The sequence below is a fragment of the Thermodesulfobacteriota bacterium genome, from assembly GCA_040754335.1.
Taxonomy (GTDB): domain Bacteria; phylum Desulfobacterota_D; class UBA1144; order Nemesobacterales; family UBA2774; genus 2-12-FULL-53-21.
The window spans coordinates 173,015-287,335 of the sequence record JBFMCV010000001.1; the positions used below are offsets into that span (position 1 = coordinate 173,015).

Annotated in this window: 118 protein-coding genes, 2 tRNA genes and 1 other RNA gene (2 of these 121 only partly in view); 61 read left to right on the plus strand and 60 right to left on the minus strand. The window is 53.0% G+C overall.

Annotation, left to right across the window (positions count from 1 at the left end):
- Positions 1-588 carry the 5' portion of a hypothetical protein gene (locus tag AB1598_00815; GenBank protein ID MEW6143537.1) on the minus strand. It extends 183 nt beyond the left edge of the window, so 588 of the gene's 771 nt are visible here — the first part of the coding sequence; its start codon is at positions 586-588; its stop codon lies beyond the left edge, outside the window.
- 345 nt (positions 589-933) lie between these two features.
- Here AB1598_00815 and AB1598_00820 point away from each other — a divergent pair, with 345 nt between their 5' ends.
- On the plus strand, positions 934-1,356 hold the full coding sequence (locus tag AB1598_00820; protein ID MEW6143538.1) for a CBS domain-containing protein: 423 nt from the start codon (positions 934-936) through the stop codon (positions 1,354-1,356).
- A 2-nt stretch (positions 1,357-1,358) separates the two neighbouring features.
- Here AB1598_00820 and AB1598_00825 read toward each other — a convergent pair whose 3' ends face one another.
- The 9 genes from AB1598_00825 to AB1598_00865 form a co-directional block, all read right to left on the minus strand.
- A complete protein-coding gene (locus AB1598_00825; protein ID MEW6143539.1) occupies positions 1,359-1,580 on the minus strand; it encodes a hypothetical protein in 222 nt (73 codons plus the stop codon).
- Complete coding sequence (locus tag AB1598_00830; protein MEW6143540.1) at positions 1,565-2,203, minus strand: NapC/NirT family cytochrome c; 639 nt, start codon at positions 2,201-2,203, stop codon at positions 1,565-1,567. The genes AB1598_00825 and AB1598_00830 overlap by 16 nt, the downstream gene beginning before the upstream one ends.
- Before the next feature lie 21 nt (positions 2,204-2,224).
- On the minus strand, positions 2,225-2,701 hold the full coding sequence (locus AB1598_00835; protein MEW6143541.1) for a c-type cytochrome: 477 nt from the start codon (positions 2,699-2,701) through the stop codon (positions 2,225-2,227).
- A complete protein-coding gene (locus AB1598_00840) occupies positions 2,668-3,249 on the minus strand; it encodes a hypothetical protein (GenBank protein ID MEW6143542.1) in 582 nt (193 codons plus the stop codon). The genes AB1598_00835 and AB1598_00840 overlap by 34 nt, the downstream gene beginning before the upstream one ends.
- Entirely contained in the window at positions 3,239-3,859 is a 621-nt protein-coding gene (locus tag AB1598_00845; GenBank protein ID MEW6143543.1) for a hypothetical protein, read from the minus strand. The genes AB1598_00840 and AB1598_00845 overlap by 11 nt, the downstream gene beginning before the upstream one ends.
- Positions 3,859-5,160 carry a hypothetical protein gene (locus tag AB1598_00850; GenBank protein MEW6143544.1) on the minus strand — a complete coding sequence of 434 codons (1,302 nt, stop codon included), beginning with the start codon at positions 5,158-5,160 and terminating at the stop codon, positions 3,859-3,861. The genes AB1598_00845 and AB1598_00850 overlap by 1 nt, the downstream gene beginning before the upstream one ends.
- Before the next feature lie 8 nt (positions 5,161-5,168).
- Positions 5,169-5,480, minus strand: a complete 312-nt coding sequence (locus tag AB1598_00855; GenBank protein MEW6143545.1) for a hypothetical protein — start codon at positions 5,478-5,480, stop codon at positions 5,169-5,171.
- A gap of 19 nt (positions 5,481-5,499) precedes the next feature.
- The gene (locus AB1598_00860) at positions 5,500-7,734 is read right to left on the minus strand and encodes an OmcA/MtrC family decaheme c-type cytochrome (protein MEW6143546.1); all 2,235 of its coding nucleotides are present in this window, start codon (positions 7,732-7,734) and stop codon (positions 5,500-5,502) included.
- A gap of 121 nt (positions 7,735-7,855) precedes the next feature.
- Entirely contained in the window at positions 7,856-9,334 is a 1,479-nt protein-coding gene (locus AB1598_00865; GenBank protein ID MEW6143547.1) for an ethylbenzene dehydrogenase-related protein, read from the minus strand.
- Between the two features lie 373 nt (positions 9,335-9,707).
- On the opposite strand from AB1598_00865, the gene AB1598_00870 reads away from it, so the two are divergent.
- The 4 genes from AB1598_00870 (at position 9,708) to AB1598_00885 (ending at position 12,383) form a co-directional block, all read left to right on the plus strand.
- Positions 9,708-10,103 (plus strand): hypothetical protein, encoded by a 396-nt coding sequence (locus tag AB1598_00870; protein MEW6143548.1) that lies wholly within the window; start codon positions 9,708-9,710, stop codon positions 10,101-10,103.
- A 267-nt stretch (positions 10,104-10,370) separates the two neighbouring features.
- The gene (locus AB1598_00875) at positions 10,371-11,006 is read left to right on the plus strand and encodes a CPBP family intramembrane glutamic endopeptidase (GenBank protein ID MEW6143549.1); all 636 of its coding nucleotides are present in this window, start codon (positions 10,371-10,373) and stop codon (positions 11,004-11,006) included.
- A gap of 118 nt (positions 11,007-11,124) precedes the next feature.
- Positions 11,125-11,202, plus strand: a tRNA-His gene (locus tag AB1598_00880).
- 260 nt (positions 11,203-11,462) lie between these two features.
- Positions 11,463-12,383: a class I SAM-dependent methyltransferase gene (locus AB1598_00885; GenBank protein ID MEW6143550.1), complete on the plus strand. Its 921-nt coding sequence runs from the start codon at positions 11,463-11,465 to the stop codon at positions 12,381-12,383.
- Between the two features lie 543 nt (positions 12,384-12,926).
- Here AB1598_00885 and AB1598_00890 read toward each other — a convergent pair.
- On the minus strand, positions 12,927-13,295 hold the full coding sequence (locus AB1598_00890; protein MEW6143551.1) for a hypothetical protein: 369 nt from the start codon (positions 13,293-13,295) through the stop codon (positions 12,927-12,929).
- A 259-nt stretch (positions 13,296-13,554) separates the two neighbouring features.
- On the opposite strand from AB1598_00890, the gene AB1598_00895 reads away from it, so the two are divergent.
- The gene (locus AB1598_00895) at positions 13,555-14,034 is read left to right on the plus strand and encodes a cupin domain-containing protein (GenBank protein ID MEW6143552.1); all 480 of its coding nucleotides are present in this window, start codon (positions 13,555-13,557) and stop codon (positions 14,032-14,034) included.
- A gap of 137 nt (positions 14,035-14,171) precedes the next feature.
- Positions 14,172-15,410 carry a hypothetical protein gene (locus AB1598_00900; GenBank protein ID MEW6143553.1) on the plus strand — a complete coding sequence of 413 codons (1,239 nt, stop codon included), beginning with the start codon at positions 14,172-14,174 and terminating at the stop codon, positions 15,408-15,410.
- Between the two features lie 116 nt (positions 15,411-15,526).
- On the opposite strand, the gene AB1598_00905 is transcribed toward AB1598_00900, so the two are convergent.
- From AB1598_00905 to AB1598_00915, 3 genes are all read right to left on the minus strand, one after another.
- On the minus strand, positions 15,527-17,164 hold the full coding sequence (locus AB1598_00905) for a thiamine pyrophosphate-binding protein (protein MEW6143554.1): 1,638 nt from the start codon (positions 17,162-17,164) through the stop codon (positions 15,527-15,529).
- A 249-nt stretch (positions 17,165-17,413) separates the two neighbouring features.
- Entirely contained in the window at positions 17,414-18,193 is a 780-nt protein-coding gene (locus AB1598_00910; protein ID MEW6143555.1) for an alpha/beta fold hydrolase, read from the minus strand.
- 82 nt (positions 18,194-18,275) lie between these two features.
- Entirely contained in the window at positions 18,276-19,160 is an 885-nt protein-coding gene (locus tag AB1598_00915; GenBank protein MEW6143556.1) for an MBL fold metallo-hydrolase, read from the minus strand.
- Positions 19,161-19,280: 120 nt separating this feature from the next.
- Here AB1598_00915 and AB1598_00920 point away from each other — a divergent pair, with 120 nt between their 5' ends.
- The 4 genes from AB1598_00920 (at position 19,281) to AB1598_00935 (ending at position 21,893) form a co-directional block, all read left to right on the plus strand.
- On the plus strand, positions 19,281-20,117 hold the full coding sequence (locus tag AB1598_00920; protein ID MEW6143557.1) for a sulfite exporter TauE/SafE family protein: 837 nt from the start codon (positions 19,281-19,283) through the stop codon (positions 20,115-20,117).
- 4 nt (positions 20,118-20,121) lie between these two features.
- On the plus strand, positions 20,122-20,508 hold the full coding sequence (locus AB1598_00925; GenBank protein MEW6143558.1) for a DUF1634 domain-containing protein: 387 nt from the start codon (positions 20,122-20,124) through the stop codon (positions 20,506-20,508).
- Positions 20,509-20,528: 20 nt separating this feature from the next.
- Complete coding sequence (gene rtcA, locus AB1598_00930; protein ID MEW6143559.1) at positions 20,529-21,572, plus strand: RNA 3'-terminal phosphate cyclase; 1,044 nt, start codon at positions 20,529-20,531, stop codon at positions 21,570-21,572.
- A gap of 141 nt (positions 21,573-21,713) precedes the next feature.
- Entirely contained in the window at positions 21,714-21,893 is a 180-nt protein-coding gene (locus AB1598_00935; protein ID MEW6143560.1) for a hypothetical protein, read from the plus strand.
- Between the two features lie 27 nt (positions 21,894-21,920).
- Here the strand turns inward: AB1598_00935 and AB1598_00940 are convergent, their stop codons facing one another.
- Positions 21,921-22,910 (minus strand): helix-turn-helix domain-containing protein, encoded by a 990-nt coding sequence (locus tag AB1598_00940; GenBank protein ID MEW6143561.1) that lies wholly within the window; start codon positions 22,908-22,910, stop codon positions 21,921-21,923.
- A gap of 452 nt (positions 22,911-23,362) precedes the next feature.
- Between AB1598_00940 and AB1598_00945 the strand changes: the two genes are divergently transcribed.
- The 16 genes from AB1598_00945 to AB1598_01020 all read left to right on the plus strand — a co-directional run bounded on the left by AB1598_00945 (position 23,363) and on the right by AB1598_01020 (position 41,270).
- Positions 23,363-23,752, plus strand: coding sequence for a cysteine rich repeat-containing protein (locus AB1598_00945; GenBank protein MEW6143562.1), 390 nt, complete (start codon positions 23,363-23,365; stop codon positions 23,750-23,752).
- Positions 23,753-23,940: 188 nt separating this feature from the next.
- Positions 23,941-24,462, plus strand: coding sequence for a DUF2092 domain-containing protein (locus tag AB1598_00950; protein ID MEW6143563.1), 522 nt, complete (start codon positions 23,941-23,943; stop codon positions 24,460-24,462).
- Positions 24,463-24,701: 239 nt separating this feature from the next.
- On the plus strand, positions 24,702-25,262 hold the full coding sequence (locus tag AB1598_00955) for a hypothetical protein (GenBank protein ID MEW6143564.1): 561 nt from the start codon (positions 24,702-24,704) through the stop codon (positions 25,260-25,262).
- Between the two features lie 84 nt (positions 25,263-25,346).
- Entirely contained in the window at positions 25,347-26,117 is a 771-nt protein-coding gene (locus tag AB1598_00960) for a DUF2092 domain-containing protein (GenBank protein MEW6143565.1), read from the plus strand.
- A gap of 1,100 nt (positions 26,118-27,217) precedes the next feature.
- Positions 27,218-29,479 carry a DUF3604 domain-containing protein gene (locus tag AB1598_00965; protein ID MEW6143566.1) on the plus strand — a complete coding sequence of 754 codons (2,262 nt, stop codon included), beginning with the start codon at positions 27,218-27,220 and terminating at the stop codon, positions 29,477-29,479.
- Positions 29,480-29,525: 46 nt separating this feature from the next.
- Entirely contained in the window at positions 29,526-30,443 is a 918-nt protein-coding gene (locus AB1598_00970; GenBank protein MEW6143567.1) for a peptidylprolyl isomerase, read from the plus strand.
- Positions 30,444-30,487: 44 nt separating this feature from the next.
- Positions 30,488-31,477 (plus strand): HupE/UreJ family protein, encoded by a 990-nt coding sequence (locus AB1598_00975; GenBank protein MEW6143568.1) that lies wholly within the window; start codon positions 30,488-30,490, stop codon positions 31,475-31,477.
- A 32-nt stretch (positions 31,478-31,509) separates the two neighbouring features.
- Positions 31,510-32,496: a hypothetical protein gene (locus AB1598_00980; protein ID MEW6143569.1), complete on the plus strand. Its 987-nt coding sequence runs from the start codon at positions 31,510-31,512 to the stop codon at positions 32,494-32,496.
- Between the two features lie 203 nt (positions 32,497-32,699).
- On the plus strand, positions 32,700-33,290 hold the full coding sequence (locus AB1598_00985) for a hypothetical protein (protein ID MEW6143570.1): 591 nt from the start codon (positions 32,700-32,702) through the stop codon (positions 33,288-33,290).
- 55 nt (positions 33,291-33,345) lie between these two features.
- Positions 33,346-33,744: a DUF2147 domain-containing protein gene (locus tag AB1598_00990; protein ID MEW6143571.1), complete on the plus strand. Its 399-nt coding sequence runs from the start codon at positions 33,346-33,348 to the stop codon at positions 33,742-33,744.
- A gap of 141 nt (positions 33,745-33,885) precedes the next feature.
- Positions 33,886-35,334, plus strand: coding sequence for an LssY C-terminal domain-containing protein (locus AB1598_00995; GenBank protein MEW6143572.1), 1,449 nt, complete (start codon positions 33,886-33,888; stop codon positions 35,332-35,334).
- Between the two features lie 131 nt (positions 35,335-35,465).
- The gene (locus AB1598_01000; protein ID MEW6143573.1) at positions 35,466-36,752 is read left to right on the plus strand and encodes an LssY C-terminal domain-containing protein; all 1,287 of its coding nucleotides are present in this window, start codon (positions 35,466-35,468) and stop codon (positions 36,750-36,752) included.
- 304 nt (positions 36,753-37,056) lie between these two features.
- On the plus strand, positions 37,057-37,635 hold the full coding sequence (locus tag AB1598_01005; GenBank protein MEW6143574.1) for a GNAT family N-acetyltransferase: 579 nt from the start codon (positions 37,057-37,059) through the stop codon (positions 37,633-37,635).
- 46 nt (positions 37,636-37,681) lie between these two features.
- Positions 37,682-38,266, plus strand: coding sequence for a GNAT family N-acetyltransferase (locus AB1598_01010; GenBank protein MEW6143575.1), 585 nt, complete (start codon positions 37,682-37,684; stop codon positions 38,264-38,266).
- Between the two features lie 98 nt (positions 38,267-38,364).
- Positions 38,365-39,918 carry a PAS domain S-box protein gene (locus AB1598_01015; protein ID MEW6143576.1) on the plus strand — a complete coding sequence of 518 codons (1,554 nt, stop codon included), beginning with the start codon at positions 38,365-38,367 and terminating at the stop codon, positions 39,916-39,918.
- The gene (locus tag AB1598_01020; protein ID MEW6143577.1) at positions 39,915-41,270 is read left to right on the plus strand and encodes a sigma-54 dependent transcriptional regulator; all 1,356 of its coding nucleotides are present in this window, start codon (positions 39,915-39,917) and stop codon (positions 41,268-41,270) included. The genes AB1598_01015 and AB1598_01020 overlap by 4 nt, the downstream gene beginning before the upstream one ends.
- Before the next feature lie 81 nt (positions 41,271-41,351).
- Here the strand turns inward: AB1598_01020 and AB1598_01025 are convergent, their stop codons facing one another.
- The 14 genes from AB1598_01025 to AB1598_01090 all read right to left on the minus strand — a co-directional run bounded on the left by AB1598_01025 (position 41,352) and on the right by AB1598_01090 (position 55,135).
- Positions 41,352-42,107 (minus strand): sulfite exporter TauE/SafE family protein, encoded by a 756-nt coding sequence (locus AB1598_01025; protein ID MEW6143578.1) that lies wholly within the window; start codon positions 42,105-42,107, stop codon positions 41,352-41,354.
- Positions 42,085-43,521 carry a cytochrome c oxidase accessory protein CcoG gene (gene ccoG, locus AB1598_01030; protein ID MEW6143579.1) on the minus strand — a complete coding sequence of 479 codons (1,437 nt, stop codon included), beginning with the start codon at positions 43,519-43,521 and terminating at the stop codon, positions 42,085-42,087. The genes AB1598_01025 and ccoG overlap by 23 nt, the downstream gene beginning before the upstream one ends.
- A gap of 13 nt (positions 43,522-43,534) precedes the next feature.
- Complete coding sequence (locus AB1598_01035) at positions 43,535-44,107, minus strand: cbb3-type cytochrome c oxidase N-terminal domain-containing protein (protein MEW6143580.1); 573 nt, start codon at positions 44,105-44,107, stop codon at positions 43,535-43,537.
- Between the two features lie 168 nt (positions 44,108-44,275).
- Positions 44,276-46,438 carry a cytochrome-c oxidase, cbb3-type subunit I gene (ccoN, locus tag AB1598_01040; GenBank protein ID MEW6143581.1) on the minus strand — a complete coding sequence of 721 codons (2,163 nt, stop codon included), beginning with the start codon at positions 46,436-46,438 and terminating at the stop codon, positions 44,276-44,278.
- Positions 46,435-46,620: a cbb3-type cytochrome oxidase assembly protein CcoS gene (ccoS, locus tag AB1598_01045; GenBank protein ID MEW6143582.1), complete on the minus strand. Its 186-nt coding sequence runs from the start codon at positions 46,618-46,620 to the stop codon at positions 46,435-46,437. Before ccoS ends, ccoN begins: the two co-directional genes overlap by 4 nt.
- The gene (locus AB1598_01050) at positions 46,617-49,070 is read right to left on the minus strand and encodes a heavy metal translocating P-type ATPase (GenBank protein ID MEW6143583.1); all 2,454 of its coding nucleotides are present in this window, start codon (positions 49,068-49,070) and stop codon (positions 46,617-46,619) included. Before AB1598_01050 ends, ccoS begins: the two co-directional genes overlap by 4 nt.
- Before the next feature lie 399 nt (positions 49,071-49,469).
- Complete coding sequence (locus tag AB1598_01055) at positions 49,470-49,961, minus strand: GNAT family N-acetyltransferase (GenBank protein MEW6143584.1); 492 nt, start codon at positions 49,959-49,961, stop codon at positions 49,470-49,472.
- A gap of 55 nt (positions 49,962-50,016) precedes the next feature.
- Positions 50,017-50,640, minus strand: coding sequence for a MarC family NAAT transporter (locus AB1598_01060; protein MEW6143585.1), 624 nt, complete (start codon positions 50,638-50,640; stop codon positions 50,017-50,019).
- 14 nt (positions 50,641-50,654) lie between these two features.
- Positions 50,655-51,794, minus strand: a complete 1,140-nt coding sequence (locus AB1598_01065) for an FAD-dependent oxidoreductase (GenBank protein MEW6143586.1) — start codon at positions 51,792-51,794, stop codon at positions 50,655-50,657.
- A gap of 156 nt (positions 51,795-51,950) precedes the next feature.
- Positions 51,951-52,673 carry a class I SAM-dependent methyltransferase gene (locus AB1598_01070; protein ID MEW6143587.1) on the minus strand — a complete coding sequence of 241 codons (723 nt, stop codon included), beginning with the start codon at positions 52,671-52,673 and terminating at the stop codon, positions 51,951-51,953.
- Positions 52,654-53,136 carry a GNAT family N-acetyltransferase gene (locus AB1598_01075; protein ID MEW6143588.1) on the minus strand — a complete coding sequence of 161 codons (483 nt, stop codon included), beginning with the start codon at positions 53,134-53,136 and terminating at the stop codon, positions 52,654-52,656. Before AB1598_01075 ends, AB1598_01070 begins: the two co-directional genes overlap by 20 nt.
- A 92-nt stretch (positions 53,137-53,228) precedes the next feature.
- Positions 53,229-53,588: an STAS/SEC14 domain-containing protein gene (locus tag AB1598_01080; GenBank protein ID MEW6143589.1), complete on the minus strand. Its 360-nt coding sequence runs from the start codon at positions 53,586-53,588 to the stop codon at positions 53,229-53,231.
- Between the two features lie 31 nt (positions 53,589-53,619).
- Positions 53,620-54,399 carry a hypothetical protein gene (locus tag AB1598_01085; protein MEW6143590.1) on the minus strand — a complete coding sequence of 260 codons (780 nt, stop codon included), beginning with the start codon at positions 54,397-54,399 and terminating at the stop codon, positions 53,620-53,622.
- A gap of 202 nt (positions 54,400-54,601) precedes the next feature.
- On the minus strand, positions 54,602-55,135 hold the full coding sequence (locus tag AB1598_01090) for a hypothetical protein (protein MEW6143591.1): 534 nt from the start codon (positions 55,133-55,135) through the stop codon (positions 54,602-54,604).
- 248 nt (positions 55,136-55,383) lie between these two features.
- On the opposite strand from AB1598_01090, the gene AB1598_01095 reads away from it, so the two are divergent.
- The 3 genes from AB1598_01095 to AB1598_01105 all read left to right on the plus strand — a co-directional run bounded on the left by AB1598_01095 (position 55,384) and on the right by AB1598_01105 (position 58,207).
- Positions 55,384-55,851, plus strand: a complete 468-nt coding sequence (locus AB1598_01095; protein ID MEW6143592.1) for a hypothetical protein — start codon at positions 55,384-55,386, stop codon at positions 55,849-55,851.
- Between the two features lie 159 nt (positions 55,852-56,010).
- On the plus strand, positions 56,011-57,111 hold the full coding sequence (gene ychF / locus AB1598_01100; protein MEW6143593.1) for a redox-regulated ATPase YchF: 1,101 nt from the start codon (positions 56,011-56,013) through the stop codon (positions 57,109-57,111).
- Complete coding sequence (locus AB1598_01105) at positions 57,104-58,207, plus strand: quinone-dependent dihydroorotate dehydrogenase (protein ID MEW6143594.1); 1,104 nt, start codon at positions 57,104-57,106, stop codon at positions 58,205-58,207. Before ychF ends, AB1598_01105 begins: the two co-directional genes overlap by 8 nt.
- Positions 58,208-58,355: 148 nt before the next feature.
- On the opposite strand, the gene argJ is transcribed toward AB1598_01105, so the two are convergent.
- Both argJ and recO read right to left on the minus strand, forming a co-directional pair.
- Positions 58,356-59,534, minus strand: a complete 1,179-nt coding sequence (argJ, locus tag AB1598_01110) for a bifunctional glutamate N-acetyltransferase/amino-acid acetyltransferase ArgJ (protein MEW6143595.1) — start codon at positions 59,532-59,534, stop codon at positions 58,356-58,358.
- Entirely contained in the window at positions 59,531-60,238 is a 708-nt protein-coding gene (gene recO / locus AB1598_01115) for a DNA repair protein RecO (protein MEW6143596.1), read from the minus strand. Before recO ends, argJ begins: the two co-directional genes overlap by 4 nt.
- A 234-nt stretch (positions 60,239-60,472) precedes the next feature.
- Between recO and AB1598_01120 the strand changes: the two genes are divergently transcribed.
- Positions 60,473-62,161, plus strand: coding sequence for a hypothetical protein (locus AB1598_01120; GenBank protein ID MEW6143597.1), 1,689 nt, complete (start codon positions 60,473-60,475; stop codon positions 62,159-62,161).
- Between the two features lie 54 nt (positions 62,162-62,215).
- On the opposite strand, the gene mgtE is transcribed toward AB1598_01120, so the two are convergent.
- Complete coding sequence (gene mgtE, locus AB1598_01125) at positions 62,216-63,568, minus strand: magnesium transporter (GenBank protein MEW6143598.1); 1,353 nt, start codon at positions 63,566-63,568, stop codon at positions 62,216-62,218.
- A 99-nt stretch (positions 63,569-63,667) separates the two neighbouring features.
- Between mgtE and AB1598_01130 the strand changes: the two genes are divergently transcribed.
- From AB1598_01130 to mqnE, 4 genes are all read left to right on the plus strand, one after another.
- Positions 63,668-64,510: a 4-hydroxybenzoate octaprenyltransferase gene (locus tag AB1598_01130; GenBank protein MEW6143599.1), complete on the plus strand. Its 843-nt coding sequence runs from the start codon at positions 63,668-63,670 to the stop codon at positions 64,508-64,510.
- Entirely contained in the window at positions 64,510-65,061 is a 552-nt protein-coding gene (locus tag AB1598_01135) for a UbiX family flavin prenyltransferase (protein ID MEW6143600.1), read from the plus strand. Before AB1598_01130 ends, AB1598_01135 begins: the two co-directional genes overlap by 1 nt.
- A 127-nt stretch (positions 65,062-65,188) precedes the next feature.
- Complete coding sequence (locus tag AB1598_01140) at positions 65,189-66,964, plus strand: menaquinone biosynthesis decarboxylase (protein ID MEW6143601.1); 1,776 nt, start codon at positions 65,189-65,191, stop codon at positions 66,962-66,964.
- Entirely contained in the window at positions 66,940-68,049 is a 1,110-nt protein-coding gene (gene mqnE, locus AB1598_01145; protein MEW6143602.1) for an aminofutalosine synthase MqnE, read from the plus strand. Before AB1598_01140 ends, mqnE begins: the two co-directional genes overlap by 25 nt.
- Positions 68,050-68,368: 319 nt before the next feature.
- On the opposite strand, the gene AB1598_01150 is transcribed toward mqnE, so the two are convergent.
- Positions 68,369-68,533 (minus strand): hypothetical protein, encoded by a 165-nt coding sequence (locus AB1598_01150; protein MEW6143603.1) that lies wholly within the window; start codon positions 68,531-68,533, stop codon positions 68,369-68,371.
- Positions 68,534-68,637: 104 nt separating this feature from the next.
- Between AB1598_01150 and AB1598_01155 the strand changes: the two genes are divergently transcribed.
- Complete coding sequence (locus AB1598_01155; protein ID MEW6143604.1) at positions 68,638-69,525, plus strand: hypothetical protein; 888 nt, start codon at positions 68,638-68,640, stop codon at positions 69,523-69,525.
- Between the two features lie 26 nt (positions 69,526-69,551).
- Here the strand turns inward: AB1598_01155 and AB1598_01160 are convergent, their stop codons facing one another.
- Positions 69,552-70,016: a hypothetical protein gene (locus AB1598_01160; protein MEW6143605.1), complete on the minus strand. Its 465-nt coding sequence runs from the start codon at positions 70,014-70,016 to the stop codon at positions 69,552-69,554.
- A 129-nt stretch (positions 70,017-70,145) separates the two neighbouring features.
- On the opposite strand from AB1598_01160, the gene AB1598_01165 reads away from it, so the two are divergent.
- From AB1598_01165 to AB1598_01190, 6 genes are all read left to right on the plus strand, one after another.
- The gene (locus AB1598_01165; protein ID MEW6143606.1) at positions 70,146-71,813 is read left to right on the plus strand and encodes an AAA family ATPase; all 1,668 of its coding nucleotides are present in this window, start codon (positions 70,146-70,148) and stop codon (positions 71,811-71,813) included.
- A gap of 113 nt (positions 71,814-71,926) precedes the next feature.
- Positions 71,927-72,211, plus strand: a complete 285-nt coding sequence (locus AB1598_01170; GenBank protein ID MEW6143607.1) for a hypothetical protein — start codon at positions 71,927-71,929, stop codon at positions 72,209-72,211.
- A 201-nt stretch (positions 72,212-72,412) separates the two neighbouring features.
- On the plus strand, positions 72,413-72,739 hold the full coding sequence (locus AB1598_01175) for a TraR/DksA C4-type zinc finger protein (GenBank protein MEW6143608.1): 327 nt from the start codon (positions 72,413-72,415) through the stop codon (positions 72,737-72,739).
- Between the two features lie 164 nt (positions 72,740-72,903).
- Positions 72,904-73,251 (plus strand): STAS domain-containing protein, encoded by a 348-nt coding sequence (locus tag AB1598_01180; protein MEW6143609.1) that lies wholly within the window; start codon positions 72,904-72,906, stop codon positions 73,249-73,251.
- Between the two features lie 112 nt (positions 73,252-73,363).
- Positions 73,364-74,569 (plus strand): SpoIIE family protein phosphatase, encoded by a 1,206-nt coding sequence (locus tag AB1598_01185; GenBank protein ID MEW6143610.1) that lies wholly within the window; start codon positions 73,364-73,366, stop codon positions 74,567-74,569.
- A 5-nt stretch (positions 74,570-74,574) separates the two neighbouring features.
- Positions 74,575-74,988 carry an ATP-binding protein gene (locus tag AB1598_01190; GenBank protein MEW6143611.1) on the plus strand — a complete coding sequence of 138 codons (414 nt, stop codon included), beginning with the start codon at positions 74,575-74,577 and terminating at the stop codon, positions 74,986-74,988.
- A gap of 22 nt (positions 74,989-75,010) precedes the next feature.
- On the opposite strand, the gene AB1598_01195 is transcribed toward AB1598_01190, so the two are convergent.
- On the minus strand, positions 75,011-75,481 hold the full coding sequence (locus tag AB1598_01195) for an FkbM family methyltransferase (protein MEW6143612.1): 471 nt from the start codon (positions 75,479-75,481) through the stop codon (positions 75,011-75,013).
- A 689-nt stretch (positions 75,482-76,170) separates the two neighbouring features.
- On the opposite strand from AB1598_01195, the gene AB1598_01200 reads away from it, so the two are divergent.
- Positions 76,171-77,265 (plus strand): cupin domain-containing protein, encoded by a 1,095-nt coding sequence (locus tag AB1598_01200; protein ID MEW6143613.1) that lies wholly within the window; start codon positions 76,171-76,173, stop codon positions 77,263-77,265.
- A 16-nt stretch (positions 77,266-77,281) separates the two neighbouring features.
- Here AB1598_01200 and AB1598_01205 read toward each other — a convergent pair whose 3' ends face one another.
- Together AB1598_01205 and AB1598_01210 are read right to left on the minus strand one after the other, a co-directional pair.
- Positions 77,282-77,989: a 5'-methylthioadenosine/adenosylhomocysteine nucleosidase gene (locus AB1598_01205; GenBank protein ID MEW6143614.1), complete on the minus strand. Its 708-nt coding sequence runs from the start codon at positions 77,987-77,989 to the stop codon at positions 77,282-77,284.
- Positions 77,990-78,035: 46 nt separating this feature from the next.
- Positions 78,036-78,569: a hypothetical protein gene (locus tag AB1598_01210; GenBank protein MEW6143615.1), complete on the minus strand. Its 534-nt coding sequence runs from the start codon at positions 78,567-78,569 to the stop codon at positions 78,036-78,038.
- A gap of 103 nt (positions 78,570-78,672) precedes the next feature.
- On the opposite strand from AB1598_01210, the gene AB1598_01215 reads away from it, so the two are divergent.
- From AB1598_01215 to AB1598_01225, 3 genes are all read left to right on the plus strand, one after another.
- Positions 78,673-81,765, plus strand: a complete 3,093-nt coding sequence (locus tag AB1598_01215) for a hypothetical protein (protein ID MEW6143616.1) — start codon at positions 78,673-78,675, stop codon at positions 81,763-81,765.
- Between the two features lie 30 nt (positions 81,766-81,795).
- Positions 81,796-82,143, plus strand: coding sequence for a hypothetical protein (locus tag AB1598_01220; GenBank protein MEW6143617.1), 348 nt, complete (start codon positions 81,796-81,798; stop codon positions 82,141-82,143).
- A gap of 566 nt (positions 82,144-82,709) precedes the next feature.
- Entirely contained in the window at positions 82,710-83,036 is a 327-nt protein-coding gene (locus tag AB1598_01225; protein ID MEW6143618.1) for a VanZ family protein, read from the plus strand.
- 73 nt (positions 83,037-83,109) lie between these two features.
- Here the strand turns inward: AB1598_01225 and AB1598_01230 are convergent, their stop codons facing one another.
- Positions 83,110-83,946: a penicillin-insensitive murein endopeptidase gene (locus AB1598_01230; GenBank protein ID MEW6143619.1), complete on the minus strand. Its 837-nt coding sequence runs from the start codon at positions 83,944-83,946 to the stop codon at positions 83,110-83,112.
- Positions 83,947-84,155: 209 nt separating this feature from the next.
- Here AB1598_01230 and AB1598_01235 point away from each other — a divergent pair, with 209 nt between their 5' ends.
- From AB1598_01235 to AB1598_01265, 7 genes are all read left to right on the plus strand, one after another.
- On the plus strand, positions 84,156-84,506 hold the full coding sequence (locus AB1598_01235; GenBank protein ID MEW6143620.1) for a metalloregulator ArsR/SmtB family transcription factor: 351 nt from the start codon (positions 84,156-84,158) through the stop codon (positions 84,504-84,506).
- The gene (locus AB1598_01240) at positions 84,503-84,922 is read left to right on the plus strand and encodes an SRPBCC domain-containing protein (GenBank protein MEW6143621.1); all 420 of its coding nucleotides are present in this window, start codon (positions 84,503-84,505) and stop codon (positions 84,920-84,922) included. Before AB1598_01235 ends, AB1598_01240 begins: the two co-directional genes overlap by 4 nt.
- Positions 84,923-84,978: 56 nt before the next feature.
- Positions 84,979-85,728 (plus strand): DUF899 domain-containing protein, encoded by a 750-nt coding sequence (locus tag AB1598_01245; protein ID MEW6143622.1) that lies wholly within the window; start codon positions 84,979-84,981, stop codon positions 85,726-85,728.
- Between the two features lie 83 nt (positions 85,729-85,811).
- Complete coding sequence (locus AB1598_01250) at positions 85,812-86,072, plus strand: hypothetical protein (protein MEW6143623.1); 261 nt, start codon at positions 85,812-85,814, stop codon at positions 86,070-86,072.
- A gap of 126 nt (positions 86,073-86,198) precedes the next feature.
- On the plus strand, positions 86,199-86,750 hold the full coding sequence (locus AB1598_01255) for a hypothetical protein (protein ID MEW6143624.1): 552 nt from the start codon (positions 86,199-86,201) through the stop codon (positions 86,748-86,750).
- 381 nt (positions 86,751-87,131) lie between these two features.
- On the plus strand, positions 87,132-88,754 hold the full coding sequence (locus AB1598_01260; protein ID MEW6143625.1) for a D-alanyl-D-alanine carboxypeptidase: 1,623 nt from the start codon (positions 87,132-87,134) through the stop codon (positions 88,752-88,754).
- A gap of 357 nt (positions 88,755-89,111) precedes the next feature.
- Positions 89,112-89,657, plus strand: a complete 546-nt coding sequence (locus tag AB1598_01265) for a DUF308 domain-containing protein (GenBank protein MEW6143626.1) — start codon at positions 89,112-89,114, stop codon at positions 89,655-89,657.
- Between the two features lie 334 nt (positions 89,658-89,991).
- Here the strand turns inward: AB1598_01265 and AB1598_01270 are convergent, their stop codons facing one another.
- The gene (locus tag AB1598_01270) at positions 89,992-91,494 is read right to left on the minus strand and encodes an AAA family ATPase (GenBank protein ID MEW6143627.1); all 1,503 of its coding nucleotides are present in this window, start codon (positions 91,492-91,494) and stop codon (positions 89,992-89,994) included.
- Between the two features lie 162 nt (positions 91,495-91,656).
- Here AB1598_01270 and AB1598_01275 point away from each other — a divergent pair, with 162 nt between their 5' ends.
- Positions 91,657-92,892 (plus strand): PQQ-dependent sugar dehydrogenase, encoded by a 1,236-nt coding sequence (locus AB1598_01275; GenBank protein MEW6143628.1) that lies wholly within the window; start codon positions 91,657-91,659, stop codon positions 92,890-92,892.
- Positions 92,893-92,908: 16 nt separating this feature from the next.
- Here AB1598_01275 and AB1598_01280 read toward each other — a convergent pair whose 3' ends face one another.
- Positions 92,909-94,546 carry an acyl-CoA synthetase gene (locus AB1598_01280; GenBank protein ID MEW6143629.1) on the minus strand — a complete coding sequence of 546 codons (1,638 nt, stop codon included), beginning with the start codon at positions 94,544-94,546 and terminating at the stop codon, positions 92,909-92,911.
- 98 nt (positions 94,547-94,644) lie between these two features.
- Here AB1598_01280 and AB1598_01285 point away from each other — a divergent pair, with 98 nt between their 5' ends.
- Positions 94,645-95,967, plus strand: a complete 1,323-nt coding sequence (locus tag AB1598_01285) for a replication-associated recombination protein A (GenBank protein ID MEW6143630.1) — start codon at positions 94,645-94,647, stop codon at positions 95,965-95,967.
- Between the two features lie 278 nt (positions 95,968-96,245).
- Positions 96,246-97,052 (plus strand): hypothetical protein, encoded by an 807-nt coding sequence (locus AB1598_01290; GenBank protein ID MEW6143631.1) that lies wholly within the window; start codon positions 96,246-96,248, stop codon positions 97,050-97,052.
- A gap of 56 nt (positions 97,053-97,108) precedes the next feature.
- On the opposite strand, the gene gloA is transcribed toward AB1598_01290, so the two are convergent.
- On the minus strand, positions 97,109-97,489 hold the full coding sequence (gene gloA / locus AB1598_01295) for a lactoylglutathione lyase (protein ID MEW6143632.1): 381 nt from the start codon (positions 97,487-97,489) through the stop codon (positions 97,109-97,111).
- Positions 97,490-97,655: 166 nt separating this feature from the next.
- On the opposite strand from gloA, the gene AB1598_01300 reads away from it, so the two are divergent.
- Complete coding sequence (locus AB1598_01300; GenBank protein MEW6143633.1) at positions 97,656-98,588, plus strand: hypothetical protein; 933 nt, start codon at positions 97,656-97,658, stop codon at positions 98,586-98,588.
- Between the two features lie 51 nt (positions 98,589-98,639).
- On the opposite strand, the gene AB1598_01305 is transcribed toward AB1598_01300, so the two are convergent.
- The 9 genes from AB1598_01305 to AB1598_01345 all read right to left on the minus strand — a co-directional run bounded on the left by AB1598_01305 (position 98,640) and on the right by AB1598_01345 (position 104,026).
- Entirely contained in the window at positions 98,640-99,683 is a 1,044-nt protein-coding gene (locus tag AB1598_01305) for an SGNH/GDSL hydrolase family protein (protein MEW6143634.1), read from the minus strand.
- Positions 99,684-99,704: 21 nt separating this feature from the next.
- Positions 99,705-100,151, minus strand: a complete 447-nt coding sequence (locus AB1598_01310) for a MaoC family dehydratase (protein MEW6143635.1) — start codon at positions 100,149-100,151, stop codon at positions 99,705-99,707.
- 87 nt (positions 100,152-100,238) lie between these two features.
- A complete protein-coding gene (recR, locus tag AB1598_01315; GenBank protein MEW6143636.1) occupies positions 100,239-100,844 on the minus strand; it encodes a recombination mediator RecR in 606 nt (201 codons plus the stop codon).
- Positions 100,845-100,847: 3 nt separating this feature from the next.
- Positions 100,848-101,174, minus strand: coding sequence for a YbaB/EbfC family nucleoid-associated protein (locus AB1598_01320; GenBank protein ID MEW6143637.1), 327 nt, complete (start codon positions 101,172-101,174; stop codon positions 100,848-100,850).
- A 4-nt stretch (positions 101,175-101,178) separates the two neighbouring features.
- Positions 101,179-102,834 carry a DNA polymerase III subunit gamma/tau gene (dnaX, locus tag AB1598_01325; protein MEW6143638.1) on the minus strand — a complete coding sequence of 552 codons (1,656 nt, stop codon included), beginning with the start codon at positions 102,832-102,834 and terminating at the stop codon, positions 101,179-101,181.
- Positions 102,835-102,851: 17 nt separating this feature from the next.
- Positions 102,852-102,948, minus strand: an RNA gene (gene ffs, locus AB1598_01330) — signal recognition particle sRNA small type.
- 143 nt (positions 102,949-103,091) lie between these two features.
- Positions 103,092-103,183: transfer RNA gene (locus AB1598_01335), tRNA-Ser, on the minus strand.
- 116 nt (positions 103,184-103,299) lie between these two features.
- Entirely contained in the window at positions 103,300-103,503 is a 204-nt protein-coding gene (locus tag AB1598_01340; protein ID MEW6143639.1) for a hypothetical protein, read from the minus strand.
- A gap of 136 nt (positions 103,504-103,639) precedes the next feature.
- Positions 103,640-104,026 carry a cytochrome c gene (locus AB1598_01345; GenBank protein ID MEW6143640.1) on the minus strand — a complete coding sequence of 129 codons (387 nt, stop codon included), beginning with the start codon at positions 104,024-104,026 and terminating at the stop codon, positions 103,640-103,642.
- A 141-nt stretch (positions 104,027-104,167) separates the two neighbouring features.
- On the opposite strand from AB1598_01345, the gene AB1598_01350 reads away from it, so the two are divergent.
- Entirely contained in the window at positions 104,168-104,920 is a 753-nt protein-coding gene (locus tag AB1598_01350; GenBank protein ID MEW6143641.1) for an enoyl-CoA hydratase/isomerase family protein, read from the plus strand.
- A gap of 38 nt (positions 104,921-104,958) precedes the next feature.
- Positions 104,959-105,501, plus strand: a complete 543-nt coding sequence (locus tag AB1598_01355) for an NUDIX hydrolase (protein MEW6143642.1) — start codon at positions 104,959-104,961, stop codon at positions 105,499-105,501.
- Between the two features lie 109 nt (positions 105,502-105,610).
- Here the strand turns inward: AB1598_01355 and AB1598_01360 are convergent, their stop codons facing one another.
- Positions 105,611-106,603 carry a glycosyltransferase gene (locus AB1598_01360; GenBank protein ID MEW6143643.1) on the minus strand — a complete coding sequence of 331 codons (993 nt, stop codon included), beginning with the start codon at positions 106,601-106,603 and terminating at the stop codon, positions 105,611-105,613.
- A gap of 696 nt (positions 106,604-107,299) precedes the next feature.
- Complete coding sequence (locus AB1598_01365; GenBank protein ID MEW6143644.1) at positions 107,300-107,524, minus strand: hypothetical protein; 225 nt, start codon at positions 107,522-107,524, stop codon at positions 107,300-107,302.
- A 437-nt stretch (positions 107,525-107,961) separates the two neighbouring features.
- On the opposite strand from AB1598_01365, the gene AB1598_01370 reads away from it, so the two are divergent.
- Complete coding sequence (locus AB1598_01370; protein MEW6143645.1) at positions 107,962-108,381, plus strand: hypothetical protein; 420 nt, start codon at positions 107,962-107,964, stop codon at positions 108,379-108,381.
- 5 nt (positions 108,382-108,386) lie between these two features.
- Here AB1598_01370 and AB1598_01375 read toward each other — a convergent pair whose 3' ends face one another.
- The 7 genes from AB1598_01375 to AB1598_01405 are packed head-to-tail and all read right to left on the minus strand — an operon-like array spanning position 108,387 to position 113,116.
- The gene (locus tag AB1598_01375) at positions 108,387-108,662 is read right to left on the minus strand and encodes a hypothetical protein (GenBank protein MEW6143646.1); all 276 of its coding nucleotides are present in this window, start codon (positions 108,660-108,662) and stop codon (positions 108,387-108,389) included.
- Between the two features lie 39 nt (positions 108,663-108,701).
- Positions 108,702-109,349: a tRNA (guanosine(46)-N7)-methyltransferase TrmB gene (gene trmB / locus AB1598_01380; protein ID MEW6143647.1), complete on the minus strand. Its 648-nt coding sequence runs from the start codon at positions 109,347-109,349 to the stop codon at positions 108,702-108,704.
- A gap of 42 nt (positions 109,350-109,391) precedes the next feature.
- Positions 109,392-110,486 (minus strand): 3-dehydroquinate synthase, encoded by a 1,095-nt coding sequence (gene aroB, locus AB1598_01385; GenBank protein ID MEW6143648.1) that lies wholly within the window; start codon positions 110,484-110,486, stop codon positions 109,392-109,394.
- Positions 110,487-110,508: 22 nt separating this feature from the next.
- On the minus strand, positions 110,509-111,483 hold the full coding sequence (locus AB1598_01390; GenBank protein MEW6143649.1) for a diacylglycerol kinase family protein: 975 nt from the start codon (positions 111,481-111,483) through the stop codon (positions 110,509-110,511).
- Entirely contained in the window at positions 111,480-112,001 is a 522-nt protein-coding gene (locus AB1598_01395; GenBank protein ID MEW6143650.1) for an adenine phosphoribosyltransferase, read from the minus strand. The genes AB1598_01390 and AB1598_01395 overlap by 4 nt, the downstream gene beginning before the upstream one ends.
- A gap of 19 nt (positions 112,002-112,020) precedes the next feature.
- Positions 112,021-112,692, minus strand: a complete 672-nt coding sequence (locus tag AB1598_01400; protein MEW6143651.1) for a peptidoglycan DD-metalloendopeptidase family protein — start codon at positions 112,690-112,692, stop codon at positions 112,021-112,023.
- Positions 112,640-113,116, minus strand: a complete 477-nt coding sequence (locus AB1598_01405; GenBank protein ID MEW6143652.1) for a TIGR00725 family protein — start codon at positions 113,114-113,116, stop codon at positions 112,640-112,642. The genes AB1598_01400 and AB1598_01405 overlap by 53 nt, the downstream gene beginning before the upstream one ends.
- Before the next feature lie 160 nt (positions 113,117-113,276).
- On the opposite strand from AB1598_01405, the gene AB1598_01410 reads away from it, so the two are divergent.
- Positions 113,277-113,921 carry a hypothetical protein gene (locus AB1598_01410; protein MEW6143653.1) on the plus strand — a complete coding sequence of 215 codons (645 nt, stop codon included), beginning with the start codon at positions 113,277-113,279 and terminating at the stop codon, positions 113,919-113,921.
- Positions 113,922-113,961: 40 nt separating this feature from the next.
- Here AB1598_01410 and AB1598_01415 read toward each other — a convergent pair whose 3' ends face one another.
- On the minus strand, positions 113,962-114,321 hold the 3' portion of the coding sequence (locus AB1598_01415) for a hypothetical protein (protein ID MEW6143654.1). 144 nt of this gene lie beyond the right edge of the window; only the last 360 of its 504 coding nucleotides appear in the window; the start codon falls outside the window, past its right edge; its stop codon occupies positions 113,962-113,964.

The window sequence follows — 114,321 nt, forward strand, 5'->3', positions numbered from 1 at the left end:
CGGGTAGAGGGTAGGAATATACTGCGTGTTTTGAACCCAGGAAGAGAAGGTGTTTTCTGATAGTACGGTGAAAGGGGACAGCAGCTTCCCGCCGCGGATCGTCAGATAATCATTGAGAAAAAGATCCACTTCTCCGACCCCGAGACCTACGTCGATCTTGTCCTCTTCGAGCATGAATTCGGGCTTGAGGACGAAATGCAGGTTGTTTGCCAGCTGACGATGGAACATGGGCGAAAAGAGGGCATTGAATTTACGAGGGTCGTCGCTGTCGGCTAAATTCACGGACCCGCTGCCGGTGAATAGAGTCTTGGGGGGATTTGGTTCGCTCGTTTTTTTTATACCGGCGCCGGATGAGCTTAGAAATGTGACGGGGTCCGGGATTGAGGACTCGCTCTTTTGTGCCCCTCCCTCCTTCTCCTCACCGCTTTTCTCCGCCTCGAGCTCGCGCAGCCTCCGGTTCAGCTGTTCTATCTTTTCCTTGACGAGTTTTATTTCTTCATCCGTGGTTTCAGACGCGACGGACTTGAAGGATAAAAGTATTGAAATAAGTATCATGAAAAGAATGTAGAAAGTGCCCTCTGCCCTCATTTTCTTACACCCTCTTGTATCATTTTATTCGAAGTCGATTATTTCTTTCGATTCGATTGTGACGATGATGCCGTCATTAATTCCCGCAGCAGCCCTCTTCCGGTGACGACTTCGTTTTAAGTTTAATACAAGTCAAATCCCAAGGGAATGAAAACAGCCGTGGAATTTCGGTAAATCTGCAAATTGTGCGATATGACGAAATCGTGATATGTTTAACTGCGGCGAGGTAATCAGGCGGACGGGATAATTTTAATGATATGTATTTATTTTGCCGGGGATTTATTTACCGTCGCAGCCTGATGTGTATAATCCATAGCGAAATATAACGAATGTGAGGGGTGTGGCATGATCGAGAATATTAAGGTAAAGGAAATAATGACGTCGGACGTTCTTTCCGTTCACGACAGCGAGAACCTGAGCGCCGTGGCGAGGATATTCAGGGAAAACCCCGTACACCATGTGCCCGTACTCAAGGGTAAGAGACCCGTGGGCATCATCTCGACCCAGGACATCTTCAAGCTGATATTTGACTTCGACTCGACGGACACGAGGATGCTCGACACGCTGCTTGACCACACGTATAACATAAAGGACGTCATGACAGACAAGCTCGTCATATTCGAAGAGGAATCGACACTGAAGGACGTGGCGAAGATACTATCTGACAGCTCGCTCCACTCGATTCTGGTCGTTAACGCTAAAGGCGATCTCACCGGTATCATAACTACGACAGACCTGATGAGGTTCCTCTACAAGAATATCGAATAGCGCTAGAGAACGCCCCGTTGTCTGAGGTCTGTTATTACCACAGCTATATAAAGTAATATAGCCGCCCCCATAAGTATCCCCCCGACGGATATTGCAATTATGAGCGTCAGAGGGGTGAACTTGACGAGGGAGAGGACGATCGTAAGGAGGGCCAAGACGTTAAGCAGACCCGCTGTTACGACCACTTTCCTTATCCAGCCTTTAGTGCTCAATGCTCTTTCCATGCCTCCTCAGGGTGGGGTTTTACGTGGCAGTCGACGCCGATGCAGGACATCTTGCTGGAGAGTATATCATCCGCATTCTCCTCGTGCTCTTCAATCTCCTGATACGAGTTAACTGGAGCATGACAGCGGAGGCATATCCCGTTGTCGTATGTCCCGTAAAGCTCTACAGGCGTCTCGTATCCGGTGTAATAGGCCCACACGTGTCGGATGCCCGTCATCTTCGCCTTCATATTGCCGAACAGGCCGTAGTCGGAGTGGCACGTGAAGCACTGGTCGTCTGCGATCCACCGGTACTGGTAGTGTACGGAGGAAAGGTCCTCGCTGTCCGGGTCTTTCAGCCCCATCACATATCCGTGCATTATATGACATGAATTGCAGAACTCGACCTTTTTCGAATCCTCTATAGCCACGCTGAAATTGAGGAGATATGCGATGGGGGAAATGACGAAGAAGACTACGAGGAGCGCCCATTTCACGAAGGGATCGGATATCCTGTCCTCGTCCCGCCTCAGTATAGATACTATAAGGACTATGCACAGGAGTGATATCGCAAGCACGACCCAGGCGATGAGGGACAGCCCTCCGCCCGCTGCAGAATTCACGCTTTCTTCAAAAGGGTTCATGTTTCTGTACGCTCCGCGCCGTTATTCCTTGAGGCAGGACTCGAAGCCCGCCTCCTGCATGTTCCCGTATTTAAGCGTCTCGAGCCAGGCGAGAAGGTCCTGAAACTCCGCGTCCGTACCCTTGAACTTCTTCCTCTCCTTCTTCTTCGCGAGCTTCTTGCAGTCGGGGGTGTCATTGAAATAGTCCTTGGGGTTCTTCAGGAACTCGGTCAGCCATTTCCCGTCCCTGTCCGCGCCGACGTTCGAAAGGTCTCCGCCCTTGGACTCTTCCTTGTCTTCCTCGCTCTCCTTGAGCTCGACCCCTTTGGATTTGGCGAAAGCCTCCTTCGCCGCCTCGACCTGGGCCGCCTCGGCCTTTACCGTATGGCAGGTGTAGCACCGTTTCTCGACGAATACAGCGATACCCTTCTGCTGAACGCTCCCGTCTTGGGCGAACGCCGCAGCCGGCATCATAAGTATCAGCGCTAATACGTAAACATATCCGTGAACTTGAACCATGGTGTGTAGACCCCCTTGAATTTTATGGTTTCGTGACACGTGCTGCAGATCTTGTTCATGGGCTCTCGCAGATAGACTTCCTTTTCGGGGTCGAGCTTTATTTCCATACCCAGCTCTTCGCTGAGCTCGGGGGCGGTGACGATTCTGAGGAAATCCAGACTCCTCTGGTTATAATCGGCGCCGTAGACCTTCCTGCCCTCTATCACGCCCTCCGGGTGCGGGTCGTGACAGGTGAAGCAGGCGATCTTCCCGTTCTCGTCCCCGGGTAACGGTTTAGAGTCCATCCCCTCGTGCTCTTTCGAGCCCGGGTGCGCAGTTTCATCGTGGCATCCGAGGCAGTTCTCCGAAGGAGCGTCCACGAGGAAATACGTCGGGCTCTTCATCCCCTCCTTCGGGACCTCCGTGTGGCAGTCGAGGCATACGAACTCATCGTCCACCATCCCGGTATGAGGGTTCTCTTCCTCTTCCTCACCCTCTTTTTCCTGGGAGATGAGGAGGGTCGGAATGAGCAGTAAGAAAACGGCTATGAGAATAAATCTAGTAATCATAACCCCCCTGCGTGTGACATGTGTTGCAGAACGTAACCTCGTGACAGTTCCCGCACTCCCTCGGATTGGCCCGCGCCTCGATACCGTGGATGAACCTGAAATTCCTGTCGTGGACCATGATCGTGGGGAGATCTCTCCGCTTGTGGCAGTCCTCGCAGAACCTGGGCGAATGGCAAGTCTCGCACGATTCCTCGTCTGCCTTGGAGAATACGGCGTGTTTTTCCATCCAGTTGAAGTTGTGGTTCTTTGGCTCGATCTCGGCCATATTGAAATGGCAGAGGCTGCACTCGCCCGGAGCTACGTTTCCGGCCTCGGGATTGAAATGACAGAAATGACAGGTCTCCTTTCCCGGGAAGAAGGACTGCTTGGAAAGCTTAATTGCCTCTTCGATGCTCTTTTCGTCTTTCGCTTCAACGTTCATCGGGTGGCAGACGAAGCAGTCGAACCCCTCCTTCTCCATCACCTTCTTATGAGTCTCGTGGGAGTAGTTCATGCTCACGTCGAGCGGTACTTTGGGTTTCGCGCTCGACGCGTTCTCCTCCTTGTTCTGGGCGCCGCACCCTATGAGCGCGAACACAGCAGCTGTCAGTATCAATATCGCTCTATTCATCACATGCTCGTCGAGAAGAAATAACTCAGTCCCAAATCGACCCTGAAATCTTCGTTAAAATCAGGGTTGGTATTGAACTCTACGGCGGTTCTCAGCACCAGGTCCTTCAGGAGCACGTAGTCGCTCCCGACGATGTAGCTGAATGCGTTGCCGCTCTGGTTCGTGATCTTGTCATAATAAGCGTAGGCGAATGCGAACTGGAGCTGCCATCCGCTCATCACCTGCTCGTAGAGGCTCGTGTTGAGTCCTACTGCATAGTCGGTGTTCCCGCTCCCGTCGATATAGTAGAACCCCTGAAAGGCACGGAGACCTATGTCCTTCCAGAAGTCGAACATGAAGCCGAGCTTCGCTATGTTCCCGTTCGTGTTATTGTCGTCACCGGGATCGTAATTGGAATAAGCATAGCTGCCGTTGATTTCCAGGTAGGAAACCGGAACGAACGTGACGCCTACTCTCGCCTGCTGTAGCCTCCCTACGGAGAAAATGTCGAATATCGGGTCGAGCCTGTACTCGTCCCTGTCCTGGTCCAGATTGTAGTTGTCGTATTCGAGGTTCAGGTAAAGCGACCTCAGCACCGTGATCCCGACCCCTGTCGTGAGAAGACCTAGATTCCCTTCGCCTATGTCTATCTCGGCGAGTCCGTAAATGTCCGCGTAATCGGTAAACGGCACCGCCCTGTTGAAGGCGACGTTTATGAACTGCCTCGACGAGAAATCGTCAGGCGCGTAGAGCTCGTAGCCTACGGATATTATGGAACCGAGTATCGCGTCCGTTTTGAGCTTGATTCCGAACAGGCCGAAGCTGTCGCCCGGCCTCTCGGGCTCGGGCTGGAGGTCGTTTTCCTGGTAGCCTCCGTAAGCCGTTATTTCAAGCCCCTTGAGAGGCTTCACCCTGACGAGCGCGCCGTCCATCAGTATGTAGTTCACCCCTTCGGTCACCGCCTGCCTGCCGAGCCTCACCTCGTACGTGCCGGGCGTGTTCGATATATTGACGAAAGCGTTGTAGACGTCGAGCGATTCCTGGTCGCCGTTGAATATCTCTCTCCCTCTGAGGAAGGTGTTGAAGTAAACGTTGTGCCCGGGAGAATTCGCGCTCAGGTCGAGGTACTGGTAGAAGGGATAGACGTATTTTTTGTCCCCGTCGGCGTTAAGCAGCGGTGTGGGGGCCTGGAAAAGCATAAAGGCGTTTCCGTAGAGGCCGAGGCTCCTCGGACGTATAATCTCCGTCTGCCCGAAGGCCGCGACTCCCCCTGACGCCGTGATCAAGAGCAATGTTGCGGCACATAAAATCTTGTTCGCCATTAGAAAGACTACTCCGCAAGTTCAGGTACGCCGTTATCTCCGTGACATATCGGACAGCTCGCAAGCCCTTCCTGCTTTGTAAACTCCCGTATTTCCTCCAGCAGCAGGACCCCGAAGCCGGAGCGGTCCTCCTGGTGTATCACCTCGAGCGGGTGACACACGAAACAGTCTTCTCTCCCCCATCCGTCGGGATGGTCCTCCTCGGTCAGTATGAGTCCTTCGACCCCGTCGAATATGTTTCCCCAATCCTGTCCCTCGTCCTCTTCGCTCACGCAGGAGGCTAGTAATAATAGTAAGATCAGCAGGACGAGCATTTTCATATAGTGTTAGTCCTTTCGTTCATTCCGACTCGGGGCGGTTTATGCGCTCTGCCGGCGGGAGCGGAGGCAGATGAACCTCCGCCGCTCCGAGAGGCAACCCCGCTCCGTGGCAGTTTTTACAATCGCTTTCCGACTGTGGACCCGCCTGGTGATTTTCACCGGTCAGAGCGTTTCCTGCCGCATTTACACCCACATTGTCATGACATGATACGCATGCATCAATCACTGGCTGGGTCGAGAAAGTGGCTAGTACCACGTTCTCTTCGCCGACTTTTTCAAATTCCCTGAAGAAGGAAGCTTGAATTCCGTTTCCTAAGACCCCTACTCCCGGACTGAGTGTGTTCGTGTTTGGAAGATGGCACGCCCTGCAATCGCTCGTGTTCCCGGGATAGAGGACTTCGCTGAAATCGTGCAGGCTCCCCATGAAGCCGTATATAATATAAGGCTTCAGAGAGAGGTTCTCGCCCGTATGTATCTTGTGGATCATCTCCTTGAAATCAATCGACGCCGTAGTGGGTGTCAGGCTTCCCGTCCAGTCGGGCACCGGCCTTACCTCTATGTCGTCGCTCGACGGGTTGTGGCAGAGGACGCAGTATTCGGTGTTGTTGCGGAGGTTTCCGTGGACGCGGAAGTCCTTGGAGAACACACCGTGACAGGAATTGCAGAATTCGTCCTCGGTGGAGTTGTCGACCACGACCCTCCTCGGCACCGGCACGGCATCAGTGACGGCGAAGTAGCGGACTTCGTTCCTCCCCGCCTCTTCGACTTCCTCGAACAGTATCAGGTTCTCACCGCCGACCATCCTCACGATCCTACCCTCAATACCCACGGCATACGTTCCGGTGGCATTATCCGGGATTATTCCCTCGAACGTGTACGTGTAGTTTCCTTCCGCATCTGGCCCTTCTGCGCTTTCCGGGGACTCGCGGAGGAAATTATCTACACCGGGGGTTTCCACACCTGTCCCGCTGTAATCCTGTATGAAGTAATCCGTTGTAGGTCCCGCTATTACGAGGCTTATGGAGTCCATATCCGCGATGTCCACTACCTCGCCCGCATCCGTCTTGATGCTGAACGTGACTTCCGCGTGGTCGCCGGGACGGACCCTCGCCTGGCCTGTCTCGGCGCTCCTCACGTCGACTATGGCGAAGTTGAGTCCGGGGAGGCTCGAAGCCTTGAGCGGTACCGTGTGTGAGCCCGTGACAGAGATATCGAACTCTGTATTCGACTGCGGGATGTGACACCCCGAGCAGTTGTTGTCGTTTAGCTGCACGACGGGGTGATTCTCAGCAGTGGCGAAGTCGACATTGTCGTGGCACGAGCCGCAGGAAGCCCTTGTCGGGTCGTTCTTGTAGTCGACAGCCTGGGTCGCGAGGGATTCGTCGTGACACTTGGTGCAGTTCCTGTTGTCCTGCGGGAACACCACTGTCGAATAGTCGTGCACAGATCCCATGAAGCCGACTATGAAATAGGGGTTCCCCGCTTCGACGCTCGGGAGCATCTCCCCCATGTGTATCTTGTGGATCATAATATTGAAGCCGATATTGTTGCCCGAATCGGGATCTATCTGGTCGACTGTCACGCCTTCGGGAGTAATGATCTTGCTCGAATGGCAGGTTATACAGACGCCCACGTCCCTCCTGACCCCGCCGTGGAGCGCGAGCGGGTCGTGGCAGTTATTGCAGGATTCGGTCGCTACTATGTCCCTCACGGTCCTGACCTCGCCGCCGTTCGGGACGAAGTCGAATGTCGCATTCGACACCCATGTCTGACTGTCTATCGTCTTTTCGCCGTATAATGCTACCGTGTGAGTCTGTCCTCTGTTATAATCGCCGGGCAGCATCGTGGCGAATGTATAGTTGTACATGCCTCCGCCGAGGTCCTGATATTCGCCTTCGTCCTCCGAGTCTGCCTGTGTGGCGCCATTCTGATCCCTCGTAATGTAATCGATGTACTCACCGCTCTCGACTATCCGCGCGATTATAAAGCTTATCTCTACCCCGTCTCTGCTTATCGGGTTCCCGTTCTCATCGGTGAGCTTGATCATCGCGACAGGACGATTGTCGTCACCAATAAAGGCGTCGAGTATCTCTATATTCAGCTTGTTCCCGTCGAAGGGCGGCGGCGGAATTACGCCTCCTCCACCGTTGCTGCAACCACCATAGACGGATATGAGAAGGAATGGCACCAAAATAAGACGGGACAGGAAAAACAGGAAGACATTGTCGCCAGGGTCTTTTACCCAGCCAAGCATAGTTATCCTCCTCCCTTAAGACAAACTCGATGCTCTCGTTTTCATTCTAATATGTGCATTAACGATGCGTAAAGAGTTAATTTTAATCACAATAAATAACAGCGACACAAAATACCAAAGTCTAGGGAACCAAGAACTCCAGCGTTAACCTGGTGTTGCCGATATGATTAATTCCGTCATTATCCATCAAAGCGACCCCGAAAATATAGCTCTGAGAAGTATCGAACTGCGTGTCATCATCGTGGCCCGTCACCAGATCCCTTATCAGCACGACACAGTAACCGTCCTGCTGAAATTTATGCTTATTTAAAATCTCGTTAAAGTCGGGACCCTGCGGATCTGTGATATTTGTGAGACTATCGATGCCTGCTTCGGAATAATCAAGGTCGGTTGCTGTTGTTACATCTGCCACGCTTCCGTCAGGCATCCGCAAGTAATAGCCGGGTACGCCCCAAAAGCCGAATACTCTCAACCTTAGATCAGCCTTATCGGTATCGCCAAGAGCATTATAAGCCCCTGCTCCGGGATGAGCGCCGACTGCAATTATTGCATCAAGTTCGGAATCGGACAGACGTCCGAATTTTATGCTATCCAGTATAGGGCCTGCTCCGCCCTCACCGTTTGCACCATGGCATCCTGCACAATTGGTTTGGTATAAAGTATTCCCATTATCGGCATCTCGACCTTCGGCTCCAACATCGAAGAGGTGTCCGTCAAGCAAGGTAAACGCAGGGTCGAGTACTTGACCGGTCCTGGGTCCAAAGGTAATGGCTTCATCCGTACCGTCCCATATATATTGTGGTCCGCCGCGGTCGCTGCCACCAGCCCTGTTTCTAACTTCGATTCCTGTCCCGGCATCGTCTCGACGACCATCGACCGGCTCTGCAAACTGGTCGGCTGCATGACCCACCGGTTCAGAACGCGATGTTTTCCAGTGCCATATATCGGCCTTTCCGGTTTCCGGACGCATATCCATACCTTCCCCCGCCACATTATGGCAAGATGCGGCACAGCCGACCTCTTGAAATGTCCCGAACAAGCTCGATGTTCCGGGTTCTATTTCAAATGCGAACCCTATCTTGTCATCGTTTAGTTGAGAAGTCCAACCTGCCGGATCATCTGTTTTGTCAGGATCCGCAGGCCCGTTATAAAGTGCTCTTCTGCGGTCTAAATTGAATATCACGTCATTCCAACGTGCTCTGATAAAAATTTGACCGGAACCGGATGTGTATAACCCTGTTAATTTGAGCTCAGCCGGGTTCCCTCTGTTGAAATATATCGTGGCGTCGAGGGTGCCTGTCATATTTAATTGACCGTCTCCATAGAGATTACCGAAAACGACTGTAGATGTTGCGACAGAAATTTCTTCGGCTTCATTCCAAATGGGGTCGTCACAACTTACAGGTTCATCCCCCGGATCTATTAAAACTGCACTCAATACTGTAGATGTGGGTGGAGCTGGGGGCGTCGGCTGAGGAGTTATCCCTCCCCCTCCGTTACAACCGCCATAGACTGATATTAGCAGGAAGGAAAGAACGAAAAACCGGAAAAGTAAAGAACGGATAATGCCACTACGTTTGACACTCACCCTGCCGTCCATAGCGCCCTCTCCTTTAAGAAAAACCCTTGTCAAAATATTAAGTATCATGGAACTGAGAGCCGTGAAAGAGTTAATTTTAATCACAAGTGACAATAGGTTAGACTGGCATATGAAGACTCCGTGTACGCCTGTCTGTGAAGCCCGGCCGTAACCACACTGGGCATCTGCTGATAGCCGGCCGGGAGGTAACAGGGGGTAGAAATGTGATTGAATGTTGAACCGGTTTCGTTATATAATGTGGAATAACCGAATCTCATTTGAACGCTCTGTCCACTGTCAGATAATAAGACGGATTCACGCTGAATAACTCTCATATTCTCTTGTGATAACAGGCGGTTAAGTTTGGCATAAAAGTTGTATTGAGTAGGGTATTATGACCAAGCGAGCAGAGAGGGTGAAAAGAGAAATCAAGACTATATTCCGGCCCGATGCGGAGAAACCGACGAATATAGCGAAAAGTCATTCGTCCCTGTATGTTAAGGCCTGCAAAGCATTCGGCTCCTGGAGGAACGCTCTCGAGGCGTGCGGTATAGATTACGAGAGGGCGAGGAACAACAGGAAGTGGACTAGGGAAAGAATAGTTAGGGAAATAAAAAGGCTTGGTGCGGGGGGATGCTGCCTTAGGCCGTCGGTCCTCAGAAAAAACGGTATGACGACACTCGTATCCGCTGCCGAGTATCATTTCGGCTCATGGAGGAGGGCAGTCGAGCACTGCGGTCTCGATTATTCCTTCGGGAGACGGAAGAAAGGGATGAGGCTCACGGCGTGAGCCGTTTCGAGTTCCGACCATATCGCCTTCCTGAACATGCAAAGGCGTATATTATATCCATCCTTCGAGCTCCGTGAACGTGAGTGCTGCTCGCAGAGTCTGATGCATGCATCCGTAAGCGCTTGATCCCGTCTTATAGTTTAGTCTAAGCATATATAATAATTTCAGGGAGCGGTCACGTGAAGACAGGATCACGGACAATGCGTTTCGACCTGCGGGAGGTGATCCGCGCTGTCGCGGGGTTTAACTTACATCTTTGGAGAGTCCGTGGGTAAACGTCCGAGGTTCGCCCTCTGGCTTGAGTTCATCCTTATATTTGCAGGTGCGCCTGTGCTCGTACTTATCCTTAGGGACAGGTGGCTCACGGTCGGGCTTCTCTGGGCGGGAGCGGCCGGAGCATACATCTATAGCCGTCGGTTCAATGCGGACACGGTCCCGGGGGACATATCGCTCCGCGAAGGCATCAGAGATGTCATGATCAGATTCGCGGTACTGGCTCCGTTAATAACCTCAGCTGCGTGGATTGCGATGCCGGGATCATTCCTCTCGTTCCCCCGCGAGCGCCCCGGTATATGGATTCTCGTGATGCTATTGTATCCGCTCCTCTCTGTCTGGCCTCAGGAAATGGTATACCGGGCGTTCATCTTCCGCCGCTACGCGCCCCTCTTCGGCGCCTGGGGCGGGTATATCCTCGCGTCTGCGCTCGCCTTCGGGTACATGCACATTATATTTATCAATTCCATAGCGGTAGTGGTGTCGGTCCTGGGCGGGCTGCTGTTCGCCAGGAATTATGTGCGGCACAGGTCGCTCGCCCTCGTCTCCATAGAGCACGCCCTTTACGGATGCCTGATCTTCACTGTCGGGCTCGGGAGATTCTTCTTCACGGGATATGCCTGGGGCTGAGGGCTCCTCCCATCCGCGTAAGGATATCTGGCATGCACTACTTGCAAAGCCGCATTCTTTGTCGCATCTTATTTGTATGGTACTATTTTCCCTCCTCTCCGAACCGGAATAATCAATGGTGGGTGTAGCTCAGCTTGGTTAGAGCGCTAGGTTGTGGCCCTAGAGGTCGCGGGTTCAAGTCCCGTCACTCACCCCATCTTTTTTTAGGGGGAATATTCCCGGCCCTCCAATCCCCGGCGAGAGCCGAACGCGGTGTACGGGGCGCATGCGCAGGGTCCGATAGATACACTGTTATGCAGAAGTAAAAAAACGAACTTTTCCCGAAACTTCTTGGATTCCCGATTTCCAAACTTTAATAGAACACACGAAAAATACTATCAACCGACATGAATTAAAAATTTGTATGTAATCGAGTCGATATTCAGTATACTGGTTTTTTATGCTTGAAGAGGTTATATGATCAAGGAGAAATTCGATGGTATGAGTATTTTAAATGAGCTTGGAAAGAAATTGAATTTAGTATTGAAACATTTTGATCTTAGACTGGACCGAATTGGCGACGAAAAAATTTCAATAAATGATTATTCATATTTTCCTAAAACAAGATCATGGTTGGAAACAGTTGGGATTTCAACCTTGCAGGAACAGTTAATCCAAGACGAACCTGCGTTTGCGGATATACTATTATCATTTTCACAATATTCGGAGTGCTTTGAAGCAATACCACTGTATAATAATGGGGATGATACTTGCCCTTACTGGATTAACGACTGGCTACCGGGTCTCGACGCAGTCTCTATATACGGCCTTCTAGCAACCAACAATCCTTCCGTATATTTTGAAATAGGTTCGGGTATTTCAACAATGTTTGCAAAAAGAGCTATCGAAGATCATTATCTCTCAACAAGAATAATGTCGCTTGATCCGGAGCCTAGAGCATCTATTGATGTTATATGCGACGATTTAATACGTTTACCTTGTGAGGAAGTACCTATTTCGCTTTTTGAGAATTTACCGGGTGATATGGTTTTTTTCGTAGATAGTAGCCATAGGGCGTTTCAAAATTCTGATGTAACTGTTTTTTTTACTGAGATATTGCCGTCTCTTCCTGAAGGGTGCGTCTGGGGGCTTCACGACATAGAGCTCCCATACGATTATAAAAGTGATGTGAGAGACCGTTATTATAACGAACAGTACCTTTTGGCAGCTTACCTGTTGGGGGGCGGAGGCGACGATAATATTCACTTGCCGAATGCGTTCATTTCCAGTCGTCTCAAATTGGTCAATATTATCAGAGAAAATATATTTACTTCGAAATACTTTGATGGTGTTAAAAAACACGGTACTTGTTTTTGGATGACGAGAGAGTGTAGCTAATCTTATTATTGTATTATACCACTCATGACAATTACTGCAGGTTGGCTTTGAGTTATCAAAATAATTGATTCGTCAGCTTTCCACCAACCCTAATTCGGATATTGTCATGATTCTCCTAACTTTATGTCCCCACCTGATTACTACGGCCTGCCCTGCTTGCGCCAGCCGTTCTGCTTCCTCCCGCGATACTGCATGGACCTGATAGGTAATGTTGGTGGTCTCTTGACATTGCAATTCATACAGCTTCAATGATTGTTTCATGATGAATCCTCCAGTGACGCTCATTATTACAACATGATGCATCCACCATGCCACCGGATTCCGAAAATAATAATAAGTGATACAGTATAGTTACAACGCTCAATAAGTATTAATTTGAGAATTATGGGTTTTACTGTTTAAGCTGAGCCAAAAGGGATTGTATATTATTGTACAAACGAATCTGTTTACGTTGCGGCAAAGTAAAGTACTCGATATCAATCACCCGTCAGCGACTTACTATGCTCGAGCGGAAGTGGACAGTCTGAGAATACAGATCCCGAATCAGTGGAGGACAGCAACCGTTTTAGGATCGGAATTAAGCTCCGGCATGTTCAGGCACCTTTTCTGGCATCTCACCTTGTCTTTGAAGGCGGAGCATTTGAGAACATCGTCATAGGTCCTGTATGTGAAAATACTCGGCCTGAGTTTCGCTTCCACTATCATCTTCCTGAAGGGGCAGTAAAAAGTCTTCATCGCGGCCCTACGCGACAAGCTGCTGTCTTCTTTTAGAAAATAGATGGATATGGCGACGAGAACACCGAACGCAACGAGCACGGGCAGCACAACGTATGGAATCGCAAACGAAACTAATAGTAAAACAGCCAGAATCAAACCGCCGAAAATTGAAATAACTATATTGAACTTACCCATTATATTCACCCCCTTTCAACGTTATTTCAATGTGATTTATGGTGCATAATTTGTGCCGGATGGCGGTGACGTTATAACCCGTAAGAACTTGCTATTTTTTATCTATATATTTTGAAATGCCCTTATTGTCGGATATTCTGACACTATCCTGCTAAACCGATCGATATGGTAGTGAGGTTACTGCGGCTGGATAGGCTGGTTATAGTAATGTCCGTATAGCGGAATATAAGTTCTTATTCTTCCGCGCCAGGAGGAATAAATGTCACAAGATAAAAGGCCGGTCGCCGTCAATGCAGCCGATGCGCCTGTAAGGTCAAAGCCCTCGAACTACCCCGAGCCGTTCGCTTCCCGGATGGCGGGCAGGGAGAAGCGCCCGCTAGGAGACCTGTTTGGCCTTGCCAACTTCGGCGTCAACCTCACGCGCCTGGCGCCGAACGCAATGTCGTCTGTCCGGCACTACCACACCAGGCAGGACGAGTTTATTTACATCCTGGAGGGGCGCCCTACCTTGCATACCGATGAAGGCCGCACTGTGCTCTCTCCCGGTATGTGCGCGGGCTTCAAGGCCGGCATTGGCAATGGACATCACCTTATCAACGAAACCGATAGGGACGTCGTGTACCTCGAAATAGGGGACAGAACTCCGGGTGACGAAGGACACTATCCCGACGACGATCTCAAGGCTGCGCTTGAGGACGGCAAGTGGCGGTTCGTCCACAAGGACGGAACGCCTTACTGATTGTCTTAACTCAAGGCCTGATCGTTCTCAAAGCTTAATCAACCCGCACCTACTATTATGTCGGAAACGACATGGCAAGGCGTACAATCGAATCAGGCCGTGTTAATTGATTTTGAGCCGGTTTCTTCGGAAGCGGCTTGCTCCCCGCATGTCTTGTTAGCTTCCTCGCTAAATTACTATCGAAATTCAATTCAATTGACATTAGAATTATGCGTGCTATTAGCCACTTGTGCGCAGCATATCTTTACTATTCCAAATTTCCGGTTCTCACCCGGTTTAAGAAAAAGGAGTGGAAGATGATAAGACATTGTATATCTGTTCTCGCGGTTATTTTTTTAGGTCATTCTTTATTCTTTGCGGATTCAGCTTCTGCTCAACTATTGAGCCAGTTAGTAAGTGAAGAAGAGCTGCGTCCCGCTGTAGAGGTTCAAAGAAAAAATGAAAATAAACTCTTTGATAACCCCGGGGTGGTTGCAGTAGGAGTAGGTTTAACCGAGGATGGGAGCGGACCGGCTGTACACGTTTACTTAAATACAAACGCACCCGGAGCCTCGGCTTCCGCCATTTCGAGCCGGTTAAACGGTGTGCCCGTGAGGGTATTCGAAACGGATGAGGTTATCGCATTGGACGGTCCGCCGGGAAATAACCATAAGCAGACATTCGCTCCCCCCGTTCCGATGGGTGTATCCACCGGAAGCGTCAGCATATCCGGGGGATTTGTTACTATAGGGACTCTGGGATATAGAGTCTTTCGGTTAGGGCAGCCGAATAATGTGGGTTACATCACGAACAACCATGTTGCCGGAAGCTCGGGTACAAATCTCTGCCCGGCCATGATTAACCCCGCAAATTTACCTCCGTTCCGCCTGGCTCAGTGTCAGCCCTCTCTCTCCGATGGTGTCGGCTGTGCATCCTCGATAGGAAACCTGGTCCAGGCAGTCCCTATTATCATGGGGGGACTTTATCAAAATACGGTGGATGCGGCTTTTGTGAAGAGCAACCGTAACCTGGTAAATAAAACCATACTGGACATCGGCGATCCAAGTCCGCAGCTGCAGGCTCCGGCCGTTAACCTGGTTGTCCGGAAAAGCGGCAGGACTACTGGTATTACGCAGGGTACGATACAATCGATCAATGTCACGGAAATAGTATCTTACGGTGCGTGCGGGGTAGCCAAGTTTGTAGGTCAGATAGCCATCGTTCCGGGTGCCTTCTCTGCAGCGGGGGACTCCGGGTCGCCTATCCTTGGCGACACAGATTCTTCAGGCCGTAGAAGACCGGTCGGGCTCCTTTTCGCTGGTTCATCTAATGTTACGTTTGCAAATCGTATCAGCGATGTTTTGGGGGCTCTGCATTCCGCGATAGATACTAAATAGTCACTGCGCAGATACGACTCACTGGTCTTGAACTATGTTACCGTTGTCATGGACGCCACAATTACGTATCGGCCGCCCGCACTTTAATTCCCGTACGGATCGATAATATTAACAAGCTATCTCACTTTTTTCGCCAGCGCCGTCGTGAGCCTTTTGTGCGCCTCGGACCTGTCTTCCGGGTCTATGTGGACGTCGAGGATGTAATAGTTTTCACTGTCGCCGATGGCCTTGGTCAGCGCCTCTTCGAGCTCGTCCTCGGTTTCGACATCGAAGCCGATTCCGCTCCCGAAGACTTCGGGCAGACGGCCGTATCTCCAGTTAAGCACGTCGTTGAATCCGCCGTCGATCATCGGGCGCTCCGTCCCGTAACCGCTGTTGTTGAACACGATTATGATCGGGTTCTGCTTGAATCTGACTATCGTGGACAGCTCCATACCGGTCATCTGGAACGCACCGTCACCGACGAGGACGAGGGGACGCAGGTCAGGCCTCGCCGCCTGCACCCCGAGGCTTGCAGGAACCGCGAAACCGAGCGAGCAGTAGTATGCGGGGCATAAAAATTCCGTTTCTCTCTGAATGACCATATCCAGAGCCCCGAGCATGGCATCGCCGGGGTCCGCGATCACGACCGTTTTTTCGTTAAGGTGCGAGTTAAGTGTCCTGAACATGAAATTCACACTGACCTTCTTGTTCTTGACAGGACGCGGGTGTGTAGGCAGAGGGGGGTTCGGTATCTTCGTGCTCTTCCGTCGGCGGATGTTTCCTTTTAAAAGCCCGTTCATAAAATCGTAAATGCTTATGTCTTCATACGTGTGGTATTTGATGGACACGCCTTCGCTCGTGGCGTATATTGTGTTCGTCCGGTCGATCTTCGCCGTATAGATGCCGAGATTCACGTCGGTCATAAAAGCGCCCAGGAGAATCAGGCAGTCGCTCGACTCCACGTATTCCCGGACGGCTTCCCTCCCCATCGCCCCCTCGTATACGCCGATGCAGAGCGGATGAGTCTCGCTGATAACGGATTTCCCCAGTATCGTTGTAACGAAAGGTATATTCGTTTTATCGAGGAGCTCCATGAGCTCGTCCTGGAGTCCGAAACGGTGTATCTCGATCCCCGCTATTATGACGGGCTTTCTTGACTTGTTTATCATGGCGGTCGCTTCCGCGAGCGCTTCCTTGAGTGTTTCGGACTCGCTTCCCGGAGATTCCCGGCGGAGCGCCTTGTACGGTTTTACGGGAAGCGCTACGATGTCCCGCGGCAGCTCGATATACACCGGCCTTTTATATCTCAGGGCTGAATCTAGCACGCGGTCGATCTCGAGCGCGGCCGTCTCTGCGTCGTCTATGAGGACGGAATCGACCGTCAGCTCGCGGAATACCTTGAGCTGTGTATCGAATTCCCTGACCTTGTGGTGGAGGAGCGGGTTTCTGAGGCGCTCCTTTATGCCGGGGGCTCCGCTGATGACCACTACGGGGGATTTTTCGGCGTATGCCTGAGCGGTCGTGTTGGCTACTTTCAGGCCTCCGACGCAGTATGTGATGCATACGACCCCTATCCCCTTGACCCTGGCATATGCGTCGGCCGCGAACCCGGCGCCCTGCTCGTCGCATGTGTTTATCAGCTTCAGCTTGCTCTCTTCGATCTCCTTGAAGAAACTGAGGGCATAATCGCCCGGAACCCCGAACACGTGCCGGACACCCAGGTCGTAGAGTTTCTTGATGAGGTATTGACCGACTGTCGTATGATTCCGCATTAGGAGTCCTCCGGAGCGTGAAATTTTCTTCAGTCTAAATTTAATCCCTTCCCGGCCCGTGTCAAAAACGGAAATCCATTTCACGTATGAAAACCTGAGCTTGGTTCCGGAACGCGCACTATGTGAGGGGGAATTGAAATAACCCACAACAGCTTACTGAAGACTGGACTATCTGCGGACCATAAATAACCTGCCGTGTGCGTAATCAGTTTGCATCATATGATCTTGGTAATTATACCCGGGAATACCTCAGGCTCCGGAGACGTGCATGCCTACCCATTCGCGCAGCCGTTTCACGAAACGGCCGGGGTGGTCCATGTGCACCCAGTGGCCTGCGTCCTCGAATACCTCGAGGATCAAGGCGGGGAAATGGGCTCTGAGGAGCTCCTCGTGCTCCCAGACTTTATATTCGGACCTGCCTCCCGCGATCACGAGTGTAGGTCCTTCGTAAACCGCCCGGGGAGGGAGCTCGAAGGTTTCTTCCGCTGCGAACCTCTCTAGCTCGGGAAGGTTGCAGCGCCAGTAAAATTCTTCCGCGTCGTTCCGTCTCAGGTTCTGAAGTAAAAACTGCCGCACAGCCGGGTTCGGGATTTTCCCCGACAGTGCCCTGTCGGCGTCCGCACGTATGCTGATGGTTCTAAGGTCGAGCTCCATAAGGGCGTCGAGTATCTTCCTTAGCCCTTCTGATCTGCGCCCCGGGACTATGTCCACAACTACGAGGCTCGAGACCGCCGCCGCATCCGATGTCGCTACCGCTATGGCCGCGAGCCCGCCCATGGAATGTCCCACAATGTGAGGCGGCCCCTCGCAGTTAGTCTCGATAAGATGCAGGATGTCGTCCCGCATCGCCTCGACGGTGTGAGGGCCGTGAGGAGAATCCCCGTGGTTCCTTAGATCGGGGACGATCACGCGGCAGTCTTCGGACAACTCCCGCATGATGCGCTGCCAGTTCCGAGAGGACCCCAGGAGTCCGTGCAGTATGACGACTTCGGGGCCTGAGCTCCCGGATTTAATAATGTTGAGTTCCATCTTTATTTTTCTTCCGTCGTGGATAGGTCTACGTGCATTCGCACGGTCAAGCTTTTCACATGGCCGGACGCTCCGGATGACCTCATGACCGGAACTTTTTCCAGTAGCGCACGAGTCCCCCTACGTTCATCCAGAACGGGTCGGCCAGCTCGTATGCTTCGATTAATTCTTTGTCCGCTCCTGCCTTGACGAGTATCTCTCTGAACATACTTTCCATCTCGATTATCATTTCCTCTTCGGTCTTTCCCTGTTTCAGTCTCTCCTCCGTCCATTCGGTAACTTCGAGAAGCCTGTTTTCGAGCTCTTTCAGGTGGCGTTCTGCATCGTCCGACTTGCCGAAATGAGTGAGATACATGGCTTGCGGTTTCAAGTTCATTATTTTTCGTATCGACTCCCGCCAGAGCTCGATGTTGATATCAGGCGGAGGTGTCGGCGGCAACACCGGGCCGTTTTCTATGCGTATGCCGGCCGTGTCTCCCGTGAACAGGACATCGTCCACGAGATAAGAATGATGGTGTGACGCGTGCCCGAGTGTTTCAACAGCCTCGATACTGATATTCCCGATTTTTTTCTTTTCCCCGTCCCGGATTTCATGAATATTATCCCTCGCTATGGGCCTGATTTCGCCCCAGAGCGTTTCCATCTGTTCGTTGTAAATCCGTCTTGCGGATGCAACGAGCTTTACTGGGTCGGCCAGATGCGGGGCCCCGGCCGGGTGAACGTGGATCCTTGCGCCTGAGTCGGCAAAGCGCCAGGCTGCGCCTGAGTGATCGAGGTGAATGTGAGTGACAAAAACGTTTCTTATGTCTTTTATGTAGTAACCGAGATCGTTCAGGCTCTTTTCGAGCTTGTGGAAAGTCGTATCGGGACCGGTCTCAATCAGTACGGGTCCGCCGCCGTTTTCGATAAGAAATGATGCTATAACCCGATCTTTGAAGAAGTGATGGTCTATGGTGTGTATCTTCATTTAAAAAACTCCGGATAGTTTTGAATTTGTGTCTGTGTACGCAAATGTTCCTGTCTGTTATGATGTAGAATCTATGTGTAAAAGCTCTCGTCGCTCACAACAAATTACAAGCCCGGTCAAATGAATATACTCGAATTCTCCTCGCTCGTCTTTCTCGGCTCTCTGCTCGCGGGCTTCCTCGGCTCGGCGACGGGCCTGGGCGGCGGGGTTGTGATAGTGCCTCTCCTGGTGCTCGGTTTCGGCGTTGACATACGGTACGCTATGGGCGCGTCCCTGGTTTCGGTTATTGCGACCTCTTCTGCGGCGGCCTCCGCTTACGTAAAGGAGGGGTTCAGCAACATAAGGGTAGGGATGTTTCTCGAAATAGCCACAACGGCAGGCGCCGTCGCCGGAGCCGCCGTAGCCACGAGCATCGCCCCTTCGGCGATCGCGGTAGTATTCGGACTCGTGCTTCTGTATTCCGCCTACCAGTCCGGCTTCTCCCGTCACAAAGACTCTGCTCCCGGAGGGCCCGACAATCTGGCCACGCGGCTCAGGATGAACTCAGAATACCCGACGCCGGAGGGTCCCAAGAGTTACTATGTCCGCGCGGTGCCCGGGGGCTTCGGGATCATGTTTATTGCAGGCGCTCTTTCAGGGCTGCTCGGCATAGGTTCGGGGGCGCTCAAGGTGATAGCCATGGATCAGGTCATGCGCCTGCCTTTCAAGGTCTCGACGACTACGAGCAACTTCATGATCGGCGTCACCGCCGCCGCGAGCGCTGGCGTTTTCTTGAACCGCGGGTACGTCGATCCGGGTCTCGCCATGCCCGTGATGCTGGGCGTGCTCTTCGGCTCTCTTGCCGGCACCCATTTTCTGCTGAGGGTGTCGACACGAGTTCTCCGAATCGTTTTCGCGGCCGTTATTCTGGTGCTTGCTATAGAGATGCTGTATAAAGGGCTTGCAGGGGGGTTCTGATTAGATGGAAAAGAAAGGCGGAATGAGCGATGAGCGGATCGATCTGATAATCGGCAACCTTCTCAGGGTAGATGTGATATTATCTGCTGTATTCGTCTTGACAGGCGCCGTTATTTACCTGATACGGCACGGCGCGGAGATGCCGGATTACGGCGTCTTCACGGGGGTGCCCAAGAACCTGCGCGGCCTCAGGAAGATAGTAGAGGCGGCGTGGCAGATCAGAAGCGTGGGAATTATACAGCTGGGACTTTTACTGCTCATCGCCACACCCGTCGCGCGCGTCGTTTTCTCGGTCTTCGCGTTCCTGTTGCAGCGTGACTATATGTACGTCGTTTTTACGCTGATCGTGCTTACGGTGCTCCTCCTCAGCATAACGGGGGTAATAATTTAACCTCGATGCGGGGTCCGAAGATGAACCGGAATAAAGAAATTACGATCGACGGCTCATACGGCGAAGGCGGCGGGCAGATTGTCAGGACAGCCGCCGCATTGTCCGCGATAACGGGCGTTCCCTGTCGTATTTACAATATCAGGATGAACCGGAAGAATCCGGGCCTCGCGCGCCAGCACGTGCTGGGTCTGAGGGCGCTCGCGCGTCTCTCTGGCGGAGAGCTCACTGGCGATAGTCTCGGGTCGACCGAGATAACGCTCGTTCCCGGCAGGATGACTTCTGCTTCGCTCGACGTCGATATCGAGACCGCGGGAAGCATCACGCTCCTCCTGCAGACGCTCCTGCTGCCGTCCTTCTTTGCTCCCGGAACGGTACATATCGGCTTTCACGGCGGTGCGACCGACACGTTCTTCTCGCCCGTGATCGATTACCACAGGTTCGTCTTCTCGAATTTGCTCGCAAGGCTGGGGCTCAGTTGTGTGACCGAGGTCGTGAGGCGCGGTTTTTACCCCAGGGGCGGAGCCGAGGTCGGAGTCAAGGTTATACCGGAAAGCGTTTCGAATTGGATATGCACGGAGCGTGGACGCTTGCGTAAGATTCTCATTCTGTCGGGGGCCGCCGAGGTACTGAAACCCAGACGGGTTTCGGAGCGTCAGGCGGAGGCCGCTTTAAAAACTCTCGGCTTCGGAACCGGGGTGCCGATCGAAAACGTAGTCGAATACTTCCCGACGCTATCGGCAGGGAGCACCATCACAATAGTCGGCGAGTTCGAGAATACGGCGATAGGTGCGGATTCCCTGGGCAGTCCGGGGAAGAGGGCGGAGGCCGTCGGAGACGGAGCAGCCCGGATGTTCCTCCATGAATTTAATTCAGGCGCATGTCTCGATGCGCACGCCGCCGACCAGGTCCTTCCTTATCTGTCCATGGCGGAGGGGGTGTCCCGGTTCACCACTTCCCGAATCAGCAGGCACACTGAAACGAATATATGGGTCTTAGGCAGGTTTCTGGATAGAAGAATAGAGGTCGAGCCGCTCGGCGCGGGGGCGGTTATAAGGATTACATGACAGCTACTCCAGACTGAAAATAATTATCCGTAGTGGACTCTTGCACCTGGGTTGTGTTCTCTTAAGAGGCTTATCGTATGACGCCCGGTATTTCTTCGTGTAAACCCTCTCAACCGCTACGCTCTCAGCCCACGCAATGAATTGAAATACAACGCCGACGGCTCCCTCTGCCTGTACATTCAAAATGCGTCTCCCCCGGCGCTGACGAGGAATCCAACTGGCTTCCTGCACAGAAAGACGATTCCATGCCCTGCTTGTCGAACGAGACGCCCCCCTCTATACTCGACGGCTCGTGGAGCCCTCCGTCCCTTATTCTGGTGAAGTAATCAGCGCGACAGCACATTCTTTCTAATATCGCGTTTTATTCAATGTCTCGGACGGCGACTCCCCGTAAAGGCTCTTGTATTCGACGGAGAACCTGCCGAAGTGCCAGAAGTGCCACTTGGCCGCGATGTCGGTTACCGTTGTATCTTCGGGGTCTGCTATTAGCAGATCTCTACGGGCTCGTGCATACCTCACGAGCCTGAGATACCTGATCGGGCTTATCCCGAAAAATTCCTGGAAAGCATAATAGAGTGTTCTCATGCTGATACTTAGGGCGGAGCAGAGGTCTAGCAGGTGTATTGGCTTATAGGAATTGGCTTTCAGGAAATCGATAGAGAGCTTAATAATATGCTCGTGTGTTTTTTTGCCTCTGCGTCTCTTTGAAGCTGTATTTAATGTATTGCTAAGGATTAGTATTTGGGAGTTGATCAGGGACCATTCCATTCCCTTGATAACATCCGGATTCTGAAATATCGCCGGATTTGAATTCACAAGCTCGGTTATTTCATTCACAATATCGTAGAACAAATCGAGAGACGCATATTCCTGACACCTTAGGTATGCTGATACACTTTTTCGTGTGTCTAACTTTACGTTCAATGGATCGAGAATGGACTCCTCGAAATGATTAGGTTTGAATGTAATGTATGTCCATTTGCATGAACCGTTTGTAGTGGCCATGTAATCTGAATTTTTTCTGTAGAACATGAAAGATTTGCCGTCGATGTCATAGCCGTTGCAGATGGTGGGAAAATCCCCCGTGATTTTAAAAACCATTCCGCTCCTCACCTTATCGGTTGTAGCGTTTGCCAGGTGTCCAGCTCCGAAGTGTCCCACCTGCAGGTTTATGTTCTCCAGGAAGACTTGCGTCAGGCTCGAAGGAAATTCAGACCGGCCTAGTTGCATAAGTTCAATGTCGGCATGTTTTATATACTGCGCCAGTTCTTCAAGCTCCTCTGTTTCAATTCTGACCAGAAAACCGGGAGTCGTTGCCGGGATTTTATCTTCTTTCATTCCTTAATATTTTCACTTCCGTATATGAATTTTCCGTAAATTTGCAAAATTCGGATAGACACGATTTATCAAGGATTATATATTGGCACACAGATGCTTTTCAAATTTATTGATATTAAAGAGATCACTATGAATGGGGCTCGTTAAATGTATTAAAGGGGGTAACGTGCGCCGACTGCCATGACCCAAATAATCTCAAACCGAGAGGAAGGGGACAATGAGCTTTATTAGGGTTGCCCGATGGCAGAAGGGCACGATGCCCCCTCTCCTCAATAGACAATTTTATCATATTGCAAAATTCGGATAGACATTATTTATCGATAATTATACAATAAAATGGAGGGGGTTAGGACCGCAAATACAACACAAAAACACAATAAATTATTATTTAGTCTGAGGAAGTTACCTGCATTATATGGAATTGAGCAGATAACAAAATAAAGGAGATCATTATGAAGATATGCAGAGGGGTTTTAGTATGTATCGCTATAGTCTCAGTCGCTCTTTATACATCCTTCTTGGGCGGTGTAGCAGCGTTCGCCCAGGGGAAGGGTGCCTGTGCGGGTGACGTACAAACATTCTGTAGCGAAGTTCAACCCGGGCAGGGAAAGATAATTCAATGTTTGAAGCAAAATATTGAGTCGCTATCCCAGGGTTGTAAGGACCGTATCCTGGAAGTCGCAGAACAGGTTGCCGGGGCTAACCAAGCATGTGAGGAAGATATTTTCACGCTCTGTCCGGGTGTTCCAGCCGGAGGGGGGCAGGTTGCACAATGCCTCAAGGCTAATCAAGCCCTGCTTTCTCCCCAATGCGCGGCCGCGATGTCTGAGGTGGGGAACTGAAGCCGGGATTAGGTTGCACCCTGTTGTATTGATGGGTTGGATAGGTAAGTCGGAGTTCATAAATGAGTTCATGAAAGAAACAGGGGGCATGGATTGTGATGTCGGCTCTTGGTTTGTTGCTTGCTGCGGGGACGGTCAGCGTTCAGCAAACAGGATAAGGTGATCAGAGTAAAAGTGCGCAGGAAGCAATGGCCGTGGCGAAGCGGATGGCGGATTTTCTGTCCCAGCTCCAGCGCTTCAGCGTTACGGCAGATATAGGCTTCGACGCGGTGCAGGACGACGGCCAGAAGATCGAGTTCGGAGAGACCCGCAAGGTCCTGGTCGACCGTCCGAACCGTCTCCGCGTAGAAGAGACCAAGCGTAACGGGTCTGAGAGCGAGCTGATATTCGATGGCAACACCATCATGCTCTATTACGCGAAGGATAACGTTTATGCATTGGCGGACAGACCGGGTACAATCGACGACGCCGTTTCATACTTCGTCAACGACCTCGGCATGCGCTTGCCTCTTTCACAGCTCCTTAACAGCAAGCTTGGCGCGAATTTGTCAGGACGGAAACGGTCCGCCTCTTATGTTGAGAAATCGTCCATTAACGGCATTCCTTGTGATCAAATCGCTCTCCGCGTGGCGGATGTCGACATGCTTCATGTATTGAGCCAGCTCGTCAATCTCCCGAGCAGCGAGCCTTATAAATGGGAGGGTTATTGAAGATGGAGCAGTTACAGGATCCATTGTCTAAACATTTTTTCACAATTTGAATCATATTGCAAAATTCGGATAGACAATAATATCAATCGGACTATAATAAAAAAGGGGGTATCTGCAAAAATTCATTGATATTAGTTCGCAATTAATATCCAAATGTTATCAATAAGTTGCAGAATTCACTCAAAATTTGTTTTGTAATCATCTTGCTTAGCACGCGGCAAAAAAGGAGATAACAAACGATGAAAATATCAGCTAATTCCCTCAAAACCTTGAAAGACTCCCGTCTGGTGCTTGTTTTGGCGGCAATGCTGCTGGCAATCGTTATGGGGATTGGTTGTAAACCTTCCTCAAGCCAGACTCCGCAGCTAATGTTTGTACAGAGTGCGGACGACCTCAAGGTGGATCCTGTTGCAAAAACCTTCCGGCTGCTGAATGTAAACCAGCAGACCCTGTACTTCTCCGACCGTCCGGTGCGTATCGCCGGGCATCTCAAAATGACTGATTATCTCAAGGAATGGACAGCGAAAGCCGGCAAGGACAACTTTGGCGCGGACCCTCCGAATGCCACGCTATCCGTTTATGAGCCGGGAAAACCTGACAATACCACCGTTGTGGTCGAGATCACCAACCCGGTAATCGACGGTTCAGACCTAATCTATAACTACAAGATCATAGAAGGCACAATGCCTGCCGCTGGAGGAGCAACCACGCTGTTCATTGATTGGATCGGGGTCGGCGGCGGTGTTGGAGCCGGCTTCCACGGGGTCGGTGTAGGTGCCCGCGGTCCCGGCGTCTTATAACCTGCCTGGCTCGGGTTTCAATAACGTTATTGCCGATAAGTCGATCTATGAACTATTTTTGAATGAACATCAGGGAGGGTATTCATGAGCTGCAGGAATAAATTGTCGAGTTTAATAAACATAAAAGCCGTTTTAGTCTTATTAATACTGATCTCGGTGTTGCCCGTGCGAAGTTATGGCGACAGCCCGGACGTTGATCCCAAGGCCGATCAAGTGTTGCGCAAAATGAGCGACTACCTTGCTCAGCTTCAGCAATTCAAGATACAAACCGAAAACGCGCTTGAGATCGTCCTCATATCGGGCCAGAAGATTCAGTACAACAATCAGGTTGAAATCGCAATAAAGCGACCTGATAAGCTTCGTGCCGACAGAAAGGGGGAAGTTTATGACCAGGAATTCTATTATGACGGTAAAACGCTTACGCAATACAGCGAAGGCGCTAACGTATATGCCACTATAGAGGCACCGCCCACCCTAGATGGAGCACTTGACTTTGCCATGGCGACCCTCCATATCGAAGCTCCGGGGGCCGATTTAGTTTACAGTAATTCTTACAATATCCTTATGGAAGACGTTATATCGGGGATTTACGTTGGGATGACTATCGTGGACGGAGTAAACTGCCATCATCTCGCTTATCGCAAAAATGACGTTGACTGGCAGATTTGGATAGAAGACGGCGATAAGCCTTTGCCCAAGAAATTTGTAATTACGACTAAATGGTTGACCGGCGCGCCTCAATATACGATAACAGTCAAAAGCTGGGACTTATCCCCAAAGCTTAAAGACGACATGTTTACATTTGTACCCCCTAAGGACGCACAGAAAATTGAATTTGTTCGTTATACGAATTAAGTGGGGAAACGAAATTAGGTAGCAGTATAGGAGAAGAGTCGTGAGTATCGTTCTAAGAACTTTAATAATCTCGGGTTGCCTGTTTTTAATGTTTTCCATTGATGTTCCGAATGACATACCGTCAGGAGTAGATGTTGTGTCTGAGGCAAAGGCCGGCCCAGCCGGTCCCGGCGGTCCTGCAGGTCCTGGTGGCCCAGCCGGTCCCGGCGGTCCTGCTGGTCCTGGTGGCCCAGCCGGTCCCGGCGGTCCTGCTGGTCCTGGTGGCCCTGCTGGTCCGGTTGGAGTTGGGGGAGTTGGTATTGGGGGTCCGGTTGGTGTTGGTGGAGTTGGTGTTGCGGGGGTAGCCCGACAAACGACTAGAACAGTTGCCAGATGACTACTTTATAACAAGAAGAGCACCCACTGAGGATGCTCTAATGATCGAGTTCGTAACACAAATAAAGCAGGGTTTATGAATCAATTGATGATAATGGAGGAAAGCCATGTTGACAGTTACTAGGACGTTAATATTTTCAAGCATTCTATTTCTAATGTTTTCCATAGATGTACTGAATGAAATAAAGTCGGGAGTAAATATTGTTACTGAAGCGAAGGCATGGATTCCCGGTCCGGTAGGTGTCGGAGGATTCGGTGTCGCGGGGGTAGCCCGTCGCACCACGAGGAGAGTAGTTGTCGGGACTACTGCAGTGGTGACTAGCGCCGCAGCGACTACCGCCGCTGTGGATGCTACGTATGCTGCCACGGCTCCGCCACCCCAACAAGTCGTCGTTGTCGATCAAACACCACAGGTCGCCCCGCAGTCTGGTACGGCTGTACCTATAGGTACGACAATTCTGTCCTTGCCGGCAGGTTGCTCATCAGTATCAGCGGCAGGGGGGACTTATTTCAACTGTGCCGGGGTTTATTACCAGCCTTCTTATCAGGGGAACACCCTGGTCTATATTGCTGTACCGACGCCATGAGTCATTGTAGAGATGCTGTGATTAATAGTAGATTATCAGATTTATTTGTGTGAACACCAAACTAGAATTATTAAAGAGGGGGTAGTTATGGAGATCAAAAAGCAAGTATTTTTTATCCTTGCGTTTGTTTTCATCACCATGCCGACTTTCGCCGAAGAAACCCCGCAGCGTAACGCCTATTTCGGCGAAACCCACGTCCACACGAGCTGGTCGCTCGACGCTTTCAGCATGGGGAACACAATCACCAATCCCGGCGACGCGTACAAGTACTTCAAGGGTGAGCCGATCAAGCACCCGCTGGGTTACGAAGTAAAGATCGACACGCCGCTCGACTGGGCAGGCGTTACTGACCACTCCGAATACGCAGGAGTGGTCCAGGCCGCAAACGAGCCTGGCTCCCCGGTCAGTAAGATCCCGGAAGCTGCACCCCTGGTCCTGAAGGCCAGGACGAAAGAAGAAATGACGCGGGTCGCCCTGTACGCCATCAACACTTTGGCCTCCGGGCCGCCCATAAAGGCTCTCATGTCTCCGGAGATAGCCGGCACGGTTTGGAAGAAGAACGTCGAGCTCGCCGAGCAAGCGAACCAGCCCGGGAAGTTCACGGCTTTCTGCTCCTACGAATGGACCTCGATGCCGAACAACATGAATCTCCACCGCAATATCTTCTTCAAAGACTGCGCCAAGGTGCCGGCGATGCCCTTCAGCGCTCTCGACTCTTTCGACCCCGTGGATCTCTGGAGCTGGATGGACACGCAGCGGAAAGCAGGCAACGAGCTCCTTGCAATCTCGCACAACGCCAATCTTTCTGACGGCCGCATGTTCCCGACCGAGGTCGACATCAAAGGCCGCCCGATCGATGCCGCCTATGCCGCGTCACGTGTCCGCAACGAGCCGCTGATCGAGATGAAGCAGCTCAAGGGCACCTCGGAGACTCACCCCTTGCTCTCGCCCACAGACGAATTCGCCAATTTCGAGATCATGTCGGTTCTGCTTGGAAATCCGCCGGGCCGCATTCCGCACATCGTAGGTAGCTACGTCCGGCAGGCCTTGAAGGACGGCCTCGCCATGCGGGATACCGAAGGTTTTAACCCCTACAAGTTCGGCTTCGGGGCCGGGTCGGATTCGCACAACACCGCAGTCCCGTACCGTCAGGACAACTTCTTCGGCGGTCATTCTTTTACGGACGGTACGATCGAGGTGCGCATGTCCGGCACACTGGTCGGCGGGATGTTCGACGCGCGCACCGAAGGCACCGGCGGGCTGACCGGCGTATGGGCCGAAGAGAACACGCGCGCCTCGCTGTTCGAGGGCATGAAGCGCAAGGAAACTTTCGCTGTCAGCGGCCCTCACATCAAGGTGCGCCTATTCGGAGGCTGGGAGTATTCTCCTGAGATGGTGGAGCAAAAGGACTGGGTCAAGGCCGGTTATGAAAAGGGCGTGCCGATGGGTGGCGACCTGCCGCCTATGAAGTCCGGGGCGCCTACCTTCATGGTGTGGGCGGTAAAGGACCCGACTTCCGGCAATCTCGACCGCATACAGATCGTAAAGGGCTGGACGAAGAGCGGCCAGAGCTTCGAGAAGATATTTGATGTGGTCTGGGCAGGCGACCGCAAGCCTGACAAATGGACGGGTGTGGTGCCGCCGATCGAGAGCACTGTGGACATCGACAACGCTACCTACACCAACACAGTCGGCTCGACGGAGCTTAAGGCGGTTTGGACCGATCCGGAATTCGACCCCGGTTTGCATGCCTTTTACTACGCCCGTGTGCTGGAGATACCGACGCCGCGCTGGACAACGATCCAGGCGAAACAGCTGGGTATCGCTCCGCCTGATGTCGCATCCGCCACTATACAGGAGCGTGCATGGACTTCGCCGATCTGGTACACCCCGAGCGCCGAGGCGCACAAGAGCGCAAAGCCCGGACTCACGGTGACCGACCTGAAGAATAAGGGTGCGGTGCAACTCGACGACGCTCAATTGAAGGCGCTGATCGTGGAGAAGTCGGTATGGTTGCAGAACACAGTGACGGGTGACAAGTACATGATCATCTACGGCGCCCTGGGGAAAGGGGCCACTGCCGAACCGCTCACACCTGTCGAGCCCGGGTACGTTACCCAGCGTTTTCCAACCAACCAGGGACAGTTTCAGGTACGGTACGTCGGAAAGGATGTAGCCACGCAGAGCCTGACAGGCGATACGTTCGATGCCAGCTATCTCGGCACCTCCCGGACGTACAACATTCAGAACGGCATGATAGTCACGGAGCTAGTCGGCACGCCCATCGAGATATCCGTTTACAAGATGGGTGACAAATATTACGGAGCGCGCAGCAATGAGTTCGGGTATGCAAACTACGAGATTATTCCCGCTGTGGCGGAACTGAGCCCTATACGGTGAGCAATATGATAGGATACAAGAGGGACTATTTCGCAGGAGAAGGTCGATGAAACAATTGTTGCGCGAGCCTCTCCTGCATTTCCTTCTGATAGGACTCCTGTTGTTCGGTGTGTATGGATACATGCACCGAGGTAATGGGGGAGACGAGTCGTCCAATCAGATAGTCCTGACCATGGATGACCTACGTCTGATGAACTCGTACTTTGTTTCGCAATGGCATCGCCAGCCGACTCCGGAGGAATTCCGGGCAATGGTGGAAGACAGGGTCCGTGAGGAAGTTCTCTACCGCGAGGCTTTGGCGATGGGTCTCGACAAGGACGATACCATTGTGAAGCGCCGCATGGCACAGAAGATGCAATTCCTGGCCGAGGATGTCGCCACCGCTCGTGAACCGACGACCGCAGAGCTCAAGGCGTGGTATGAAAAGAATACCGACGCGTTCGCGTTGCCGAGCCGCATCAGCTTTCGTCATTTGTACTTTTCTCCAGATCTTCGGAGTCAGAGTGTGCACGATGATGCGGTGAAAGCCCTTGAGGAAATAGCCGGCGAGCCGGAAGACTCGATGCTCGCCGCATCTCTCGCCGATCAGTTCATGTTCCAGGACTATTACGCGGACCGTACGACGGAGCAGTTAGCCAAGGAGTTCGGCCCCCAGTTCGCGACAGCTGTGTCCAAACTGGAGGCAGGCATGTGGCAGGGTCCGGTCGAGTCCGGCTACGGCTGGCACTTGGTGTTCGTCGATTCAGTGATCCCGGGCCGTATTCCCGCATTCGAAGAAATTGAGCCGGATGTGAAGACCGCGTGGCTTGGCGAACAAAAGCAAAAGACCTGGGAGAAGGCTTACCGGGAGATGCGCGTGAAGTACGAAGTGCTTCTGCCCGCACCTTCCAATGAATCGGCGAAAGCATACGTTCCACCCCCAAAGAAACAGGCTCCCGCTCTCTCGGGGGAGGCTCCGCTGTGACGAGGTACTCTTCCACCGTTTTTCTCAAGCTCGCTCTCGCGACAATCTTTGCCCTGCTGGCAGGAGTTTTCATATCGGTTCCATTTACCCAGGCGCACGAGACACGCCCTGCTTACCTTGAAATCAAGGAAACCGGTCCCGGCCGGTTCAGCGTGCTCTGGCGCACCCCTGTACTCTCGGGCATGCGCCTTCCGGTCATTCTGAAATTTCCTGACGGTGTGCGCGATGTTACTGAGCCGGTGATACAGGAATTAACGGACTCGCTCCTCGAGCGCCGAGTAGTCGAAGCTGAAAGCGGCACGCTCGCCGGGAAGCGTATCGAGTTTGTCGGGTTGCAGGCCACTATCACCGACGTTCTCGTTCGGGTGCAGACGCTAGACGGAGTATACTCGACCACGCTCGTTAAGCCCTCACAGCCCTGGATGGAGATATCTGCGCCGAAGGGGCCGCTTGCTGTGGCGGGCGCCTACCTTGTCCATGGTATCGAGCACATTCTCTTCGGCGTAGACCATCTCCTCTTCGTACTCGCCCTCGTGCTCATAGTAAGAAGCTACCGTGTCCTGCTCCTGACTATCACTTCATTCACTGTCGCGCACTCAATCACACTCGCACTTGCAACGCTGGGCGTCGTCAATGTGCCCGGCCCTCCTGTGGAGGCTGCGATTGCGCTTAGCATCCTGCTCGTTGCCGTAGAAATCGTCCGGCAGGAGCGGGGACAGTCCGGCATGACGGCGAGGTGGCCGTGGGTGGTCGCATTTTCGTTTGGTTTGCTGCACGGTTTCGGCTTTGCCGGTGCTCTCACTGCAATTGGGCTTCCGAAGAGTGACATCCCTCTGGCATTGTTCACGTTCAACGTCGGGGTCGAAATCGGACAATTGGCGTTTATAGGCGCGGTTCTCGTTGTGATTGCGCAGGCGAGACGAATTAAGATCGCTCCGATCTTCGACCGTTACGCATTGCCCGCGGCAACATACACGATAGGAGCATTAGCGGCTTTCTGGTTCATCGAGCGGTTGGTTGGGTTCTGGAGATGAACATTCGATAATTTTTGATAGGAGGTTGGGAGATGAAAAATTACTTCGTGTATGCGATTCTAATAATTATATCGATTTCTTTTTCCATGGGAAATTCTGCTTTCGCTCAGGCCGACTGGGTAAACGAGCGACTGAATGACGAGAGCGGCCTGAGCTGGTTGGACGGAGGGTCATACCGGATAGCGTTTAGTGACGGGGGTGATTCTTCGGAAGCTGCCGGAAACGAAACGCTCTACGCACAGGCCGACGAGACTACCACTGATACAACCTACATCGAAGCTCCGTCGAAAGAATGGCATTTCTCCATTATCCCTTATTTATGGATGATGGGGATAAACGGGAAGGTGGGAGTAAAGGGCCGGACCGCGAATGTAGATGTTTCATTTTCTCAAATATTCGAGAACCTGGATTTCGCGGCCGAGGTCCACATGGAGGCGTGGAGGGAGAGGTTTGGATTTTTTATCGATGCAACTTATTCGAAGATAGCATTGACGAAAAATGTGTCGCTCAGACAGGACCGCACTCTCAATATCAAAAACGTGAGTCAGTTCTTTCTCGGAGAATTTGGAGGATTTTACAGGGTTGGCACATGGCCCATAGGGACTGTAAGTTCCGAATCCAAGACAAAAACTTCGATTACATTTGATCTGCTCGGGGGCGGACGTTACTGGTGGCTTGAAGATGAAATAGATTTGAGAGGCCCGCTCGGTCAAAATCCTGAGTTCAGCGGGAGCGAGAGCTGGTTCGATTTCATCGTCGGCGCGCGTGCCAAGCTGGACATTAACAAATTTTTCATTGCGCTGAGGAGCGATATAGGCGGGTTCGGATTCGGCTTCTCTTCGGATATCTCCTGGAATATCGCCGGATACATCGGCTACGAGCTGCCGTGGTATAAGATAACGCCGATAATCGGCTACAGGGCGCTATACGATAAATACTCGAACGGGAGCGGGAACAACCGTTTCTTGTGGGACGCGTGGATGTACGGCCCGCAGATCGGGATCGGATTCCAGTTCTGAAAATTGGATGCAAGTATCACCGGATATTGGTAACCCGTAGTGTATATACCTGAGCGGGAGATATTCACGGTTTACGAACGGCTTGATACTGCCTGCACTTTCTGTCCCCTCCACATTGTTTCTCCCCTTCATCTCTTGTTTGGGAACATTGCATATTGATAAAAATAGGAGCTGCATTAATATTTGTGGCAAAGGAGAAAGAAATGAAGATACGATCGCTTACGGTGATCATTACACTTCTGATTTTCGGGGTCCTTCTCTCCCCGGCAACTGGCGTAGCACAGCAGGAAGATGAGACAGGGGTCGTGTTAAAGCCGTCTCCTGATGTAATCAGCAAAGCAGAGAACCCCTCTCCTCCCCCCGACGCGAAAGAGGGTTCCTCGATCGGCGAGGACGGCATGACAGTGAACACCCAAAATTCCCCCAGAGATACAGATTTTCTCTGGATTCAGGAGATAGACACGGACGGCAACGGAGATATGGAGTCCGCGAACCTCATTTGGGACGGCGAGGACAAGATCCTCTACTTCTATTATGAGGGCGATTTCAAGTGCAAAAACGGAAAAACGGCCAAGGGTGCGGCGCTTATAGGCGTGAACGGAAAAGACAATCCTCGGAACAAGCCTGCAGGCTCCGGTTTTTACGCCGTATCCCTCGACAAGGGTGAATGCGGCGCGGAGGAGGCGGGGCTCTGGGGCTGCAGGTTCGACACGGCCGGGAATCCCACGGTATGCGGTGTCGTGGGGTTAGACGACAAATACGACGATATTGTCATACTGACGGCGAGTGAATAACGACCGCTTCGTTCTACAGTGACTAAATAATCCGGGAAACCATCGGGAGGCAGTTATGAAGATATTGAAGGATGCTTTTGTAATTGCATATATACTTGCTGCACTGGCTGCAATAAATTTTACAACGGCTCAAGCCGGTGCTCTCAACGCGGACAGCATCGTCGGGAAATGGAAGGACCCCGACGGCTCAGCAGTCGTTCGGATCGAGAACAAGGGCGGTTACTACGAAGGAGTTGTCGTGGAGAACGCCGAAAACCCGGGCTCAGTTACCACTGTGGTTTTCAAAAACCTTGTATATGACAATACGGACAGCATCTGGAAAGGGACCGTATATTCGATTAAAAAGAATAAGGACTTTAACGTCAAGATCAGTATGGACTCGGGCGACAGCTTCACAATGACCGTAAAAGCGGGCCTGGGATCCAAGAAGTTCGAGTGGGCGCGGGTCGAATAACAGTTCTTCCCGGATGCTGCTCCACTCCGCATGTTCACCCAGTGGTAGAAGGGCTTCCATTCTTTATAACTGCCGGGGCTACCGCCATTCGCACGGAGATTATTGAAATACCCGCCATATCCTTCCGATATTGAATAATTTTTGAGAAGCAATAGAATTAACTGGAAGCTGCCACAGTGCGCGAACGGCGTGTTCATCGTTACGGGGAGCACGGCGTCCGTGGCGTCCCGTAGCTGGGAAGTCCGGATTATTATAAAGATGCTTAAGAGAATTTTCCTTAGTGTTATATGCATTATATCTGCGGCCGCGGCCGGCTGCGGCGGGAGTTATTCCCCAAAGCCGCCTGAGGAGGTCTCATTCCTCGACAGGGCGGAGACGCAGAGCCGCGGCGGTCTAACTGTTTCCGTGGCCGTGCTCAGCCGCGAGGAGAGCGAGGAGGTCTTCGGGGTGGACCTGGCCTCAAACGGAGTCCAGCCCGTCTGGCTCGACATTGAGAACAATACGGGAAAGCCTTACTTCTTTATGCCGATCGCTCTCGACCCCGACTATTTCTCGCCTAACGAAGTCGCCTTCATGAACCACCTCAAGTTCAACCGCAAGGCCAACAGAGATATGGACGAGCATTTCTCTGAATACGGTATTCAAATAGAGTTCATTATGCCGGGCGAAAGGGACAAGGGGTTCGTATACACGAACCTCGATCCAGGCTTGAAGTTCGTGAACGTTACGCTATACGAGATAGACGGTACCGAGAATTTCTTTTTCTATTTTGAAGTGCCCGGTATTCAGCCGGACTACGAGAACGTCGATTTCTCGTCCCTCTATACGAAGGACGAGATAGTGTATATAGACGATGAGACCGAGCTCCGAAAAGCTCTCGAAGCGCTACCCTGCTGCACGACGGGGAGCGACGGCGGCGGCGGAGGAGAGCCCGTAAACGTAGTCCTGATAGGCGACCCGGACGACATATCGTCCGCGGTCGTGCGGAGGAAATGGGATGTTACGGAAGCCGAAACGGGAAAGTTCAGGTTCGATCTCGGCCGGGCGTTTTCTCCGGAAAGCTACAGGACATTCCCGATGGCGAGTCTATATCTCTTCGGCAGAAGGCAGGACGTGAGCCTTCAGAAGTCTAGACGTGTGACGGACGCGTCGTACCGTCAGAGGAATACGCTCAGGCTCTGGCTCACGCCCTTGAGATTTAAGGGCCAGACGGTCTGGGCCGGAGCCGTGAGCAGGGACATCGGCTCCGACCTCAGGATCAGGAAATACTGGTTCGCAGCGCAGGAGATAGACCCCGATATCGACGAGACGAGGGACTATCTTGTGGAGGACCTGGTGCTCTCCCAGAACGTACGGAGGCTGGGCTTCGTGGACGGCGTGGGTGTGTCATCGTCAGCGGATCCGATGTATAACCTTAGCAAGCTCCCCTGGTGGTCTGACGGCTACAGGGCGGTGCTTCTCTTCGTGAAAGACCAGATAACGCTCGGGGACCTCGATTATTTCGGTTGGGAAGACGTCGGCGTCATTTACGACGGAAGCGGGAAGGGGACAGAGACGATGGCTCCCGCCCGGGAAGACGGGGGAGAGTGATTCGAATGAGATCCTATCTGAAGGAACGAATGACGCGGTTTCGGATGTTATTCTTGATTTCTTTGAGTCTGCTGCCTGGAATATGGGGCTGTGCGTCCTACTGTGCCAGCCAGGACCCGGAGGATGAGAGCATGTTCAGCACACCGTCCGCCAAGGGGTGTAAAGTATATTCGCCTTCCCCGGACCCGGCGAAGGACGTGCCGTTCAAGGTCAGGGCGGAGACTCAGACGGAAGACGGCATATCCGTCTCCGCAGTCGTTTTGAGTGATGACGAAAGCGAGAAGATATTCGGCGTCGACCTCGCCGGGAACGGCATTCAGCCTGTCTGGCTCGAAATCAGAAACACGACGGAGAAGCCCGTCACTCTGATTTACGTCGCTACCGACCCCGGATACTACTCCCCTAACGAAGCCGCGTACACGAACTACAGCTACGCGAGCCCGGTCAACGAAGAGATGAACGAGTACTTCAACAAGCAGAGCATCAGGAGGGAAATACCGGCCGGAGGCGAGTTGTCCGGATTCTTTTACTCGAACTGGGACCCGGGCATCAAGTATCTCAACGTAAGCGTCTACGGCGAAGACAGGGAAAAAAACTTCGTATTTTATTTCGTCATACCCGGCATAAAGCTCGACTACCAGAGGGTCGACTGGGACACTCTTTACAAGGAGGACGAATACGCTAATTACGAGACCGAGGAAGAGCTCCGCAAGGCGCTCGAGGCCGTCCCCTGCTGCGCCACGAGGAAGGACGGCACAGGCAAGAACGACGCGCTCAATTTCTTCGTCATAGGGGATACCGACAATATCGTCTCAGCGTTTATAAGGAGGGGATGGGACGTCACCGAGCCTATCTCGGCGAGCTCCGGCTGGAGAGCGTTCAAGGCATATTTCTCTGGAACCAGATACAGGACTTCCCCGATGAGCACAGTTTTCGTATTCAAGAGAGCCCAGGACATAGGGCTACAGAAAGCTAGGTCAACGATACACGAGCGGAACCACCTCCGACTCTGGCTCATGCCCGTCCGGTATAAGGGCATGGACGTATGGATAGGGTCGGTGAGCCGGGACGTGGGCTCCTACTTCACGTTCAGGACGCCCTGGCTTTCGGCTCACGCGATAGACCCTGATCTCGACGAAGCGAGGACATATCTCGTGCAGGACCTCCTGTTCTCCGGAGGCGTTGAGAAATTCGGATATATAAAGGGTATAAAACCGGCGACGCCCGATAACCCGCACAGGAACTTTATGAAGCAGCCGTGGTGGACAGACGGATACCGGGCCGTGTTCCTCTTCGGCGACGAGACGGTCACGCTGAACGAGCTCGATTTCTTCGACTGGGAATGGGCGGGGGAAGACGGCCCGCAGGTCATCGAATTCATTAAAGCTATGAGCGCAAAGAAAAGAACGGAAAACTAGGTTCCTCCGTCCGGCACAAAAACCGACTGATTCGGGGCCCCGTGACAGTCACGAACTCCGAGGACGTTGAGATCCACTCTGTCGTGTGTCCTATATTACGACAATCCTGTTAGAATTCGCGAGACTGTTTCCAGGCCTTTACACTTCGCTAATGCGTTCAATGTATTGACGTTAAACTGAATTCTACTGTGGTTTCGTTATATTCTTCAATCAGTAACGGTTATTCGTAGACCGCACCTGCACATCCGCTGTAGTCGATGTTTCACTTGGTATGTTCCTTGCTACTTCTTTAGGAGTGATGAAAGTGTATCCGATTGAATTATCGCTCAAAGACGATACGAAGGTCGTTATCAGGCCTCTTCTCGATGAGGATTACATATCCATGCGGGAGTTTTTTTCAGCGATCCCTAGAGAAGACCTGTTTATTTGTAAGGACGATGTTGTCAGATGGGAACCGATCGAAAACTGGTTCGTGCACTTGAGTCATGAAAGGGTGGTCGAGCTTGTGACTCTTAGGAATAACGAGATTTTAGCGAAGGGCACACTCTATGCCCAGGACCGATACTGCTTGCATGCAGCTGAGTTGAAGCTCATAGTCCGTCCGGATTGCAGGGGTCTGGGGATCGGGTCCCGGATGTTCGACCTCCTGTTCCATGCGGGACTTAGCTACAGTTTTCATAAAATGATATCGAGGTATTTCACGGACAACCTGAGCTTCATCAATATCCTCGGTCATTATGATTTCGAGCCTGAAACCGTGCTACAAAATTATGTGCTGTACGAGGCCGCGAATGAATGGAAGGATCTCGTTACCGCATCCTGCAATATGCGAATCAGGGCAGCGGACTTGAAACTGCAAGTGCATACTGCCCGGCACCCGTGACAGAGTAGGTATGGTCGTTGAAATACGATTTGGATCGTGATTAAAGATGAAAGTGTATCCAAATGAGTTTTTGCTCAAAGATAAAAGCAGTGTTATTATCAGGCCGCTCCTTGAGGAGGACTGCGAGCTCGTACAGAAGTTCTTTTCGGCGATTCCCAGGGACGACCTCCTTATTTATAAAGACGACGTTACGAAGTGGGAGTCGCTCGAGAACTGGTTCCTGAACCCCAATTACGAAAAAGTTGTCGAGCTTGTGACTCTGTGTGGGAACGAGGTCGTGGCAAAGGGCACTCTCCACGCCCAGGGGCTTTACTGGCCCCACGCCGCCGAGGTGAAGCTGATAGTCCATCCGGAGCACAGGGGGCTGGGTATCGGTTCCCAGATGTTCAACCTGCTCCTCTATGAAGGGCTCAAACACCAGTTCCAGAAAATAATCGTGAGGTATATTCCGGACAACACCAGCTTCGTGAAGATTCTCGGCCATTACGGGTTTGAGCCGGAGACTGTGCTCAACTATTATGTCTTGGACGAGGCCACGAACGAGCAGAAGGATCTCGTCATTGCCTCCTACGACCTGCAGAACTGGGAGCGCAGGTTCGAGTTTTATACCTTTATTTACGGGAATAAATAGAATTATCCTTCGGTACCTTGCAGTTGTAACTCTCCGTATAAGATGATATTCTCATCCTAGATTGAAAACTTAAAAATTTTACCCCGGAAGTTATCGGCATGAAGGATCTGAAAAAGACGAAGAAAGAGCTTGTTTCAGAACTGGAAGAGCTCAGGGAGAAGGTCAAATCCTATGAGGATCGGAATGACGACGAGGGGGAAGAATTATTCGGGAACAATTACAGCTTCATGGTCGAGTCCGTACCTTGCGGAATCGTTATGACGGACGATACCGGGAAAATTATTTTCGTGAATTCCCTCGTAAACAGGATGCTTAGATACGAGGACGGCGAGCTTCTTGGAAAAAGTATCGAGGCTCTCGTTCCGGAACGTTTTCGCAGGCCTCATGCAGTATACAGAGATACATTCATGGAGTCGCCGATTGCAAGACCGATGGGTAGAGGACGAGACCTCTTCGTCCGCAGGAAGGACGGGTCCCAGTTTCCGGTGGAGATAGGCCTTAACCCTGTGAAGACGAAAAAAGGGTTCGTAGTGCTCAGTACCCTGATCGATATCACGGAAAGGAAATTAGCTGAAAGGCTGTTGCATGAAGGCGAGGAGAGACTGCGCGGTATCATGGATAATACGACCGACGCGGTGCTGCTATTCGGCAGTGACGGGCGGATCGAATCCATAAACAGGGCGGGGCTGCTGCTTTTTACTGGGAGCGAAGATGGGGAGATCGAGAACATTTGGGAAATTATAACTCCCGAACATAAAGAGAGCTTTTCGGCGAAGCTGAGAAACGCGAAGGAAGGTATTCAGGTAGCCGACTTCGAGACGGAAATGATAAAGAAAGACGGAAGGCGGGTTCCTGTGAGCATCAGCCTTGTTTACATGAACCAGGGTGGGGAGAAGTACATAGAGACCGTGAGGGACATTTCCGCAAGGGTGGCTATGAGAAAAAAAATAATTGAGCTCGAAAAGTCCCAGATAGTCGGCAGGATGGCCGAAGGCTTTGCCCACCACATGGGTACACCGCTTGCTTCGATGCTGCTCAGGGTCCAGATGCTCAAGGAAGACATATCGACTATGCCGGAATACGGCGACATACTTGAGAAATTGGACTCGGTTGAGAGACAGATTCTCTACGGACAGAAGGTAATACAAAGGCTCCTAAAGTTCGTAGGAGATCCGCGGAGCGAAAAGAGCGCTGAGGACGTGTCGTCCATCCTCATCGAATCGGTCGATCTTATCAGGCCTCTTCTCAAAAAGAAAGTTATAGAAGTGACCGTGGATGCGAGGGATAGTTTGTTTATACTCACCGATACAAACCTGCTTCACCTCGTGTTTACGGATACTATTATGAACGCGGTCGACGCGATGCCCGGCGGCGGGTCGCTCACTCTAACCGCTTCCGATGGTATAGTGCCGGGTTACGCGGTTATAACAATAAACGATACCGGCGCCGGCATACCCAAAGAGATTATTCCATACGTATTCGAGCCCTTTTTTACGACGAAGCCCCCCGGGATGGGCACGGGTCTCGGCCTCTCCGTTGCAAAACGTATCATAAGCGACCACGGCGGCGAGATTTCCATAAAGAGCAAGGAAGGGAAAGGGACCACCGTTACTATAAAACTCCCGATATTTTCGGAGGAGCGGACATCGTGAGCGCTGAAAGATTCAAGGTGCTGGTTGTTGATGATGACAGGGAATACGTCGAGGCGGTGAAAGAGCTGCTCCACCGTAACAGCTATGATGTAGTTACTGCGTTTTCCGGAAAAGAGGCGCTTGAGCGGGCGGCAGAAGACGGAAGAGTCGGCCTCGTGCTCCTCGATCTAGTGATGCCGCTTATGGACGGTTTCACTCTGCTCGAAAAACTTCAGGAGATAATACCCGAAACAACGATCATCATGGTCACCGGGCAGGGGACCGTGCAGACGGCTGTCGAGGCCATAAAGCGAGGCGCGAAGGATTTTATCACGAAGCCTTTCGATAAGGACGTTCTGCTGAACAAGCTTGACATGATCAGGAAGGCGGAGGAGCTCGAGGATAAAGTCAGCACGCTGAACGTGCTTCTTTCGGAGAAGTACGGCTTCGACAATATAATAAGCGGCTCGAAGCTTATGAAGACTGTTTTCGAGAGGGCTTCCGCCGCCGCGCACAGTAACGCCCCCGTATTCATAGTGGGCGAGACTGGCACGGGAAAGGAGCTCCTCGCCAAGGCAATACACCTCCGCGGCGAGAGAGCGGGCAAACCCTTCGTCGGCGTCAATTGCGGCGCTATACCGAAGGAGCTTCTCGAGTCGGAGCTTTTCGGTTACAGGAAAGGGGCGTTCACGGGAGCGGTAAGGGATCACGAGGGGCTCTTCGTCGCTGCCGAGAAGGGGACGATATTCCTCGACGAGATAGGCGAAATGCCCAAAGACCTGCAGGTGAGGCTCTTGAGGGTGCTTGAGGAATACAAGGTGAGACCTTTAGGGTTTACACAGGAAGTAACGCTCGACGTGAGAGTAATATCTGCGAGCAATCATCCGATCGAAGAGCTCAAGAAGACTTATCTCAGAGAAGACCTCTTTTTCAGACTCGCCGTAATAGTGATCGAACTGCCGCCCTTGAGAGAGAGGAGGGGGGATATACCTCTCCTTATCGACCATTTCATCAACAGGTTCAATAAAAAATATTCGAAGAAGGTGAAGGGGCTCTCCGAAGGGGCTTTCAGCTCGCTATACAACTACCATTTCCCCGGGAACATAAGGGAGCTCGAAAACCTCATCGAGGGTATCATAGCCGTCATACCTCCGGGGAAGAGCACGGTGACGGAAAAGGAGCTCAAGGAGCACCTGCTCTGGCAGCAGCCGAAGGGTTCGGAACACCAGCTCCTGGCGCTCGACAGGCTCGAAAAGTTCGCTCTCGAACAGGCGCTCAGGGAATGCAAGGGCAACAAATCAAGGGCCGCCGACATTCTCGGCATCTCGAGAGACACGCTTTACAGGAAGTTAAAGCAGTACGGTGTGGAGTAACGGTTTCGTAGCCCCGCCCGCATGTCTTCCCGGTCCCCGTTTCTGCACACGACCGGCACGCCTGTCGATTCCGTGTCCTGATTATTTGCTTTCGCCCGGGTATCCGCTTCCGGATTCCCCGCCGCCCGCGGCGCATATGGAGCTCCCGCGGTCGATTTCACGGGACGGTATCATGTGTATTGCAAAGTTGGCGAGCCCTGCGGATATCAGCATCATCCCGGCTATGAGCGCTACCTTCCTTGGAGCGATGCTTATCGATTTCTTGTATATGATCGGGAAAAAGGACAGCGCGGGTATCGTGCCCAGCCAGAATATGAAGAGCATAAGTCCGCCGTAAAGAGGGTTTTTCACGGCTACGGCGCCGATTACGAATATATAAACCCATCCGCAGGGTACAAACCCGTTCACGAGTCCGAGCGTGAGTGACGCGAGCGGTTTTTTCTGTGTGAGAGCGAAGCGCGCCGGCACAGTCAGCAGGGACGTGACGAGCCTCCCAGGCACCAGCTCGAGATGTTTCCCTCTGGCTATATTGTAACCTGCGTATATTAAAAAGAGCGACAGCAGGATCAACGAGACCCTCGAAATAAAAGGGTAGTTGCTGCTGAGGAACTTCTCTCCGAGCAGTCCGGCCAACACCCCGAGCGACAGGTAGCTTGCGAGCCTCCCCAGGTGGTAGAGGGGCAGGTAACCGAGCCTGCTGTGCACGGTAACGGCCAGAGGGCCGCACATGACAGCGCAGTGCGAGCTCCCGGCGAGGCTGGCTATGAAAACCCCGACCGGCACCGAAAGGTACGACCAGCGGCTTATAACCTCGCTAAGTTGACTTAGGTCCGACAAGCTTGAGGTCCTCCTCCAGTTTAATCTCATTGTTTTTCGGGTCTACGAAATCAAGCTTTATGGACTGGGTCCCGCTTTTCTCCGTTATGTCCTTGGGGAACTTGACGAAGAAGTGGATGGTCACGTCCTTACCGCCCTCGAGGTTGATCGTGTCGCTCGGGGTAATAATCTCGACGTCCTTTTCGTCCCATTCTTCAGGCAGCGCCATTCTGAGGCTCACACTATCGAAGGTCTGGTTCTTCACGTGCATCTTGAAGTGGTTTATTACCTCGTCTTCTTCGTCTTCCTCGCCTTCTTCCTTTATGATCTGGAACGGGGCGTCCTTTCCGCGGAGTATCGTGACCACGATCTCCTCCCGTTTCTGAACGGAGAATGCGAGTGCGCTCACGACAGCTATGAGGAGGACGATGTATATCGCGACCCTCGGCCGGAACCATCTGGCCTTGAGCCCCTTGAGAGCCCTCCCTCTAGCGTATCTTATGAGCCCCTTCGGTCTTTCTATCTTCTCCATGACCTCGTCGCACGCGTCAATACATGCCGTGCACCCGATGCATTCGAGCTGGAGACCGTTCCTTATATCTATACCCGTCGGACAGACGGCGACGCACTTGTAGCAGTTGATACAGTCGCCTTCAGTCTCTCCCGGCTTGAGGCTCCCCCTTCTGGGCTCGCCCCTCACGGGGTCGTAAGAAACTGTGAGCGAGTCGTCATCCATAAGCACCGACTGGAACCTGCCGTAAGGGCATACTATTATGCAGAACTGCTCCCTGAACCATCCGAAGTCAAAGAGGAAAACGGCCGTGAGAAAGGCCATGATTATGAAGATCGTCCAGTTCTCGCCCGGGTTATGCTGTGTCATCTCGACGAGCCTGTCCGCCCCCACGAAATAAGCGAGGAAACTATGGGCGATCACGAGGCTTACGATGATAAACAGGGTCCAGAGCACAGCCAGCTTCAGGAATTTCACGGCGTCCCACGGGGCCTGTGCGAGGTTACGCTGCTGGACGTGGCTTCCGATGATGAGGTATTCGAGCCTCCTGAATATGCCGTCTATGAATACCGTCTGCGGGCACGCCCATCCGCACCATATCCTCCCCCATACCGCGGTCACGAACGCGAGCCCTATTGTGAGGAACGCCAGTATGAAAAAAATCAGCGGCGCGTCGTGAGCCCAGAACGTGAGGCCGAAAATCGAGAATTTCCTCTCCCCGATATTGAGGAGGAGCGCCTGGTGCCCGCCTATCTTTATCCACGGGAGAACGAGGAAAAAGACGACGAGGAGTATCTCCGTAACGGTCCTGAGGTTCCGCCAGAAGCCCGTAACCTGCGCCGGGAAAATGAATACCCTCTTCCCCTTTTCGTCCATGGTCGCCGGGCGCTCGTCCGGGAGATGTCTTTGGTCGAGAACTTTCATCTTTTACTTTATATCAGTTCTTATGCTCTATCATCTGTCCCTGGGGCGCTTTCGCTCCGGGCGGGTTAGTGCCGTGTATGCTGTAAACATAAGCCGCCACGTCTTCCTGAAGGGCGGCAGGTATGACCCCTTTCCAGGGCGGCATGCCTTTGTCCGGCACTCCGTCGTTCATTACTTTAAGTATAGCAGGAATAGACCCGTCGCCGTGTATCCAGTAATCGTCCGTGAGGTTCGGGCCGATGATCCCCTGTCCCTTGTCCCCGTGGCACGGCATACACTTGGTCAGGAATTCTGCTTTACCCTTCGCGATGGCTTCGGGATCGGATACGAGCGCCAGATATTGCTCCTCGGTCTTGGCTTCTCCGGCCTCTTCGGTCTTTTCCTGCTCCGTTTTTATTGTGCTCATCTCCGAGGCCAGTTCCTCGTCGAGCGTAGGGCCTCCGAATATCTGGTAATACCCGAAATAAATGACGGCGAATATCACGGTGATGTAAAAAGTCATGAGCCACCACCCGGGGAGCGGGTTGTTGAGCTCCCTTATCCCGTCGTACTCGTGGTCCTGGATCAGTTTTTCTTTCTCAGTCATTGCTGTCCTCCTTTGTTCTGAATCTCTCATCCTCGAGGGGAAGGAGCTCCATCTCCTCTATCTCCGCTTTCGGCTTCTTCCACGCCCAGAGGACGATTACTACGAAAGCCGAAAGGAATATGATGAGCGCGATGATGATGATATCTATATCCGTGAAGTAGGATAGGGCTATCTGTTTGATGATGCGACCCCCTGCTGGGACGTCTTCTTGCCCAGACTCTGGAGATATGCGATGATCGCTATGACTTCCGTGTCCTTCACCGATCCGAGCGAAGGGTCCTGAGAGAGGAGACCCTGGTAAACAGCGGCCGCCTGTTTCTCGGCGTCGATATCGGCGTTAGCGACCTCCTCGTCCTTATAGGGCACGCCGAGCATCTTCATGACGCTAAGCTTCTTTCTCAGGATGTGGTAATCGATCTTCGTCGAGGCGAGCCACGGGTATGCCGGCATAATGGACCTGGGCGTGATCTCCCGCGGGTCGATCATGTGGCGGAGGTGCCACATATCGGGATATTTACCCCCGACCCTCGCAAGGTCAGGCCCCGTCCTCTTGGACCCCCACTGGAACGGATGGTCGTACATGGATTCCTCGATCGTGGAGTTGGCTCCGAACCTGAGCACGTCATACGGGAGCTTCCTTATCATCTGGGAATGGCATACGTAGCAGCCTTCCTTTATGTATACGTCCCTGCCTGCGAGCTCGAGCGGGGTATAGGGCTCGGTCTTTGTCGTCTGCGGAAGGTATTTATAGATCGCGAGCGTCGGTATGATTTCGATTATAGATCCCACGATGATCGAAATGAACAAGAGTACAGTGAAGATCAGGGACAGGGCTTCGAGCTTCCTGTGCCCCGTGCCGAGCGCGGTGACGTCAGCCGAGCGCGCGGGCACCTCGACGGCCATAGCTTTCACGCCCTTGGGCGCATTCGCGATCGTCATCCATACGTTGTAAATAAGCATGAGGAACCCTACCAAAAAGAGGGCGCCGCCCGCGAACCTCACGTAATAGAGCGGAGCTATCCTCATCACCGTCTCGACGAAGTCCGGATATACGAGCTGGCCGTTCTCGCCTATGGCCCTCCACATGAGGCCCTGCGTGATGCCGCTCGCCCACATGGAGATATAGTAGAGGAGTATGCCGAGAAGGCCTATCCAGAAGTGCCAGTTCATGAGCCTCTGGCTGTACATGTTCGTATTCCAAAGCCTCGGAACGATGTAGTAAATGATCCCGAACGTGAGGAAGCCGTTCCACCCGAGCGTCCCGCCGTGCACGTGTCCTATGATCCAGTCCGTATAGTGCGCGAGGGAGCTCACGGATTTTATGGATAGCAGCGGTCCCTCGAAGGTGGACATACCGTAAAATGTGACTGCCACCGCGAGGAACTTGATTATGGGGTCCGTGCGCAGCTTTGTCCACGCCCCCCTCAGCGTGAGTAATCCGTTTATCATGCCGCCCCAGCTCGGCGCCCAGAGCATTACGCTGAATATCATCCCGAGAGTCTGCGCCCAGTCGGGAAGGGCGGTATTCAGGAGGTGGTGCGGGCCCGCCCAGATGTAGATGAATACCAGAGACCAGAAATGGATTATAGAGAGCCTGTAGCTGTATATAGGCCTGTTCGCCGCTTTGGGCACATAGTAGTACATGAGACCCAGGAACGGAGTGGTCAGAAAGAACGCTACGGCGTTGTGGCCATACCACCACTGGACGAGTGCGTCCTGCACCCCTGCATAAACCGGATAGCTCTTTAACATCGCCACCGGTATCTCAATCGAGTTCACGACATGCAGCAGCGTGATCGTCACTATTGTAGCGATGTAAAACCATATCGCCACGTAGAGGTGACGGACTCGCCTTATCGCTATCGTGCCGAAGAAATTGACTGCGAACACCACCCAGACGACTGCTATGGCGACGTCGAGCGGCCATTCGAGCTCAGCGTACTCCTTCCCGTGGGAGTAGCCGAGGGGGAGCGTGACGAGGGCGCCCACAATGATCAGCTGCCATCCCCAGAAATGAAAGTTGGATAGAAAATCCGAGAAGTTCCTCGTCTTGAGGAGACGCTGCGTCGAATGGTATACGCCGGCGAAAATAATATTGCCGCCGAATGCGAATATGGCGGCGTTCGTATGGAGCGGCCTGATCCTGCCGAACGTGAGCCATGGGAGCTCGAGGTTGGCAGGCCAGTACGCGAGCTGGAGAGCCGCCAGCAGGCCGACTACGAAAGCCGCCGCTCCCCAGAATATCGTCGCATAGATAAATTTCTTGACGATGTCGTCGTCGTAATAAATATTTTCCGTGATAGCGGCGCTTCCCGCTCTGACATCACTCATTTGTCCGTGTCCTCCTTAGCTTGATTGTTCTTTTTATTCGTTTCATAATCGTCGAGAAGCATCCTGTGGCCGGGGGTTTCGAGGTCGTCGTACTGCCCCTTACCGGCAGCCCAGATAAAAGCCGCGAGGAATACGAGCGCAATCGCAATCGAGACTCCGAGTGTCAGGAAAATAATGTTCATGCCCGCGAAGCCCCCTCCCTGCTCCTTGTCTTGCTCTGGCCGTAAAGCGAGGAGAATATGAGCAGCACCGAGCTGAGCGGCATGAGCACGGCAGCGGCAAGCGGGTTTATAAAACCCATGAGCGCGAAAGCCCCCGCGGTTACGTTATACGTTATTGAGAAGGCGGTGTTCCTTCTTACGGTTTCACGTATAACCCTGCCGTGGTCTATCAGGTCCAGGATCGTGAACAGGTCGTTTTCGAGTATATAGGCGTCCGAGACCTTCATGCTCTCCCCGACGCTTCCCTGTATAGCCACTCCCACATCGGAAGAAGAGAGCGCCCCCGCGTCGTTGAGCCCGTCCCCTATCATCATTGAGCCGCCGTGCTCGCTCACGATCCGGGATTTCTGCTCCGGGGTCTCTTCCGAGAATACGTTCTCGAGCGGTATCCCGAGCTTGCGGGCGACCTGCCCGACATTAGTTTCCTTATCCCCGGACAGGATATACAGGATGTAGCCCCTTTTTTTAAGCTCGGCAACTACGAACTTCGCATCTTCCTTGAGTGAATCCCCGAGGAGTATTTGGGAAACGGGCTCCCCGTCTTTCCGTATGACTATCCTCGTCGCTATTATTTCGTTGACTTCGTTAGGCCCGGATAAGTCACTCTCCGCTGTAAGCGAATAGAGATGCCCCCCGGCCTGTCCCTCGACGCCCTTCGAGAATATGTGTCTGAAGCCGCTCACTTCGGGTATATCGAGGTCTTCCCCCGATAGGTGCGTGACTATAGCCCTTGCGACCGGGTGCTCCGACCGACGCTCGATCGCGAGCACGGCGGCGCGGTCCTCTTCCGGGAGAGAGTCCGTGTCCCAGCTGAGGATCCTGTAAACTCCGTTCGTAAGAGTCCCTGTCTTGTCGAAGAATATGTTCCTTATGCGCGGCAGCTTGTCGAAAATCTTCGCGTCCTTTATCAGTATCCCCTTGTCGGAGGCGGATTTGAGGAACATGCCGAACGACAGGGGCAGCACGAATACGAATGCGCATGGGCATGAAATGAGTATGAAAGCGATCGTCCTTTCGAGTGCCTCCGAAGCGCCGTAATAATAAGAGACCGCGAAGAAGGAAACTGCGGCAATAATGCCCACGGCGAATGTGAATACGGTCGCGTACCTGTCGCTGTACGTGGAAAGTCCGATCTTGCTCCTGTAGTTTTTCTCCACTTCTTCGAGTATCCGTCCGATCCTGGTGGAGCTCCCGGTCCCCGTGACCTCGAGGACGGCCTCGTCCGAATCGAGTATCGAGCCCGCGTAAACGGTCTCCCCTCTGGATACGGTGCGGGGGATATTCTCTCCCGTTAGCACTGACAGATTGACCTCGGCCTTCCGTGACAGCAGCCTGCCGTCGGCCGGGAAGCGTTCGCCCCGGACGAGCTTGATTCTCTGTCCGGCCCCGAGGGATTCCACGGGCTGATAGAAGAACTGCCTCGCGCCTTCGTCCCTGACGAGCACGCGGTTCGATGAAAAGAGACTCTTTATCAGCGGCTCGCAGTCATTTAGCCGCTCCTGGATCGTCTTCAGGAAATACCTGCTCGCCAGCAGCAGGAAAACGAACATGCTTATCGAATCGAAATAGACCTCCCGGCTCCCGCTGAGGTAGTTGTACGCGCTTATGAAGAAACCCGCGAATATTACGAATACGATCGGGATGTCGACGGTCGCGCGTCCGGTTCTGACTGAGCCGAGCACGCTCCTGTAGAAGGGGAGGGAGCAGTAGGTGACCACAGGGAGGGACAGTACTAGACTGAGAAGCGTGAATTGCTCCTCGAATACCCCCCGCGCGCCTGCGTATATTGCCGCGGAGAGGAGCATGATGTTCCCGGCGCATACGGCCGCGACCGACAGCCTGATGAGAGATTTCCTGTTCTCTCTTCTCTTGAGCCCGCTCGCGTCTTCATCTGTTTTGAGCGGGTGCGCCCTGTAACCGAATTTCTTTACCGTCTCGGGAAATGACGAGAAATTTTTTTCAGGCGTGAAATTGACGGTCGCCGTATTGTCGGACATGTTGAGCGATACGGATTCTATCTCCGGCACGAAGTCCGGTATCTTCTCTATCAGCCAAAGGCACGCGGCGCATTCTATCCCCTCCACGTAGAAGTTCATCGTACGAGGGTTCTCTTTCTTCACGTATAATTCGGCGAAGCTCTCGCCGTCGAGGTATCCGTAGTCCTCCCCTGTTGCCGGGTCTGCCGGGGGGGTTGTTCTTAATATGTTCTGCGATTCCCTTATGCCGTAGTAATCGTCCAGGCCGAGCGCGCCCAGGAGCTCATTCACCGCTCTGCATCCGTTGCAGCAGAAGAGCTTGCCGTTTGATTCTATGGTGTTGGACGAATCCAGGGTTTCGCCGCAGTGGAGGCACCGGCAGTATGGTAAAACTTCTCCGGAAGCGTTCTCTCTCGTAGCTGTCGTATTCGCCATTGCAGTCTGGTTAACTCTTCAGCGTTTAATACCAGCAATAACTATGCCACTGCAAACACTAATGAATACGATATTCCCCGCATAGGTGCGGTGTCGATTGTCAGATATTAAGACAGAACACTATTATAGACGTAATTATGCGGATGCAAATAATTAACCCAGTCTCGACCTTAGCTCAATGATACCTGAAAAAATATAGCGAACAGAAATCTGAATACGAAATTCACTATCTTTTAACTGAACCACAGATAAAACCAGAGGGCGAAAAACACACCAATTGCCGTGAGGAAAAGAATGGCCCCGAGGTTCTGACCGGAAGAATCTTTCATAACGACCTCCCTAAGCGTCTCTAGGTCGATTATATAATTGTTCCGGGCCTGGAATCAACAGGTTTTTTCTTTATCCGGGCCGGCTATCGACCAACAGATCCTTCCTCATTTTGAAGCACTCGATCTCCACGCCTTTCCTTTTCTCGACTACCGGACGCTCGAGTCTGAAGCCGAGCCTTTCAAAGAGCGGTTTCGATACCCGGCTGGCGTCCGTGGTAAGGTATCCGGATCCTTTCGTGGCTGCATAGTGTTCTAGGCGCTTATAGATATCGGTCGCTACCCCCATTCTGGAATATTCTTTTACGGTGTAGAGAAATTCTATATGATCGAGCGGCTTGAGCTGTCCGAACGCAATGAGTCTGTTCCCCGATTCCGCGACGAGCGTGAGCCCTTCGGTGAGCCTGTGCCTCAACTCCTCGATCTCGTCCGCATAAGACGCCCACGCCTCGACCTCTTCGGGAGTGTATATCCCTATCGCGATCTCTCTTACCGACTTACTGTATAGCGCGGCGATATCTTCGGCGTCCTCGGGCTTATACCTTCGTATGTTGAGAGTGTGCATAAGGTCATCCGCTTCCGCGTCCTTTGATCACTTCCGGGGCACGATGGGAGAAATTCTAGCCGTGTATGAAATCCAAAATGCCGAGCATAACGAACTGAACGCCTATGCAGATGAGGAGGAATCCCATTATGCGTGTCAGTATTGTGACTCCGTAATTACCCAGCAATCTTTTGACGCCGCCCGCGATTCTTAAAAGGATAAACGTGATAGTCGCTACAACTAGGATACCGAGGGATTCCGCGGCATATTCCATCTTCGATCCCGCATTGGCTGCCATGCCGACGGTCACCGCTATCGCCCCGGGCCCGCTGAGCATAGGCATTGCGACGGGAGTAAACGCTATGTCTTCGTCTGCTGTTTCTACCCGGGCTCCCTGGAATTGCGGGTCTCTTTGCTCGGGGTTAAGCATCCTGAACCCTATATAGATGATGATTATACCGCCCGCTATGCGTATTCCCGGAAGCGAGATGCCGAAGAACTTCATTATCAGCACGCCTGCGACGAGGAACACGATCAGTATGACCGCCATGTAAACGGAGGCCAGGAGCGCCTGTTTCCGGCGTTTGCCGTCGTCCATGTCCTTCGACAGGGATATGAATGTGACGGCGACCGAGAACGGGTTCACTATGGGGAGGAGAGAGACGATGGTTCCGAGTAGTATCTGCGTGAAGTCGCTCACCTTACTATTTTACACTAAACGGCGGGTAGTCCCTTCCAGAATTCCGACTGTCTCGTGAATATGCGCTCCGTAACATCGGGGTCGGGGGCAAGGCTCCAGTTCCCGTAATCTCTCGACCCTCCGAGCATTATGCCGTCCGAGCGCGGCATCATGTATATGCCGGCTCCGTGTACGAGCGTGATGTAATCCACTTCGGGCTGAGGGAGGAGCACGATGAGCTGCCCTTTTACGGGCTCGAGCTCGTGGTCGCCGAAGAGGAAGTACGAGCCCAGTCCCGTGCAGTTCATTATAAGAGGCTCCCTCAGCGTAAGGAGCTCTCCGATTCCGCTGAAATTCCTGACGAATATCTTCCCGCCGTCCTTCCTGAAGTCGTTCATCACCGCGTTTAGATAGGTCGGTGAATCTATGAGCATCGTCCTTAACGTTATGCACGTGGGCTCGTCGAACGGGTACTGGCCGGGGACTAGCGTCGTGAGCTTGCCGTAAATCTCGGGGAGCTCGTGTATGGCGTCCGGGAGGTCGGCGATCGTGTACCCGAAATAGAAATTGTCGACGACCCTCACCCCGTAGTAGCTCCCGATCAGCTTCCTGTAATACCCGAACGAAAGCCTCGACGCGCGAATGAATTCGTTATAGAACCGGGTTGTGATTCTATTTTCGTCGAATACAGTGAACGGGGACCACTGACCTGCCGCCACGTTCGACGTCGTGTTGGGCGGAAGATCTTTGGCGTATATCGTGACGTCGTATCCCTTGAACTGCATTAGTCTGGCTGTCGCAAGCCCCACGGCCCCGCATCCGATCACGGCGCAGCTCCTGTGTCCGAGCGGTAGCGCCTTCTCCACGGCGATGTGCGCCGTGCCCCACGAGAGCGTAAGCCCGCCTCCGCCGTGCCCGTAGTTGTGAACTAAGTCTTTGTTCGCGAGCCTGTCGTACCGCACGACGAACCCAGAGGGGCGGAAGGGTCTCAGGCCGACTGCCTGCCTCACTACCCTGTCGCTGGAGACATTCACCATCGGGAAGTTCCGGTATGGCTTTACGGGAGGCCTGGTTACCTTTTTGGGAGCGCATGCGCCGGAGACGACTGCGGAGAGGAGCCCCATCCCCGCGAGCTTTATCAGTTCCCTTCGGCTTAGCTGATAATTTTCAGGCATTCGTTCCTCAGATAAGGAAATCCAGCATCAGCATGAGTTCCAATCTACATCTTACGTTTTAATTCCCTCCTTTGTAAAGGAGGGGTAGGGTGGATTTGTAGTTATATGTTGCTTAGAGCAACTGCGGCATATCAAATGTCCGCCGTGACTCACTGCTCATTTAATCCCCACAAACGCCGCGAAGCACGCGTTCTTGTGGAGCACGTCCGTATGTCTGAACCCGACCCGCTTCATCAAATCAATCTGATACATGAGGCTCCGGGGCGTGTCTTCTTTGTCGATGTAATCGAACACCTTCCCGCTGTAGCCGGGGCCGCCGACCGATTCGAGGTATTCACGGTACCTCGCCCACATAACATGCTGTATCTCTCCGTTCTTGCTGAATACCATGTCGCTAACGAGGAACACGCCGCCCGGTTTGAGGAGAACGTATATCTTCCCGAAGCAGCTTTCCCAATCTGCGTCGTCCCGGAGGTGATGGAGCACGGCTGCGGCGACGATTATATCATAGTGCGCGGAGGGCAGGGTGAGCTCCCTGAAATCCCCGTGGAAGGTTCTTACAACTCCGGCGCTCTCGTTCGCAAGACGCTCCCTCGCGCGCTCGAGCATCGGGAGGCTGAGATCTACGAGATCGCAGTCGAGGCCGCCCTTTCTCCTGAGTAAAGCTATAGTATTGTTCCCTGCGCCGCAGCCGATATCGAGCACGTTCCGCGCGTCGGGTTTTATCCTGACTGCAAGCTCGGATATGAGGTCGAGCATGATAGGGGCGTCTATAACGGCCTTCTGCCCGGTCTCGAGATTGGAGAAGCGCTCGACGTCCGCGTCGAACCTCTCTCTTATCTCTCTGACAGTGGATTTCTTATCGGCGGGCGTTTTCATGGCGTAATAGTCTACCTTCCCGGAGCGTCAGCGCCATCGGTATGTGTATCACGCCGTGTATGACTTTTTCCTCTCCCGTCCGGACGAAGCCGAGGCTATCGTAGAAGGGCACTGCGTAGCGGGATGAGTGGACAGTAACTTTTTTGGGAGGGCGGCTCTCTGATTTGATCCTGTCGAGCGCGGCATTGAATATCTCCTTCCCGATACCCCTCCTGTGGAAAGCCTTGTCGACGAATAGCATAGAAACGTGCCTCATCTCCCTTATCTCTATCATCCCTGCTATAGCGCCATCCGCCTCGGCTACGAGGACGAAGTGGCTGCCGTCAGAGCGTTTTCTGAGCGCGCGCGGGTTGGCGTATCTGAAGAACTCTTCTATGCCTTCCTCGGGAAAATCCGGGGCTATATATTCATTGAACGACCTTGCGACGAGGTTCGAAACCTCGACCTCCTCGCCGGGGTTCATTAATCTGATGCGTGTTGAGTTGTTCATCGAAATAAAAAATAGAGTAGGTGCTGCGTTAAAGATGAATAGAGTCTATAACTAGTTAAACAAACTCACCCCCGCACCCAGGCCTTCGCCTCTTCCTTCTCCTCGAAGGGGAAGAATTTGACCTCGACGTTGGGGACAAGCTTGGATGCGAAGTCGACCCAGGTCTTCATCCATCCCTTCTCGGAGACGACCGCTTCTCTCTCGACGTCACGCCAGTGCTTCAAGCTGTAATGCAGGTCCTTCATGAAGGTGTTCACGGACATGCCCTTGAACGCCTCGACCTCGGCATAGACCCTGAGCTTCTTATGCTCCTTCAGCATCTCCTCCATCATGCCTACGAGCTTGTCGAACTCGTCGTCCTCCATCTTCCCGCTCAAACGGAACCCGATTATATTCCCTTCATCGAAGGGTATGATTTCGAGCATTCATACCTCCCCGCGCTCACGGTCTTGCCGACTATTGAGCTCCTTGCTTGCCCAGCACGTTCTCGACGCAGAATACGATCATGCGGTAATCGTATGTGTTCCCCTTCTTCCAGAGCGAGCTGCAGTTCTGAATGGTCTGCTTTTCTCTCGATCCCGCCGGATATATGCGGTTCATCTGGTTTAGCTTCGCAAGAGCCTCGGTCTGGTTCTTGACGCAGTATTCCTGCATCCTCTGGTCGGCAGGCCACGTCGAAGCGCACATCTGCGCGATCTTGTTGTCGGGCGCGGCCGCGGCAGGAGCCTGTACCTGCGGGTTCATGATAAGCCTGTTCACCTGCCTTATCTTCGCGTCGGCGTCTATGAGCCTCTGCCTGCCGTCGTATCCCATCTTGGCTTTCATATTGTAATCGGGCTCGGTGCAGGCCCTGGTATAGAGACTGAGCCCGCTTATGTAATCGCCGATCGCGAGCAGCGCAGTCGACTGCACGCTTGTCATCCTCGGGGGAGGGGGGATGCTGTTCAGGCGCACCCTGAGGCCTTCCACTATGCCCTGGTAGTAGCCGAACTCGTAAGAGCAAACGTCAGAGCTCGAGTTCTGGAGGCTCACGGCTTTCTGACTCACCGATTTGCCGACCTCCGAGAGCTCATAAAGTATAGGGGTGATCTCCTTGAGGTAAATCTTTTCCTTATTATTGTAGACCACGGCTTCCGCGTCGCTCTCGCCGAACGGGTCGTAAGGGCATACCGCCATTATGATTAGCGCGAAGAGCGGGACTAGATGCCTAACTTGAGAAAGGGTCATTCTGTCCATTCTGTTTTATACCTCCTGTATTCTCAGACCCCGGTTGCCGGGACCCCGGGCATTCATTAAAAATAAATTACATGATTATCAAGCGACTTCTAAGCCTAATTTTCTTTATCGAACGTAGAAGCCCAACGCACTTTCCGGTTCATAAAGTGCTGTTTGAACAAGTTTCCCGGGCTACACAGCCCATTTCGTCCGGGCGCCCCTCTTATTCCTTGAATTCCTTCGCAAGAGGTGCGTCGAACTCGACGTCTATCTTGGGACCGTCGGCAGCGGAATCGTCTATAGTCAGCTTTCCCGCCATTTTGTCTGCGGTGTCCGCCGTCAACGCGAGCGCGGACAGGTCGTCGTTCCCGGAATACTGCATCATCCCGTCGTTCGTGACGACCCAGTAAACGACCCTGACCGTTCCTCCGAAGTCCTCTCTCCCGACGGTCATGCCTTCCGTGAGCCCGGTCGCGCACGAGGCCGTCTTGCATTCGGAAATTTTCTGGCCTATATCTGTTGGGGTGAGGATCACGGTGCTCACGGTTTTGCTCGTATCGAACATGTCCGGACCCTTGACGAGGTACGCGTATTTCAAATCCACGGTCTTGTCTTTGATCTTGAGCGTCCCCTTGGCGGTTCCGCTGGCGGCGTAAGCCTTTGCGGCGAATAAAGCCGATCCGCCGGTTCCAAGGACGAATGCAAGAAACAACAGTAACGAAAAAAGGTATAAACGTGCTGGAATTCTCCCGATCATGCTACATCTCCTTTTGCTCGTATTAGGGACACGGCCCGGAACTCCATACCCTTTCTGACGGTAATCGGATACGTATCCGACCCCTCTGCGCCCCGGGAATTCGGCAAGCCTCGCCCTTATTTCCGAGATTATGCGCTAGCTCCATTTCACAGTCAATGGTGTCCGAAATATTAGATGACGATCCTGATTGTCTCGTGGTTTGGCAATTACCGGCGTTTGGGATATATTGATGGGAAGAGGTGGGGAATATGAAATACATTCCTTTAGCGGTGCTGTGCATTCCCTTTATTCTTTCAGGCTGCATCGAAGTAGGCGATTCGGGCACAAACCCGATACAGGGAGAGGTCGTCGAGAGGAGGGCCCTCACCGATGAAGAGGTCGCGGTATGGAACGAGCAGGCGGAGTGCATGGAGACCGAGAGCAAGTCGAGGCCGGACATAGAGGACCTGAACGCGACCGACGTTCCGGTCGTCCCCGAGATCACCATCAGGAAAGACCTCATGTGCGGGAATATCCCTCCTGATAACCTCATCGCCTGTCAGTCGGAAGATGAAATTGCCATACTCGACGGCCTCGACCAGGAGACCTTCAACAGGGCTTTGAGGCATGAAGAAATCCATTACATTCTCTTTTTCGAGACAGGCAACGGCGACGGCGGCCACAAGAGCATATGGTTCAACATCGATGAAAGCCCCTGCCCCGAGTCAGGGCAGTAACAGTCTTTGTGCTCATTGCTCCCGGCCGGGCTGTTCCCGAGGCCGGAACACTGTGTCTAAATGCCTGAATTTGCTTGACTACGCTACCCTTTGAGGTAGCTTATCAGCGGTTTCACCCTTGCTGCTACAAAACTACAAATTAAGGTATAAATTGAAAACATGGGACTAAAATGCGGAATAGTAGGGCTTCCCAACGTCGGGAAGTCCACACTTTTTAATGCGCTCACGAACGCCGGGGCCGAGGTCGGGAACTTCCCCTTCACCACTATAGACGACAACGTCGGGATAATACCGGTCTCGGACGAGAGGCTATACAAGATAGCAAGCCTCGTGAAGCCCCAGAAGATAACGCCCAGCTATCTCGAAGTTGTCGACATAGCGGGGCTCGTCAAAGGGGCTTCGGAAGGGAAGGGCAAGGGCAACGCCTTCCTTGCGAGCATCAGGGAAGTGGACCTCATTCTCCATACCGTCCGCTGTTTCGAGGACGACAACGTCATGCACGTCGAGGGCTCGACAGACGCTCTCAGGGACATACATATAATAGAGGACGAGCTCGTGCTGAAAGACCTCGAGACCATCGAGAGGCGCGAGGAAAGGCTCCAGTCGCAGGCGAAGAGCGGGGACAAAAAGACAAAGGAGACGCTCGAGATAGTTACGCGTCTCAGGGAATTCATAGAGAACGGGAACAAGGTCAGGAACTTCCCACTGGATGAGGAATCCGCAAATGTAGTGAGGGAGATGTATCTCCTGACGAGGATACCGGTCCTCTACGTGTGCAACGTCGGCGAAGAGGACATTCCCGACGCCTCCGGTAACGAAGAGGTGCGGAAGGTCAGGGAGTACGCCGGGAAGGAAGGCTCCGAGGTCATAGTACTCTCGGCCAAGATAGAAGCCGAGATAGCCGAGCTGCCCTACGAAGAAAAGAAGCTTTTCTTGAAGGAGCTCGGTCTCGAAAGCTCGGGCCTCGACAGGCTCGCCAAGGTCGCTTATGATAAACTCGGATTGATCACGTATTTCACGCAGGGGCCAAAGGAAGTGAGGGCCTGGACGGTAAAGGCCGGGGCGAAGGCGCCTCAGGCCGCGGGTGTGATACACTCCGACTTCGAGAGGGGGTTCATACGCGCCGAGACAGCGGCATACGATGACTTCATCGCTGCCGGCTCCGAAGCAGCCCTGAAAGAGGCCGGGAAAATGAGGTCGGAAGGGAAGGAATACGTGGTGAAAGACGGGGACATACTCCTCTTCAGGTTCAATGTATAAAGAGATAATAAGGCCTATACTCGACAGGCTCGATTCCGAAACATTCCACAACATAGCGAGGGAATCATTACATCTTGCGGAAATGACGCCGCTTACGCTGAGGCTCGTCGGGCTTTTCGCGGACGGGCGCGAGAGGTTCACGGACAAGAGGCTACGCTCAACTCTTGGTGGCGTCGAATTCGAGAACCCGCTCATTGTCGGCGCGGGATGGGATAAAGCTGGGCGCGCTATCATGGGCCTCTGGCAGCTCGGCTTCGCGGGCGTCGAGGTGGGCTCGGTGCTTGAGTACAGGCAGCCGGGGAACCCGAAGCCAAGGCAGTTCATGCTCTCGCCCGGCGTCGCCGTAAACTGGCTCGGGTTCAACAGCCCGGGCATGGACGTAGTGGCGAAGAACCTCTCCAGATACGAAGGCGCGCCCGTGAGGGTAGGCATAAGCATAGGCATGAACAGGGATGTCCCCCACGACGATTCCCCGAGAGCGCACGCCGTCGTCGCGGAGAGGCTCTACGGATACGCCGACTATTTTGCTATAAACGTAAGCTCCCCTAATACGCCCGGCCTCAGGATGCTCCACGAGAAGGGGAGGAAGCGAGATATAATACAGGCCGTGAACGACGCGATGGAAGCTAAGGGCGGGAGGAAGCCGCTCTTCGTCAAGATCGCGCCCGAGCTCGGCTTTAAGGAAGTGGACGACATACTGGAGGTCGCGGTCGAGCATTCGATCACGGGGATAATAGCCGCCAATACTGCGGACGTGCCCGAGATGAAGGCAAAATACGGAGAGAGGTGGAGGAGCCAGCCGGGAGGGCTCAGCGGGGACGACGAGGATTACAGAAGGATGACCACGGAAAAAGTCGCTCACATTTTCAGGCAGGCGGGCGACAAGCTGGAGATAATCGGGGTAGGCGGGATCAAGAACGCCGCGACTGCTTTAGAAAAAATAAGAGCCGGAGCAAGAGCGCTTCAGATCGTGACCGCGATAAGGGGGGAGGGAACGGCAGTAGCCGGGAAGATCAACCGCGGGATTGTCGAGTACATGGAGAGAGAAGGGGTCAGGTCGCTCGACGAGCTCGTCGGCGTCGATGCGGGGAAGTGAGGCTGGATTTCCGGTTTTTCTTCTATGTCTGTCATTCTGAATTTATTTCAGAATCTGATTTTGTTTGCTCATTTTTAAAATGCCGGAATTTGAATCTGTTGTGTGTCGCGGCTGGAAGCGCTCCGGCGTTCTATATGTTTAAAGCTATCTACGTCCTGTAATGGGCGTTTATTTTCAAATAGTCATAAGTGATGTCGCTCGTTATAACGAACGAAGCCCTCTTCCCGGTCTTGAGGTCGAGAGTGATAGAGAACCTGGGCGTCTTCATTATCTCTAGCGCCTTGGCCTCGTCCATCACCTGCTTCGAGTTCCTCAATATTTTATGATCCCCTATATAGAGGTCGAGCCTGTCGGGGTTGAAATCCACCCCTGCTCTGCCTGCCGCGGCTACGATCCTCCCCCAGTTCGGATCCTCTCCGTAGAGCGCGCTCTTCACGAGTAACGACGTGCCTATCGTCCTCGCGACGCTCTCGGCGTCGGCCACTGACCTCGCTCCCTTGACGATAATCCTGACGGTCTTCGTCGCCCCTTCTCCGTCCTTTACGATCATCTCGGCGACCTCGGAAGCCGTCTCGGTCACTGCCTGCTCGAGCTTCCTGTAGTTGGTCCCCGTGAGCCCGATTGCGGTGTTACCGAGCTTGCCGTTTGCGAGCATCAGTACCGTATCGTTCGTCGACGTATCACCGTCCACGATTATCTTGTTGAACGAGTTATCGACCGCGCTCCTGAGCACCTTCGCAAGCGTCCTCTTCCCGACGTTTATGTCCGTGAGTATGTATGCGAGCATCGTCGCCATGTTGGGCATTATCATCCCAGCGCCCTTTCCTATGACGCACACTGTACCCGTCCTGCCTCCTATGCCGACTTTCGTGATCGCGTGCTTCGGGAAGGCGTCCGTCGTCATGATGGCCTGGGCCGCATCGGGCAGTCCTTCCTCGCTCAGCTCCTCTACGAGACGGGGCATAGCTTTATTTATCTTGTCGACCGGGAGCGGGCCCCCTATAACCCCGGTCGAAGAAGGGATGACGAGGGACTCGTCTATGCCGAGCTCGCCAGCCGCGCACTCAGTTGTGAGGAGCGCGGCTTTCAAGCCGGCTTTTCCCGTAAACGCGTTTGCAACGCCGCTGTTTATGAGTACCGCCTGGCATAGCCCGCTCTTTATCCGCTCCATTCCCACGAGCACGGGCGGAGCCTTCACGATATTTGTCGTAAACAGACCCGCCGCCCTGGCAGGCTTTTCCGAGAAGATGAGGGCCAGGTCCTTTTTCCCTCTCTTTTTTATTCCGCACGATATGCCGCTTCCTGCGAACCCGGGAACCTTTATCATATCTTGAGCTCCTCTATGAATTTCGATGAATTCAGTTTCTTTTCAGTGTGGTATTCGGTGAATTTCGAAAACAGCTTTATGTATTTGAGCACCTTGCTGGGCTCGATTTCCATAGACTCCCTGTCCCTGAGGAACGCACCCGAGAAAGCGACGCCGTTTTCCGCACCGCCCCCGCATTCAGCGCACAGCGCGCCCCCTTTTTTTACGCTGAAGCGCGCGCCTTTTCCCGCTTCTTTCCCGCATTCAGCGCATAGGTCTATACTCGGCCCGTAACCCGAGAGCGTAAGCGTCCCTAGCTGGAACCCGAGTACGAGGGGCATGGCGCTCTTCCCGCTGTCGAGCCCTCTCAGAGTGTCCGCCAAGAGGTTGAACATATCCTCGTTCGGAGATTCTTTGGGGAGGAGTATTTCCGCGGATTCGGTCATGAAGCTCCCCCACATGAAGAGCTCCAGGTCTTCCATCATGTGCCGGAATACCTCTACCGTTTCGATGTCCTCGAGGAACCTCATATCACCCGGCTTTTCCCTGAACCTCGCGCGGAAAAGGACGAAGGGCTCGAGCCTGCCGCCGAAACGCTTTCGGCTCGATTTCGCGTTCTTTGCGAAGGCGTTTATCTTTCCGAAATCCCTCGTAAACAGCGTTAGAACGTAATCGGCGTCGCCGTGAGGGCGCTTGCGGAGAAGTAACGCTTCTGAGCTTTTCATTAAACTGATATTATTACTAAAAACTGATGAGTTGGCGAATTACCGCACGCTTTTCCGCCTTCGGAGTCCACATTCGACAAGGGCTGGACGACGTCCCGCCCCCGCTCAGGGAGCTCCTGTGAAAAAATCTCAGGGGTTCACTAGAGTTGCGGGCGCGGTTCTTTTATAATATTACTCTCCGCGGTGATGTGCGGATACCGAGGGTGATGGAATTAGATCGTTAGGGAGTATGTTATGCGTAAACCGTCCTTTAGCAGGGGTGAGAGGATAGGGGGAGCCGTTTATTCTCTTTTCATCCTGGTGTTATTTTTAACGGCACAGTGGCTTCCCGGGATATCACTCGCTCAGGGGGTGTTCAGCGCCGCCGAGCAGATATACCTTAAAAACATTACACCGCTTCTGTATGAGTTCTCCCAGGCTGCGGCCGGCGTGAGCGATTCCCTGCTTAAGCTGCAGTCCGCCACCCCCGAGGAGTGCGCGTCACAGTTCGCGGATTACAGGGGCATAGTCGGCTCCATCTCAAAGCAGCTCGGCTCTCTTACTCCGCCGACCAGGCTCGAAACCGTTCACCAATATGCGACTCAGTCCCTCGACGGTTACTCGGCGGGGCTCGAGCTTTACTTCAAGGCCTGCACCGAAGAGGATTTCGGAGTGAAGGAGAGCCTCGTCAGCCAGGGTGGCGTATCTATCAATAAATCCGTCGTCGCTCTGGGAAAGGCATACGAGGAGATCGAGAACGTGAAGGCGGCCGGACCGGCGGTCGTTAAGAATGAAGCGGCCGAACAGATTACGGAAAGCGATATTACTGACAGGGGGGCAGCGGAATACTCTCCACCCGATGAAGTGGACACTGAAAGCGAACCGGACGCTGCCCCGGGACCGTTGACTCCAACCCCGGAAGTGAAAACTAAAGCGCAGGTGTTAGCCGAGATATCCGAAAAGGTGCAGGCCGATATGGAAGCACGGGAAGAAGCGGAAGCCGAAGTACTAGAGCCGGATACCGCCGTCGTTGAGACGCCCACGGTTGTCCGGCCTGTAGAGGAAGCAACTGAACCTGAGCCTACGGTCGAAGAACCCGAGGTAAAAACGCCGGTGAAAGAGGGGACACCGGAACCCCCGGCTGCGGAGCCGGCTCCCGCACTGTCGGAGAACATTCAGGTGAAAACCGAGGAAACTCCTGCGGCCGAGCCGGCCCTTCCCCCGTCGGAAAACAATCCGGTGAAAACCGAACAGGCGGCAACTGCCGAACCACCTCAGGAAGTGAAGACCGAAGAGGTGACGCATGCCGACCCCTCACAAGCTGAGAAGGATACCGCCGAACCCCCTCAAGAAGTGAAGACCGAAGAGGGGATTGAGAAAACGGATGAAGACAAGAAACCGGATAAAGAAGACATCGAGAGACTCAATCAGAAGATAATGGAGCAAGCCAAAGCCGTACAGACGAATGCTGACATGAAAGAAACGAGCTCAAGTGAATCTGAAACACCTCAATCTAAGGCAACGGATGAAGAAAAGGCTGCCGGCACGTCTGCACCGCCGGACGCCGTGTCTGCCGACAACTCGAATACATCCAAAGCCGCGCCACCGGCTGACGCGGAGGAGGTCGCTGCGCTGCCTCCGGGAGAGGCTGACGAGGAGCTCAAGGAAGAAGCCCCAGTGGACGACGTGAAATCGTGGTGCCGGGAAAGGTATCAGACACCGTCTGAGCAGGAAAGCTGCATGAAGCAGAGGGCGGTGGCGAAGGACAAGATCGACAAGCTGTCCGGCAAATTTTCTAACGGGAGCAAGGAGAGGGGCGTCCTCGACAAATGCATGTCCGACTGGAAAGAAGGGAGCACATATAACTACGAGATGGTGATCTCCTGCACGCAGTTTTTCTGCACGCAAAGCGATATCGAGAGCTGCAAGGACCTGAGCAAGTAGTGACTGTATTGCTCTCCGGAAGGGAATCGGCAACTTACACTAATGCCGTAACATCTAGAAAATCAGCATCGCGATAAAGAGATAGAAGACCGACCCGAAAATATCGTTGAACATGGTGAGGAAGGGTCCCGAGGCCGCCGCGGGGTCGAACCTGAATTTGTGGAGCAGGAGAGGGGCCGCCACACCTATGAAGGACGTGGCCATGGTGGCAGAGACCATCGCGATGAACACCGAAAGGGCGATCTTTATCACCTCCGGCTGATCGTAGCTTATCAGACCGCCTATTATTGCCGCGATTATGCCGCATATGATTCCGAGCGATATACCCACCTTCACTTCCGAAAGGATGATCCTGAGAATCTGCCTTATGTTGATTGTCCCCATGCCTATGCTTCTTATGATTATGGTAGTTGTCTGGAGCCCCACGTTCCCCCCGGTCGCCATTATCGCCGGCATGAACGCCGCCAGAATCGCTACTTTCTTGAGAGTCGGCTCGAACGCGTAGACGATGATAAAGGCGATGAATAATTCGCCTATGAGCGTCATCAGCAGCCACGGAGTGCGGAGCGCGATCCTCGTCCGCGTGGGAGTGAATATCGGGTGGAGCGTTTCTCCGACGCCAGCCATCTGTAGAATGTCCTCGGACGCCTCTTCGGTCACGACGTCGAGTATGTCGTCGGCCGTGATCCTTCCGAGGAGAACGCCCCTCCCGTCTACTACAGGCAGCGACAGTATGCCGTACTTCTGGAAGATCTTCGCGACCTCCTCCTGGTCCATATAGGGTGTCGCCCGGTGCTCGACGGGCTCCATAATGTTCGAGACCCTCGAGCTCGGGGTCGCGAGCACGAGTCTGCTGAGCGATATCTGCCCGAGGAGCTTGTCGTCCTCGTCTGTTACGTAAATAAGATAAAAGTCTGCGATTTCGTCTGCTATAAGCCGTATCCAGTTTATCGTGTCCCGGACGGTGAACTTTTCGGAGACCTTCACGAGCTCGATCTGCATGATGCCGCCCGCCGAGTCGTCCGGGTATTTGAGGAGCGGCTCTACGTCCCTCAAATCCTCGGGGTCCATCTTGGCCATCACGTCGCTGGCTGTCTGTTCCGGGAGCTCCCCGATGAGGTCGGCGGCGTCGTCCGACTCCATCTCCTCGACTATTTCAGCGATCTTCTCCGCGTCGAGCTCGCCGAGTATCTCTTCCCTATGCTCGGGGCCGAGCTCGAGTATGACTTCAGAAGCGGTGTCCGTGTCGAGCGCTTCGAGGACTCTCTGGTGGTCTTCGGGGTCGAGTGTCTGGAGCAAGCCTGCTATCTCCGAAGGGTGGACCTCGGCCAGCAGGGCCTTTATCTCCTGGATCTTGCCCTCGTGGAGACTGCTGGATATTTTTTCGGCGAGTTCGGGTCTCGGCACGATTTTCTCCGCCCCGTTGGAATAGAGGGTTAGTGTATAGAAGAGGGAGTAAAAGTAAAGTAGAATGAAGCCTTACCCGGAGAAACACCAGCGCATAAAATGAACGGCATAAGGAACTTCGCTAATTTTATCAAGTTCGAGCACACGCTTTTTTCGCTCCCCCTTATTTTTTCCGGGGCTTTCCTCGCCTGGGGAGGACTGCCTGAGCTCCATCTGCTCGTGCTGATTATACTGGCGGGAACCGGCGCAAGGACGGCCGCGCTCGCGCTGAACAGGATAATCGACAGGAAGATAGACAGCGAGAATCCGAGGACGGAGGGGCGCGAGCTGCCCTCGGGCAAGATAAGCCTCGCATCCGCCCTCGGCGTCACTCTCGCGGGCCTGGTTCTTTACTTCGCCTCCGCCTATTTCATATGCGACCTCGTACTCTATCTATCCCCTATACCGATAGTCGTTTTCATCGTTTACCCGTTGATGAAGCGGTTCACTCCCCTCTGCCATTTCGGAGTGGGATTGGGACTCGCGCTTGCTCCTCTCGGTGGATGGGTCGCGGTCACGTGCTCGACGTCGGGACTGTTCCCGGCCGTAATGCTCTCCTTATTCACATTCTTCTGGGTATCGGGGTTCGACATCATCTACGCCACGCTCGACGAGGAATTCGACAGGAAGAGCGGCGTGCGCTCGATGGTGGCTGTCTACGGCAAAGGGACGGGGCTCTATATCGCCGGCCTGCTCCACTATGCCGCATTCTTCTGCATCGCCTTTATCTACTTCTTTATGTTCAAGACGATAGCGGCAGGCGCGCTTCTCGTCTTGATCGGTTTACTCCTTTATTTAGAGCATAAAAAGTCGGAGAACGTCGACCTGGCGTTCTTCAAGATCAATATAGCCGTGGGCTTCGCCGTCTTCCTTTTTGTCCTCTCTGGGATATACTTACCGTGATGCGAACTATTGTAGGATTCACGGGCGCTTCCGGCGTGGCGTACGGCGTCGACTTCCTGAGGAGGTGTCCCGACGACAAGTTCCTTATAGCGAGCAAATGGGGGAAGAGGGTGCTTCACGAGGAGCTCGGTCTCAAGGTTGAGGAGCTGAGGCCCTGGGTCAGGGAAATTTACAGCGATTCCGACCTCGCGGCCCCGTTTTCATCCGGCAGCAACCACTTCGATTCGCTTGTCATCATCCCCTGCTCCATCTCCACTCTGGCGAAGATAGCTAACGGCATCGCCGATACCCTAATCACCAGGATAGCGCAGGTGGCGCTCAAGGAGAGGAGGAGGCTCGTCATAGCCCTCCGGGAGACCCCGCTTAGCTCAATCGCGCTCGAGAACGCGCTAAAGCTTTCGAGGGAAGGGGCAATCATAATGCCCATAAGCCCGCCCCATTATATAAAAGCCAACACTGTGAACGACTTGATCGAAGGCTATGTCGATAAGGTTTTGAACATCATAGGGGTAGGGGCCGGCAACGGCTGGAAGCACGACGAGCTCGATTAGACCATGTACCCTTTCCGGGGTATATTTCAGGGGTTACTAATTCCGTAATAGCCTTGATGGCGGATATTAAGTCTGATGCGGAATTATCTGCAATTTAAAAGAAATAATACAATCAGAACCTCTTCAAATGCCGAAAAAGCAATTCTATGACCTGCAGGAATACATAAGGTATCTCGAAGCGATAGGGGACCTCGTGCGCGTGAAGGCCGAGGTCGACCCGATACTCGAAATAACGGAGATTTCCTCGCGCGTCATAAAGGAGAGGGGCCCTGCTCTTATATTCGAAAACGTGAAGGGCGCGGCATACCCCCTCGCAATAAACCTCTTCGGGTCTGAAGAGAGGGTCGAGCTCGCGCTCGGCAGAAAGCCCCGTGACGTTGGGGAGGAGTTGGTCGAGCTCTTTCACAAGGTGAACCCGCCTTCGCTTAAATCTTTTTTCTCCGTCCTCCCCAAAGCATATGACCTCCTGTCCATGAGGACGAGGGGCGTTAAATCGGGCGCGTCGCAGGAGGTCGAGGAGCGTCCCGACCTCTCGAAGCTCCCTATCATAAAGTGCTGGCCGCTCGACGGCGGGAGATTCATCACTCTCGGGCTAGTTCTCACGCAGGACCCGGTAACTAACAGAAGGAACCTCGGCATATACAGGCTCCAGATTTACGACGAGAAAACGACGGGCATGCACTGGCACCCGCACAAGGGCGGGGCCGCCCATTACCACGAGGCCGGCAAGCTCGGACGGGACCTCGAAGCCGCCGTAATCCTCGGGGGCGACCCCAAAATGATATTCACCGCCATAGCCCCGCTCCCCGAAGGCATGGACGAGCTCGCGTTCGCGAGTTATCTGAGGGGGAGGCCCATACCGATGGTGAAAGGCAGGAGCATTTCCATCTCCGTCCCGGCAAACGCGGAGTTCGTCATCGAAGGTGTAGTGCCTTGGAATGAACTCAGGGTCGAAGGGCCCTTCGGCGACCACTTCGGTCATTATTCGATGGAAGCCGATTTCCCCGTATTCCACGTGAGCGAGATAACACACAGGATAAACCCGGTCTATCCGGCGACGGTCGTGGGTAAACCCCCGAAGGAGGACGTTTTCCTCGGCATGGCGGCGGCAGACATGTTCTCGCCGCTCACGAGGATAATCCACCCCGAGGTGAAGGACATGTGGGCGTATCCCGAAGCCGGGTTCCACAATCTCCTCGTCGTCTCTGTGGACGAGCGCTATCCGCGTAATGGAGTCAAGGCCATGCTCGCGCTCTGGGGCACGGGACAGCTCCTGCTGACGAAGGTTATGATTACGGTTTCGAGCGACGTCAACCCCCGCGACTGGGAGGCGGTGCTCGCGGAGATAGGCGAGAACTTCGATCCGGGCGAGGACTTCCTCATGATACCCTGGGCGCCGCTCGACACGCTCGACTTCACGAGCGGGAAGCTCAACGTCGGGAGCAAGATGGGCATTAACGCCGTGCGCAAGAAAGGGGACGCGAAAACCAGGCGGAAGGTCCCCGCCCGCGTGCCCGACCCGAGGGATAAGCATAAGGAGATACTCGACTGGAGGCTACTGCCGGGCGGGATACTCGCGCTCAAACTCGAAAAGAATCCCAAGGAAATGCTTAAAAAGATGTTCGAGACGCCGGGATACGAGGACCTGAGGATAATCGCCGCCTTAAGCCCGGACATAGACCTCCGGGACGACACGGAGCTCATATGGGGCATATTTACGAGGTTCGACCCCTACCTGGACGTGATATTCGAGCGGACCGAGCTCAGAGGCTCGGCGGTAATTTACGGCGGCAGGATGGGGATAGATGCGACGATAAAAAGCTGGTATCCTCTTGTAATCGAGATGTCGGAGGACGTGAAGGAGACGGTAACCGGAAGATGGAAAGAATACTGGATGAAATAGAAAAGCTCTGTTTTGACAAGGAGCTGTTCCCGATAATAAATAAAGTTGCAGGCGGGGAGCGCTTGTCCTTCGAGGACGGCCTTACGGTGATGAACACGCCTGACCTCAACACGGTCGGCATGCTGGCCGATTACGTGAAGAGGAAGAGGGCGGGGGACAAGGTCTATTTCGTCGTCAACCGTCACGTGAACCCGACGAACATATGCGCCATATCGTGCAAGTTCTGCGCGTTCGGCACGACGAAGAAATCAGCGAACGCATACGAGCTCTCGCACGAGCAGATACTTTCGCTCTTGAACGACGACATTCGCGAAGTGCACATCGTAGGCGGCCTCCACCCCGAGTGGAAGTTCCAGGACTACCTCGACATCGTGAAGCTCGTAAAGGACCACTACCCGAAGACTCACGTCAAGGCGTTCACGGCTGTTGAGATAGACTGGTTCACCGAGATAAGCGGCATGGGTCTCGAAGAGGTTTTAGAGACGCTGAGGGAGACCGGAGTGGACGCGCTCACGGGCGGAGGGGCAGAGATACTGCACCCCGACGTGAGGAAGAAGATATGCGCGCCCAAGACTATTGCCACCCGGTGGGAAGAGATACATGGCCTCGCGCACAGGATGGGGATACCTACTAACGCGACCATACTATACGGTCACATCGAAGAGCCATTCCACGTGGTCGACCATTACGAGAGGCTGAGGAGGATAGAGGACGAATCGCCCGGGTTCTTCGCCTTCATACCTGTGCTCTTCCAGCCCGAGAACACAGGACTCAAGAAGCAGGTGAAGTTCGTCCCGGCGTCTTACGACCTCAAGATACACGCGCTCGCGAGGCTATATCTCGACAATTTCCCCCACATCAAGTCCTACTGGATAACGCTCGGGGAGAAGATGGCCCAGGTCGCGCTACATTACGGGTGCAGCGACGCCGACGGGACTATAATGCGCGAGAAGATAATCCACGACGCGGGAGCGCCGTCCGAGCTCGGGCACACGCGGGACTTCATGGTGAACATGATTAAGAACGCGGGGTTCGTGCCTGTCGAGCGCGACGCGCTCTACAACGAGGTAAGGGTTTACAATTAGAGCTTCAGTATGTAAGCCGCGACAAGCCGCCCGTTCGTCCTGAGCTTGTCGAAGGACGATTACAATCCCCGCACATATCACGGATGTACAATACTTCTTCCTAGGCTTGTCTTATAATCCACAAAATAAAATTTACACTTGCAAACTCGTTCGTTTTAATTAATCCTTTTACTTAACACAGGGGGTGCATGAATATGAAAGCTGGAACAACCCTACTTACGTCTTCCGCAATCTTATTACTCTTATTGGTGTCAGGATTATTCTATTTAGGCAACCAGCCGGCTGAATCACAACAGCCCCAGGACATAAGCATTGCGGGTCAGGGCTTCGGTCCTGATCTGTATTCGTTACAGGATCCGGCTCCGTCGTCGGGAATCGTCGTCGCCCTGGCGAACTGCGGGAGCGAGACCTGCTCCCCCGAGCAGTGCTGCTGCCTCAACACCGACACGGGCGCGCAGTGCTGCAGGCCTAACAGCGCGGGCAACTGCGTCGAGTCCTGCAAACGAAGCAGCCCCTGTTAGTCCGAGAAGTAAAGCGGCCGATTATTAATAATTCAGACAACTGTAGTACTAATAAAAAGGTTGTTCCATGTCTTTAGTAATGGCCATGCAGTTCGGAGACCGTATATGCATTCTTTCTGATTCCATGATCTCCGATACGAATACGACCGGCAGCGATGTCATACCCGGTCAGCTCAAGACGATAGTCCTCAATAAAGAGGTCTCTATCTCGTACTCGGGTCTGACGAATAAAGCCATATCCAGGATACGCGAGATTCGGGCGGATATGTCGAAGAGGGTGTATTTTGACGAGGTGCTTGAGTCCTTAACGGAGTTCACCGCGGATGAGAAAGGAGAGGTCGCTTTCATCGTGTCGTCGCACATGGGCATACCGAAGCTCTACAAGATCGCGGACGGGCAGATTCACTACGGGCTCGACACATACTGGATCGGGAGCGAGGAGGCAGCCGCGCGCGTGCTCGATAGATTCGGGAAAGACGATCTGGTAATAAGCGAGCTGCCGAACAGTATGACGCAGGAGGAATACAGGTTCAGGGAGGCGTTTAGAAATGCGGTATATGAGAAGGATCTGCCGCATGCAGGTGGGCTGATATTCGATTGCATAGGGACGCCGAAGGGATACAGTTATAACAACTACGCCGTGGTGCACACGGGCGACAGGATGGCCCTCGATATTACGGAGGATTATACCGCCAGGTGGGCTTACGATAATCACGGAATGGAGAGCTATTCGCTGAGTCTCGTTTCTCCGAAGGAGCGGAGCCTTGCCGTGACAGGGGCGTTCTTCGAGCGGAGCAACACGGGTTTCATATATTCGCCGCTCGACCCCTGCCTCGATCTCAAGGGGAGCAAGGCGCTCGGGAAGCCCAAGACGGTTCATCCCGTATCTCTAAGCGGGTTCGTCAACGAGGTCGCGAGATATGCGTCGAGGCTCGAGACGTATTTGGGGGGATGAGACCACTATTGACGTGTGTCTGTAGCCTAGTTTAGATCTTTTAAGCTCAGATACTTACTAAACTTTTTACTAGCAATTTCTACTTGCGAACTAAACCAAGTCACTAGGCTTAATTGTTCATTTACTAATTCTGTACGTCTATCTCCTGTTGGTAATGACTCATAAGAAGCAACAATTGCATGTATTTTTAAGGCTTTTTTATACATTTCATCTGTATATTCTAGAATTTCCTTATCGAAGAGAAATTCTGCTTCCCTCGTTTCTCTTAGAAATTGAAACGCCCTATCTATATCAACATCTGCTTTTGACACAATATAAGATATAAAGGTCTTTATAGACAAATAGATTTCAAACCTTTTGTCATATAGTTCAAATCTTAGCCTGTTTTTGTTAGTTCTATATTGTTGATAAGCTATATATGCCGTCAGAATTGCTATAATAGGCACAAGAACAGCAGAAAGTGTGTCAATTATTAATTTTGTAGTTTCCATATTGTTATGAATTTTTCGGTTTTCGATTTATTAAAAAGTCTTGACCCCTCCAACATTGATTATTTATAATCCAATTATAGAAATAATAATCTTTATCCAACTTATGTGTTTGAATAATACCATTTAAAGATGATAAAGAGTATAAAGCTTAAATTCGGTCGAGCTCCGACCTTACAGGCTGAGACAATAGAGACTACACCCGTAACATTATTTGTCGGTCCAAATAACTCAGGAAAAAGCAAAGTCTTAAGTGAAATTTATCAATTTTGCCAAAATGGATCCCAAAATACACTAAATCTCATATTTGACAGTCTCGAATTTGAAACATTTACTGCGGAACAAGCTGAAGATAAAATCAAATTCAGCCTGTTAAAACCTCGACATGGAGAAGCAGTTCTTGATAATCATGTAATAATTGGCAAAAAAGGTACACGCCATAATGTAAATAGATCGCAACTATTAGAGGCGGTTAAAAACCCAAATAACCGCCCTTCACATTTTTGTTCCTGGTATCTGTCTTATAATACTCTTATCTTGGATGGCAATAGTAGAATTAACTTAATCAATCAACAGCCAGCTGGTGATTTACAAATACCACAAAGCACATTTCAAGTATTGTTCACTGATGATAAAAAAAGACACGAAGTGCGTCGAATTATAAAAGAAGCATTTGATCTATATTTTGTGATCGATCCTACACATCTAGGACAATTAAGGCTGAGACTAGCTCTTTATGCACCTTTGAATGATGCACAAGAGCGAGGTATTCATGATGAATCAGTTAGTTATCATTCCAAAGCAATGCCTATTGAGAATTCGAGTGATGGGGTTAAAGCATTCACGGGCATTATTACAGAAATTATTGCAGGAGATCCTGCGGTTCTACTTATTGATGAACCCGAGGCATTTTTACATCCTGCACTTTCGTTTAAATTAGGGAAAGAGATTGCACGTGCTAGTCATAAATCTGAAAAGAGACTTTTTATTTCAACTCACAGTACGAATTTTGTAATGGGATGCATACAATCTGGGACGCCAATAAATATAATTCGACTTACATATCGTAATGGAACAGCCACTGCTAGGGTACTTCCGAAAAATGATATTTTGAGACTAATGAGAAGTCCTTTATTAAGATCTACGGGGGTACTTGGAGGAATATTTTATGAATTCGTCGTCGTTACTGAATCGGATTCCGATCGTGCATTTTATCAAGAAATAAATGAAAGATTGGTATTATATGATCCAGATAATGGGATTCCTAATTGTTTGTTTTTGAATGCACAAAATAAGCAAACTGTGCATACAATCATCCGTCCATTACGTGAATTAGGCATACCTGCTGCAGGAATCATCGATTTAGATATGATTAAGGAAGGTGGTTCAGTTTGGACCAATTTCTTAAAGGGTGGTTTTATTCCGGAACTCGAACATAGCTCACTTGCTCAATTGCGTAATTCAGTGAAAACTAAATTTGAAGAAACTGGCAGGGATATGAAAAGAGACGGAGGAGTTGCACTTTTATCACCAAATGATCAAGAAGCAGCCAATAATTTACTTGATCAATTGGCGGATTATGGTCTATTTGTAGTGAGGGGGGGCGAATTAGAGTCGTGGCTGCCTACACTACAGAGTTCTGGTCATGGACCTGACTGGCTTGTCGATGTTTTTGAAAAAATGGGCGAGGATCCGGATTTGCCCAATTATATGAAACCTGTTAGTGGCGATGTTTGGGAATTTATAGGACGTGTTAAGCACTGGTTGACTAATGCAAACCGAAAGGGAATACCCACCTGAATCATGATTGTTTTTAAATTCTGCCAATTAAACCACAATTTCCCCCTTGAAATGTGCGGATGAACCCTTATTATATATTTGATAAACTTTATCGAAGGAATGGGGTGAAATAAATGATTAATACGGACAACTTAAGTCATACGGGCACCAAGTTTTCCCGGAGCTTCTATCTCGGCAACATACAGAGGGCGACCCTCAACAAGCCTGTGGATGATCTGAGCGAGAAAGAGCAGTATCAGTTCACCTGCCTTTCCGAGCAGATGAGATGGGGCAAGGAAAACGGTTACAACCTCGTTCTCACCCGCGACAGCGAGCAGATCGACTGCTGGATGATAAGGGATACTTCCATGGACGACCTCAACCCGCTCTTCAAAAAGACGATCCTCCAGGTTTTCTGATAGTACACAACTGCCAAAAAATATGATGCTTTTTCCCGGCCGGGCATTCAGCCCGCAAGGGTTTTCATACCATGTCCGGGAGTTAGGTGCCGGGCGGATACTGTTTAAATTATTTTTCCTCGTGCCCACGCGCCGCTTTTCTAAATCCTGAAATAGTGTTAATATGTTGGGTAAGTTATCGCGGTTGCGCCGGAGTTATTTATGAGTGATTATGACTCAATAATAGAAAGGTTGAGAGCAAGGAAAACCGAGCTTGAGAGCAGGCTTGGCAAGGTGGAGACATCCATGAGGAAGACCTATGCCAAGGACTGGGAGGAGCAGTCTATTGAGCGCGAGAACGACGAGGTAGTGGATGCGCTCGACGAGACGCTGCGCACGGAGCTCAACCAGGTAAACTCCGCCCTCTCTCGCGTGGAGAAGAACGAGTACGGCATTTGCGCCGTTTGCGACGACCCTATCCCTGTGGCCCGCCTCGAAGCGCTCCCGTACACCGACCGCTGCGTGAGCTGCGCGAGCGAATCCGAGTAGCGCGTACCCATCCGGAAACCGCGGTTTTTTACCCTAATACAACAGATTTTCCCTCCTATTGTTAAGCTACTGTTAACTTTTTTGACTTCAAAATGCTTTCCGTTTATAAAGTTCAATAAATATCGCTCGGTCGAATTTTCTCGTGCGGACGGAGGCATAGCCCCATGGAGATGAAGGTCATAAGGGAAGACGACGAACTTACTCACGTGAAGCTCTCGGGCAGGGTCGATCTCGAGGGAATAGGAGACCTCGACCTCGAATTTACGAGACATACGGTCACCCGCAGGAAACCTACGCTCGTGGATATATCCGAAGTCGATTACATCGCCTCCATAGGCCTCAGAATGCTCGTGACAGCGGCCAAGGCGCTCAACAAGTTCGGCGCCAGGCTCGTGCTTCTCAACCCTCATCCGGACGTTGAAGACGTGCTCCGGACAGCCGGCTTCGACAAGGTGATGCCCATAGAGCACGATTACGAGAGGGCGCTCGAAAGGTTGAGAACGGCCGCCTGAGATCAGGCGGATTCGAAAGGACCCCTTACCCCGATAAAAACAGCAGGCATTGCAGAATATATAAAGGATGTGGAGCGTATCCGGCTGTTCTCCGCATTCCGGACCCTGAGCTATGGCAAATAAAATTTCGGAAGACTCTCTAGCCGTCTCCTACGCCGCGCCCGCGACTATCCTAGTGGTCGACGACGACCCCGATCTTGAGCTCATCGTGACCCAGAAATTCAGGAGGCAGATAAGGAGCGGCGAATTCCATTTCATATTCGCCCGCAGCGGCGAAGACGCGCTCGAAAAACTGAGAGAGAATGTGATCGACGTCATCCTCACCGACATCAAGCTGCCGGGCATGGACGGGCTTACGCTTCTTTCGAGGCTGAAGACCCAATACCCGCTCATCAGGACCGTTATAATCTCGTCATACGGGGACATGAGGACGATAAGGAGAGCGCTCAACCTGGGGGCGTTCGATTTCCTTACGAAGCCCATAGACTTCGACGACCTGGGTATCACCATTACAAAAACGATCGAAGAGGCCCTTGCCTTGAAGCAGGCGGTGAAAGACAGGGAGCGCCTCGCCGCGATACGCCAGGAGCTCGACGTCGCCCGCAGGATCCAGCTTTCGATGATCCCCGGAATATTCCCCGCCTTCCCCGGGAGGCGCGATTTCGAGATATTCGGCGAGATAATCACTGCCCGTGAAGTTGGCGGCGACTTCTACGACTTCTGCATGATCGACGACGACAGGCTGTATTTCGCGATAGGAGACGCGTCCGGCAAAGGCGTGCCGGCTGCTCTTTTCATGGCGGTGACGAGGACAATGGTCAAGGCGGACGCGGTGAAGGGCCTTTCGCCCGAGAGGTGCCTTTCCGAGGCGAACAAGATACTCTGCATGGAGAACGAGTTCTCCATGTTCATCACGGTCTTCACGGGCGTGCTGGATACGAGAACGGGGGAGATCGTCTACAGCAACGGCGGGCACAAGCTCCCGATCATCATCCGCGGAGGGAGCGGGCCCGAGATGCTGGAGAACACCGAGGGCATAGCATTGGGCGTTATAGGAGGGGATTCGCTCTACGGCTTAAAGTCCGTGAAGCTCGAGCCCGGGGACGGTATCGTACTCTACAGCGACGGCGTGACGGAGGCTGTGAATAAGGACGGGGCACTCTTCACGGACAGGAGGCTCAGGGAATTGCTAGCGACGGACGGTTTCGAAAACCCACGCGACACGGTCGGGAGGATATTGAGGGACGTCGAGGAGTTTTCCCGCGGAGTCCATCTCACGGACGATATTACGGTGCTTGCGCTCAGATATAATAAGTAATAGTTATGAATTCCGATCTCTCGATCCGGCTCAAAAACAGCTTTAGCGAATTATCGCGCCTGAAGGACGCGCTGAATACGTACTGCGAGTTCAGGGAGCTGCCGTCGAATATAGTCTTCGCGCTTACGCTTTCCCTCGACGAGGTCGTAACGAACGTCATTTCATACGGGTACGACGACCACGACGAGCATAATATAGATGTCACCCTGCGGTCGGGGCAGGGGGTGATAGAAATAGCCGTCGAGGACGACGGGAAGCCGTTCAACCCTCTCGAATACAAGACGCCAGACCTCAAATGCCCGATAGACGAGAGGCCCATTGGCGGGCTCGGCATCTATCTGGTCAAGACGTATATGAGCGAGCTCGAATACAGGAGGTTAGGGGGGAAGAACCGGCTCGTTATGAGAAAGAACATATGAGCAGCCGAGCTCACTGTCCGCGTTAAGTTTGTATCTCGGCGCCGCTGCATTCTTGGATGTCGTCGCGGAATTCGAGCTTGTAGTCCTTTCGGTCTGTTACGTTGGGGAAATCGAGCCCGTCGACCGGGTAGGTTCTTTCGGACGATCTCGTCGGTTCTTGATTGAGCCTCTTGTTTTCGAACGTCATCTCTACCGTGTCGGGTATGCCGCGCTCGTCAATCACACCGCCGTTGTTGATATGGACATGAACGATGTCGAGTGATTTTTCAAGGTTGCTCACGCTTCTACAGACATCTTCGAGCATAGTGTCGACGTGGTGAAACTCTACAGCAATCCCTGTAATCCTATCGAAGTAGTCCTCAAGTCCGGGAAGTGATTGGTACTCCCATCCTTCTATGTCCATTTTGATAAAGACACTGGCTGTCGAGGGTATCCTGGAAAATATTTTATTGAAATTAGTTTGAGATACCGGGTCATCGCCTATTGCTTCCATGAAGTGTTTTCTGTTGCCTGAGAAAAATACTCTGAATCTCAAGGGACGTAATATTTTAGATAGTGAAAACCGCCTTAAGTGATCGAGGCGCGGACGACGCAGGAATAAATTCACGCTTTTAACTGTGTTCCTCGTTAGTTGAGTGGCGCTTATACTATGGTCGTAGCAGTGGACAGGACACCGCTTTCGCTTATGAAAATCCTCCTCGAAAGTCCAATCCGTCCCTACTCCGAGGCCGACTAGGAAATCCGTATTCCTGATTATACTTTCTGTAACTACATATCCTCCGTCGTTTCTCGATCCGAGCCTCACGACATTGTCGCGGTGACGCGGCTTCCATGAGGAAGGGAGGTACGCCACATATTGGCTATCGGCTTTAATATCCATCATAATGATTACAATATATAAGCGTTATGCTTTCGGTCAATAGCGGGACATAAAGCTTCTGACTAAAATGAAGGGTCTAGAAATTGGAAGGCAAGGGAGGAGAGAGCGTCTGACAATTTGGAAGTCTCATTAATTCTTGCATATGCGGAATGCATGAATTCTTTTTTCAACAGCAGAGCGATTTCCGGTCTTCTTAGGCTTTCCGGCGGCCCGGAACAACAGTTTACTCTCCTTTCGGTTTCCCTCTATTGATACTATAATTAGCCGGCAATACCAACCTTTAACACCGGAGGCCAGAAACCATGGCGAAGTCCGCATCTAAGAAATCCAAGAAGGGTAAGGGGAATTCTGTTAAGAAATCATCGAAGGGAAATGCGTTACGGTTCACATACGACCTCGAGGGTCAGAAGCCCGCAGTATGGAAGGCCGGGAATTCCAAGGAGGTCTCCGTAAGGGAGCTGCCCATATCGAAGGGGATCGCGGGCGTGTCGATGCGGCTCAGGCCTGGCGGCATACGGGAGCTCCACTGGCACGCGATCGCGGCCGAATGGGGGTTCTTCATAACCGGAAATGCCAGGGTTACCGTTCTCAACCCTGACGGCCAGTGGGATACTCAGGAGTACGGCCCCGGTGATATTTTCTTCATACCCATGGGGCACGCCCATTATATCGAAAGCATCGGAGGGGACGAATGCCATTTCATACTTGCGTTCAATAACGGTGCCTTCAACGAATTCAGCACGTTCAGCGTTACGGCGTGGATCGCACAGACTCCGAAAGAAGTGCTGTCGAAAAATTTCGGACTGCCCGGGAAGCTGTTCGATAAGTTTCCCAGGAAAGAGGTCTACATGGCTCTGGGCGAGATCCCCGGGAAAAAGGCGCTCGGGCAAAGGGGGCGGCAGAATACGGCGAGACTCGGGCACAAGTTCCCGCTCCGGGCACAGGAGGGGAAGGTCTATCCGGGAGGGACCGTGAAGATGGCCGACGTCAGCAATTTCCCCGTCTCTGATAATATGGCCGGGGCATTGATGACTCTCAAGCCGGGGGCGCTTAGGGAAATGCACTGGCACCCGAACGCAAACGAGTGGGGATACCTGCTCGGGGGCAAGCTCAGGATCACGCTTTTCGCGGCTGATGAGGGATCGCTGACGGAAGAGCTTGGGCCGGGAGAGGTGTTTTACATACCCCAGGGCTGCGGCCACTATCTTGAAAATGTAGGGGACGAGGAAGCGGAGATACTGCTGGTATTCGATAACGGCGCGTATCAGGAAATAAGCATATCCGAATGGATCGCGGATACGCCTCCCGAAGTCGTTTCGGCGGTTTTCGGAGTGTCCGGGAAGGTAATCGGGGAGCTCCCGAGAGAGGAGGTTTTTATCTCCGCAGGGAGCCGCTGAAATGCTGCCTGCAGTCTCAATAATTGAGCAGCAGGCTCCTTACGACGTTGAACGAATTCCTCGCGACTACAGGCAGGAATTTATTGAAGTCGGCGGCGGCCGTCCCGTCCGCTCTATCGGCGACTGTCCTCACTATTATGAACGGCATCTTATTGAGAGTGCAGACCTGCGCGATGGAGCCGCCCTCCATCTCGATCGCGTCCCCGTGGAGCTCTTCAGTCAGGTATTTGTGCTCTTCCGTCTCTTTCGTCGTCATGAACTGGTCTCCCGTCAGTATCGTACCCGTAATAACCTTGTTGCCACTCAGCTTTGTGCCGCCCGCAATATTAAGCAGAGTCTCGTCGGCCTTGAATTCCCTGAGATGCGTATAGGGTATTTCGCCGCGCGGGAAGCCGAGCGCCTCGGCGTCGAGGTCGTACTGGATGCAGGTTTTGCTCAGAACGACGTCCCCTATGTCGAGCTCGTGGTTTAGCGCTCCGGCGACGCCCGTGAATACGACGGCGCGGGGCGCGAACTCGTCTATCAGCCTCTCGCATACCATAGCCGCGAAGACCTTGCCGACCCCTGATTTCACGATGACCGTGTCTTTATCGAAGAGACGGGACTCATGGAATATTATTCCGTTCCAGTCCGTTTCTCTCTTGATCTCCGCGTTCTCGAGATAATGTTTTATCTCGATGTCCATGGACCCGATTATGCCGATTGTTTTCCTGTGACTGCCCATTGGGATTTATTACATCAGTTCCGCACGTATTGGAGCGGAGAACGTTCTACTCGGGACTTATCTCGTACCACATGTTCGTCTGATAACCCTGCTTGTCGACTTCCGCGAACGACTTGCCGGCAACCGGGGTTGCGCCGTCGCACTTCCACTCGTATATCGTCGAATGGCCGGTCACGTACATCGGAATGAAATCGGAGCCCGCGTTTTCCTCGCAGTAATCTTTCATCGCCTGCGTCGGCTCCTTGTTCACGTCCGCCTTTTCCTCGCACGGTATGTTAGCCCCGACGTTGCACGCATAGACTTTCCCGTCCATGCAGCGCCAGTACGTCCCCTTGATGAACGTGTCGAGAGGGGCCGACTCGGGCGAGCCCCACGCCTTCTTTAACGCTACCGCTATTGATTCGGGCACCGGAGGGCCCGTGTATTCCTTGCCCGGTGTGTCGATCGTGCCGACGTCCTTGCAGTAAGCAAACGGGCTGTCGTAGATCTTTCCGGCGGTCTCGTCAGCGCCGCATGAAAGCGCGGTCAGGACCGACAGGGCGGGAAGCGTCAAAATTAACAGGATGAAACGGGTTCTCATACTCCTCTCCTTTAAACAGGAATGTAACAATTATAACGCAAGCGGCTGACATTCTAAATCGCTGAATGCACTGTCTATCTTATTATTACATACGGCTATATAATTGAACGGCATGAAGGTAACGGCATTGCATATATACGCTATATCGGTCTGTTTGATAGCGTTGATTGCTTGCGATGAAAGGCACGGCGGAAATACGCTCCCTACCGACCCGAAGGAATGGGTATGCAAGAACTCCGAGATCGGGCCGACGCCCGAAGAAATAGAGCAGTTCTGTGCCACTGCCGACCGGGGGCTTCCCGCTCCGGATTTTCTCCGTAACCCCCCTCCTATCTCCCGCCTCGGCGATAAGAACGTCTACGACACCCAGATGCAGGATTTTCTGAGAGCGAAAGGATACGCAGGCGAGCTCGGCTGGCCGGGCGATTTGAACTGGCGCCTAACAGGCCCCTACGTCGGTCCCATAGGGAGCGGCCAGGCCTACGGCGTTCACCCCGCCGTCAGACTGTATTATTCCCCGGAACTGATTGAGTGGCTCTGCGGCGGCAGGGAGGGCGAGATCCCCGACGGGGCCGTCATCGTGAAAGAGATGCATTCTATAAACGAGTCCCTCGACATATCGATCGACTCCGAAGGTTGCATGGTGATCAACGCCGGCGTCGAGCCCGAGTCCTGGACTATAATGGTAAAGCAGCGGGATGAGGCGTGGGACGGCTGGTACTGGGGGAATTATATAATTGAATACGACCCGCCCACGTCAAGCTGGCAAGTCGGCAATCCGCCGATCTTCGACATATCCGCCGTCACGAGCGAGGACTTCTTCGGCGGCGAGATCACGCCCGCCGAGCCCAACCCGCTATGGTACCCGACGGGTTACGTGTACGAAAGCGGGAACAAGATACCGGACGTCGTTCCTGCGTCGAGCGACTACGGGAACTACTGTATTAACTGCCACGCATCGGCCGAAAGCGAGCAAACTTTTTCCTCGCTCGACAATTTACTGACACCTGGATTGAGATATAAACACTACGGGCCGCTCGAAGCGGACGAGAGCATGGACGGCGGCCTCGATGCAGAGCCGGTCTATATAGCCGGGCGTACCGCGCCCCTTTATATTAAAAACGGCCTACGGGCTGATGGGGAGGTCGACAATTACGATTCGCCCTTCTCGAAAGCGCTTCCCGAGCCCGCCCCCGGATTCCTCGAATTTTACGACCAGCTCGGTATGGTGACTTTCCCTGATGTGTGGGATCTCCGCCTGCCAGCGGAAACCTACGACCACATAGTATCAGGAGGCGGCGGACCCCAGGATTTTATCACCTCGGACCAGTGCGAGGGGTGCCACGACGCGTCGTTTTCGAACTCATCCATCCCGAACATGATGCTCGAAGTAACGGAGCCCGACGGCACCAAGTACGTCAACCTCTCGCCTTACGGCGAGTGGAAAGCCTCGCCGATGGGCCTCGCCGGGCGCGACCCGGTCTTTTTCTCCCAGCTCGAGAGCGAGACGAACAACCTGCCCGAGTATACGGAGTGTATCGAATCCACGTGCCTTCACTGTCACGGCGTCATGGGGCAGCGCCAGCTCGCTATCGATACGGAGGGTCAGAATGACGGAGGCTGCAAGAGCCTCTTCGTGATCGAGCCTTCTCCGCAGGTCCCCTTCGGTAAACCTTTCACGCTGGACATGGTAACGAAGTGGCCCGGCTCGGAAGACAACGAATTTCAGAATTACGGAGCGCTCGCCAGGGACGGCATATCCTGCAGCGTGTGCCACCATATATCCGAGACGAATCTGGGACGGGAATCCTCATTTACCGGGAACTTCGTCACGGGTCCATCTGACGAGGTCTACGGGCCTTACGAAGACTCGACGATAATCCCTAAGCCCATGGACAACGCCCTCGGCATCACTCCGAAGTTCGCCGATTATTTCGTGAGCGGCGACCCGTTCAGCTCGCATATCTGCGGGAGCTGCCACAATATCCTGCTCCCCGTCTTCAGCAACGAGGGCGAAATACTGGGAGCGAGCTACGAGCAGTCCACGAACTTCGAATGGCTGAACAGCCAGTTCGGCACGAGCGGTGAAAACTTCAAATCATGCGCGGACTGCCACATGCCCGCTCACTATAAAGGGGAGAAGCTTTCTTTCGAGATAGCTAACATAGAGTCCGACGCGTTCGCCCCCACGACGGACCGTCTGCCCGATGAAGAGATCGCCCTTACCGAGCGCGACTACTATGCCCGCCACTCGCTCCACGGGCTCAACGTTTTTCTAAACGAAATGTTCCAGCAGTTCCCCGTCATACTGGGGTACCGGCAGATAGGCGTTATGACCGGCACATTCAGCGTGCCGCCGCTCATTACCGGAAGGGACTCGATGGTCGGGATGGCACGGAACGAAACCGCGGAGATCAGCGTCGAGACCCTCGAGATAACGCCCGCTGGCGAGCTCAGGGCCGTGGTTAAGGTAACGAGCCTTGTGGGACATTATCTCCCGACAGGAGTCGGATTCAGGCGCATGTTCATCGAGTTCCTCGTCCGCGACGCGGATGGAAATGTGCTATGGGCTTCCGGGCGTACGAACGATCTCGGCGTTCTGCTCAAAGGCACAACGGACGAGGTGCTTCCAAGCGAAGAGCCGCTCATCAATCCAGACACGTTCCAGCCGCATTACCAGACGATTACGAGCGACAACCAGGTGCAGATATACGAGGAGGTCGTCGAGGATTCGGACGGAAACGTCACGACGAGCTTCCTCAGGCGTGTAAACGAAGTAAAGGACAACCGCATAAGGCCCAAGGGCGCTGACCCCGAGTTCTTCGCCAATCCCGCCCTCTCGCCGTATACCCAGCAGCTGGCGGTGCTCCACGGCGAGGAGAGGTTCGACCCCTATTATACAAACACAGCGCTCACGGGCTCGGACGTTGTAGAATATTTAATCAGCCTCGACATCGAGACCCTCGGCCGTGTGCACGACGTGCAGGTTACGCTCTATTATCAGGCGATCCCGCCTTCATATCTCCAGCAGAGGTTCCAGGACGCAAGCGCCGGCCCTGCCGAGAATGACGAGATAAGACGGCTCTACTACATTACGAGCCACCTGAACGTTGACGGCACCGTCGACGGTGAGGGCGGGCAGGCAATAAAGGACTGGAAACTTTTCCTTGTACGCGTAGTGAAAGCGATCGACTAGAAATATCAGCCGGGGTGTTGCATCATCAACTTGAAAAATAGCGCTACGGGAATTAAGAAAGGCCTGCAGTTCGTCAAAATACCGGCCATAACCCTGCACATTGTTCTCTTCTGGTTTCTGTCAGGCGGCTGCTCTCCGGGGCCGGACGACCCACGTGAGGACCTTATCGCATATTGTGTCAGGGAATGCGTTATTGAAACATCCGACTCCGAGATATGCGATACGCGGTGTAAATGCGCTGTGAAAAATCTCGAAGAAGAGACCACCGCTCAGGAGCTCAGGAAAATAGCAAGCGGAATTACGAAGAACGATGATACTACAAACGAATTTGTCGTTAAATTCAGGGACGCCTTCAAGAAGTGTACTAGTTTTGAGTAAGGCTTGGTTTGAATGTCTGGTGGGGTTGGAAGAGGGTTTTCAAACCAAGCCTCATTCTGGTTTCGCTTTAATAATAACAAGTTGTTGATGGTTCTTCAAGTACTTCTTTAAACATATTTATAAATTATAAGAAATCCGGACCGTTAGCTTGACGAAATATTCTACTAGAGCTTTCAAATTCAGCCTGATTTCCGGAACTTACGGGGCTCGAATCTTATATGCCTGCACTCTTGGGATCTATTCCTAAAGGAGCGGATTAGCTTGAATTCATCTATCTCATGTCATATTTGAGATTTGTGAGAATTCGATGAGGATTATTCATAAAAGGGCGCCGCAGTTAATTGCTGTCACTCAATAAACTCAGAATGAGCATAAGGGCGTTGCGGTTAACGATATGCTCGGCGCGAATTCGGTAACAGGTTGGAATGGTCGGTTGTCCAGAATACGTCTCGCCTTAAATCTCAGGCGAAACGTCACGTGCTGACGATCATGTATAATAGTGCCTCTTATAGGCGTTTGGTCGTTAATACATGGTCCAGGTTATTTTTATATCTTATGTATTGTTTGTGATATTTCTCAGTCTGATCCCCGGCCCGGGTATAGGCGGAGGGCAGTATCTGGATAAGATTGCCCACGCGATCTTCTACAGCGTCATGGGCGTCCTGGCGTATATCGCATTCGAGACTGTGTGGAAGAGGATTATTATTTTTATTTTTATATTCCTTCTTGGAATATCTCTCGAATTTTTCCAGATATATGTTCCCGGAAGGGGCGCCTCCGTGTATGACGTCCTCGCGAACACGTCGGGACTCATCCTCAGCTTTCTCCTCTGCTGGATATATACGCTGATCCCGGACACCCCGCCGCCGGGGGCCGGAGAGACCCGCGAATAAAACACGCCGCGTGTTCATGTTCGGTTTAAATGTATTGAAAGTGCGCAGGGTCCGGCCGGCACGGTCAGCCGTATTAATAAGCTCCGTTGAGAATTGGTATGCATTCGTCCGGCAGCCTGGCGTGAGAGGTCTTGCCTGATCTCGGTTGAGGTCTTATTCTGCCGTCATCCCTGAACCAGCCGTCGAGCTCGCTTCCGCACCCGTCGTCGAACATGTTGAGCGGCTCCTGTGTTTCGCAGAGCATGTTACCCGGAGGACACTTCAGGCGGACGTGGAAATGCCCGTCGTGTCCGTACCAGGGTCTCACTTTTCCCAGCCACTTCTCGCCCGGATGGTTCTGACAGAGTCTCCTCTTGATGATCGGGTTCACGAATATCCGGTCGACCCTCTTGTCCGAGGCGGCGGTCTTTATTATCTCCTCGATCTTTACGTCCCATTTGAAGCCGTCTATTGCCGTCTGATCTTCATTGAGGACCGATTGCGGATAAATATGCGCCCTCTCCGTTAGCGTAAGCTGTCTCCTGAGAGCTATCGGGTGCTGCCAGAAAAGTATATCGGCGTCGAGTCCGATCTGGTGACTGCTGTGCTCATCGTACATGGGTCCCCCTGTCCTTTGCGCGACGTCCCCGATGAGGAGTATGGCTTCCAGTTGTTCACTGACGGTCTTTGCGAGGGATTCGATGTATTCGATCATCGCGGGATTGGCATAGTATCTCCCCCTGCCTAACCTTATGACCTGGAAGCCTTCACCGCTCGCGGGCAGTGGTGCGGCGTTCCTTATGCACCCGGCGGTGTAGGAGCCTATGGACTCCGTGATCGCCGACTCCGCGGCGGCCGAATTGCGGAGACACGACCCGCTGACTATAAGAATAAACACGACCAGACGTATAAAGTTCGGATATCTTGCCATATTGAATGTACAGGGTGCGCATGGACGGCTGATTTCCGCCGTTACAGCGCTTTATATATCGAGACACGATATATGCCGGGAATTATACATGAATCCGGAGAGTCTTAAAGTGTGTCCGTCCGGCGTCCCCGATATGGAGATGAACAGCCCTTGAAAATATTATCAACTGTTTGGTTGACAATCGATGATAGCATGATATAATCAACTATATGGTTGAATATCAAAGGACAGACCTCGATTCAATCCTCCACGCACTCGCCAATTCGACGCGTAGGGGAATTATTATGCAGCTCGCCAAAAAGGACCTGACCGTGAACGAGCTTGCCGAGAAATACGATATGTCTCTCCAGGCCGTGTCCAAGCACATACAGGTGCTTGTTAAGTCGGGGCTGGTGGTTCAGGAGAAAGCGGGGCGCGTCAAGCACTGCCGCGCCAACATAGAGCCGCTCGACCGCGTCTCGGACTTGATAAAAGAGTACGGCCGTTTCTGGGGACAGAGACTCGATGCTCTTGATAAATATTTTGAAGGACGGAAAAAAGCAAAGGAGCGTGTGAAATGAGCGAAAGCAAGCTGGTGGTGACAAGAATCATAAAAGCGACGCCTGAAGAGGTGTTCGAGGCGTTTACTAACCCCGAGATCATGAGAAAATGGTTTTACGGGGACGAGGGATGGACAGTTGATGTTTCCAATACATTGGAGATCGGAGGGAAATATATCTTAAATATGATTAAGCCCGATGGTAAAGAATATAAACATACCGGCGAGTATAAAGTTATCGCGCCGCACGAAAAGCTTGTCTTTACCTGGAACTCGGATTTCGCGCAGGATACGGTCGTTACCGTTTATTTCCGCGGTGTCGCGGGCGGGACAGAGATCACGCTCGAGCACGAATTCCTGCCGACCGCCGAGGTGCGCGAGGACCACAGGAAAGGCTGGACGGTCTGTCTTGGGAATCTCGCGAGATTGTATGCATGATAGTAATTGTATTTATAGAACGAAATAAAATCATATGAATGGGGAGGTAATAGACAATGAAAAACCCTACACCCGAGCATAAAATCGTTTCCGCGGAAGAATGGCAGGCGGCTCGTAAGGAGCTACTGAAGAAGGAGAAGGATTTGACCCGCGCGCGTGACGCGCTGGCCGCCGAGCGTCGGCGGATGCCATGGGTAGCCGTCGAGAAGACGTACGAGTTCGACGGGCCAAAAGGCAAAGCGAGTTTGCTCGACCTGTTCGAGGGTCGCCGTCAACTGATCATCTATCGAGTCTTCTTCGAACCCGGTGTGTCCGGCTGGCCTGAGCATGCCTGCATCGGCTGCTCTATGGTAGCCGACCACGTTGGCCACCTTGCCCACCTGAACGCCCGCGATACCACGCTCGCGTTCGCCTCGCGCGCGCCGCAGGCGGACATCGAACGCCTGAAGGGGCGGATGGGTTGGCAGATCCCGTGGTACACCATCACGGACGACTTCGACAAAGACTTCGACGTGGACGAGTGGCACGGCACGAACGCGTTTATTCGCGACGGCAACCGTGTCTTCCGTACCTACTTCATCAACAAGCGTGGTGACGAGGCGCTCGGGAGCACCTGGAGCTACCTCGATATGACTGCGCTCGGGCGCCAGGAGGAATGGGAGGACTCGCCCAAAGGCTACCCTCAGACCCCGCCGTACGAGTGGTGGAACTGGCACGACGAATATGGCAACGCTCAGCAGTCCCGGGAGTGGAGCGCCCAGGTCGAGCGCGGAATTCGGGCCGGGCAAGGACGGCGACGCCCATGAGCGCTCGTCATTGTTGCGGAGTGACGTTGAGAAGCTCGTACCGCAAGACGGCTGTACAACAGACTGCGAGTAGCGGAAAGCGTATGCAGACGTTCTTTCAGCGTTTTCTGGGCATAGCCGGATGGATCGTCCCGGGCGCGATGCTCGCGCTCCTGCCGAAGTGTCCCATGTGTATTGCGGCGTATGTCGCCCTTGCGACCGGAGTCGGGATTTCGGTATCGGCCGCTTCGTCGCTGAGGGTGGCGATCGTGATCCTGTGTGCGTCGTCTCTCTTATTCCTTGCAGCGAGACACGCGCGCCGATTCATCGCGCTGAGATCAGTAATGAAAGAGACGGCACGGTGAAGGTGGGTGAAGATTTCTGATAGGATGGACTATCTGTCTTAAGTATCTCAAAAATTATATGCATGAATAGGTTCCGTTTTTGTTAGAATATATTATATGTAAATACATCAATCAGGGGGGTTCAAAATGAGATATATATCGGTTTTGGTTCTTTTAACTGTTTTTACGTTCCTGTTTTTTGCCATATCGTCTTTTGCGGATCAGCCTGGCGGTCAGGACGAGCATCACATGAGTCCCATTACCGGGTCAAAAGAGCTCGAGAAGCTAAAGACCCTCGCCGGGACGTGGCAGGGTACGACCATGATGGGCGGTAAGGAGACTCCCGTCACCGTTACTTACCAGACGTCCTCGAACGGCAGCGTGGTGGTGGAGACGCTCTCCCCGGGGACCCCACACGAGATGGTTTCGGTCTATTACGACGATAACGGGAAGCTGGGCATGACGCACTACTGCGCGATAGGAAACCAGCCTCATCTCTCGCTCGAAGATTCGAGCGGCAATGAAATCGACCTTGTCTTCGTAAGCGGCACGAACATCGACCCGAAAAAAGACCATTACATGCACGACGTGAGCTTCGAGTTCAAGGACGATAAAACCTTTGTACAGGAGTGGACCTCTTTCGAGAACGGGAAGGAAGCCGAGGTCGCAACGTTCACGTTCACGCGGGCGAAGCAGTAGAGTGAGCCCGCACTTCTGCGTAGGTGTTTTTATCACTTGAAATACCGTCTGCCGATTCTCGATCGCCGAATTCTAGGTTTTGATCGACTGGCGGTTAGCCATCTTTATATTATCGCCACTTACGGAGGCCTGCCTCCCGTAATATAGCCATGGTCAAAGGTATGTGCGAATGATCAATGTGCACCATACCGTCTGTTTAAAGAATTAGCCCTTGGCCGCTCAATGCAGTATAATGGGATGTCGGAACCCTACCGGCCTCGAATCCGGACAGGCAGCCGGGATTGATCTTACCGGCTTGGGTGCCCTGCACAGCGAGGAACTGTCCCATCGCGAACGACGTTATCGGGTCCGAATATGTATCAGAATACACAGGGAGGATCGATGAGAAGAAATAAGACTGTTTTAGTTCCAATATTCGCAATATTGTTTCTGTCCTTCTTTGCTGTCGGGGGCTGTAACGGCAAGAACATCCTTAGTACGCAGATACCCGATGCCATACTCGAAGTGATGCAGAGGCCGAGATATGCCGATGCGACCTGGTGCCTCAGGGTTATCGACCTCGAAACAGGAAAAGTTATATATGATCTCAATCCAAATCTCCTTGCTTTCACGGGTTCGGTTAGAAAGACGTATTCGGTCGGTCTTGCCTTGAACGAATTAGGTGCGGACCACACCTTTAAAACCCCTGTCTACAGGCAGGGAGACGTGGATGACGGGGGGGTTCTCGACGGGGACTTGATCCTCGTCGCCGCGGGCGACCTCACGATGGGGGGGCGGAACACTCCTCAGGGCACGGTTGCGTTTACGAGCTTCGATCATACGGAGGCCAATTCGCTCGGCAGCGCGATCCTGACGGAGCCCGATCCGCTCCTGGGAATCGATGAGCTAGCGGCGCAGGTAGCGGCGTCGGGTATTAAGACGGTCGAAGGAGACGTAGTAGTGGACGACAGGCTCTTCGATCTCTTCAGGGTTCCTAACGGTAACGTGTTAATCACGCCGATCATAATAAACGACAACCTCGTGGACGTAACTATAATACTGACCGAGCCGGGCCAGCCTGCGATGGTTGACTGGCGTCCGAAATCAGCCGCCTTCAATGTCGAATCGAATGTAATCACCTCACCTGAAGGCAGTGAATTGGATATAGCGCTCACCGGTGATATTCCGGGCTGCATCGGCACCCCCGGATGTAAGGGCACGGTAGAAGGTCAGATACCCGTCGGTTTTAAACCTGCGCTTCCCGGTGTGGAGACGCTCGTGCAAACATTCAGAATAGAAGACCCGGCATCATATGCCCGTATAGTTTTCATCGAGGCCCTCGAAAAAGCCGGGGTTGAGGTTACCGCCGATACGATTGCACCGAACCCGGCCGGGAAGCTGCCGCCCCGGAATTCATACACCGAGGATGCGAAGGTGGCGGAGTTCGTTTCGCTTCCCTATTCGGAATATTCCAAGCTGATTCTTAAAGTGAGCCACAATCTGGGCGCTAACCTGAGCCTCATGCTGTTCGGGCTCACACAAGACGCGAGAACTATAGGTGACGCCTTGGCCGCCGAAAGAGAAACTCTGATCAATGACTTTGGCATTAAAGGCTCCGACTTTAATTTCCCGACGAACGGGAGCGGAAGCCCCGACAGCCAGGCTACTCCGACGGCTACGGTGAAGCTGTTAAGAGAGATGAGCGAAAGAGAAGTATTCCCTTCTTACTTCGATTCGTTTCCCATTTTAGGTGTGGACGGCTCTCTTGCAGCAGTGGGCGTCGATCCCCCGAACCCCGTCATAGCGCCCGCTACCGGAAAGGTGTTCGCAAAAACCGGAACGACGATACTTGAAGGGTTTTTCAAGGCCCAGGTGTTTGCGGGCTACATTGACGCGAAGAGCGGCCGGCGTCTCGTCTACGCGCTGTACGTGAACGATATAGGCCCGCTTCAGTCGATAGCCGAGGCGATCGAGGTTTTTAACGACGAGGGTGAAATATCGGCGATTATCTATGATCTGAATTGAAGATGGCCGGCGAGCTGCATCTGGGGTCTTCATCCGAACGAGTCGCGTTCTCGCTTTATTCAGGAGATCGCTTCCAGCTCCGCCAAAGGCTTCGCCGGACAGGCCGTTCGCAATGACAGGAAAACAATAACGTCCTCGACAAGCTTCCTGTATAATTTCGACCTAACTGAAGTGAATACTTGCCCGTTTTGGTGAGTACGCCACGCTCTGGTCTTTGCCGGGAAGAAAGACGAGCGTGGAGTCCGCTCTATATTGGGCGTGCGGAATTATTTCCGCACGGATTTTCATAATCCGAAAATGAAATTATAATTTGTAGCGCGTCACTAACATTATTTCTATCTTAAGGAGGAATGAGACATGAACGGCACTTCCATAGCGGAGGGCATCAGACGTAGCTGGGGCTGGCTTCTCGCCCTGGGCATAGCATACATAATCATGGGTCTCGTAATAGCGGGCTCTCCGATGGCGGCGACTCTAGCCGTCGAGGTGCTCATCGGTTTTGTTTTGATCATCGGAGGCGTGATTTCCATAATAGGGGCATTTTTCACAGGCGACTGGAAGAGGCTCCTGCTCGTTCTCCTGAGCGGCGTCCTGTACCTCGTCGTCGGCGTTCTCCTGCTCAAGAACCCGATGGCGGGCGTCCTCACGCTGACACTGCTCCTTGCCGCATTTTTGCTCGTCGAGGGGTTTTTCAAGATAATCCACGCGTTCCAGATGAAGCCCGCCCCTAACTGGATATGGCTCCTCGTGAGCGGGGTCGCTTCGGTAGTACTCGGCGTCATGATATGGGGCGAGTTCCCGGAGAGCAGCGCCTTTATCATCGGGCTACTCGTGGGTATCTATTTCCTCATCAACGGCATAACGATGGTCATGTTCTCGCTTGCGCTCAAGGGCGGCAAATAGACTCGCAACAGCCCCTGACCGGTGTTCCGGAGGTGCGATTCGTTTCACCGAGCTTGTCCTAAGTATGTCGACAGAAGTGGAATACATAAAATAAGGCAAAATATATTTTCTTCTGTTCCTTGATGAAAAGAAGCAAAAATCATCCGACTGTACAGAATTGGCTAAAAAATCCCAAGTTAACGCTAAAATGTTTCAATTCAACCCGCAGCCCTGAAACATTTTAACGCGTTAACAGCTGATTTTTTTCACGCCAATTCTGTAATGTCGGGAAAACTAACCCCCCTTCGTTATATATTATCCCGGAGGATTTCAGCATTGAATTGTTCAACATTTACTAGTGCGCGCTCACTGTCCTTTCGGCGGCCCAGTCCCTCAGGCGGGAAATCTTTTCCGCCATGACATCGGAAAGGGGGCGCGTTGCGGACAACTCGTGCACGAGTGTGTCGGTATCGAGCTCCTTTTTTGCGGAGTAAGAGGTGTAAAGCCCCGAGACTATGACCTGCTCTATCTCGGCCCCGCTGAACCCTTCGGTCATACGGACGAGCGATGTCAGGTCGAACCGGGAAAGATCTTTACCGCGTTTTTTAAGGTGTATCTCGAATATCGATCTCCTCGTTTCTTCGTCTGGCAGGTCGATGAAAAATATTTCGTCGAAACGGCCCTTTCTCAGAAATTCTGGCGGCAGCTTCTCCACGTCGTTTGCGGTCGCGACTATGAAGACGTCCCCCTTTCTCTCCTGGAGCCATGAGAGGAACGTGCCGAATATCCTCGCCGACACTCCTCCGTCCTCGGCTTCCCCTCCCGCCGAGAACGCCTTTTCGATCTCGTCGATCCAGAGCACGACGGGGGACATCTTCTCGGCCGTGTCCATCGCCCTCCTGAAATTCTTCTCGCTCTCGCCGATGTATTTGTTGTAGAGGGACGAAGGGTCCATCTTGAGGAGGGGCAGCCCCCATTCCTTCGCTACGGCTTTAGCCGATAGACTCTTCCCGCATCCGGGCACTCCCAGGAGCAAGACCCCTTTTGGGAATGAGAGCCCGAACTTTACCGCTTTTTCGGGATCGGCGAAAATCTCTTTTCTCTTGGAGAGCCAGGACTTGAGCGTCCTGAGGTCCGCGATGTCGGACATCCCCTCTTCGGCGGGATAATATTCGAGGACGCCCTCGCGTTCGACGATATCTTTCTTCGCGTCAATGACCCTCCCGATGTCCCTGGCGTCGAGCGCGCCGTCTTCGACTATGAGCCTCGTTATTATTTTCTCCGCCTCGGTCAGCGTGAGTCCTCTAAGGTTATTGAGGAGCCTGTTCGTGTCTTCTTCCGAAAGTTTTATCTCGGCTTTCATCCGGGCGTGGAGGTCGCTCGCAACGCGTCCGAGGAGCTTTCTGTATTCGTCCCGTCCGGGGCCGTTCAGCCTGAAGAAGGCGCTCGATTCCCTGATGCTGTCCGGGATCCTTACGCCATGCCCGGTTATGACTATGGCGCCTTGGTTTTTGGTATAGGGAGCAGCCGCGTCCTTGAGCATCTGGGAAGCGGTCTTGTCTTCGAGCAGGTCGCCCGCGTCCTTCAAATGATATATTGCCTGAAAACCCGAGGCCTCTATGTGTTTAAGCGCCTGCGTGAGCTCGGCTGTTCCGTAAACAGGCCCCTTGGATTCTATGTCCCCGCGGCTGAGCCCCTTCGTCCGCGACCAGTGGAAATAGGGGATACCAAGACGGCCTGCAAGGAGCTTGAGCAGAGTCTCCGCCCGCTCCTCTTCGGGGGTTTCCACGAATATTATGCTGTAATGTGAGCGGATGAGGAGCTCAAGGTCTTTCAGGTTGTCGTCTGATCTGTCCATGAAGCGTCGAGACCGGTTTGAATATTCCGCGTCAGCGGATAATTTATTGAGCTCCCACCGGTTTCAGCTTAATAATAGGGCCGGGAAGGGTTCATATCAAGTAATATATAAACGTGGATTATGAGCGCTCGTGATACGGTCGAAACCAGCATCGAGGGTAATTTGTACAGATTAATAAAGTTGTTCTTCCTCCTGATGATAATACTGGCGGCTCTTGCCTATTACTACCGCTATGACGTGAGGGCCGGGTTTGAATACGCGAGGAGCAGGCTCTTGCCGGACAGGCCCGCCGCCGGCTCGTATAACGCAAGTTTTGTCAATCCCTGGGTCGGAGTCAAGTTGATGCCGTATCTCTCCGGCTTCGAGCTCCCTGTGTACCTCGCGAACCCAGGCGACGGCTCCGGAAGGGTTTTCGTCGTGGAAAAGGCGGGGCTTATAAAAGTGGCCAAGAACGGCAAGGTCTCGGACGAGCCCTTCCTCGACATCGTCCGTAAGGTGGGCTCCAAAGAAAGCGAACAAGGTTTGTTAAGTGTCGCTTTCCATCCCAATTATAAGGCGAACGGCAGGTTCTTCGTAAATTATACCGATCTCAAAGGCGATACCGTCGTATCGGAATTCAAGGTGGGCTCCGACCCCGACCGTGGCGACGCGGATAGCGAAAGGGTTCTCCTCAAAATAAAACAGCCCGCTTCCAACCATAACGGCGGGCAGCTGCAGTTCGGCCCCGACGGTTATCTCTATATAGGCACGGGGGACGGTGGATTCCAGGGCGACCCCTCGGGGAATGGTCAGGATTTGAACGCACTCCTCGGGAAGATGCTGAGAATAGACGTGGACGGGGGCGAGCCTTACGGCATACCGCCGGATAACCCGTTCAGGAACGTATCCGGCACCCGTCCAGAGATATGGGCGTACGGTCTCAGGAACCCGTGGCGGTTTTCGTTCGATTCGTCTACGGGGGATATGTACATAGGGGACGTAGGAGAGGGGAAGTGGGAGGAGGTGGATTACCAGCCGCGGAGCAGCAGGGGAGGGGAGAACTACGGGTGGAGTTTCCTCGAAGGCTCCTACGAGTTCAAGCTGCCTAACGGCTACGACACGAAGGGGCTTACGTTCCCGGTCGCTGAATACAGCCACGAGGACGGGTGCTCTGTTACGGGCGGTTACGTATACAGGGGCGGAAAGTCGCCCGGACTCAAAGGGACTTACTTTTTTTCCGACTATTGCTCGGGGAAGCTCTGGGGACTCAGGAAAAAGCCCGGCGGCTCGTGGGAATGGGCGGAGTTCCTCGATACGGAGCTTAATGTGAGCAGCTTCGGCGTCGACGAGGCTGGGGAGATATATATACTCGATTTGGGGAAGGGGGGGATATACAGGATTGCGGCAGGTACCCAGTAATCCCTGATCTGCTCGATTATAGTTTCTTAACCTTCTCCCTGAGCACGTATTTCTGTATCTTTCCGGTAGACGTTTTCGGAAGATCCGTGAAGACCACGGTCTTAGGGCATTTGAAATGTGCGAGGCGGCTCCTGCAGAATTCGATAATGTCTTCCTCGCTAACGGTATCAGCACCTGCCTTGAGAGTCACGAAGGCGCAGGGGGTCTCTCCCCACTGCTCGTCCGGACGGGCGACGACAGCCGCTTCGAGGACTGCCGGGTGCTGGTATAGGACGGATTCGACCTCTAGCGTCGAAATATTCTCGCCGCCTGAGATAATAATATCCTTCGAGCGGTCCTTGAGCTCGATGTAACCGTCGGGGTGCATCACCCCCAGGTCCCCGCTGTGGAACCACCCTCCTGAAAACGCCTCCTCCGTTGCGGTCGGGTTCTTGAGATACCCCTTCATTACGATATTCCCGCGGAATAGCGCCTCCCCTATGGTCTCGGCGTCGGCCGGGACTGGCTTGCATGTTTCCGGGTCGCCGATCGTGAGACCTTCCTCGACCGTATACCTCACCCCTTGCCTGGCTTTCATGCGGGACCGTTCGGCGGGTGGGAGCTCGTCCCATTCGCCGTGCCATTCGCATATAGCGGCAGGGCCGTACGTCTCCGTGAGTCCATAGACGTGCGTCACGTCGAAACCCGCCTTCTCTATCCTTTCCAGAACAGCCGCCGGAGGCGCGGCAGCCGCGGTCATGAAATTGACCCTGTGGCCGAACGCGCGCCGTTCTTCTTCCTTCGCGTTTATTATCATGTTCATTACGACCGGAGCCCCGCAGAGGTGCGTGACGCCGTGCTCCGCGATGGAGCTGAAGATCTTGCCCGCGTCGAAATGCCTAAGGCATACGGACGTGCCCGCAAGCGCCGCCATGGACCACGTGAAACACCAGCCGTTGCAGTGGAACATGGGGAGCGTCCAGAGATATACCGGATGTCCTGTCATGCCCCATGCGATTATATTTCCGAGCGCGTTCAGGTATGCCCCCCTGTGGTGATAGACGACGCCCTTGGGATTGCCTGTCGTGCCCGACGTGTAGTTGAGCGATATAGCGTCCCATTCGTCTTCGGGCCCGCGCCACGTATAGCTCACGTCCCCTGTATTCAGGAATTCCTCGTATGTGATTTCACCTATAGGCTCTCCGCGCTTTCCCTGCGGGTCGTCTATGTCTATTACGAGCAGGTCGCGGTCGAGCATGTTGAGCGCCTTCCGAACTACGTCCGAGTATTCTCTGTCAGCTATCAGCGCCTTAGCTTCTCCGTGCTCGAGTATGAAGGCGATGTTGTCGGCGTCCTGTCTTATGTTGAGCGAATTGAGGACGCCGCCCGTTGCCGGCACGCCGAAGTGGGCCTCGTAATGGGCGGGGATATTGGGCGCCATCAGGGCTACCGTGTCCCCCTTTCCGATCCCCTGCCTTGCGAGCGCGGAGGCCAGGAGGCGTGAGCGCTCAAAGGTCTCGCCCCACGTGTAGCGCGTATCGCCGTGTATGAGTGAGGTCCTCCGGGGAAAGACGGACGCCGCCCGCTCTATGAACGTGAGCGGCGTGAGGGGCGCATAGTTGGCGTCTCTTTTTTCGAGCCCGAGCTCGTACTTTGCGCTACCCGGTTTTGTCATGCTCGTCACCTCCGCTCGTGTCCGATAACGATATATCTTAAAGAATTCCTTAGATTATTGCTATTGATTTATCACCCCGCACCCACTACCCTTTTCCCATGGCGAACAGGTATCACGACGAGAACGAGCCATCGTTATTTAAGCCACCGAAAGAGGCCGCGCCTCTTGCAGAGAGGATGCGTCCTGCCACGTTCGAGGAGTTTGCGGGTCAGGCTCACCTCGTCGGTCCCGAGGGCATTATACAGAAGATGCTCCGGGGGAAGAACATTCGCTCCATGATCTTCTGGGGGCCGCCCGGGAGCGGAAAGACCACGCTCGCGAGGCTCCTCGCTACCAAGCTCAACGCCGATTTCATTCAGATAAACGCCATCTCCTCCGGCGTGAAAGAGCTCCGGGACATAATCACTCAGGCGGAAAAGTCGCTGAATTTGGGAAGGAGAACGGTCCTTTTCATCGACGAGATACACAGGTTCAACAAGTCCCAGCAGGCGGCATTGCTCAAGAGCGTCGAGAACGGCACGCTTGTGCTGATAGGCGCGACGACCGAGAACCCTTCCTTCGAAGTGATATCGCCGCTGCTTTCGCGATCGAGCGTCTACGTGCTCGAATCTTTATCTAAAGAAGACCTCGAAGCGCTGCTCGAGAGGGCGCTAAATGAAGACGAGATCATAAAGGGTGCTGCGCTCACTCCGGAAGCGAGGGAGGAGCTAATCGAGCAGAGCGGAGGCGACGCGCGCATCATGCTGAACGCCCTCGAGATCGCGGTCGATATATCTCTTGACGGCGAGATCACGCGGGAAATAGTCCGCGAGGCGTATCAGACCCACCACTACAGGTACGACAGGGGAGGGGAGGAGCACTACAATACAATATCCGCGTTCATCAAGAGCGTGAGGGGGAGCGACCCGGACGCTGCCGTCTATTATCTCGCGCGGATGCTCGAAGCGGGGGAGGACCCCAAGTTCATCGCGCGGCGTCTCATAATACTCGCGTCCGAGGACGTGGGGAACGCCGAGCCCTATGCGCTCACGCTGGCTACGGCGGCTTTCACCGCCGTCGATTATGTCGGCATGCCGGAAGCGAGCCTGATACTCGCCCAGGCGGCCACGTACCTTTCGGGCTGCCCGAAGAGCAACGCGTCTTACATGGCGATAAACGCCGCTCTCGCGGAGGTGAGGAAGAGGCCGGGAATAGCCATTCCAATGCACCTCCGGAACGCCCCGACCAGGCTCATGAAGGAAATCGGCTACGGAAGGGATTACAAGTACTCTCACGATTCCGAAGACCATTTCATAGAGCAGGATTTTCTGCCGTCTGAGCTCAAGGACAAGATTTTCTACGAGCCGACAGAGATAGGCAGAGAGGCGTCCATCAAAAAGTATCTTGAAATGAAATGGAAGAAACGCAGGAAGGATAAGTAACCATTCTGCTTGACCGTTCAATTAACTCTGTACTAAACCGATCTGGGTCAACGGCAAAGTCTTTGCATGTTGGCACTCTCATGCAGGACCCGGTCGTTCAATATCGTAATCTTCACCTCCGAACCATCCGTAACCCTTAGATATTACTTTAAAATAATCAGCAGTAAAAACCAGCGTTATACTATTAAGATAAGAAACTGGAATCCTCCCCGGCTGTATTTCCTGACCACGGCGTATGTATGAGATTAAGGGGGCTTCCGGTAGAGAAGGAGGATATTATGAGTAAATTTAAGCTTTATTTTCTGTACGCCTTTATAGCAGGTTTTACTCTACTTCCGTATGAGGCATTTTCGGGGGGCGACATAGAATTTAACGCGGTGAATAATACAGGCGACGATTGGTGCCTTCAGTGTGAGGGTCCTTTCTCCAGGCAAACGCCGAGGGTGATAGTCAACCAAAGGGGCGGCGTGACCCACTTCTATTCTGCTGAAATCAGCGAGTTCAGCCCCTACGGGTCATGGAATTGCTCGCTATATCAGGTGGACGTCTGTTTCCTTGTGGGCAGCGAGCCGGACATAACTTCCGGGATCGCGGTGCCGGCGGGGACATCGCTCGTGGAGCTTATTATCATGGAACAGCAGGGCATCACAGTAATCGCTCAGAAATTCCCCGAGCTCGGAGCCGAAAGCGATAACGAAATCTCGGTCGCATCCAAGCTGGGTAACGACCCCGCGCCGGGAGCGGTGGACAGGGATACCTTCAGGTTCAAGGCCGAAGAAGGCGACCAGATTACAATCAGGATCGAGGGCGACCCCTCGGCCGGTTATATAGGATCGCACGCCAGGCTCAGATTGACGAGCGGCCGCAGGTTAGGCGATTTTCAAGAGGCGGAAAGCGGGGAACTGCCGCTCGAGATCAGCGTTACCATACCCGAGACGGGAACCTACGAGGTGACTGCCGTCAAATTGGTGCAGAGCGACGTGCCGGATAATCTGCTGAGCTTCAAAGGCGGCTACATCCTGTCCGTCGATTCGGCGGGGGACGATATCGAGGCCTTGATTCCCGGAGAGAACGTAGAGCACTGAGTCGTCGGGCGGACTAAACTGCCGTTGCCGAATCCGGTCACAAGCCGCATGCGGCGTTAAGCAGGACGCTCGATGAGCTCTATCTTGTAAGAATCGGGGTCTTCGACGAACGCTATGACAGTCGTGCCGTGCTTCATTGGCCCGGGGGGTCTCACGACCTTCCCTCCGGCTGATGCTATTTTCTCACATGCGGCATAGATGTCGTCCACGCCGAAAGCCATGTGGCCGTAGGCGTTCCCGAGGTCGTATTTATCCGTGCCCCAGTTATGCGTGAGCTCCAGTATTTCGGGCTGGTCTTCGGTGCCGAGGAATGCCAGTGTGAATTCACCTTCCGGGTAGTCTTTCTGCCTGTTGAATTTAAGTCCGATGACTTCTGTATAAAACTTTTTGGATCTTTCGAGGTCCCCGACCCTTATCATGGTGTGAAGGAAGCGCATACTTACCTCCTGTCTTTTCTTATATTTCCGCCTCAAATGAGAAACTAGCACACGCCGTGCGCCGTGTCAAAACCGTTAATATCCTTTCTAATCAGCCTTGATAGTGATTTATCAGATGTGTTAAAATTGTGTTGTTCGAGGTTCTGTCTCTAAGGAGGATGGTCCCATGATGCGATTCATGCATATTTCCCTGTGTACTGCTGTTTTTATACTCTTTACCGGCGCGGCGCATGCAGAGCTATACGGCGTAGCGCAGGAAGCTGAGCATAGGTCGGCCGAAACGGAGGCTCCTAGGATCAACGGTTTCGGAGAAAGCAGCCTGTATTCGATCGATCCTGATACGGGCGCAGCTACTCTGATCGGTCCTACGGGATTTTATTTCTGCAGGGGTATGGATTTTCAGCCCCGGACGAATGTTCTCTACGCCGTCTGCTTCGATGGAACCGATGATCAGGTGCTCATTATCATCGATATTCTTTCCGGACAGGGTACGCTCGTCGGGCTGTTAAACGCCGAAGGTTTATTGCACGACCTGTCGTTCAGGGGCGACGGCACACTATTCGGTTATTTCATAGCTAAGCCGGGCAACTTCCTCGCGACGATAGATGTACACACGGGTGACACCAATTTTATCGGTTTCTCGGGTCTCAATGGGGATGGAAACGGGATAGGGTTCGACCAGTTTAACGATCTGTTCCTGACGGATACCGATTTCGTAACCTTCTTACCCTCGCTCTACCTGCTGAACCAGTCATCGGGTATTGCAAACTTAATCACCGACCTTACGCTTCCCCCGCTCGAGAAAGGGTTAACGGTTATAAATTCTCTGGATCTGAACCCCGAGACTAACGTGATGTTCGGCTCCCTGGACGTCGTGACGCTGGTGTATGATAACTACCTTGTAACGATAGACACCGAGACAGGCGTGGTTACGAATGTCGGCGAAACAGTGGAAGGACTCGAAGCCATTGCATTTCTCAACACGCAGCTATCGGCGATTCCGACTCTTTCTGAATACGGCATGGCTGCGGTGAGTCTCGCGCTGCTGTCGATTGCGCTCTTCGTCTTGTACCGCCGCAAGAAGGTTATTGCGGATTAGATAACCCGAGCCTGTGGGAGGGGCTGTCCTGCGCCTTATTGATAGATAGTTTTAGTTAGGGGGAATTTCTCCCTTCGCAGTGATCTTGTTTAGAACCGGAGCAAGACCGGTATATATCCTCTCCGCGAGAAGCTCGTGGACGGGATCCGAGAAATGCCACTGGTCGTTGAATGTGGTTGCCATCTCACCCGCAAAACAATCGGCTGCGTCGATATAATAAATCCCGTCCCTCTTCGCCATTTCCTCAAGGGCCTTGCCTATGTGATTATAAAGGGGAGTGACGACCTTGTCGTAATCCTTGTTGCTAAGCTCCATTATCCTCTCTTCGAGGTCCGTTTTATGATTCTTCTCGCCGGGGAACGGCTGTCTCACTATAACGACAGGTATACCGTTACGCTCCGCGATCCGGGCGGCAGTTTTCATGTTCAGTATGTAATCGGAGGCGTCCGTATGTCTGATTTGTCCTTTTACGGTGAGGTCGTTGAGACCGTTCAGGAACAGCACGACGTCGGGATTCATATCTAGGCCATTTTGAACAAATGAGCTTAAATCTGTATTGCTCGTCGAACCGTAATATGCGAGCACGGATATCCTCATATCGGGGTATTCATTTTTCAGCATGCCGTACAGTCGCGAGAAGTAGGTATTCGCTATATCGGATGCGCCTGCGCCCCACGCCACGCTTCCGCCGACTATTAAAATGTGAGGGTAGGGGTTCGCGGTGACGCCGACGGTCTGAATGCCACCGTCGTTTACTTCTATATAGCCGGGCACCAACTTCTTGAAGCCGCAATCCGACACGGCGCATCTTAAAGGGGTCACTCCCTCGCCCCTCAAACCCTCCCTCGGACCGCCGGGTGGCACAATGAGACCCCTCTCGGAAAAGCTCGCTTCCCATGCGGTTTTCCTGAGCTCGTATCCGGCCGGGTTCCCGCCCGGAGTCAGCTTCTCTATGTTTTCTATGACCGAGAACTTGTCACGGTCGTGCGCGAGCCGGCCTGCGAGCTCGATTACGCCTAACGTTATCAAGACGGTGGCCAGAACAAGGATTATTTTGGATAAATGCGAGCGGTATGTATTCTTCTTGTCATCCATTCTTATAGGCGGAATGTCCGCTTAAAAAATAGTCTCGTTCCCGACGAGGATCTTGGCTTCGAGGGTGGCGAGGACTTTCTGCTCGATATTCCTGACCTCGCCCGAAAGTGCGACCAGCCCCCCGTTAAGCTTGGGCTTCCCGTCGAGCTCCTTTACTGTCCACTCCATCATTATCGTGTCGTTTATGAAGACGGGCGCCGTGAACTTGATCGAAGCCTCGACCGTCGAGATGTCCGTATCGTGAAAGGCCTTGCTGTAGACGCCTACCATTAGGCTGAACGTGAGCGCTCCGTGGACGATCCTGGTCCCGAACCTCGAGTTCTTCATGTCGGGCTCGTTCGTGTGGAGCGCGTTGTAATCGTTGAAAAGACCCGCGGCTCTGACGACGTGTGCTTCGGTAACGGTTATCCTTTCCGAGAGCTTGTCTCCGACTTTGAGCTCTTTGAACGCCCTTCCGATCCTCGGCATCTTCTCCTCCTCTGAATTTTATAATCTATATATAATAGATATACTAAATATCAATACATATCATATTTTCTGAGATATTTAGAATAGCTAAATATATTTCCTATCCCTAATAGCCTTGCTTAATGTAATTTCATCGATATATTCAATATCCCCACCCATGGGGATGCCGTGAGCTATCCTGCTCACGCCTATGCCCATCGGCTTTATGAGCTTCGAGAGGTAGAGCGCCGTGGCCTCTCCCTCGACGCTCGGGTTGGTCGCGATTATGACCTCTTTCGCGTGATCGCCTTCGAGCCTGCGTATCAGCTCCTTTATTTTGAGGTCCTCTGGACCGATGCCTTCTATGGGGGATATGACGCCGTGGAGTATGTGGTACACGCCCCTGAACTCCCTGCTCCTCTCTATCGCGAGCTGGTCGAGCGGCTCCTCGACGACGCAGATAAGGGAATGGTCCCTCTCTTCGTCCCTGCAGAGCTCGCAGGGGGAGGAGGCGGCGAAATTAAAGCACGTATCGCAAAGCACGACCTTCGTCTTTGCGTCGATGATGGCCCTAGACAGGTTTTCCGCGCTCTCCCGGCTCGACCTGAAAATATGGAACGCGAGCCTGGTCGCGTTCTTTTCGCCTATTCCGGGTAGCTTGGACAGCTCGTTTATGAGCCTCGCTATGGATTCCGGTATGCCTTTCTGGAGCATGGATTAAATAAGTCCGGGGGGAATACCAAGGCCCCCGGCAAGTTTGGTTACCTCGTCCTTCATCAATTCCTGACCCCTTCCCAGGGCTTCGTTCACGGCGGCGGTTATGAGGTCCTGCAGCATCTCGATATCGTTGTCCTTTACTATTTCGGGCTCGATCTTGATTGATACGACCTCGCCTTTAGCCTTCGCGACGACGGTCACCATTCCGCCGCCCGCCGAGGCTTCGACTGTCTTTTCCCCCGCCTCGGCCTGGAGCTTCTCCATCTGCTCTTTCATCTTGTTTGCCTGTTTGAGCAGGTTCTTTATGTTTCCGCCCCCGAATTTCATCGTGTTACTCCTTTTGTTTGGGTTTTACGCTGACGACTCTGCCTCCGAAAATTTCTATTGCGTCCTTGAGCGCAGGGTCGTTCTGTATCTTCTTTTTATTTTCGTTCCTGTCGTTCTTACCGCTCCCGGTCCCGCCAGTCTGAGCGGGGCTGTCCTCCGCGATTTCGATCGAGAGGTCCCCGGAATAGAGCTCTTTCAGATAATTCATGAGCTCGTTCTGGGTTTCTTTTTTCCCGAAATGCAGGCTGTTGAGGGGGTCGCTGAACGTGATCCTGAAAGAGCCGCCCTCCACTGAAATGTCCTTCGCCTGCTCGAGTCTCGTGCCCATGAAGGCGTTCCTCGTTTTAATGTGCCTGAGCACCGCGCCGATGTCTTCTGCTTCGGGCTTCGTCTTGTTCTCCTGGGTCTGACCGCCTGTAGAATCCGGTGCAGCGGCCGTCGTCTCTTCCGGCTTGGATCGAGTGTGTCGATATTCTCCGCGGGGCTCGCCGACGCGCGTCCGCGGCTCTTCTCCGGATTTTAATGAACCCGAGAGGGTTTCGAGCCTCTTTATTATGATTTCTATCGGCACTGTCCTTTCGAGCGTAGACAGCTTTATCAGCATGAATTCGAGCGCCATCTGGGGGTAGAACGATCTGTGTATGCTTTCGGCCCCTTCGAGCGTGAGATTGAAAAGGGACTCCAGAGTCTCTACGCTCTCGCCGGAAGTGATTCCCATGATCTCGTCCTTGTCTTCATCGGAGAGCTCGGTAACGACTCCCTTTCCGCAGGTCTTGAGGAGAAGGGCGTATCTCAATGTCCTCAAGAGGTCCTCGGCGAACCGCTTCGGATTTATTCCTTTTTCGACAGCCTTCCCGAGTGTTTCGATGCAGTCTTTGGGGTCCCTGCCGAGTATGCCCGCTACTGCGGCCTTCAGGAGAGTACTGTCTAGCACGCCCAGGATCCTCACCGCGTCGTCGTGGGCGATCTCGCTCCCGAAAGTCGCGAGAAGCTGGTCCATGAGACTGAGCGCGTCCCTCATGCTCCCGTCCGCTTCCCGGGCGACTATATAGAGCGTCTCCTCCGCGACATTTATATTCTCCTCCCCCGTTATCAAAGCGAGCTTCTCTTTTATCTTTTCGACCGGCACCTTCCTGAAATCGTATCTCTGGCACCTGGAAAGTATAGTCACGGGTATCTTGTGCGCCTCGGTAGTCGCCAGTATGAACAGGACGTGGGGCGGGGGCTCCTCTAGAGTCTTCAGCAGCGCGTTGAAAGCCGATTGCGACAGCATATGCGCTTCGTCTATTATGTAGATCTTGTATTTTCCGGAGGTCGGGAGGTATTTAACGTTCTCGATTATCTCCCGCACGTCGTTCACGCCCGTATGCGACGCGGCGTCGATTTCTATGACGTCTAAAGATTTCCCCTCGGCTATCTCCTTGCAGAATACGCATACGGAGCAGGGCTCGGGTGTCGGGCCGTTCATGCAGTTGAGCGCCTTCGCCAGTATCCTTGCGGTCGAGGTCTTGCCGACCCCCCTCGGCCCCGAGAATATGAAGGCGTGAGCTATCTTCCCCGTGGAGACCGCGTTCTTCAAGCTCAGGGTCACGAACTCCTGGCTTACAATATCCTCGAAGGTCTGAGGCCTCCATTTTCTCGCGAGCACTAGGTAGGACATCCGTCACCTTAGAACCAGCTAGTCAGGGTTTCCGCAACGCTCAGGAGGGTTTGTTACCGTTGCTCCCTTCCGGGCCTGGCGGGGTTCACAAGCTCCTGCCGTACGGGCCTGACTAACTGGTAAATTTATCGAAACTAATATTCCCTGAAGAGCCTTAGCCTATATTATAGAATACCCGAATGTTAATAGCCATCGAATGAAATAATCGTTGCGCCGCATGCGGTCGCGGCGCTCCTTCGTCATATTCAAACACATACTGGCGGAGAGGGTGGGATTTGAACCCACGAGGGAGCGTTAACCCCCTACACACTTTCCAGGCGTGCACCTTCGGCCGCTCGGTCACCTCTCCGGTTGTATAATGGAATTCAGCAAGATTTTAACATCTTGGGAAATTTCTTCAAAAGTCGGAAGAATCGCGTTCTGTCGGCGGAAAACACTCCGCGGGACTACCCCCTGGGCGGATAATTATTGGTTGTCCTGCTCTTCCGGATACTGCTGACCCTCGGAGTAAGATTCGTCGAACGATTCAGGCTCCGTCGGCGCGTCAAGCGCCTTACCGGGGTCATCGACCGTCCCGGGCTCTACGGTTGCGCATGCGGTCAGGACGGGCAGCGCGAGCAGGGCCGCGAGCCCGAAAGGTCTTATCATATCCGATAGCATCTTCTTCATATTGTTCCCCTTGTCTTCCTGATTATTGACGTCGAATAAGAGTAAATATATACCAAAATGAGCAGGAAGTGAGAGGTAATATACGACACGTCGGGTAACGGGCGGAAGCCTGGGCGGCCGCCCGCCGCCTCATGATTTATTTTGCCTTATACTGACACTTGCAGATATCCTGCCTTATGTAGGCGATAACGTTCCATATGTCCTGCTCGGAAAGCGTGCCCCCCCATGCGGCCATCATCGGCGAGAGGCCGACCGCCGCCCCGCCTTCGCTTATGACTTTATAGAGGTGCTCGTCCGAGAGTGTGGATACGTATGCGGCGTCGCTCAGGTTCCTCGGTTTGGGGTCGAGGGCCGCAGCCGCTACACCGTCACCCTTGCCCTCCGCCCCGTGACATGCGGCGCATGTAGTCTGGAACGTTTCCTTTCCCTTGGCCGCGTCCCCTTTTTCCGCCGCGGATACGGACGGCAGCGAAAACACTACGCCTGTCGCCAAAAAAAGCATCGTAAAAACAAGTCTTCTCATTTCAGAACCTCCCGAATTCTGTGGACGAGATTAACGACAATCTATTTTAACCGTAAAATTCGGTTTGTATAGATGGCGGTATTGCGCGTGGATTTGAGGAATGGGATAATGGTAATCTTAACACCGGATAAGGAGGTTTGAATGGAATTCGTCCATCTGACTGTAGACGACGGTATCGCCACGGTCGCTCTCGACAGGCCCAGGGTCAATGCTATAAACGAGCAGGTGGTCCTGGAATTGAGGAACGCTTTCAGGGAATTAGCCCTGGATGCGCGGGTAAAGGCCGTTATATTGACCGGGCGGGGGAGCTTCTTTTCGTTCGGGTTCGATATTCCCGCGTTCATGGATTACCCGAAGGAGTCATTCCGTAGATTTGTCATGAGCTTTTCCGAGCTTGTCCAGCGCATCTTCGTATTTCCGAAACCCGTGATAGCCGCGCTTAACGGTCACGCCGTGGCAGGCGGCTGCGTCCTTGCGATTGCGTGCGACAGGAGGGTCATGGCCGGAGGGAAGGCAAAGATTGCGCTCAACGAGCTCACGCTCGGAGCTTCGGTATTTACGAGCATCGCGGAAATTCTGAAATACACGGTCGGACCTAGGACGGCGCAGCTCCTCCTCTATATGGGAAAAATGAATTCAGCGGAAGAAGCATTAGCGCTCGGCCTCGTCGACAAGGTTGTTTCTGCGGAGGATATGGATAGCGAGGCACTCGCCGCCGCGCATGAGCTTGCCGGGTGGGACGCGTTTGCGTTCGGGAGCATCAAGAGGCTTCTCAGGAAAGAAACTCTCGAAAGGATTGAAAATCATGAAAAGGGTTCGGTCTCGGATTTCGTCGACATCTGGTATTCCGAAAAGACGCGGGAGAAGTTGAAACAGATCGAAATCCGCAATTAGTATGCAGGCAAATAAATGATATCTATTCTCCGGAAGCCATGATTAAAAAATGGAAGGTGATAAAATCCGAGCCCCTCTCCTCGAACAGGGTGTTCTCAACGAGAAAGGACACGAGCGTGTCACCCATGACCGGGGAGGAGCACGAGTTTTTTGTGATCGAGGCCCCAGACTGGGTAAACGTTGTCGCGCTCACTGACACTGATGAAGTCCTGTTGATAAGGCAATACAGGCACGGTATCGAGTCTGAGACGATCGAGATACCGGGCGGCTGCGTCGATCCGGAGGAGACCCCTCTCGAAGCTGCCAAACGGGAGCTCCTCGAAGAGACGGGTTATGTATCGGACGACTGGTCCTGTATAGGGGAGGTCATCCCGAATCCGGCCATCCAGAATAACACCTGTTTTACCTTCCTCGCCAGGAGTCTCAGGAAGGAGAGAGAGCCCAGCTTCGATACGACCGAGTACATTGTTACTTTCACATCCCCCGTAGAGGATATTCCGAGGCTCGTCCGGGAAAAGCGCATAACACATTCGCTAGTCGTTTCGGCGTTTTACTGGTTCTGTCTCGCTTCCGGTAAGTAGTTTAAACGGACGCATTCGCTTTGCATACGACAATTTACTACACGAGCCAAAATCTATTAGTACATAGCAATATAGCCGTGAATCAATATGCAAAGAGGTAGGCTGAAGATTATGAGCCTTTGGACTGGATAACTTGTTTACTTTTCTTTGACCAGGTGTCTGTTTTGGAAATAAACCTCTCCCGCTGGAGCTCGACCGGGGCTTTACGCTCTGCGGCATCTCCTCGGCCGAGTAAATAGCCGAGCATCTCACCCCAAGCACCGGCCAAAAGCGCAAGCGATATAGGAACGAGAATCTTTGGCAGAAATTGGCCTTCACGGCCGGTCCGTCTGATATCGGCCAGGATTCGTCGAAGTCTAATAAGAGGTATTAGCGGCGCCGCACCAGCATATACTACACGTTTCCACCAGGGCCAGTTTCCTATCTTTGCGCGAGTCGCCGCAAAGCTTCGCTGGCCTAGGTAGTCCAAGGCCATATAGGTTTTGAGACTGGAGATGTTAGCATGCCAGGAGACGGCGTCTCCAGCTATAAACATTCGTTTTCCTCTCGCACGCAAGTCAAGAAAAAGAGCGGCTTCATCCTCTAGCATATCACCAAGCAGGTCGCCGTAGCTGAGTAGTAGTTCTCGTCTATAAGAAGAATGGTGTCCCGCCAGGAAATCGCTTTCCCCCGGCGCTACCGGAGCAACTACCGGGCCGAACTGTCCATAAAGGTGTGCCCAGCTCACCAGAGTATTGGGATTGGCGTTTTCCATTGCAAAGCCCACAGCATCGTATCCGCTTTCGTGGGCTGCAATTAATCTTTCAGCCCAACTCTCGTGAAGATATGAATGTTCTTCGGCGTATGTGACGTAAGGTGTTCTGGCGGCGCGTACTGCGGTTGCCATCGCCTTACCACAGGTCCGTATATCTGGAAGAATAAGCCACTGCCAGGCGCCAAACCCTTCGAAAAGCTCGTCTTCTATGCCGTCACGATTGGGGGCTACGACGATAAGCTCTATTGCCTCCCTGGAACTCTGCCGCCGTAGCTCCTCGATCACCATCCTGCATTCAGATGCCGATTCGTAGCCTATGGTGAATACCGATAGCTTTAGTGAACCCATTTTATGCATAAACCTTTTTTGTTACTCCTATCTCAAAAATAACCTCTTGTCAAGACCAATTCTCTCTCCAAATGCCTATTGCCATGGCAGGAAAGCGCTCTTTGCCTCTATCCATAGCCTACAATTCGAGTCCTTCCCCCTCCTTTCCCGTTACTAAGGCGAACCTCGCCATAGAAGGGATTTCTTCCTTTGTTTCTTCTGTCCTCTTTTTCTTTTTCCTTTTCCTCTCTCTTATCTAACCCAAGCCAATCTCTCAAGCCTTCTATCTGCCAAAGAATACTCTTCCCTATATGCCCAATCCTCTTGAAGCTTCAATATAAGCCTCCTTCCACTGCTTACCAGCTTACCAGCTATCAAGAAAAATCTCTGGTTTCTCCGATAAAGCACAATAAGCGATGAAAACTTGGTCTCCCTGGTTTCTTTGAATCGTATCCCACTGATGTTCTTTGTTGGTGTCCATAAGTCGTTCTCACATGCGAATCTAAGTCTAAGGTAATCTTATGCTAACCCTCAAAGTCTCTTCTCGCTTTCATTAACAGGCAGTGGTTCACCCTAGCTATCCCCTTTGCTGTATCAACTCGGAATCTCTTTAGAAACCTGCTGATTGTGCTCTGTACGGGATGGTCATCGAGCCCAGCTATTTTTTGAAATACTTTATCCAGCCTGAGCATTAGTGTGTCACTCTGTCTCTTCATATCAATGATTACAGCATAAAGTAGACACACTAACATCCCTCCTACTGTCTCTCTTCTCAATTGTGACAGCATTTTCAAGTTTTTCTTTAACTCCAAACCGTATAAGAAATTTCCTTAAATGGGGAATCTCGCCGAATTTTGTCAGATTTCTTCCTGTAAATTCAACTCTAATATCATCTCTATGTGGTAGCATTTTAGAGGAAGAAACAGTAAGCTTTTTTTTCATTTTTTAGATGAGCTCCTCGTGCCCTGATTTTTCCTCTTTTACACCTTTAAGTCACAATAAATTCAAGGAAAGGGAGGGTATATTACCAATCCTTCCTACCTTCTTCACGCATTATTTGGGTTTGAGTCTTCGCCACCCTTCGGTTTATTCTTAATAAAATGGTTTAAGTGTGTATTTCGGCGAGCTTTATACATTAATTTTTGGTGTTGAGTATTCGGCCGTGGAGGTGTATATTTATTTATAATGTGTAAACGAGGAGGCGGAATATGTCCCGCTCTGTATTTCTGACATTATACATTGCAGGAAGCTTTGTATTCTTGTCTTCCGGTCCTGCGTTCCCTCAATCAACAGCGCCTGCTCCTGCTCCGGCCCCCGCCGACTTTCCGTCCTACATCGTTGTCCCGAGCGAGGATCTGAACCCGTACGATCTATCCACTATGCAGAAGAGCACGGAGACGAATTACAGGGACGGCACCGGGACGCTCGGCACGTCTGTCCAGCGTCAGAGCAATATTGAAGTGAACGAAGCGCTCCAGAAGAAGAAACAGGAGAGAATGAAGGCGGCTGAGGAGGCCAAGGCGAAGAGTCTTAAAGAAGCTGAGGGTGAAGAGGGTGAAGGCGTTTCGCCCGATGAAGGAGTCAGTTCCGCAGAGGCGCCCGATCTGGGCGACGCCGCCGAGGGGCTTGAAACACCGGGCGTAAGGGGAGGGCTTTTCACCTGGACTGACGAACAGGGGGTCCTTCACGCGACGAACGACATCGGCCAGGTCCCGATCAAGTACCAGGTAGAAGCGCTCGAGAATTCTTCAAAGAGCATCGAGCTGAAAAAGGGCACCCCGGATAAGGGACGTCCCTAGGACCCTTATTTTTTAGTCTTGGCTTTATTCTCTTTCTCGGCAAGCTCCGTGACTTTTTCTTCAAGGTTTTCAAGCTTCGATGATAGCCTCTTTATCTGCCCTTCGAGTATATATAGCGAGTCGTTCGTGCTTTCGGTCCGCTTGAGCAGCATTACGCCCAGCCCGACCAGAGGGGCGACTATAAAGATGAGCTGAAAAAGGTATCCGGGCCCGTTCTCCGAGCAGCCGCTCAGGAGTAACCCGGTGTATATTATTGCGGATAACGTCAATGCGCGTCTCATTGTTCAATCCTCCTCCTGCTGATTTGGTTCACTCATATTTTACCTGAGTAATCGGCGCCCGGACCCCGGCAGCCCTGTGTTTTTGAACCTCATGTAATGAATTTCCCTCCCCTCGGCCCTGAATTCCTTTTCGTATGTCGTTTCCGTGCGCCCTGGGATGTGGAGCATATAGCCCGGATCGGGGAATTCGGATTCAAACAGGTTTATACTCTTCATCGTGTCGAGTGTATTCTGCACGTATTCCCGGTGATCGCTCGCGATCTCGAGAAAGGCTCCCTTTTTCATAACCCTGGAAAGCTTCCTCAAGAACCTGCGGTTGATTATCCTGTGCTTCTTGTGCCTGTCCTTGGGCCAGGGGTCGGGGAAATTGATATATGCTGTCGAGAAGGAGTTGGGGCTGAATAGCTCCCCTAGCGCAATATCCGCGTCCATGTGAATGAACCTGGCGTTCGCCGCCTTCTGGCGCCTCGCGCGCTTTACCGCCTTGTTGAACCTTCGCTTTTTTATCTCGATACCTACGTAATTTTTATCCGGGCTCCCGAGAGCGTTCTCGATGAGGAAGTCGCCGTCCCCGAACCCGATCTCGAGCAGGCACTCGTTCCCGTTCCCGAATACCTCCTCCATGTCGAGCGGCAGGATGCGGAGCGATATGTCGAGGGCCGGATTTATTATTTCCGAATTGTCCATTTTTGCGGTCTTCCGGAATTTCTGGTTTGAAACGGGACTAGGTTACGCAATGTCCCTGATGAGCGATTCTTCTATTTTAAGCCCGTAGCTCCCGTTAATATCGGCCATGCGTCCCATCGCCGCGGGCAGCACCATCTCGATCTTGCCGCCGCGTGATTTTTTGTCGAGCTTCATCGTATCTATAATATCCTCTATTTTCATGTGCCCGGGCATAGTCGTCGGAAGCCCCGCCTTGGTCAGGAGGCGCGTGAGCCTCCCGAGCTCTTCATCCTTCCAGAGCCCCATCCCGACGGCGAGATTTCCCTCGGCCGCCATGCCTATTGATATCGCCTCCCCGTGGGAAATCTTGTACTCCGACAGGTTCTCGACCGCGTGGCCTATCGTGTGTCCGAAGTTAAGTATCTTTCTCAGGTTCGATTCCCTCTCGTCCTTCTCGACGACCTCTCCCTTTATCTCGCACCCCCTTTTGATTATGCTGGTGAGCGCACCCTTGTCGTATGAGAATATGCTGTCCATGTTCTTCTCGAGGAATGCGAAGAGGTCTTCGTCCTTGATAACGCCGTATTTAATAACCTCGGCGAGTCCTTCCCTTATCTCCTTCCCGTTAAGCGTGAGGAGCGTGTTAACGTCTATGTATACCCTCCACGGCTGATGGAATGCGCCTATGAGGTTTTTGCCGTGCGGGGTGTCGACTGCGGTCTTCCCGCCTATCGAGCTGTCGACGCACGCGACGAGCGTGGTCGGTACCTGTATGTATGGGAGACCCCGCGTGTATGTTGCCGCCACGTAGCCCGCCATATCGCCCACAACGCCTCCCCCGAGGGCTATGACGGCCGAGTCCCTGCCGAATTTATTCTCGAGCATACGGTCTTCTATCCAGGCTTTCGTCTCCCTGTTCTTGCTCTCCTCTCCCGCCGGGAACGCGATCAGCCGGGTATCGAGACCCGAGCGTCCGAATTCGTCCAGGAGCGCGCTTCCGTAGAGTTTGCCGACGGTCGTGTCGGTGATAATCGCGTATTTATGAGCGAGCCCGGCTTCCTTTATCTCACCGGGGATACGCGTCAGCAAACCCTCGCCTATGAGGATATCGTATGATTTGTCCTCTCTCGTTTTAAGGTTTACCCGTATCTTCTCCATGTCGCCTGCCGTATTGATGAAATTAAAGCTCTATCTCCTTCTCGCCCCTGAACGAGAATATCCTCACTCTCGGTCCGGCCTCTATCAGTACGTCCGTCGGCTCGTCCCTGTTGAATATCTCTCCGTCGATAATATACCCACTGTTCCTTTCGACCCGGAGGGAGCTTACGGCCCTGTTGACGAAATTCCCGTATCTGTCCGATTTGAGACTCCTGTAGAGCCCGAGCGGGAGCGCGTGCCGCTGCTTTTTAATGTAGTTTTCCCTGACATAAACCATATTGAAAGACTCGCCGGGTACTGATTCCTCGGCGAATATGTCGAAGCCGAAGACGAATTTTTTCAGGCTAGATGCGATCGTCAGGACGTGGCCCTCGTGGGGGAGCCTCTTGCCGTCCACGTAGACCGTGGAATCGATGTTCTCGAAGGGGCCCCGGCTCCCGTTGGAGAGGAGCGTCAGTATAGTCTTTATAGTCATGATGGAAGCCACCTGGATTCCGGCGCCCTGCTTATAGTAATCGATAAGGAATCTATAAAGGAACCCGTCTATCCACGAAAACCCGTAATAGGGTTCATCGAGGTGCGAATCCTCTATACGGATAAGACCCCTCTCTATAACGCTTATCGGTGCGCCGCGCTTGAGCTTGTCGTTGAGCTTCCTGCAGATAGCGAACTGGCTCTCCCTGAGGCCCGCATCGGAGCCTATCATATTTATCGTGCCGCCCATGAGCGGGAGTATCACGGGCAGATCGTCCTCGCCGAAGAGCTTGAGATAGGTGCTGAGCACGCTGCATATAGTCCCGTCCCCGCCGCTTATCAGGAGGAGCTTCACCCCTTCCCCGTGAAACTCGTCCATCACGCCTGCTATCTCGGGCTTGTTTCTGGTCGTGCGCAGAAGCGCCCTTCCGCCGAATATGTCGTTCATCCTGCCGACTACTGCGGCTGTTTTCCTGCTGTTTATCTTCGCCGACGGGTTTAAAATAATTCCTATCTGTTTCATGCCTCGTACTTGACCACCGACCATACATTGCGCGGCGATAATTTCTTATGGCCCCCGAGCTCCGTGAGCTCGACCAGGAAGCAGTACCCCGCGATCTCCCCGCCGAGCTTCTCTATGAGGTCGCCTGCGGCTTTTGCGGTGCCCCCTGTCGCCAGGAGGTCGTCTATAAGCACGACCCTGCTCCCCTGATGGATCGCGTCCCTGTGAACTTCAAGCGAATCGGAGCCGTATTCGAGGTCGTAGGACGCGTTAATCGTTACGTACGGCAGCTTTCCCGGCTTCCTCACGATGACGAGCCCCGTGCGGAGCTTGATCGCGAGGGCGGAGGCGAATATGAACCCGCGTGATTCGATCCCGACGAGGTAATCGATTGCACTCCCGCGCAGCATGTCCGCCATTCTTTCGATCGCTGACTCGAACGCCCCGGCGTTCTGAAGGAGCGGCGTGATGTCGTGGAATATAATTCCCTTCTTCGGGAAATCCGGTATGTCCCTTATGTATTTCTTGAGATCCGTCATTAATAATTCTCCTTTCGTCTTATGGCAGGTAGTTGAGCGGGTTGACCGGCTTGCCGTCGTTCCTCACTTCGAAATGGAGGTGGCTGCCGGTCGCGTTCCCGGTCGAGCCGACCTCGGCTATCACCTCGCCCGACCTGACGCATATGCCGGGCTTGACTTCGTTCCTGCTGTTGTGCGCGTAAAGCGTGCTCAGCCCCCCGCCGTGCTCTATGATAACGACCCTCCCGTAGCCGGAAAAGCCCCCCATGCCGTCCGAGCTTATGAGCACGAGGCCGTCGGCGGCGGCCCTTATCGGTGTGCCGCTCGGAGCGGGGATGTCGATTCCCCAGTGGTATCTCCTGCCGCGTTTGCCGAACCCCGAGGATATCTTCCCCGGAAGCGGCCATATGAGGCCTGAAGAAACGACCGCTCCCGGTATCTTGAGCATAGTTCCCGCCGGGATGTCGGTGTAGTCCACTATGTTGTTGACCTCTATCAGCTCCTCTACCGTCGTACCGTACATGACCGACACCCTGTAAAGCGTCTGTCCCTCTTCGAGCATATGGTACCTGTAACCCTCCCTGACGGTCAGCTTTCCCGTCAGGCATTTCTGTATGTCCTTTTCACTCACCTTGGGAATGGACGGCGGCGGGGGCTCCTTACCGCAGGCCCCGAGCAGTGCCAGAAACAGCAAGCCCGATAGCCACTTCAACCGCCTCCCTGGGATTGTCTGCCTGCCTGATATCGGTTGATACATCCCAAGTTTTAATCCCTATGACCGGAATTTCCAATCTGAGAGCGAAGGCAATTTCAGATAATGTACCGAAGCTCCCGCCTATTGCAATGAGCGCGTCGCTCGAGCGTACGACTATTATATTCCTTCCGTGCCCCATGTCGGTTACGATGGGTATATCGATGTAGGGGTTTGCCTCGTGCTTGGATTCTCCGGGGAGGACCCCCACAGTGAGACCCCCTTCGGACTTAGCCCCTTTGCAGGCCGCTTCCATGACGCCTCCGAGCCCGCCGCACAACAGCGTACATTTCCTTCGCGCTATCTCCCTTCCCGTTTCGAATGCTGCGACGTACTCATCCTCGGTAGGCTCGCCCGCTCCTATCACTCCTATTATAATCTCCATGCCTGGCAAGATTATATGCTTTTTCCCTCCGGGACTCAAACGGGACGGGGGAAGGGGGTCCCGGCGGGTACGGGTAATAAAACTTGATTTTGACTCCTTCATCTTATAACTTTTATGGGAAACGGCAAGATATACGGCAAGCTGAAACAGGGGGGAGTCAATGAATATTTTAACAAGAGCTCATGTCTTAATATTGATAAGCTTCTTTTGCCTGAATACGGTTTCTCATGCGGCCGCCCAGCAGAACGCCGACCTCGCCCCTCTCGGGTTCGCTTTCGGCATCTCGGACGACGACGCCGAGGAAATAATCGAGACGAACGGAAAGAGGATCATGGACAACAAGGTCGACTCCAAGAAAATAAGAACTATAGTGATGCAGGGTATGCTTGTCACTCTGCCGCTCGACCTCGAAGGGAGGGACGTCAGCACGGGACTCGAATTCTACGACGACAAGCTCCTTTCTTCTTCGCTTATACTGAACGCGAAGGACGAGTTCGAGGAGTCCCAGCTCCAGAGCGAGTTCATGAAATACCTGACTGAAAAGTACGGCGAGCCCTCGAGCTCGGACAGCATGCTCTATTTCAAGAGCTGGACGTGGAATATCCCGGACGTGAAGCTCGTCTTCCATACGAACCAGAAGAAGAACATGGTCAAGGTCGAATATACTTACGAGCCTTACAACCAGGCCAAGCGCGAGGAGGAGCTCGACAAGCTCCGCGGCACCGAAGAGATAGACCCCGCAAAGCAGATGTTCCTCGACGGGGATTACAGCAAGCCCAAGTATTACGACGAAACCGGACACTGAAGTTTGCCGGCGTTCTACGACATCCCGGCGAGAAGCCGAATCAATACCTTGTGCACCATTTGACGTCTTTTAAATTCTGATGGTCGTCTCTCAATAACCCGTACACGTGCGCCCATTCGTGCTTCAGCACCGGCAGTATCCCTTTTCTGCTGAAAGCCTTGTAGCTCACTATTATCAGTCCGTAATCTCCGTCGTACTCCCCGTTGCAGCTGCCGAAGTAGAACTCGCACCTGAAGGTGCCGTTCACGACAGCGATCGTATACTCCCTCGCCTTCTCTCCGTTGTCCTTTATGCTGAAGCATTCGCTGAATTCCGTGAACTGATAATCCACGTTCTCGAGTATCTCGCTCATATCCGCATTCACGTTCCCGTCCTTGGCTACCCTGAAACCGTATTTCGG

Coding starts and splice junctions, on each gene's coding strand:
- AB1598_01010 (MEW6143575.1), top strand. CDS start 37,682: ATGAAAGTGTATCCAAATGAGTTTTTGCTCAAAGATAAAAGCAGTGTT.
- AB1598_01320 (MEW6143637.1), bottom strand. CDS start 101,174: ATGAAATTCGGGGGCGGAAACATAAAGAACCTGCTCAAACAGGCAAAC.
- AB1598_01105 (MEW6143594.1), top strand. CDS start 57,104: ATGTATAAAGAGATAATAAGGCCTATACTCGACAGGCTCGATTCCGAA.
- AB1598_01085 (MEW6143590.1), bottom strand. CDS start 54,399: ATGGACAGAATGACCCTTTCTCAAGTTAGGCATCTAGTCCCGCTCTTC.
- AB1598_00910 (MEW6143555.1), bottom strand. CDS start 18,193: ATGGAACTCAACATTATTAAATCCGGGAGCTCAGGCCCCGAAGTCGTC.
- AB1598_01350 (MEW6143641.1), top strand. CDS start 104,168: ATGGAATTCGTCCATCTGACTGTAGACGACGGTATCGCCACGGTCGCT.
- AB1598_01235 (MEW6143620.1), top strand. CDS start 84,156: ATGGTTGAATATCAAAGGACAGACCTCGATTCAATCCTCCACGCACTC.
- AB1598_00980 (MEW6143569.1), top strand. CDS start 31,510: ATGAAAAATTACTTCGTGTATGCGATTCTAATAATTATATCGATTTCT.
- AB1598_01195 (MEW6143612.1), bottom strand. CDS start 75,481: ATGGAAGCAATAGGCGATGACCCGGTATCTCAAACTAATTTCAATAAA.
- AB1598_01180 (MEW6143609.1), top strand. CDS start 72,904: ATGGAGATGAAGGTCATAAGGGAAGACGACGAACTTACTCACGTGAAG.
- AB1598_01140 (MEW6143601.1), top strand. CDS start 65,189: ATGCCGAAAAAGCAATTCTATGACCTGCAGGAATACATAAGGTATCTC.
- AB1598_01130 (MEW6143599.1), top strand. CDS start 63,668: ATGAACGGCATAAGGAACTTCGCTAATTTTATCAAGTTCGAGCACACG.
- ccoN (MEW6143581.1), bottom strand. CDS start 46,438: ATGAGTGATGTCAGAGCGGGAAGCGCCGCTATCACGGAAAATATTTAT.
- AB1598_01050 (MEW6143583.1), bottom strand. CDS start 49,070: ATGGCGAATACGACAGCTACGAGAGAGAACGCTTCCGGAGAAGTTTTA.
- AB1598_01055 (MEW6143584.1), bottom strand. CDS start 49,961: ATGCACACTCTCAACATACGAAGGTATAAGCCCGAGGACGCCGAAGAT.
- AB1598_01155 (MEW6143604.1), top strand. CDS start 68,638: ATGTCTTTAGTAATGGCCATGCAGTTCGGAGACCGTATATGCATTCTT.
- AB1598_00965 (MEW6143566.1), top strand. CDS start 27,218: ATGCCGACTTTCGCCGAAGAAACCCCGCAGCGTAACGCCTATTTCGGC.
- AB1598_00865 (MEW6143547.1), bottom strand. CDS start 9,334: ATGGACGGCAGGGTGAGTGTCAAACGTAGTGGCATTATCCGTTCTTTA.
- AB1598_01345 (MEW6143640.1), bottom strand. CDS start 104,026: ATGAGAAGACTTGTTTTTACGATGCTTTTTTTGGCGACAGGCGTAGTG.
- AB1598_01245 (MEW6143622.1), top strand. CDS start 84,979: ATGAAAAACCCTACACCCGAGCATAAAATCGTTTCCGCGGAAGAATGG.
- AB1598_01310 (MEW6143635.1), bottom strand. CDS start 100,151: ATGCCGAGGATCGGAAGGGCGTTCAAAGAGCTCAAAGTCGGAGACAAG.
- AB1598_00835 (MEW6143541.1), bottom strand. CDS start 2,701: ATGGTTCAAGTTCACGGATATGTTTACGTATTAGCGCTGATACTTATG.
- AB1598_01190 (MEW6143611.1), top strand. CDS start 74,575: ATGAATTCCGATCTCTCGATCCGGCTCAAAAACAGCTTTAGCGAATTA.
- AB1598_01300 (MEW6143633.1), top strand. CDS start 97,656: ATGATGCGATTCATGCATATTTCCCTGTGTACTGCTGTTTTTATACTC.
- AB1598_00870 (MEW6143548.1), top strand. CDS start 9,708: ATGACCAAGCGAGCAGAGAGGGTGAAAAGAGAAATCAAGACTATATTC.
- AB1598_01270 (MEW6143627.1), bottom strand. CDS start 91,494: ATGGACAGATCAGACGACAACCTGAAAGACCTTGAGCTCCTCATCCGC.
- AB1598_01065 (MEW6143586.1), bottom strand. CDS start 51,794: ATGCCTGAAAATTATCAGCTAAGCCGAAGGGAACTGATAAAGCTCGCG.
- AB1598_00960 (MEW6143565.1), top strand. CDS start 25,347: ATGAGCTGCAGGAATAAATTGTCGAGTTTAATAAACATAAAAGCCGTT.
- AB1598_01000 (MEW6143573.1), top strand. CDS start 35,466: ATGTTCAGCACACCGTCCGCCAAGGGGTGTAAAGTATATTCGCCTTCC.
- AB1598_00920 (MEW6143557.1), top strand. CDS start 19,281: ATGAATATACTCGAATTCTCCTCGCTCGTCTTTCTCGGCTCTCTGCTC.
- AB1598_01285 (MEW6143630.1), top strand. CDS start 94,645: ATGGCGAACAGGTATCACGACGAGAACGAGCCATCGTTATTTAAGCCA.
- gloA (MEW6143632.1), bottom strand. CDS start 97,489: ATGCGCTTCCTTCACACCATGATAAGGGTCGGGGACCTCGAAAGATCC.
- dnaX (MEW6143638.1), bottom strand. CDS start 102,834: ATGTCCTACCTAGTGCTCGCGAGAAAATGGAGGCCTCAGACCTTCGAG.
- AB1598_01075 (MEW6143588.1), bottom strand. CDS start 53,136: ATGAACCCCGGCGAGGAGGTCGAGGTTTCGAACCTCGTCGCAAGGTCG.
- AB1598_01070 (MEW6143587.1), bottom strand. CDS start 52,673: ATGAAAACGCCCGCCGATAAGAAATCCACTGTCAGAGAGATAAGAGAG.
- AB1598_01165 (MEW6143606.1), top strand. CDS start 70,146: ATGATAAAGAGTATAAAGCTTAAATTCGGTCGAGCTCCGACCTTACAG.
- AB1598_01175 (MEW6143608.1), top strand. CDS start 72,413: ATGAGTGATTATGACTCAATAATAGAAAGGTTGAGAGCAAGGAAAACC.
- AB1598_01355 (MEW6143642.1), top strand. CDS start 104,959: ATGATTAAAAAATGGAAGGTGATAAAATCCGAGCCCCTCTCCTCGAAC.
- AB1598_01340 (MEW6143639.1), bottom strand. CDS start 103,503: ATGAAGAAGATGCTATCGGATATGATAAGACCTTTCGGGCTCGCGGCC.
- recO (MEW6143596.1), bottom strand. CDS start 60,238: ATGAAAAGCTCAGAAGCGTTACTTCTCCGCAAGCGCCCTCACGGCGAC.
- AB1598_01095 (MEW6143592.1), top strand. CDS start 55,384: ATGAAATACATTCCTTTAGCGGTGCTGTGCATTCCCTTTATTCTTTCA.
- AB1598_01405 (MEW6143652.1), bottom strand. CDS start 113,116: ATGGAGATTATAATAGGAGTGATAGGAGCGGGCGAGCCTACCGAGGAT.
- AB1598_01390 (MEW6143649.1), bottom strand. CDS start 111,483: ATGAAACAGATAGGAATTATTTTAAACCCGTCGGCGAAGATAAACAGC.
- AB1598_01230 (MEW6143619.1), bottom strand. CDS start 83,946: ATGGCAAGATATCCGAACTTTATACGTCTGGTCGTGTTTATTCTTATA.
- ychF (MEW6143593.1), top strand. CDS start 56,011: ATGGGACTAAAATGCGGAATAGTAGGGCTTCCCAACGTCGGGAAGTCC.
- AB1598_00940 (MEW6143561.1), bottom strand. CDS start 22,910: ATGAAAGAAGATAAAATCCCGGCAACGACTCCCGGTTTTCTGGTCAGA.
- AB1598_01265 (MEW6143626.1), top strand. CDS start 89,112: ATGAACGGCACTTCCATAGCGGAGGGCATCAGACGTAGCTGGGGCTGG.
- AB1598_00825 (MEW6143539.1), bottom strand. CDS start 1,580: ATGGAAAGAGCATTGAGCACTAAAGGCTGGATAAGGAAAGTGGTCGTA.
- AB1598_01015 (MEW6143576.1), top strand. CDS start 38,365: ATGAAGGATCTGAAAAAGACGAAGAAAGAGCTTGTTTCAGAACTGGAA.
- AB1598_01370 (MEW6143645.1), top strand. CDS start 107,962: ATGCAGAAGAGCACGGAGACGAATTACAGGGACGGCACCGGGACGCTC.
- AB1598_01240 (MEW6143621.1), top strand. CDS start 84,503: ATGAGCGAAAGCAAGCTGGTGGTGACAAGAATCATAAAAGCGACGCCT.
- AB1598_00830 (MEW6143540.1), bottom strand. CDS start 2,203: ATGAACCCTTTTGAAGAAAGCGTGAATTCTGCAGCGGGCGGAGGGCTG.
- AB1598_01290 (MEW6143631.1), top strand. CDS start 96,246: ATGAGTAAATTTAAGCTTTATTTTCTGTACGCCTTTATAGCAGGTTTT.
- AB1598_00925 (MEW6143558.1), top strand. CDS start 20,122: ATGGAAAAGAAAGGCGGAATGAGCGATGAGCGGATCGATCTGATAATC.
- AB1598_01170 (MEW6143607.1), top strand. CDS start 71,927: ATGATTAATACGGACAACTTAAGTCATACGGGCACCAAGTTTTCCCGG.
- AB1598_01160 (MEW6143605.1), bottom strand. CDS start 70,016: ATGGAAACTACAAAATTAATAATTGACACACTTTCTGCTGTTCTTGTG.
- AB1598_01360 (MEW6143643.1), bottom strand. CDS start 106,603: ATGGGTTCACTAAAGCTATCGGTATTCACCATAGGCTACGAATCGGCA.
- ccoG (MEW6143579.1), bottom strand. CDS start 43,521: ATGAAAGTTCTCGACCAAAGACATCTCCCGGACGAGCGCCCGGCGACC.
- AB1598_01255 (MEW6143624.1), top strand. CDS start 86,199: ATGAGATATATATCGGTTTTGGTTCTTTTAACTGTTTTTACGTTCCTG.
- AB1598_00970 (MEW6143567.1), top strand. CDS start 29,526: ATGAAACAATTGTTGCGCGAGCCTCTCCTGCATTTCCTTCTGATAGGA.
- AB1598_01375 (MEW6143646.1), bottom strand. CDS start 108,662: ATGAGACGCGCATTGACGTTATCCGCAATAATATACACCGGGTTACTC.
- AB1598_01120 (MEW6143597.1), top strand. CDS start 60,473: ATGCGTAAACCGTCCTTTAGCAGGGGTGAGAGGATAGGGGGAGCCGTT.
- AB1598_00860 (MEW6143546.1), bottom strand. CDS start 7,734: ATGCTTGGCTGGGTAAAAGACCCTGGCGACAATGTCTTCCTGTTTTTC.
- ccoS (MEW6143582.1), bottom strand. CDS start 46,620: ATGAACATTATTTTCCTGACACTCGGAGTCTCGATTGCGATTGCGCTC.
- AB1598_01365 (MEW6143644.1), bottom strand. CDS start 107,524: ATGAAAAAAAAGCTTACTGTTTCTTCCTCTAAAATGCTACCACATAGA.
- AB1598_01200 (MEW6143613.1), top strand. CDS start 76,171: ATGGCGAAGTCCGCATCTAAGAAATCCAAGAAGGGTAAGGGGAATTCT.
- AB1598_00985 (MEW6143570.1), top strand. CDS start 32,700: ATGAAGATACGATCGCTTACGGTGATCATTACACTTCTGATTTTCGGG.
- AB1598_01410 (MEW6143653.1), top strand. CDS start 113,277: ATGAATATTTTAACAAGAGCTCATGTCTTAATATTGATAAGCTTCTTT.
- AB1598_01280 (MEW6143629.1), bottom strand. CDS start 94,546: ATGACAAAACCGGGTAGCGCAAAGTACGAGCTCGGGCTCGAAAAAAGA.
- AB1598_01205 (MEW6143614.1), bottom strand. CDS start 77,989: ATGGGCAGTCACAGGAAAACAATCGGCATAATCGGGTCCATGGACATC.
- AB1598_01185 (MEW6143610.1), top strand. CDS start 73,364: ATGGCAAATAAAATTTCGGAAGACTCTCTAGCCGTCTCCTACGCCGCG.
- AB1598_01090 (MEW6143591.1), bottom strand. CDS start 55,135: ATGATCGGGAGAATTCCAGCACGTTTATACCTTTTTTCGTTACTGTTG.
- AB1598_00890 (MEW6143551.1), bottom strand. CDS start 13,295: ATGGGTAAGTTCAATATAGTTATTTCAATTTTCGGCGGTTTGATTCTG.
- AB1598_01210 (MEW6143615.1), bottom strand. CDS start 78,569: ATGAGAACCCGTTTCATCCTGTTAATTTTGACGCTTCCCGCCCTGTCG.
- AB1598_01305 (MEW6143634.1), bottom strand. CDS start 99,683: ATGGATGACAAGAAGAATACATACCGCTCGCATTTATCCAAAATAATC.
- mqnE (MEW6143602.1), top strand. CDS start 66,940: ATGGAAAGAATACTGGATGAAATAGAAAAGCTCTGTTTTGACAAGGAG.
- argJ (MEW6143595.1), bottom strand. CDS start 59,534: ATGATAAAGGTTCCCGGGTTCGCAGGAAGCGGCATATCGTGCGGAATA.
- AB1598_00895 (MEW6143552.1), top strand. CDS start 13,555: ATGTCACAAGATAAAAGGCCGGTCGCCGTCAATGCAGCCGATGCGCCT.
- AB1598_01080 (MEW6143589.1), bottom strand. CDS start 53,588: ATGCTCGAAATCATACCCTTCGATGAAGGGAATATAATCGGGTTCCGT.
- AB1598_00885 (MEW6143550.1), top strand. CDS start 11,463: ATGATCAAGGAGAAATTCGATGGTATGAGTATTTTAAATGAGCTTGGA.
- rtcA (MEW6143559.1), top strand. CDS start 20,529: ATGAACCGGAATAAAGAAATTACGATCGACGGCTCATACGGCGAAGGC.
- AB1598_00945 (MEW6143562.1), top strand. CDS start 23,363: ATGAAGATATGCAGAGGGGTTTTAGTATGTATCGCTATAGTCTCAGTC.
- AB1598_00915 (MEW6143556.1), bottom strand. CDS start 19,160: ATGAAGATACACACCATAGACCATCACTTCTTCAAAGATCGGGTTATA.
- AB1598_00950 (MEW6143563.1), top strand. CDS start 23,941: ATGGCCGTGGCGAAGCGGATGGCGGATTTTCTGTCCCAGCTCCAGCGC.
- AB1598_00955 (MEW6143564.1), top strand. CDS start 24,702: ATGAAAATATCAGCTAATTCCCTCAAAACCTTGAAAGACTCCCGTCTG.
- AB1598_01135 (MEW6143600.1), top strand. CDS start 64,510: ATGCGAACTATTGTAGGATTCACGGGCGCTTCCGGCGTGGCGTACGGC.
- recR (MEW6143636.1), bottom strand. CDS start 100,844: ATGCTCCAGAAAGGCATACCGGAATCCATAGCGAGGCTCATAAACGAG.
- AB1598_00905 (MEW6143554.1), bottom strand. CDS start 17,164: ATGCGGAATCATACGACAGTCGGTCAATACCTCATCAAGAAACTCTAC.
- aroB (MEW6143648.1), bottom strand. CDS start 110,486: ATGGAGAAGATACGGGTAAACCTTAAAACGAGAGAGGACAAATCATAC.
- AB1598_00820 (MEW6143538.1), top strand. CDS start 934: ATGATCGAGAATATTAAGGTAAAGGAAATAATGACGTCGGACGTTCTT.
- trmB (MEW6143647.1), bottom strand. CDS start 109,349: ATGGACAATTCGGAAATAATAAATCCGGCCCTCGACATATCGCTCCGC.
- AB1598_01250 (MEW6143623.1), top strand. CDS start 85,812: ATGCAGACGTTCTTTCAGCGTTTTCTGGGCATAGCCGGATGGATCGTC.
- AB1598_00840 (MEW6143542.1), bottom strand. CDS start 3,249: ATGATTACTAGATTTATTCTCATAGCCGTTTTCTTACTGCTCATTCCG.
- AB1598_01395 (MEW6143650.1), bottom strand. CDS start 112,001: ATGACGGATCTCAAGAAATACATAAGGGACATACCGGATTTCCCGAAG.
- AB1598_01035 (MEW6143580.1), bottom strand. CDS start 44,107: ATGACTGAGAAAGAAAAACTGATCCAGGACCACGAGTACGACGGGATA.
- AB1598_00850 (MEW6143544.1), bottom strand. CDS start 5,160: ATGGCGAACAAGATTTTATGTGCCGCAACATTGCTCTTGATCACGGCG.
- AB1598_00855 (MEW6143545.1), bottom strand. CDS start 5,480: ATGAAAATGCTCGTCCTGCTGATCTTACTATTATTACTAGCCTCCTGC.
- AB1598_00845 (MEW6143543.1), bottom strand. CDS start 3,859: ATGAATAGAGCGATATTGATACTGACAGCTGCTGTGTTCGCGCTCATA.
- AB1598_01260 (MEW6143625.1), top strand. CDS start 87,132: ATGAGAAGAAATAAGACTGTTTTAGTTCCAATATTCGCAATATTGTTT.
- AB1598_00990 (MEW6143571.1), top strand. CDS start 33,346: ATGAAGATATTGAAGGATGCTTTTGTAATTGCATATATACTTGCTGCA.